This window comes from Aliiglaciecola sp. 3_MG-2023 (genome assembly GCF_030548205.1).
Lineage (GTDB): Bacteria > Pseudomonadota > Gammaproteobacteria > Enterobacterales > Alteromonadaceae > Aliiglaciecola.
Window position 1 is genome coordinate 57,672 of record NZ_JAUORV010000002.1, and the last position, 115,343, is coordinate 173,014.

At 40.7% G+C, this 115,343-nt stretch carries 115 protein-coding genes (2 of these 115 cut by a window edge); 50 read left to right on the forward strand and 65 right to left on the reverse strand.

Annotated features, from left to right (window positions below):
• Nucleotides 1-436 carry the final stretch of a hybrid sensor histidine kinase/response regulator gene (locus Q4574_RS02200; protein WP_303470944.1) on the forward strand. Its footprint begins 2,672 nt before the window's first position, so only the last 436 of its 3,108 coding nucleotides appear in the window; its start codon lies off the left edge, out of view; its stop codon occupies nucleotides 434-436.
• Nucleotides 437-444: 8 nt separating this feature from the next.
• Here the strand turns inward: Q4574_RS02200 and Q4574_RS02205 are convergent, their stop codons facing one another.
• The 3 genes from Q4574_RS02205 to Q4574_RS02215 all read right to left on the reverse strand — a co-directional run bounded on the left by Q4574_RS02205 (nucleotide 445) and on the right by Q4574_RS02215 (nucleotide 5,777).
• Nucleotides 445-1,188 (reverse strand): DUF2982 domain-containing protein, encoded by a 744-nt coding sequence (locus tag Q4574_RS02205; RefSeq protein WP_303470947.1) that lies wholly within the window; start codon nucleotides 1,186-1,188, stop codon nucleotides 445-447.
• 264 nt (nucleotides 1,189-1,452) lie between these two features.
• Nucleotides 1,453-4,611 (reverse strand): efflux RND transporter permease subunit, encoded by a 3,159-nt coding sequence (locus tag Q4574_RS02210; RefSeq protein WP_303470949.1) that lies wholly within the window; start codon nucleotides 4,609-4,611, stop codon nucleotides 1,453-1,455.
• A gap of 2 nt (nucleotides 4,612-4,613) precedes the next feature.
• Entirely contained in the window at nucleotides 4,614-5,777 is a 1,164-nt protein-coding gene (locus Q4574_RS02215; protein WP_303470951.1) for an efflux RND transporter periplasmic adaptor subunit, read from the reverse strand.
• A 124-nt stretch (nucleotides 5,778-5,901) separates the two neighbouring features.
• On the opposite strand from Q4574_RS02215, the gene Q4574_RS02220 reads away from it, so the two are divergent.
• Nucleotides 5,902-6,564 (forward strand): TetR/AcrR family transcriptional regulator, encoded by a 663-nt coding sequence (locus Q4574_RS02220; RefSeq protein ID WP_303470952.1) that lies wholly within the window; start codon nucleotides 5,902-5,904, stop codon nucleotides 6,562-6,564.
• On the opposite strand, the gene Q4574_RS02225 is transcribed toward Q4574_RS02220, so the two are convergent.
• Nucleotides 6,561-6,998 carry a RidA family protein gene (locus Q4574_RS02225; RefSeq protein WP_303470954.1) on the reverse strand — a complete coding sequence of 146 codons (438 nt, stop codon included), beginning with the start codon at nucleotides 6,996-6,998 and terminating at the stop codon, nucleotides 6,561-6,563. The two genes, Q4574_RS02220 and Q4574_RS02225, sit on opposite strands and share 4 nt — an antisense overlap.
• Before the next feature lie 414 nt (nucleotides 6,999-7,412).
• Here Q4574_RS02225 and Q4574_RS02230 point away from each other — a divergent pair, with 414 nt between their 5' ends.
• The 10 genes from Q4574_RS02230 to Q4574_RS21485 all read left to right on the forward strand — a co-directional run bounded on the left by Q4574_RS02230 (nucleotide 7,413) and on the right by Q4574_RS21485 (nucleotide 18,463).
• Nucleotides 7,413-10,076 (forward strand): reprolysin-like metallopeptidase, encoded by a 2,664-nt coding sequence (locus Q4574_RS02230; protein ID WP_303470956.1) that lies wholly within the window; start codon nucleotides 7,413-7,415, stop codon nucleotides 10,074-10,076.
• Nucleotides 10,073-10,498: a hypothetical protein gene (locus tag Q4574_RS02235; RefSeq protein WP_303470958.1), complete on the forward strand. Its 426-nt coding sequence runs from the start codon at nucleotides 10,073-10,075 to the stop codon at nucleotides 10,496-10,498. The genes Q4574_RS02230 and Q4574_RS02235 overlap by 4 nt, the downstream gene beginning before the upstream one ends.
• 103 nt (nucleotides 10,499-10,601) lie before the next feature.
• Nucleotides 10,602-11,612, forward strand: a complete 1,011-nt coding sequence (locus Q4574_RS02240; protein WP_303470961.1) for an aspartate carbamoyltransferase — start codon at nucleotides 10,602-10,604, stop codon at nucleotides 11,610-11,612.
• A 5-nt stretch (nucleotides 11,613-11,617) separates the two neighbouring features.
• Entirely contained in the window at nucleotides 11,618-12,904 is a 1,287-nt protein-coding gene (gene hemL, locus Q4574_RS02245) for a glutamate-1-semialdehyde 2,1-aminomutase (RefSeq protein ID WP_303470962.1), read from the forward strand.
• Between the two features lie 69 nt (nucleotides 12,905-12,973).
• A complete protein-coding gene (locus Q4574_RS02250; protein WP_303470964.1) occupies nucleotides 12,974-14,074 on the forward strand; it encodes an adenylate/guanylate cyclase domain-containing protein in 1,101 nt (366 codons plus the stop codon).
• 385 nt (nucleotides 14,075-14,459) lie between these two features.
• A complete protein-coding gene (locus tag Q4574_RS02255; protein ID WP_303470967.1) occupies nucleotides 14,460-15,749 on the forward strand; it encodes a hypothetical protein in 1,290 nt (429 codons plus the stop codon).
• A gap of 2 nt (nucleotides 15,750-15,751) precedes the next feature.
• Entirely contained in the window at nucleotides 15,752-16,765 is a 1,014-nt protein-coding gene (locus tag Q4574_RS02260; RefSeq protein ID WP_303470970.1) for an ABC transporter substrate-binding protein, read from the forward strand.
• 185 nt (nucleotides 16,766-16,950) lie between these two features.
• The gene (locus Q4574_RS02265; protein ID WP_303470972.1) at nucleotides 16,951-17,319 is read left to right on the forward strand and encodes a hypothetical protein; all 369 of its coding nucleotides are present in this window, start codon (nucleotides 16,951-16,953) and stop codon (nucleotides 17,317-17,319) included.
• Nucleotides 17,320-17,773: 454 nt separating this feature from the next.
• A complete protein-coding gene (locus tag Q4574_RS02270; RefSeq protein WP_303470975.1) occupies nucleotides 17,774-18,127 on the forward strand; it encodes a hypothetical protein in 354 nt (117 codons plus the stop codon).
• 102 nt (nucleotides 18,128-18,229) lie between these two features.
• Entirely contained in the window at nucleotides 18,230-18,463 is a 234-nt protein-coding gene (locus Q4574_RS21485; protein ID WP_368411631.1) for a PLDc N-terminal domain-containing protein, read from the forward strand.
• Here the strand turns inward: Q4574_RS21485 and Q4574_RS02275 are convergent.
• The 5 genes from Q4574_RS02275 to glnK form a co-directional block, all read right to left on the reverse strand.
• On the reverse strand, nucleotides 18,428-19,351 hold the full coding sequence (locus tag Q4574_RS02275; RefSeq protein WP_303470978.1) for a Dyp-type peroxidase: 924 nt from the start codon (nucleotides 19,349-19,351) through the stop codon (nucleotides 18,428-18,430). The two genes, Q4574_RS21485 and Q4574_RS02275, sit on opposite strands and share 36 nt — an antisense overlap.
• A gap of 47 nt (nucleotides 19,352-19,398) precedes the next feature.
• Complete coding sequence (gene ggt, locus Q4574_RS02280; protein ID WP_303470980.1) at nucleotides 19,399-21,087, reverse strand: gamma-glutamyltransferase; 1,689 nt, start codon at nucleotides 21,085-21,087, stop codon at nucleotides 19,399-19,401.
• Nucleotides 21,088-21,196: 109 nt separating this feature from the next.
• Entirely contained in the window at nucleotides 21,197-22,195 is a 999-nt protein-coding gene (locus Q4574_RS02285) for a DUF4382 domain-containing protein (protein ID WP_303470983.1), read from the reverse strand.
• 290 nt (nucleotides 22,196-22,485) lie between these two features.
• Nucleotides 22,486-23,730 carry an ammonium transporter gene (locus Q4574_RS02290; protein ID WP_303470986.1) on the reverse strand — a complete coding sequence of 415 codons (1,245 nt, stop codon included), beginning with the start codon at nucleotides 23,728-23,730 and terminating at the stop codon, nucleotides 22,486-22,488.
• Between the two features lie 21 nt (nucleotides 23,731-23,751).
• Nucleotides 23,752-24,090, reverse strand: coding sequence for a P-II family nitrogen regulator (glnK, locus tag Q4574_RS02295; RefSeq protein WP_216048856.1), 339 nt, complete (start codon nucleotides 24,088-24,090; stop codon nucleotides 23,752-23,754).
• 283 nt (nucleotides 24,091-24,373) lie between these two features.
• Between glnK and Q4574_RS02300 the strand changes: the two genes are divergently transcribed.
• Nucleotides 24,374-25,237, forward strand: coding sequence for a hypothetical protein (locus tag Q4574_RS02300; protein ID WP_303470992.1), 864 nt, complete (start codon nucleotides 24,374-24,376; stop codon nucleotides 25,235-25,237).
• A 33-nt stretch (nucleotides 25,238-25,270) separates the two neighbouring features.
• On the opposite strand, the gene mrcB is transcribed toward Q4574_RS02300, so the two are convergent.
• The 3 genes from mrcB to hrpB form a co-directional block, all read right to left on the reverse strand.
• Nucleotides 25,271-27,571 (reverse strand): penicillin-binding protein 1B, encoded by a 2,301-nt coding sequence (gene mrcB, locus Q4574_RS02305; protein ID WP_303470994.1) that lies wholly within the window; start codon nucleotides 27,569-27,571, stop codon nucleotides 25,271-25,273.
• A gap of 167 nt (nucleotides 27,572-27,738) precedes the next feature.
• Entirely contained in the window at nucleotides 27,739-30,534 is a 2,796-nt protein-coding gene (locus tag Q4574_RS02310) for a M12 family metallo-peptidase (protein WP_303470997.1), read from the reverse strand.
• Between the two features lie 175 nt (nucleotides 30,535-30,709).
• Nucleotides 30,710-33,181 (reverse strand): ATP-dependent helicase HrpB, encoded by a 2,472-nt coding sequence (hrpB, locus tag Q4574_RS02315; protein ID WP_303470999.1) that lies wholly within the window; start codon nucleotides 33,179-33,181, stop codon nucleotides 30,710-30,712.
• Nucleotides 33,182-33,239: 58 nt separating this feature from the next.
• On the opposite strand from hrpB, the gene thpR reads away from it, so the two are divergent.
• The 3 genes from thpR (at nucleotide 33,240) to Q4574_RS02330 (ending at nucleotide 35,342) form a co-directional block, all read left to right on the forward strand.
• Entirely contained in the window at nucleotides 33,240-33,770 is a 531-nt protein-coding gene (gene thpR / locus Q4574_RS02320) for an RNA 2',3'-cyclic phosphodiesterase (protein ID WP_303471000.1), read from the forward strand.
• A 99-nt stretch (nucleotides 33,771-33,869) separates the two neighbouring features.
• Entirely contained in the window at nucleotides 33,870-34,724 is an 855-nt protein-coding gene (gene purU / locus Q4574_RS02325; RefSeq protein ID WP_216048861.1) for a formyltetrahydrofolate deformylase, read from the forward strand.
• Nucleotides 34,725-34,739: 15 nt separating this feature from the next.
• Nucleotides 34,740-35,342, forward strand: a complete 603-nt coding sequence (locus Q4574_RS02330; protein WP_216048862.1) for a histidine phosphatase family protein — start codon at nucleotides 34,740-34,742, stop codon at nucleotides 35,340-35,342.
• Between the two features lie 16 nt (nucleotides 35,343-35,358).
• Here Q4574_RS02330 and Q4574_RS02335 read toward each other — a convergent pair whose 3' ends face one another.
• Nucleotides 35,359-35,928 (reverse strand): hypothetical protein, encoded by a 570-nt coding sequence (locus tag Q4574_RS02335; RefSeq protein WP_303471004.1) that lies wholly within the window; start codon nucleotides 35,926-35,928, stop codon nucleotides 35,359-35,361.
• Nucleotides 35,929-36,292: 364 nt separating this feature from the next.
• On the opposite strand from Q4574_RS02335, the gene Q4574_RS02340 reads away from it, so the two are divergent.
• The gene (locus tag Q4574_RS02340) at nucleotides 36,293-38,461 is read left to right on the forward strand and encodes a M3 family metallopeptidase (protein WP_216048864.1); all 2,169 of its coding nucleotides are present in this window, start codon (nucleotides 36,293-36,295) and stop codon (nucleotides 38,459-38,461) included.
• 85 nt (nucleotides 38,462-38,546) lie between these two features.
• Here Q4574_RS02340 and Q4574_RS02345 read toward each other — a convergent pair whose 3' ends face one another.
• From Q4574_RS02345 to Q4574_RS02355, 3 genes are read right to left on the reverse strand one after another with little or no spacing between them, the layout of a single operon-like run.
• Nucleotides 38,547-38,726 carry a hypothetical protein gene (locus Q4574_RS02345; protein ID WP_303471007.1) on the reverse strand — a complete coding sequence of 60 codons (180 nt, stop codon included), beginning with the start codon at nucleotides 38,724-38,726 and terminating at the stop codon, nucleotides 38,547-38,549.
• A gap of 18 nt (nucleotides 38,727-38,744) precedes the next feature.
• On the reverse strand, nucleotides 38,745-39,047 hold the full coding sequence (locus Q4574_RS02350; RefSeq protein ID WP_216048865.1) for a hypothetical protein: 303 nt from the start codon (nucleotides 39,045-39,047) through the stop codon (nucleotides 38,745-38,747).
• A 7-nt stretch (nucleotides 39,048-39,054) separates the two neighbouring features.
• A complete protein-coding gene (locus tag Q4574_RS02355; protein ID WP_216048866.1) occupies nucleotides 39,055-39,300 on the reverse strand; it encodes a DUF6868 family protein in 246 nt (81 codons plus the stop codon).
• A gap of 327 nt (nucleotides 39,301-39,627) precedes the next feature.
• Between Q4574_RS02355 and Q4574_RS02360 the strand changes: the two genes are divergently transcribed.
• Entirely contained in the window at nucleotides 39,628-40,200 is a 573-nt protein-coding gene (locus Q4574_RS02360) for a paraquat-inducible protein A (protein ID WP_303471010.1), read from the forward strand.
• A 178-nt stretch (nucleotides 40,201-40,378) separates the two neighbouring features.
• The gene (locus Q4574_RS02365; RefSeq protein ID WP_303471012.1) at nucleotides 40,379-40,852 is read left to right on the forward strand and encodes a 3TM-type holin; all 474 of its coding nucleotides are present in this window, start codon (nucleotides 40,379-40,381) and stop codon (nucleotides 40,850-40,852) included.
• A gap of 64 nt (nucleotides 40,853-40,916) precedes the next feature.
• On the opposite strand, the gene Q4574_RS02370 is transcribed toward Q4574_RS02365, so the two are convergent.
• The 4 genes from Q4574_RS02370 to Q4574_RS02385 form a co-directional block, all read right to left on the reverse strand.
• Nucleotides 40,917-41,852 carry a DMT family transporter gene (locus Q4574_RS02370; protein ID WP_303471015.1) on the reverse strand — a complete coding sequence of 312 codons (936 nt, stop codon included), beginning with the start codon at nucleotides 41,850-41,852 and terminating at the stop codon, nucleotides 40,917-40,919.
• 103 nt (nucleotides 41,853-41,955) lie between these two features.
• Nucleotides 41,956-42,513: a helix-turn-helix domain-containing protein gene (locus tag Q4574_RS02375; protein ID WP_303471017.1), complete on the reverse strand. Its 558-nt coding sequence runs from the start codon at nucleotides 42,511-42,513 to the stop codon at nucleotides 41,956-41,958.
• 399 nt (nucleotides 42,514-42,912) lie between these two features.
• A complete protein-coding gene (locus Q4574_RS02380; protein WP_216048871.1) occupies nucleotides 42,913-43,734 on the reverse strand; it encodes a LytTR family DNA-binding domain-containing protein in 822 nt (273 codons plus the stop codon).
• A 222-nt stretch (nucleotides 43,735-43,956) separates the two neighbouring features.
• A complete protein-coding gene (locus Q4574_RS02385; RefSeq protein WP_216048872.1) occupies nucleotides 43,957-44,778 on the reverse strand; it encodes a spondin domain-containing protein in 822 nt (273 codons plus the stop codon).
• A gap of 267 nt (nucleotides 44,779-45,045) precedes the next feature.
• Here Q4574_RS02385 and Q4574_RS02390 point away from each other — a divergent pair, with 267 nt between their 5' ends.
• From Q4574_RS02390 to Q4574_RS02400, 3 genes are all read left to right on the forward strand, one after another.
• A complete protein-coding gene (locus tag Q4574_RS02390) occupies nucleotides 45,046-45,582 on the forward strand; it encodes an RNA polymerase sigma factor (protein WP_216048873.1) in 537 nt (178 codons plus the stop codon).
• Between the two features lies 1 nt (nucleotide 45,583).
• Nucleotides 45,584-45,976, forward strand: coding sequence for a DUF6768 family protein (locus Q4574_RS02395; RefSeq protein WP_216048874.1), 393 nt, complete (start codon nucleotides 45,584-45,586; stop codon nucleotides 45,974-45,976).
• Nucleotides 45,977-46,110: 134 nt separating this feature from the next.
• The gene (locus Q4574_RS02400) at nucleotides 46,111-46,581 is read left to right on the forward strand and encodes a Dps family protein (protein ID WP_303471664.1); all 471 of its coding nucleotides are present in this window, start codon (nucleotides 46,111-46,113) and stop codon (nucleotides 46,579-46,581) included.
• Nucleotides 46,582-46,803: 222 nt separating this feature from the next.
• On the opposite strand, the gene Q4574_RS02405 is transcribed toward Q4574_RS02400, so the two are convergent.
• The 15 genes from Q4574_RS02405 to rpsJ all read right to left on the reverse strand — a co-directional run bounded on the left by Q4574_RS02405 (nucleotide 46,804) and on the right by rpsJ (nucleotide 56,848).
• Complete coding sequence (locus Q4574_RS02405) at nucleotides 46,804-48,723, reverse strand: GGDEF domain-containing protein (RefSeq protein ID WP_303471026.1); 1,920 nt, start codon at nucleotides 48,721-48,723, stop codon at nucleotides 46,804-46,806.
• A 364-nt stretch (nucleotides 48,724-49,087) separates the two neighbouring features.
• A complete protein-coding gene (locus Q4574_RS02410; RefSeq protein WP_303471027.1) occupies nucleotides 49,088-49,630 on the reverse strand; it encodes a prepilin-type N-terminal cleavage/methylation domain-containing protein in 543 nt (180 codons plus the stop codon).
• A 221-nt stretch (nucleotides 49,631-49,851) separates the two neighbouring features.
• Nucleotides 49,852-50,658 (reverse strand): ABC transporter substrate-binding protein, encoded by an 807-nt coding sequence (locus Q4574_RS02415; RefSeq protein ID WP_303471029.1) that lies wholly within the window; start codon nucleotides 50,656-50,658, stop codon nucleotides 49,852-49,854.
• Between the two features lie 243 nt (nucleotides 50,659-50,901).
• The gene (locus Q4574_RS02420) at nucleotides 50,902-51,663 is read right to left on the reverse strand and encodes an ABC transporter substrate-binding protein (RefSeq protein ID WP_303471031.1); all 762 of its coding nucleotides are present in this window, start codon (nucleotides 51,661-51,663) and stop codon (nucleotides 50,902-50,904) included.
• A 244-nt stretch (nucleotides 51,664-51,907) separates the two neighbouring features.
• Nucleotides 51,908-52,168, reverse strand: a complete 261-nt coding sequence (rpsQ, locus tag Q4574_RS02425; RefSeq protein ID WP_216048881.1) for a 30S ribosomal protein S17 — start codon at nucleotides 52,166-52,168, stop codon at nucleotides 51,908-51,910.
• The gene (rpmC, locus tag Q4574_RS02430; RefSeq protein ID WP_216048882.1) at nucleotides 52,168-52,356 is read right to left on the reverse strand and encodes a 50S ribosomal protein L29; all 189 of its coding nucleotides are present in this window, start codon (nucleotides 52,354-52,356) and stop codon (nucleotides 52,168-52,170) included. The genes rpsQ and rpmC overlap by 1 nt, the downstream gene beginning before the upstream one ends.
• The gene (gene rplP, locus Q4574_RS02435) at nucleotides 52,356-52,769 is read right to left on the reverse strand and encodes a 50S ribosomal protein L16 (protein WP_216048883.1); all 414 of its coding nucleotides are present in this window, start codon (nucleotides 52,767-52,769) and stop codon (nucleotides 52,356-52,358) included. The genes rpmC and rplP overlap by 1 nt, the downstream gene beginning before the upstream one ends.
• Before the next feature lie 5 nt (nucleotides 52,770-52,774).
• Nucleotides 52,775-53,476 carry a 30S ribosomal protein S3 gene (rpsC, locus tag Q4574_RS02440; RefSeq protein ID WP_216048884.1) on the reverse strand — a complete coding sequence of 234 codons (702 nt, stop codon included), beginning with the start codon at nucleotides 53,474-53,476 and terminating at the stop codon, nucleotides 52,775-52,777.
• A 10-nt stretch (nucleotides 53,477-53,486) separates the two neighbouring features.
• On the reverse strand, nucleotides 53,487-53,816 hold the full coding sequence (gene rplV, locus Q4574_RS02445; protein ID WP_008845781.1) for a 50S ribosomal protein L22: 330 nt from the start codon (nucleotides 53,814-53,816) through the stop codon (nucleotides 53,487-53,489).
• Between the two features lie 11 nt (nucleotides 53,817-53,827).
• A complete protein-coding gene (gene rpsS, locus Q4574_RS02450) occupies nucleotides 53,828-54,103 on the reverse strand; it encodes a 30S ribosomal protein S19 (protein ID WP_014107406.1) in 276 nt (91 codons plus the stop codon).
• Nucleotides 54,104-54,118: 15 nt separating this feature from the next.
• Nucleotides 54,119-54,943: a 50S ribosomal protein L2 gene (gene rplB / locus Q4574_RS02455; RefSeq protein WP_303471038.1), complete on the reverse strand. Its 825-nt coding sequence runs from the start codon at nucleotides 54,941-54,943 to the stop codon at nucleotides 54,119-54,121.
• 14 nt (nucleotides 54,944-54,957) lie between these two features.
• Nucleotides 54,958-55,260 carry a 50S ribosomal protein L23 gene (gene rplW / locus Q4574_RS02460; protein ID WP_216048886.1) on the reverse strand — a complete coding sequence of 101 codons (303 nt, stop codon included), beginning with the start codon at nucleotides 55,258-55,260 and terminating at the stop codon, nucleotides 54,958-54,960.
• Nucleotides 55,257-55,862 carry a 50S ribosomal protein L4 gene (rplD, locus tag Q4574_RS02465; protein WP_216048887.1) on the reverse strand — a complete coding sequence of 202 codons (606 nt, stop codon included), beginning with the start codon at nucleotides 55,860-55,862 and terminating at the stop codon, nucleotides 55,257-55,259. Before rplD ends, rplW begins: the two co-directional genes overlap by 4 nt.
• A 17-nt stretch (nucleotides 55,863-55,879) precedes the next feature.
• Nucleotides 55,880-56,518 (reverse strand): 50S ribosomal protein L3, encoded by a 639-nt coding sequence (gene rplC / locus Q4574_RS02470; protein ID WP_303471042.1) that lies wholly within the window; start codon nucleotides 56,516-56,518, stop codon nucleotides 55,880-55,882.
• Nucleotides 56,519-56,536: 18 nt separating this feature from the next.
• On the reverse strand, nucleotides 56,537-56,848 hold the full coding sequence (gene rpsJ / locus Q4574_RS02475) for a 30S ribosomal protein S10 (RefSeq protein ID WP_006002183.1): 312 nt from the start codon (nucleotides 56,846-56,848) through the stop codon (nucleotides 56,537-56,539).
• 456 nt (nucleotides 56,849-57,304) lie between these two features.
• Between rpsJ and Q4574_RS02480 the strand changes: the two genes are divergently transcribed.
• The 4 genes from Q4574_RS02480 to Q4574_RS02495 all read left to right on the forward strand — a co-directional run bounded on the left by Q4574_RS02480 (nucleotide 57,305) and on the right by Q4574_RS02495 (nucleotide 60,424).
• Nucleotides 57,305-57,472: a class IIb bacteriocin, lactobin A/cerein 7B family gene (locus Q4574_RS02480; RefSeq protein WP_303471048.1), complete on the forward strand. Its 168-nt coding sequence runs from the start codon at nucleotides 57,305-57,307 to the stop codon at nucleotides 57,470-57,472.
• 17 nt (nucleotides 57,473-57,489) lie between these two features.
• The gene (locus tag Q4574_RS02485; protein ID WP_303471050.1) at nucleotides 57,490-57,645 is read left to right on the forward strand and encodes a bacteriocin; all 156 of its coding nucleotides are present in this window, start codon (nucleotides 57,490-57,492) and stop codon (nucleotides 57,643-57,645) included.
• Between the two features lie 281 nt (nucleotides 57,646-57,926).
• Complete coding sequence (locus Q4574_RS02490; protein ID WP_303471053.1) at nucleotides 57,927-58,139, forward strand: hypothetical protein; 213 nt, start codon at nucleotides 57,927-57,929, stop codon at nucleotides 58,137-58,139.
• A 62-nt stretch (nucleotides 58,140-58,201) separates the two neighbouring features.
• Nucleotides 58,202-60,424, forward strand: a complete 2,223-nt coding sequence (locus Q4574_RS02495) for a GspE/PulE family protein (protein WP_303471055.1) — start codon at nucleotides 58,202-58,204, stop codon at nucleotides 60,422-60,424.
• Between the two features lie 89 nt (nucleotides 60,425-60,513).
• Here the strand turns inward: Q4574_RS02495 and Q4574_RS02500 are convergent, their stop codons facing one another.
• Complete coding sequence (locus Q4574_RS02500; RefSeq protein ID WP_303471057.1) at nucleotides 60,514-61,950, reverse strand: DUF5610 domain-containing protein; 1,437 nt, start codon at nucleotides 61,948-61,950, stop codon at nucleotides 60,514-60,516.
• Nucleotides 61,951-62,165: 215 nt separating this feature from the next.
• On the opposite strand from Q4574_RS02500, the gene trmA reads away from it, so the two are divergent.
• Entirely contained in the window at nucleotides 62,166-63,272 is a 1,107-nt protein-coding gene (gene trmA / locus Q4574_RS02505; RefSeq protein WP_303471060.1) for a tRNA (uridine(54)-C5)-methyltransferase TrmA, read from the forward strand.
• A 1-nt stretch (nucleotide 63,273) separates the two neighbouring features.
• Here the strand turns inward: trmA and fabR are convergent, their stop codons facing one another.
• Complete coding sequence (gene fabR / locus Q4574_RS02510; protein WP_303471062.1) at nucleotides 63,274-63,891, reverse strand: HTH-type transcriptional repressor FabR; 618 nt, start codon at nucleotides 63,889-63,891, stop codon at nucleotides 63,274-63,276.
• A gap of 146 nt (nucleotides 63,892-64,037) precedes the next feature.
• Between fabR and Q4574_RS02515 the strand changes: the two genes are divergently transcribed.
• Nucleotides 64,038-65,153 carry a fatty acid desaturase gene (locus tag Q4574_RS02515; protein WP_303471064.1) on the forward strand — a complete coding sequence of 372 codons (1,116 nt, stop codon included), beginning with the start codon at nucleotides 64,038-64,040 and terminating at the stop codon, nucleotides 65,151-65,153.
• Between the two features lie 491 nt (nucleotides 65,154-65,644).
• On the opposite strand, the gene Q4574_RS02520 is transcribed toward Q4574_RS02515, so the two are convergent.
• On the reverse strand, nucleotides 65,645-65,956 hold the full coding sequence (locus tag Q4574_RS02520; protein WP_303471066.1) for a pyridine nucleotide transhydrogenase: 312 nt from the start codon (nucleotides 65,954-65,956) through the stop codon (nucleotides 65,645-65,647).
• 108 nt (nucleotides 65,957-66,064) lie between these two features.
• On the opposite strand from Q4574_RS02520, the gene Q4574_RS02525 reads away from it, so the two are divergent.
• On the forward strand, nucleotides 66,065-66,634 hold the full coding sequence (locus Q4574_RS02525) for a uracil-DNA glycosylase family protein (protein WP_303471068.1): 570 nt from the start codon (nucleotides 66,065-66,067) through the stop codon (nucleotides 66,632-66,634).
• Nucleotides 66,635-66,678: 44 nt separating this feature from the next.
• On the opposite strand, the gene Q4574_RS02530 is transcribed toward Q4574_RS02525, so the two are convergent.
• Nucleotides 66,679-68,901 (reverse strand): EAL domain-containing protein, encoded by a 2,223-nt coding sequence (locus Q4574_RS02530; RefSeq protein ID WP_303471071.1) that lies wholly within the window; start codon nucleotides 68,899-68,901, stop codon nucleotides 66,679-66,681.
• Nucleotides 68,902-69,113: 212 nt separating this feature from the next.
• On the opposite strand from Q4574_RS02530, the gene Q4574_RS02535 reads away from it, so the two are divergent.
• Both Q4574_RS02535 and yghU read left to right on the forward strand, forming a co-directional pair.
• Complete coding sequence (locus Q4574_RS02535; RefSeq protein WP_303471073.1) at nucleotides 69,114-70,013, forward strand: TIGR03899 family protein; 900 nt, start codon at nucleotides 69,114-69,116, stop codon at nucleotides 70,011-70,013.
• Between the two features lie 87 nt (nucleotides 70,014-70,100).
• A complete protein-coding gene (gene yghU, locus Q4574_RS02540; protein WP_303471074.1) occupies nucleotides 70,101-70,961 on the forward strand; it encodes a glutathione-dependent disulfide-bond oxidoreductase in 861 nt (286 codons plus the stop codon).
• 97 nt (nucleotides 70,962-71,058) lie between these two features.
• On the opposite strand, the gene Q4574_RS02545 is transcribed toward yghU, so the two are convergent.
• The 13 genes from Q4574_RS02545 to dusA all read right to left on the reverse strand — a co-directional run bounded on the left by Q4574_RS02545 (nucleotide 71,059) and on the right by dusA (nucleotide 82,100).
• Complete coding sequence (locus tag Q4574_RS02545; RefSeq protein WP_303471075.1) at nucleotides 71,059-71,823, reverse strand: phosphoadenylyl-sulfate reductase; 765 nt, start codon at nucleotides 71,821-71,823, stop codon at nucleotides 71,059-71,061.
• A complete protein-coding gene (gene cysI / locus Q4574_RS02550; RefSeq protein ID WP_303471077.1) occupies nucleotides 71,816-73,525 on the reverse strand; it encodes an assimilatory sulfite reductase (NADPH) hemoprotein subunit in 1,710 nt (569 codons plus the stop codon). The genes Q4574_RS02545 and cysI overlap by 8 nt, the downstream gene beginning before the upstream one ends.
• Nucleotides 73,525-75,348 (reverse strand): assimilatory sulfite reductase (NADPH) flavoprotein subunit, encoded by a 1,824-nt coding sequence (locus Q4574_RS02555; protein WP_303471079.1) that lies wholly within the window; start codon nucleotides 75,346-75,348, stop codon nucleotides 73,525-73,527. Before Q4574_RS02555 ends, cysI begins: the two co-directional genes overlap by 1 nt.
• Before the next feature lie 114 nt (nucleotides 75,349-75,462).
• Entirely contained in the window at nucleotides 75,463-76,221 is a 759-nt protein-coding gene (locus tag Q4574_RS02560; RefSeq protein ID WP_303471081.1) for a TIGR04219 family outer membrane beta-barrel protein, read from the reverse strand.
• Between the two features lie 3 nt (nucleotides 76,222-76,224).
• Nucleotides 76,225-77,217 (reverse strand): DUF2333 family protein, encoded by a 993-nt coding sequence (locus tag Q4574_RS02565; RefSeq protein WP_303471083.1) that lies wholly within the window; start codon nucleotides 77,215-77,217, stop codon nucleotides 76,225-76,227.
• A 56-nt stretch (nucleotides 77,218-77,273) separates the two neighbouring features.
• Nucleotides 77,274-77,732 (reverse strand): copper chaperone PCu(A)C, encoded by a 459-nt coding sequence (locus Q4574_RS02570; protein ID WP_303471085.1) that lies wholly within the window; start codon nucleotides 77,730-77,732, stop codon nucleotides 77,274-77,276.
• A 217-nt stretch (nucleotides 77,733-77,949) separates the two neighbouring features.
• Nucleotides 77,950-78,279 (reverse strand): hypothetical protein, encoded by a 330-nt coding sequence (locus Q4574_RS02575; RefSeq protein WP_303471087.1) that lies wholly within the window; start codon nucleotides 78,277-78,279, stop codon nucleotides 77,950-77,952.
• A 25-nt stretch (nucleotides 78,280-78,304) separates the two neighbouring features.
• A complete protein-coding gene (locus Q4574_RS02580) occupies nucleotides 78,305-78,505 on the reverse strand; it encodes a PspC domain-containing protein (protein WP_303471089.1) in 201 nt (66 codons plus the stop codon).
• Nucleotides 78,506-78,587: 82 nt separating this feature from the next.
• Nucleotides 78,588-79,247 carry a phage shock protein PspA gene (gene pspA, locus Q4574_RS02585; RefSeq protein ID WP_303471093.1) on the reverse strand — a complete coding sequence of 220 codons (660 nt, stop codon included), beginning with the start codon at nucleotides 79,245-79,247 and terminating at the stop codon, nucleotides 78,588-78,590.
• A gap of 482 nt (nucleotides 79,248-79,729) precedes the next feature.
• Nucleotides 79,730-80,149 carry a MarR family winged helix-turn-helix transcriptional regulator gene (locus Q4574_RS02590; RefSeq protein WP_303471095.1) on the reverse strand — a complete coding sequence of 140 codons (420 nt, stop codon included), beginning with the start codon at nucleotides 80,147-80,149 and terminating at the stop codon, nucleotides 79,730-79,732.
• A 231-nt stretch (nucleotides 80,150-80,380) separates the two neighbouring features.
• Nucleotides 80,381-80,542 carry a hypothetical protein gene (locus Q4574_RS02595; protein ID WP_303471098.1) on the reverse strand — a complete coding sequence of 54 codons (162 nt, stop codon included), beginning with the start codon at nucleotides 80,540-80,542 and terminating at the stop codon, nucleotides 80,381-80,383.
• Between the two features lie 14 nt (nucleotides 80,543-80,556).
• Complete coding sequence (locus Q4574_RS02600; RefSeq protein ID WP_303471100.1) at nucleotides 80,557-80,844, reverse strand: hypothetical protein; 288 nt, start codon at nucleotides 80,842-80,844, stop codon at nucleotides 80,557-80,559.
• Between the two features lie 218 nt (nucleotides 80,845-81,062).
• Nucleotides 81,063-82,100 (reverse strand): tRNA dihydrouridine(20/20a) synthase DusA, encoded by a 1,038-nt coding sequence (gene dusA / locus Q4574_RS02605; protein ID WP_303471103.1) that lies wholly within the window; start codon nucleotides 82,098-82,100, stop codon nucleotides 81,063-81,065.
• Between the two features lie 742 nt (nucleotides 82,101-82,842).
• Between dusA and Q4574_RS02610 the strand changes: the two genes are divergently transcribed.
• Nucleotides 82,843-83,136 (forward strand): hypothetical protein, encoded by a 294-nt coding sequence (locus tag Q4574_RS02610; protein WP_303471104.1) that lies wholly within the window; start codon nucleotides 82,843-82,845, stop codon nucleotides 83,134-83,136.
• A 148-nt stretch (nucleotides 83,137-83,284) separates the two neighbouring features.
• Entirely contained in the window at nucleotides 83,285-83,845 is a 561-nt protein-coding gene (locus Q4574_RS02615) for a CBS domain-containing protein (protein WP_303471106.1), read from the forward strand.
• A 57-nt stretch (nucleotides 83,846-83,902) separates the two neighbouring features.
• On the opposite strand, the gene Q4574_RS02620 is transcribed toward Q4574_RS02615, so the two are convergent.
• The gene (locus tag Q4574_RS02620; protein WP_303471108.1) at nucleotides 83,903-85,024 is read right to left on the reverse strand and encodes a zinc-binding dehydrogenase; all 1,122 of its coding nucleotides are present in this window, start codon (nucleotides 85,022-85,024) and stop codon (nucleotides 83,903-83,905) included.
• A 289-nt stretch (nucleotides 85,025-85,313) separates the two neighbouring features.
• On the opposite strand from Q4574_RS02620, the gene Q4574_RS02625 reads away from it, so the two are divergent.
• The 3 genes from Q4574_RS02625 (at nucleotide 85,314) to Q4574_RS02635 (ending at nucleotide 88,022) form a co-directional block, all read left to right on the forward strand.
• Nucleotides 85,314-86,807, forward strand: a complete 1,494-nt coding sequence (locus tag Q4574_RS02625) for a methyl-accepting chemotaxis protein (protein ID WP_303471111.1) — start codon at nucleotides 85,314-85,316, stop codon at nucleotides 86,805-86,807.
• A gap of 32 nt (nucleotides 86,808-86,839) precedes the next feature.
• Nucleotides 86,840-87,340 carry a DUF6436 domain-containing protein gene (locus tag Q4574_RS02630; protein WP_303471114.1) on the forward strand — a complete coding sequence of 167 codons (501 nt, stop codon included), beginning with the start codon at nucleotides 86,840-86,842 and terminating at the stop codon, nucleotides 87,338-87,340.
• A 91-nt stretch (nucleotides 87,341-87,431) separates the two neighbouring features.
• Entirely contained in the window at nucleotides 87,432-88,022 is a 591-nt protein-coding gene (locus Q4574_RS02635) for a pyridoxamine 5'-phosphate oxidase family protein (protein WP_303471116.1), read from the forward strand.
• A 19-nt stretch (nucleotides 88,023-88,041) separates the two neighbouring features.
• Here Q4574_RS02635 and Q4574_RS02640 read toward each other — a convergent pair whose 3' ends face one another.
• Nucleotides 88,042-89,331: a ribonuclease J gene (locus Q4574_RS02640; RefSeq protein ID WP_303471666.1), complete on the reverse strand. Its 1,290-nt coding sequence runs from the start codon at nucleotides 89,329-89,331 to the stop codon at nucleotides 88,042-88,044.
• Nucleotides 89,332-89,689: 358 nt separating this feature from the next.
• On the opposite strand from Q4574_RS02640, the gene Q4574_RS02645 reads away from it, so the two are divergent.
• The 4 genes from Q4574_RS02645 (at nucleotide 89,690) to Q4574_RS02660 (ending at nucleotide 93,397) form a co-directional block, all read left to right on the forward strand.
• Nucleotides 89,690-90,247, forward strand: coding sequence for an HNH endonuclease (locus tag Q4574_RS02645; protein ID WP_303471119.1), 558 nt, complete (start codon nucleotides 89,690-89,692; stop codon nucleotides 90,245-90,247).
• Nucleotides 90,248-90,347: 100 nt separating this feature from the next.
• Nucleotides 90,348-91,250 carry an acyltransferase gene (locus tag Q4574_RS02650; RefSeq protein ID WP_303471669.1) on the forward strand — a complete coding sequence of 301 codons (903 nt, stop codon included), beginning with the start codon at nucleotides 90,348-90,350 and terminating at the stop codon, nucleotides 91,248-91,250.
• 6 nt (nucleotides 91,251-91,256) lie between these two features.
• Nucleotides 91,257-92,153, forward strand: coding sequence for an acyltransferase (locus tag Q4574_RS02655; protein WP_303471121.1), 897 nt, complete (start codon nucleotides 91,257-91,259; stop codon nucleotides 92,151-92,153).
• Nucleotides 92,153-93,397: a mechanosensitive ion channel family protein gene (locus Q4574_RS02660; protein ID WP_303471123.1), complete on the forward strand. Its 1,245-nt coding sequence runs from the start codon at nucleotides 92,153-92,155 to the stop codon at nucleotides 93,395-93,397. Before Q4574_RS02655 ends, Q4574_RS02660 begins: the two co-directional genes overlap by 1 nt.
• 100 nt (nucleotides 93,398-93,497) lie before the next feature.
• Here Q4574_RS02660 and Q4574_RS02665 read toward each other — a convergent pair whose 3' ends face one another.
• Nucleotides 93,498-93,680 (reverse strand): hypothetical protein, encoded by a 183-nt coding sequence (locus tag Q4574_RS02665; protein ID WP_303471126.1) that lies wholly within the window; start codon nucleotides 93,678-93,680, stop codon nucleotides 93,498-93,500.
• 330 nt (nucleotides 93,681-94,010) lie between these two features.
• On the opposite strand from Q4574_RS02665, the gene Q4574_RS02670 reads away from it, so the two are divergent.
• Entirely contained in the window at nucleotides 94,011-94,790 is a 780-nt protein-coding gene (locus Q4574_RS02670) for a YggN family protein (RefSeq protein WP_303471128.1), read from the forward strand.
• A gap of 17 nt (nucleotides 94,791-94,807) precedes the next feature.
• Complete coding sequence (locus tag Q4574_RS02675) at nucleotides 94,808-95,626, forward strand: NAD-dependent epimerase/dehydratase family protein (protein WP_303471130.1); 819 nt, start codon at nucleotides 94,808-94,810, stop codon at nucleotides 95,624-95,626.
• Between the two features lie 103 nt (nucleotides 95,627-95,729).
• Here Q4574_RS02675 and Q4574_RS02680 read toward each other — a convergent pair whose 3' ends face one another.
• Entirely contained in the window at nucleotides 95,730-97,151 is a 1,422-nt protein-coding gene (locus tag Q4574_RS02680) for a sodium-dependent transporter (protein WP_303471133.1), read from the reverse strand.
• Between the two features lie 197 nt (nucleotides 97,152-97,348).
• On the reverse strand, nucleotides 97,349-98,083 hold the full coding sequence (locus Q4574_RS02685) for an SDR family NAD(P)-dependent oxidoreductase (RefSeq protein WP_303471134.1): 735 nt from the start codon (nucleotides 98,081-98,083) through the stop codon (nucleotides 97,349-97,351).
• Between the two features lie 204 nt (nucleotides 98,084-98,287).
• On the opposite strand from Q4574_RS02685, the gene msrA reads away from it, so the two are divergent.
• Nucleotides 98,288-98,824, forward strand: coding sequence for a peptide-methionine (S)-S-oxide reductase MsrA (gene msrA, locus Q4574_RS02690; RefSeq protein ID WP_303471136.1), 537 nt, complete (start codon nucleotides 98,288-98,290; stop codon nucleotides 98,822-98,824).
• Nucleotides 98,825-98,829: 5 nt separating this feature from the next.
• Here msrA and Q4574_RS02695 read toward each other — a convergent pair whose 3' ends face one another.
• Nucleotides 98,830-99,939, reverse strand: coding sequence for a hypothetical protein (locus Q4574_RS02695; RefSeq protein ID WP_303471138.1), 1,110 nt, complete (start codon nucleotides 99,937-99,939; stop codon nucleotides 98,830-98,832).
• 133 nt (nucleotides 99,940-100,072) lie between these two features.
• Here Q4574_RS02695 and Q4574_RS02700 point away from each other — a divergent pair, with 133 nt between their 5' ends.
• Nucleotides 100,073-101,989: an alkaline phosphatase D family protein gene (locus Q4574_RS02700; RefSeq protein ID WP_368411629.1), complete on the forward strand. Its 1,917-nt coding sequence runs from the start codon at nucleotides 100,073-100,075 to the stop codon at nucleotides 101,987-101,989.
• A 165-nt stretch (nucleotides 101,990-102,154) separates the two neighbouring features.
• Here the strand turns inward: Q4574_RS02700 and Q4574_RS02705 are convergent, their stop codons facing one another.
• Nucleotides 102,155-103,249 carry a mechanosensitive ion channel family protein gene (locus Q4574_RS02705; protein ID WP_303471140.1) on the reverse strand — a complete coding sequence of 365 codons (1,095 nt, stop codon included), beginning with the start codon at nucleotides 103,247-103,249 and terminating at the stop codon, nucleotides 102,155-102,157.
• Nucleotides 103,250-103,696: 447 nt separating this feature from the next.
• Between Q4574_RS02705 and fldB the strand changes: the two genes are divergently transcribed.
• The 3 genes from fldB (at nucleotide 103,697) to Q4574_RS02720 (ending at nucleotide 105,569) form a co-directional block, all read left to right on the forward strand.
• Nucleotides 103,697-104,239 (forward strand): flavodoxin FldB, encoded by a 543-nt coding sequence (gene fldB / locus Q4574_RS02710; RefSeq protein ID WP_303471143.1) that lies wholly within the window; start codon nucleotides 103,697-103,699, stop codon nucleotides 104,237-104,239.
• A 7-nt stretch (nucleotides 104,240-104,246) separates the two neighbouring features.
• Nucleotides 104,247-105,029: a CLCA_X family protein gene (locus tag Q4574_RS02715; protein ID WP_303471673.1), complete on the forward strand. Its 783-nt coding sequence runs from the start codon at nucleotides 104,247-104,249 to the stop codon at nucleotides 105,027-105,029.
• Nucleotides 105,030-105,158: 129 nt separating this feature from the next.
• On the forward strand, nucleotides 105,159-105,569 hold the full coding sequence (locus Q4574_RS02720; RefSeq protein ID WP_216048934.1) for a biopolymer transporter ExbD: 411 nt from the start codon (nucleotides 105,159-105,161) through the stop codon (nucleotides 105,567-105,569).
• A gap of 108 nt (nucleotides 105,570-105,677) precedes the next feature.
• Here Q4574_RS02720 and Q4574_RS02725 read toward each other — a convergent pair whose 3' ends face one another.
• The 3 genes from Q4574_RS02725 to Q4574_RS02735 form a co-directional block, all read right to left on the reverse strand.
• The gene (locus Q4574_RS02725) at nucleotides 105,678-106,055 is read right to left on the reverse strand and encodes a hypothetical protein (RefSeq protein ID WP_303471149.1); all 378 of its coding nucleotides are present in this window, start codon (nucleotides 106,053-106,055) and stop codon (nucleotides 105,678-105,680) included.
• Nucleotides 106,056-106,168: 113 nt separating this feature from the next.
• Entirely contained in the window at nucleotides 106,169-106,969 is an 801-nt protein-coding gene (locus tag Q4574_RS02730; protein ID WP_303471152.1) for a tRNA1(Val) (adenine(37)-N6)-methyltransferase, read from the reverse strand.
• Nucleotides 106,970-106,996: 27 nt separating this feature from the next.
• A complete protein-coding gene (locus Q4574_RS02735) occupies nucleotides 106,997-107,368 on the reverse strand; it encodes a PH domain-containing protein (protein WP_303471154.1) in 372 nt (123 codons plus the stop codon).
• A gap of 189 nt (nucleotides 107,369-107,557) precedes the next feature.
• Between Q4574_RS02735 and Q4574_RS02740 the strand changes: the two genes are divergently transcribed.
• A complete protein-coding gene (locus Q4574_RS02740) occupies nucleotides 107,558-108,541 on the forward strand; it encodes a serine/threonine dehydratase (RefSeq protein ID WP_303471157.1) in 984 nt (327 codons plus the stop codon).
• A 14-nt stretch (nucleotides 108,542-108,555) separates the two neighbouring features.
• The gene (locus tag Q4574_RS02745; protein WP_303471160.1) at nucleotides 108,556-110,208 is read left to right on the forward strand and encodes an amidohydrolase; all 1,653 of its coding nucleotides are present in this window, start codon (nucleotides 108,556-108,558) and stop codon (nucleotides 110,206-110,208) included.
• Nucleotides 110,209-111,079: 871 nt separating this feature from the next.
• Here the strand turns inward: Q4574_RS02745 and Q4574_RS02750 are convergent.
• The gene (locus Q4574_RS02750) at nucleotides 111,080-112,303 is read right to left on the reverse strand and encodes a peptidoglycan-binding protein (protein WP_303471162.1); all 1,224 of its coding nucleotides are present in this window, start codon (nucleotides 112,301-112,303) and stop codon (nucleotides 111,080-111,082) included.
• A gap of 444 nt (nucleotides 112,304-112,747) precedes the next feature.
• On the opposite strand from Q4574_RS02750, the gene Q4574_RS02755 reads away from it, so the two are divergent.
• Entirely contained in the window at nucleotides 112,748-114,271 is a 1,524-nt protein-coding gene (locus tag Q4574_RS02755) for an ISNCY family transposase (RefSeq protein ID WP_303471165.1), read from the forward strand.
• Nucleotides 114,272-114,286: 15 nt separating this feature from the next.
• Here the strand turns inward: Q4574_RS02755 and Q4574_RS02760 are convergent, their stop codons facing one another.
• Complete coding sequence (locus Q4574_RS02760; RefSeq protein ID WP_303471168.1) at nucleotides 114,287-114,733, reverse strand: GNAT family N-acetyltransferase; 447 nt, start codon at nucleotides 114,731-114,733, stop codon at nucleotides 114,287-114,289.
• Between the two features lie 246 nt (nucleotides 114,734-114,979).
• Nucleotides 114,980-115,343, reverse strand: the 3' portion of a protein-coding gene (locus Q4574_RS02765) for a GNAT family N-acetyltransferase (protein WP_303471170.1). It continues 122 nt past the right edge of the window; only the last 364 of its 486 coding nucleotides appear in the window; the start codon falls outside the window, past its right edge; the stop codon is at nucleotides 114,980-114,982.

Below are 115,343 nucleotides of genomic sequence, written 5' to 3' on the forward strand. Positions count from 1 at the left end.
ATTGGCTTCTGGAATGGATGATTACCTGCCTAAACCAATAGATTTAGAAGATTTGATTGTGTTGATTAAACGCTGGTGCGATACCGAGAGTACGTCAACGGAGAACTCTGCAGTAGATTGGTCGATGGCTTTGAAAATAGCCAACCAAAATGAGGCCGCAGCAAAAGATATGCTAAATGCGTTTGTTGCAGAGTTACCGGAACTCATATCGCAAATCGAAGGCGCGTGGAAAGTTACCGATAAACTGGCCCTCAAGCAATTAATCCACAAATTACATGGCGCCTGTTTGTATACCGGAGTGCCTATGTTGCTTGATTTATGCGACGAGTTAGAAACCGCCATAAAATTAGATGAATTTAGTATTGTAAAATTGCGCCTTCCAACATTAATCAAAGAAGCCAGCAATGTCATTGAGCACAGCGAAGCCTATTTATAAAGCAACGCCTAATCAGAGGTGGGGCGATTCACACTTGCTAGACATTCCCTAAGTAAACTAACAAATTCTTCACTACTGCGATCAAGCTCACCCACTGAGATAAAAACATCATAACCTAATCCTGCTCTAAGTTTAGTCATTCGATTGGCTAACATTGCAGGGATGCCTTTGATGATCTTACCTTCAGAGGTTTTGTAGGTATCATTTTCAATTAGGGTATTACTATAACAACCGCCGCCTACACATTGGTTATTCTGTAGTAGCAATGGTCGTTGTTCTAACAAAAGATTTGTTGCCAGACGAGGAGAAATACTGGTTAACAATGGCTCATATTGTTTAATTTTAATCCCCACCATGTCTAGGTTTACCTGCTGTACACCCTCACTGACTTTAGGCACATCCACACGCTGAATATTTGCCCACTCTAACGCCCATTTTCCATGTCGGTGCTGATATAAAATATGGGTTTTAGTCAGTTCTATGCAATGTACTGGTTCGCGTACTTTGAACCAGCCTATAAGCATAGTGACAATAGATGCACTAAGGGCGAAAATACCAATCAAATAGAGGGAGTCCGGTAACAACACCAGTAACATGATAGCTAAAAATAAAGCCACAACACCGCACAGAAAAGTGGTTAATCCATTGCGCTTGGCTACCCCTTTTATCTTAATACTGTACTGTTCACCTTCAAGGTTTCCATCGATTTCGGTTTCAGTTTTAACTTGACGATCTTGTTCATTGCCAGACATAAAAATACACTACCATCATAATAACGCCCCAAAGCACAATCAGTCTTAAGCGCTGGCAAAAAGCACAATCTGTACTAAACACTTGTTTCATCAATTTTCGCATTAGTCGATGCCATCACAATAAGAAGATTGGGCGAGAATGCCTCAGTTTAGACCAATTGAAAGCCGCAATAAATACGTTATCCCCTAGACTATTATATACTCGAATTGAGTTTAAAGGTTCAATCATCTAGGTTAGGCAAAAATTTGCACTAATTGAGATGCTCAACTAACCAAAACCGCCCCTTCGGATGCAGCTTTCCTGCCCCTACGAATAGCTAATCGCCCCGCCACTATGGGGGTGTAAATTAACGATAAGATAACCGAAAAGCCAACACCTCCGGCCAACACAACCGCCAAAGGTGGCCAAAACGTCCCTTCACTGAAAATCAGTAACGGAATAAAGCCGCCCACAGTGGTAAAGGTTGTAGATAAAATATGCCGACTACAACTCATCGTCTCTTTCACAATGGCTTCAATATCTCCGAATTTAGCTGCAGGGTTAGCATTGATAGAAGCTATCACCACAATAGAACCATTTATTGCCACACCAATGAGTCCAGCACTCCCCAGTAATGGATTAAAGCCAATGGGTAAACCCGATAACCACAAGCTAAACATACCTAATCCCACAGATAAAACCGCAACTGAAGCAATTAAGGCTGCCAGCTTGACACTTCTGAAGGTCAATATCAGAGTCGTTACCATCAATACCAGCAATACAGGTGCATAAGCGGCTAAAAGCCCTAAGGCTTCTTGCTGCTCATCAGCATCGCCCGCTAAACGAATTCGATACCCTTTAGGTAATTCGAATCCTGATTCGGCCAACTTTACTTGCAATAGTTTACTGGCATCAACGGCAGGGGCATTTGGCATTAAATAGCCTTCGATAATATTCACCCTTTCACCATTTTTTCTGGTAATCCCAGCGATGCTTGACGTAAACCTAAACTCACCTAGGGCTGAAGCAGGAACCCAGCGTTGTTGATTAGTCAATGAACTGGTTAATAATGGAATGGCATTTAAACTATCTAAATTGTTGCGTTGCGATTCCGGTAACCTAATGCGAATAGGGATTTCTTCAGTACCTTCCAAAACAGAACCGCCTACTTGCCCATCTAGGGCGGCTTGCAGTTGGCTTGCAATATCATTTAATGACAGTCCAGCTAACGCCGACTCATTGCGGGTGACATCAAAAATAAATTCAGGCTCGCCAAGGGTGACTGTGGGTACACTATTGATGACGCCAGGGATTTGCGACATTACCAAACGCACTTGCTGTCCCAACTCTTCGATAACCGCCAAATCCGGTCCATAGATTTCAACACCTATGGGGGCGGTAATTGGTGGACCTTGCCCAAAGGCTTTCACTACAACTCGTGCCTGAGGAAAACGCTCATCTAAACTTAACTGTAAATCAGAAATCAGCGCTGCTGCCGAGGAAACTGATTCAGTTGTCACAACCCCTTGAGCGAAATGAGCAGTATTGTCTCGCTTCATTACTTGGTTGTAATAAATCGATGGCGTAGAACCACCTACCAACCAGGTGACTTGCTCAACACTACTATGGGAACGGATATGTTCGTCCATCTGTATCGCCACAGCTTCGGTAGTTTGCAATGAACTACCGTCAGGCAACCACATTTGGATCTCAAACTGATCTCGATCTGCACTGGGAAAAAAGACATTACCCAATTGACCTGCCAGCACAAAGCCCGCCACGGGTAAAGCCGTTGTCAGTATGAGTAATAATATAGGTCGCTTAATGGCTTGACTGATGCTGCGTTTATACCAATCCGTCAAAGAAGTAAATTGGATACCCCCCTGATACCAGTGCCTTGTCGGCTTACTTGCATCGGGACGCGGTAAAAAACGAGCAGCCAGAGATGCAATAACAGTAAGAGAAATGAGCAGCGAGCCGAGCAATGCCATCACTACACTAACGGCAATAGAACTAATGAAATCACCGATATTGCCGGGCAATAAAAATATCGGCATAAAACCTAAAATAGTGGTTAATGTCGAAGCTAATAGCGGGCTAAACAGGTGCCGTACACTTTTCACTAATGCATCTAAGCGGGAATTCACAGGATCTAACAGATTCGCCCGAATTTCATCGGTGATCACAATCGCGTTATCAATTAACAAACCAATCGCGATAATAATGCCGAAAATTGACATTTGATGAATTTGCTCGTTGAAAAAATTTAACGAAAAAAGCGTAAAAGCTGCACTTAAGGGTAGCGAGAGCCCCACAATCCAAGCAGAGCGGAACCCCATGAACACAAATACCACAATCATTACCACTAAACACCCCATCAACAGGTTCTGGGTAAGATCCACTAGTCTGGTTTCAGTATATTGATTTTGCTCAAAAATAATCTCTGCTGCCACGCTTCCTTGATAAAGGGAATTGAAATCTTCAAGGGCCTGTTTACTGTTGGCTGTCCAATTATCAACACGCACTGTGGGTTGCATGCGAGCGGCTACAAAGACCTTTTTCTGGCCATTAACCAATGCAATATCATTAGGTGGATTTTGTGAGCCCCGGTAGACTTCTGCCACATCCTGCACCCGCAAAAACTGCCCATTATTCGATACCGATAACGGAATATTGCGGATCACATCTAAGCTAGCCAACTCTTGGGCAACTTGAATACGAATATTTTGACTGTTTGTGCGCACAACCCCAGCCGGTAACTTAGGATCTGCATTAGCAATTAATTGGCTAACTTGGGGAACCGTTAATCCCACACTCGAGAGTTTATGAGGGTCGACCTCGACCACAATTTCTTCGTCTAATTCTCCGTATATCCTGACAAGTTCGGTACCCGGGACATTTCTCAGCCGATCAGCAACTTCATCACTCATGCGGCTGATGATAGACATGGGAGTTTGATACCCTTCTGGCGAACCTAAGGCAACTAACAGGGTAAAGGACGTGGCACCACGCTTTTCGTCTAACTCAGGTTCTCCCGCACCAGCGGGAAATAGCTGACTGGCGTCAGCAATACTGTCGCGAATTTTCGAAAAAATTTGTTCGTTGTTACTGTCGTCAACCCAAGCTTGAAGTTCAATACTGATCACCGAGATACCTGCCCGGGAAGTAGAGTTAATCTCTTTTATTTCAAACAATTGACGTAACTCATCTTCCAGAACATCACTCACTAAGGCTTCAACTCGTTCGGCTGACGCCCCCGGATAAGGGGTAATCACCAGCACGTTACGGGTATCAATGCGCGGATCTTCAAGCCTCGGCAATGAAGAGACAGCGGAAATTCCGGCCACTAATAGAATGATGATTGTCAGCGCCAGTAAGTGACCATTACTAAAAAACTGGGTAAACCAAGGTCCTTTAAGTTTATTTTGAGTAGGCTGTTGCATAGTTAAAGCTTACCTTGGTGGGATGCAAGCTCACTCTCTAGAGCGGCAGATTTGCTAGCCTCTACAGCATTGACAATTTGTCCAGGAACAAGACGATGAGCGCCATTGATAACCATCCAATCATTTGCACTAAGGGTGCCGCGCACATAACTATGGGTTTTACCTGCAAATAACACTTCAACGGAACGAGAGGTAACCTTTTGTTGACCTTTGTCAGACACGGTAAACAAGGTCCATAAGCCCCGAATACCGCTACTAAGGGCTTGTTTCGGGACCCATACTCCAGATTCATTGACTTGTTTATTGTAAACTAATGCAATTAAATCCCCTGGTAACAATCTATCTTGACTCGCTTCTACGGAAAAAATCACATCTATGGTTCGTGTATCCATTTGCCGAGTTTTAGCGATAGATTTCACCACCCCAGTAAGTGTTACACCATTGGCGATTAATGGATGTTTTTGACCCACGGTTAAACCAAATGCTTGGTCACTAGACATCGCAATTCGCGCATCATAAGCAGACGTCTGTTGCACCACCACCACAGGTTGGCCCGCACTAACCACTGTTGAAGGATCAACGGGTCGAGACACTACAGTGCCATCAAAGGATGCTCTTAATTCAGATTTTTCAATTTCTACCTGCAAGGTATTGATCCGTGCCTGAGTTTGTTCTACCACGGCGTTTGCTACTTGCGTGTTTTCATCTACTTCATTCAAGCGTTGAGTAGACTCCAAATTCCTACTCACCAACTCAGCCACCCGTTGTTGCGATTGCTTAGCTAAGCGTAAATCTGCTTTAGCAGATTGCAAAGCTGCCTCTAATTCTTTCATGGATGCATCCAGTCGCTGAGTATCGAGCTTGGCAATGAGTTGGCCGACAACAATTTGATCCCCTTCATCCACCAGAATTTGTTGCACTTTGCCTGCTAACTCAAAACCAAGGTTTGAAAGGTTGGCAGATTCTAGACGGCCATAAGCGAGTTGTTCCAACTGATAACTATCTTGAGGCGAGAGCTGAACCACTTCTACTTGATGAATTTTTGCTTGCGAGGGAGGTGGTATTACCTGCCCAGAGCCAGCTGTGACCATTAATCCCACCACGGCAATTAAGGGCAATATAATTGCAATTGGAATTAATAATGATTTAAACGACACTTTGTTCACAGTTCAAGCCTATTTAAGATTGGTATTTTGTCTAAGACAGTTTTGTATTAACATAGAGAATAATATATAAATACTAGACCGTCTAGTTTGATAATTAATTTTTAGTTTAAACAAGAGTAAAAAAGTGCCCCAACCTAAAGCTAATATAAACCTGAACTGTCCGCAAACTCCAGCAAAAGTTGGCAGACCAAAGAGTGAAGAAAAGCGTGTCAGCATTTTGTTGGCAGCTAGCGATTTGTTTTTAGGGCAAGGATTTTCCTCAACCTCTATGGATCAAGTAGCAAAAAAAGCGGAAGTGTCTAAACAAACCGTTTACTCTCATTTCAGCAATAAAGAAGCACTGTTTAGCTCGGTTATTGCCTACAAATGTGCACAATATCAATTAGGCGAAGAGCATATGAGGGATGTTGAACAAGATCCCGTTGAAGCCCTACTGACTTACGGAAATCAGATTATTAACTTGCTACAAGACGAGCAATCAATTGCCATGCACCGCGTAGTGATTGGAGAAATTACCACTAACCCTCGTGTAGCAGAATTGTTTTACATAGCTGGTCCACAGCATGGCATTGAAATTTTACGAGACTTTTTCCAACAAAATTCGCAGCTAAAATTAGAAAAAAATAAGGCTGAATACTGGGCCTACACGTTTTTTAATATGCTAAAAGGTGATTTTTATCTACGAAGTTTATTAGGCTTACCATTTAGTAAGTCGGAAGCGAAACAAACTGAGTTAGTCACACAAACCGTTTATCATGTTATTCAGATGATAAAAGCTGAAGATTAATGGTTAGCGTATGCCCAACACTCTAATTCCAACATCGATCCCATGGCTAACCCATCAGCACCAAATGCACTCCGTGACGGCAGCTTTTTAGGATTAAAATAAGTGACGTACACCTTATTAAAGTCTGCCCATTTTTCGATATCTTCGATCATCACGGTGCACTTAAACACATCATCCATGCTTAAACCTATGGTTTTTAATGTTGCCGCAATGTTTTTCATTACCTGATGAGACTGATCCGTAATATTATCAGCTAAATTCCCGTGTTCATCATTGGCAATTTGGCCTGACAAATACACGATATTATCCACTTGAGTGGCCAGTGAAAAAGGCATATTTTCATTAGCCGAAGGATAATACTTAACCTCTGCAAAGCTGTTAAAAAACGTGCATGACAGTAGCGTTAATATTCCCATTTTAGTCATTTTTAACATATCTCAGTTTCCTTATAATGATTTTTCGATTCTAATATTGAGGATTATTAACCAACCCGAACCTTTTACATGGACAGCTATATTAGTGGCAAACTGCTTAATGTCGCTATATTCCCAATAACTTAAGTGCCATTTTAGTCAATCTGCAAATAACTAGTATATTGAGTCTCCCACAACACCAAAACCGCTTCAACAAGGACAAATCCAAATCGGCTAAAATGCGTATTAATCAGTCTAAAAGGGTCTAAGATGACCTTTAAACGAAGATTTTGGCAATTTCATTTCCTTGAGCTCTTAAATCATTTAAAAACAAATTGCAGAATTAATCGCTGTTTCATACTAAAGTAGTCTTGAAACGCTATGCTTTACGAAGCATATTTTGGCTAAAACACGCAAGATTTTATTGGGATTTTGATGACATTTTTTTTCCGTACCTATTTCACCCTTTTGTTAGCCAGCACTTGCTTTTCGGTGATAGCTCAAACCCAAGACCAATCGATGTGGCAACCCTCACAAGCAAGCACTAAAATTGATGCAGGTTACAGACAAACGGTAGGAGCAGGATACGAACTGACCATTAATGCTGATGCATTAACCTCACTGGTAAACAACCAAAACACTGAGTTCCAACTATCCATTCCCACACCCAACGGTGATCACCTGACGTTTGAATTACAGCAAGTTCAGGTAATGGCTGAAGCGCTGGCCAACAAATACCCTTTAATCCGCTCATTTACGGGTTTTAACATTAATAATCCCGAAGATAAGGGGCGTTTTAACCTATCGACAAAGGGATTGTCGGCGATGCTCAAGATAGATGGCGAGTGGGCAATGTTAACTTATGATAGATTGGGTAACCCAGAAGACTATGTCAGTTATTGGGTTAAAGATGAGATTATCCCCGAGACGCAAACATCAACACTGTCACTTCAGCCAGATTATATGCGCTTGCCTTCAACCGTTAAAACGGAATGGAAGAAACTCGCTACTTCAAACACCGTTGCCGCCCGCGCCAATGGCAACGCGATAACCACTTATCGAATTGCTATCAGCACCAGCGGTGAGTACACCTCGCGCAACGGCGGTGAAGCGGGAACTCTGGCTGAATTGGCGACACTGATTAATCGCATTAATGAAATTTTACTTACTGACTTTTCCATCCAGTTTGAGCTTGTGGCGAATAACGACAGAATCATATACACAGATAGTAGTACCGATCCCTTTGTGAATGACGCGAGTGAGGATATAGACGCCAATCAGGTGGTTATCGATGACCTCATCGGCCCTGAAAACTATGATATTGGCCATCTTTTAAATACCGATTCAGGGGGTCTCGCTACCATTCAGAGCATTTGCATCGACGACTACAAAGCACGTGGACAAACAGGCAGCAACCAACCTTTCGGTGAAAGCTTCTACACCCAGCTAGTTATTCATGAATTTGGTCACCAATTAGGTGCAGAGCATACCTTTAATGCTACCAATACAGCAGGCTGCAGCGAAGACCAACGTTCTACACTTTCTGCAGTTGAGCCAGGCAGTGGATCGACCATCATGTCATACGCCGGATTGTGCTCTAACCAAAACATTGAGAATGACTCTGATGACTATTTTCACAGCTTCTCAGTGGAGCAAATTCAATCACTTTTGAGTCGCAGAAATTGCGGCACAACCGAGTCTAATGGCAATAGTATCCCGACCATCAACAGTGCCCAGATAAATCATACGATTCCAGCCGAAACTCCTTTTGTACTTACTGCTCAAGCAACTGACAGCGATAACGATAGCCTAACTTATGTTTGGGATCAGGTTGATCCCGGCGGCTTTGAAGGGGCGACTGAATCTTTAGGAGAAATGTCTGAAGACAATGGTTTTAACCCGTTGTTTCGCTCCTTTCCACCATCAGACTCTGCAACACGCTATTTCCCGCAAATTGATGGCGTGTTAACGGGTTCATTAGACCTCGGAGAAACTTACCCAAGCACAGAGCGTGAGCTCACTTTTGAGCTTATTGTCCGTGATGGAAACGGTGGGGTGATCACGCAAACTGCGAATATTAATATTGAACCAACAGGCAGCGCATTTTCGGTGTCGCAACCTTTAACCGATTCGCGCTGGATTGGCGGCCAAAGTCATGAGGTTGAATGGGAGGTCGCCAACACAGACAGTGCACCTATTTCCTGTGCATCGGTGGATATTACCCTAGATGCTGACGGAGATGACGTATTCGAATCGACAATTTTAGCCAATACCGAAAATGATGGGCAGCAAAGCATTATCTCGCCGAGCACCAATACCAGCAACGCTCGCTTAAAGGTGAGCTGTTCTGATAATGTATTTTACGCTGTGAATCCTGGAAACTTTGAAATCGTACCTGGCAGTGCTCCTGTGGCCCCTTTGATAACAGGTCAAACCGAGCGTTCAGAATTGGAAGATTCAAGTTTTGTCATTAGTTTTTCAGATTTAATTGTGGACGATCCCGATTCTAGCTACCCATCAAACTTCACGTTAGATGTCTTTCCTGGCGCTAACTATGTTGCCAGTGATACCAGTGTTTCACCCAATGAGGATTACTCAGGTAGCCTAACAGTGAACTTGTCTGTAAGTGATGGCGTCAGTGATAGTAATGTTTTCCCCTTTGTCGTCCAAATCGAAGCCGTGAATGATGCACCTATAGCGGTAGACGACAGCATTGAAATAGACCAAGACTCAGAAACAATTAGCATTGATGTATTAAGTAACGATACAGATGCCGACCAAGACACGTTAATTATTTCAGAGGTCACTTATGTGGGCACCGGGCGAGTTTCAATTGATAACGGACAAATCAGTTATACCCCTGACAATGGCTTTTTTGGTAGCGACAGCATTATATATCGCATAGAAGACCCCAGTTTCGCAACGGATTCTGCAACCATTAGCATCACTGTTAACCAAGAAGTGGTGACACCAACGCCTATACCAACGCCAACGCCAACACCAGAAGACAGTTCTGGTGGCGGGAGTATGGGCTGGCTAATTTTATTACTTGCTGCCACAAGGTTAACATTCCACAAAATCGTGGTTAATGGTAAATGAAAGTATCGCAATGGGCGTACACTGGGTTGGCATTCATGATTTCGTCAGGTTGTGTAACCGAACACAACACTGTTCCTCACCAGACAACGACCCTAAAACCTGCAGGCAATTCAGCCTCCCAGACTGAATTGTCCCCAACCCAACAAGCTAAACTCGATGCAAAGATTGCGGTTGAGCAAGGGAACTTTAAGTTATTAGCGTTTACTAACAGAGTAATTAACTTTCCTGGTATAGATATGAACCTCTATCCATTGGAGGTAATTGAACAACAGTGTGGGGTGAAGTACCTAGCTGGTAGTGGTGATACCTTAAAATTAGGTGAAAGTACCGAGGCCAGAAAAGCCCTTAAGAAGTATGCCACAACCTATAATTTAATTGTTTTGAAAGCCTGCCAATCATTTCATAAAAATAATCAGAAATAAGATTATCCGACTGCAAATTTTTGATAGACTCTCGGGCCAGCAACAGGATAAGCGCTATTCTCAGCCAAATCATTCTTCCTGTCTTTAAACATAAGGGTATGCGATGAAATTTGAAGGTCAGCACATTCTTTCAGTTAATCAGTTCGACCGTGATTCTATTCAGGCGATATTCGATGTAGCTGATAAAATGACACCCTATGCGCTTCGTCAAAAACGCACAACAGTGTTGGACGGAGCAATTTTGGGCAACTTATTTTTTGAAGCTAGCACGCGAACACGAGTTAGCTTTGGAACAGCATTTAACCTGCTCGGTGGTGAAGTACGCGAAACCACAGGCATGAGTAGTTCGGCGTTGGCCAAAGGCGAATCATTGTTCGATACCGCCAGAGTGTTAAGCGGTTATTCCGATATTATCACTATGCGTCATCCACAATCAGGTTCGGTTTCTGAATTTGCAGAAGGCAGCCGTGTTCCTGTACTCAATGGCGGTGACGGTGCTAATGAACACCCAACTCAAGCCCTTTTAGATTTATACACTATCAGTAAAGAGCAGCAGTACCATGGTGGGCAAATTGACGGTATACATATCGCTATGATTGGCGATTTAAAATATGGTCGAACCGTGCATTCTTTGTCAAAGCTTTTGAGTTTATTTAAGAATGTACGTTTTACCCTCATTTCACCTAAAGAACTGGCAATGCCAGAAGCTATTTTGCAACTCATCCGCGATGCAGGCCATACGGTTAAAATAACAGACCAGCTTGAAGGCAGTGTAGATGCCGACATTTGTTATCAAACCCGCATTCAAGAAGAGCGTTTTGAATCCCAAGCAGAAGCTGATAAATACCGCGGAAAATTCCGTTTAAACCAAACTATATACACCAAACATTTTCAATCTAAAACCGTCATTATGCATCCACTTCCTAGAGACTCGCGAGCTGATGCAAACGAGTTAGATAATGACCTTAACCTTCACCCCAATTTAGCCATTTTCAGACAAGCTGATAACGGCGTATTAGTTAGAATGGCGCTTTTTGCATTGACCCTTGGGGTAGAGAATTTAGTGTCAAAATACGATCGCGACGTTCATTGGTATAGTTCAAAGAGATTATAAATTACATGCAAAAATCAACACAATTGTTCGAACAAGCACAAAAACACATTCCCGGTGGCGTGAATTCACCAGTAAGGGCATTTAAAGCTGTTGGCGGCACACCGCCATTCATCGTCAAAGCTGATGGACCATACATTTACGATGCCGATGGCAAAAAATACATCGACTATGTGCAATCTTGGGGACCCATGGTTTTAGGCCACAATAATCCTAAGATTCGTCAAGCGGTCATCAAAGCAGCTGAAAATGGTCTGAGTTTTGGCGCACCTACTGAATCTGAAGTGACCATGGCTGAACTGGTCAATAAACTGGTACCCTCCATGGAAATGTTGCGCATGGTCAACTCTGGCACAGAAGCCACCATGAGTGCAATCCGCTTAGCCAGAGGGGTGACAGGCAAAAACAAAATTCTTAAATTCGAAGGCTGCTACCACGGACATGCCGACTCCTTGTTAGTAAAAGCAGGGTCTGGTGCGTTAACCTTAGGTGTACCAAGCTCCCCTGGTGTGCCTGCTGATGTGGCACAACATACTTTGACCATGGAATACAATAATATCGATAGCGTGAAGCAAGCGTTTGCGGAATTTGGCGATGATATTGCGTGTATCATTGTAGAACCCGTAGCCGGCAATATGAACTGTATTCCGCCCGTCGACGGATTTTTACAAGGTTTAAGAGACATTTGTGACCAGCATCAAAGTATTTTGATCTTTGATGAAGTCATGACCGGTTTTAGAGTGAGTCGTGGCGGTGCCCAAGAGCTGTATTCCATTGTTCCAGATTTGACCTGTTTAGGAAAAGTGATCGGTGGCGGCATGCCTGTGGGCGCATTTGGCGGTAGAGCAGACATTATGAAACAAATAGCGCCAACAGGCTCTATATATCAAGCAGGTACTTTGTCTGGTAATCCTATTGCAATGGCCGCGGGTTTAGCATCACTGACACAAATTCAACAGCCGGGCTTGTATGACCAACTTTCCCTAGCAACCAAAACCTTGGCAGAAGGGATAAAGTCCTTGGCCCTAGAGCATGGTATTCCCATGACGGTAAACTATGCCGGTAGTATGTTCGGAATTTTCTTTACCGACATCGATAAGGTAACCAATTATAAGCAAGCGATTAATTGCGACACCGAAATGTTTAATCGTTTCTTCCACGGCATGTTAGCTAAAGGCGTTTATTTGGCCCCAGCTTCATACGAGGCAGGATTTGTATCGGCAATGCATGATATGGACATCGTCGAAAAAACCTTACAAATTACTAAAGAAGTCTTCGCTGAATTAACAGCCTAATAGGTTTAAAGGTGATGCTGTGTTAGGTTGAATGCAGCATCCATAAAATAATAAGAAAAAGACGCAAAAATGTTGCAACAAATTTTACAACCTGTGCCCTTAGTTTTAATGATTATTATTGTAATCTTGGCTGCGGCATTGTTGCGTCTCAACACAAAATTAAAAAGTCAAAACAACCCAAACCAATCGAATCAAAACGATGCTGAAATGGAAACGCAGGTACAAAGTACTCAGCGAGCCAACGAGGCAGATCAGCGATTTTTAACCAAAGCAGATGAAGCATTACGTCTAACCCAGACTTTTCAAAAATTTGTGCCTCGACAATTTGTTGAACATTTTGCTAAACATGGTTCAGACACTTTAGAGCTTGGTCGTGCAGATGAGGATGAAGTGGCGATTTTGTTTTCCGATATTCGTGGCTTTACGGGTCTGTCGGAAAAAATGACACCGCAAGAATTGATGAAATTTCTCAACTCCTATTTCTTGCGAATGAACGATCCAATTCATCAAAATGGGGGCTTTATTGATAAGTTTATTGGTGATGCCATTATGGCTTTGTTCGACCACCCCAAAGGCACTAATCAGGATAAAGCCATTGATGCCCTTAATGCTGCGGTGGATTTGCGTTATGCATTAAACGTGTATAACCAGCACAGACACAACAGTGGCTATCCCCCTATAAATATCGGTGTCGGTATTCACTTTGGACCTGTGATTATTGGAACCGTGGGCTCTGATGATAGAATGGATACCACTGTGATCGGTGATAGTGTCAATATCGCCTATCGTTTAGAATCCTTGGCCCCTAAGTTAGGCGCGGACATCATAGTCAGTTCACAATTGCTGGATACTGCGGCTGCCAAAGAGAAGTTCAGCTATAGGTTTCTCGACTGGGTGCGAGTCAAAGGGCGCAAAAACCCAGTTGAAGTGTACGAAATTCTCAACCACCTGCCCGAAGAAAGTATTACATTAAGACTAAAAACCGCACCTTGGATTGAAAAAGGTGTAGAACACCGCAAGTCTCAACAATGGGATGAAGCATTAAATTGTTTCGAGAAAGCCCGTATGTTAAGTCCTGATGATCATTTAATTGCCCATCATATTACCCAATGCCACTCCATAAAAAGCTCCCTCGTACCTCTCCATTGGGATGGTGCCGCTGACTTGTAACACACGAGGCTAAAGCACCCGCCTACAGGCCATGGAAAAAACACACCTCCGCGGGGCTAAAGCACCCGCCTACAGGCCATGGAAAAAACACACCTCCGCAGGGCTAAAGCGCCCGCCTACAGGCCATGGACAACAAACACACCTCCGCGGGGCTAAAGCTCCCGCCTACAGGCCATGGAAAAAACACACCTCCGCAGGGCTAAAGCGCCCGCCTACAGGCCATGGAAAAAACACACCTCCGCGGGGCTAAAACATCCTTCGGTAGATGATTTCGGAGCAAAAAACAATCAATCAAACAGCATCAATTCAATGCCTGACGTTCAATGATTCTCATTCTTTCGTAGGTTTGCTATATTGCCTTGAGTAGTAGCAAGGAGAACCGCTCGTGGCTTCAAATTCCGCCCAACAACAACCTTCAGATAGTCAACTTTGTTTCACAACAATATCCCCAATTGATGTGCCTTTTTCTCTCATAAGAGGGTTCAATCGCAAATCTAATAACTTCAAAAAACTTATGACTTCGTTAAGTGAAAGGGAAGATATTGAGAGTGTAACCTGGCTGAATGATGGTCCAGAATATGTGAATCTAGATAGTGATGTGTCTTCTATGTCATTTTTCTTGTGGAAGACTCAAAGTGACAATGTTGAGGTGAAGTTTCATGTTTTCCCAAATGAATTAGCTGTAGTGGAATGCCAATTGATACTTCCGGTTCAGTCTGATGTGAAAACCATGGAGTCGCAGGTTCAACAGCACGCTGAAGCAGCCATTCAACAATCACTGCCGGCCCTAGAGGCATTGATAAAAGACATTTACAGCAAGATTAATAACCCGTTGTTAATCAAACCAAGGTCAAATTCAACACGGCTGTATTGGACAGCGCGTTCATTGAACGTTCAACGAACACAACTTGAAAATACTGAAATACGCCAGCTAATTCATCAATGGTTAGCAGAAACGGAATGCCCTCAAGACGCAGAAAAAATTTGCAACTTGATTAACTATAATAACGAAACTAACGCCAATGGTTTTGATCCAGTCAAAACAGAGTCCATGACCTGGTTAAATTATGTGGTTGTTGATAAACGGGCGAAAAATGATCCTCGAATCGAAACGATGATACTCGCTCAGTACTGCTATACCGCGCAAGAGAAGTGTAATTTGCGATTACACGAGGCCATTGCACGTGCATACATAGATGGCAATTTATTAGGTGCACAAAATCAACTGGAAGACAGTCGCATTCAATCTAAACTTCACCAAGTGTCGATAAATGAGCACAAGAAGTACCTAACGCGACAAAAAAGAAAGTATTTGGACGAAATCTTTGAATCATGGGAATTCGATTTGCTGATAAAAAACGGCGATGACATGAAAGAAATTTGTTCGAATAAAATAGAAGAAGCAAACTCTAAACAAAGTAAACTCAATAGTATCAAAACCGATAGAATTTTATTTGCCATCAGTCTGTTTACCATTTTTGAGTTATTGATATTTCTTTCCCAGCACAGCAGAGAGGTTATGTCTCGCCCGGCTTTGGATTACAACGATGAAAGCTCCTCTTGGATCCTGACGTTAATTGCGAGTTTAGATGCTGATACCATGTTTGGCATCGGCATTGGCTTAATGATTGCCCTTGCGTTCATTTATATGTCTGTTGCTAAAAGGAAGTTGTAAACATGACTAAAACACTGTTTTTATTGGTTACATTGGTTTTAAGCGGCTTTTTGCAGGCTGACAGGGTCTATGCACAAGACCCTGTAATTGAAGTGTTGACCGATGAATGGGCTCCTTACATTAATCCAGAAAGTGAGCCCTTAGGGCGAGCGGCGAAAGTGTTGGATACCATAGGGGCATACGCACAAGCCAAGATTAAGTGGCGTTATGTACCTTATCGAGATTCTGCGTTGCTATTAGAAAAGCAAAAAGTACATATTAGTTATCCATACTTTTATACCCAACAAAGGGCTGAAAAACTCTACTATTCCAAACCCATATTTTACCTTACCAGTCGGCTATATTTTAACCGTCACTTTGTGTCTTCTGAGTTTGCCAATAACAACTATCAAACCCTCAAAATAGCCAAAGTCGCAGGCTATAGCTACGGTGAAAAAATCGATAGTATCGTCACAGATGGACAGCAATATGAAACCGAAGAAGACGCACTTATCGCGCTTTTAAACAATGAAGTACAAATACTGCCGATGACCGAAGGGGTCATGAATAACTTACTGGATACACGTTATGCGGAACAAAAGCAGCTGATTATCCCGGTAGAAAATGTGAAAGATGAAGCTAGTCTTCACATTATTGCCAGCAAAACGGCCGAAGGTAAGGCACTTATTGAAAAGTTTGATCAGGCGATCACCATGCGGCTCAATGGCGAAGATGCGCAACTTCAACCTACTCAAAACCTGCAACAAAAAGTAGACTTAGCCACCTTGGTCACTTCTGAGGGCTTTCCTGCCATACTAGGAGAGTTTGCCAACCCTAACGGCAGCATTGATTACTACACCATTCCCATTGGCACTAAAGTGATTGTTTTGCAGTGGAGCTCGAAGATTTTAAACCCTTCCCACTCTGATCGTATTTACAAAAACATGATGGAAACCAGTAATGTCGTCATTTTAAATGGTCCCCATGTGGGAAAAGAATTGCGAGTTAAAAACATGCATATTCAATTAGAGCCGTGATTACTATAGGGTTAGGATGGATAGGAACGGTTTTATATTTGCTCAACCACGCCTACCTATCCTTAATAACAAACTGGTCTCCACGGGTATATTATGCTGGAAATTTGATAGCCGCCACTAGCCTAATTATAAATTCAGTCTTGGTTTCTTCCTGGCAAGCTGTTGTCATAAATGGATTTTGGGCGGTGATTAGTTTGTTATTGCTACTCAAAATTCCCTTAAAAAACACCCCGCTTACATTCCGAATGATGGCAATCGCAGTAGGCTTTATATGGGGTGCAGCCCTGTTAGGTTTGTTTTCCGAATTTGAACTCTTCATTCGTATTGTTGGTTGGACATCGGCTTTGGTATTCGGAGCAGCGTATTTATTGTTTTGTGCCCAGAAAATGTCACAAAAAACCTACCTGTATTTAAATGTGTATGCCGCATTGGCATTGACTCCACAATTATGGATAGATAAAAATTACCCAGTGCTTACCTTAGAAGTTATTTGGGCATTGATATCTATTCACGGAGCACTTCGTCAACGAGACAATACCCATTTAATCGATTAAATGTGCGGGGCTAAAGCCCCCGCCTACAGGCCATGACACAAAAACGCATCATCACGGGGCTAAAGCACCCGCCTACAGGCCTTGGACACAAAAACACACCATCACGGGGCTAAAGCACCCGCCTACAGGCATGACACAAAAACGCACCATCACGGGGCTAAAGCACCCGCCTACAGGCCATGGAAAAACAAACCTCCGCGGAGCTAAAGCACCCGCCTACAGGCCATGGACACAAAAACGCACCATCACGGGGCTAAAGCTCCCGCCTACAGGCCATGGACACAAAAACACACCATCACGGGGCTAAAGCACCCGCCTACAGGCCTTGGAAAAACAAACCTCCGAGGAGCTAAAGCTCCCGCCTAGAATTCCTATAAACTCTACGACCTATGTCTTATTGTTTGCCGCGACCGCCAATGACATCCTAGTGAAAACCCAAATAAAGGTGATGATGATGAAAGCTGCAAACCGTTTAAAACTGATTGGATTAACTGCTTATATACTCGCGATATTTGCGCTCCAGCAAGTGATCATTATTCCATTAGTTGCCTTACTTTCTATTGTCGCGATTTATAAAAGCAAATCTGAAATCATTAAATCTCATGCTAAGTACATCATCTCTGTGTTTGTGGTAGTGATTTCAGTGGTATTAGTCACTGCAAACGTGTTTAGCGGCGAACAGCAAGTGTTTGCGGCTATGGTAGCCATCAGCATTGCCTTTCTTATGTTAACTTACGGGGCACTGAGAATGGGATTTTCTAAGAAGCCATTTGCGAATCGAGTAACGACTAACCTAGAACAAAACTAGGATGAACAACCGCTGTATGGTAATTTCACCAACATCTTGAAGTCGCGTAAAAAGGATGTGGATGGGTAACATAGGTTTTGCACAAATACTGTTGTTTTTTTAATTTGGGTTCTTCCTATTAGACTTATCTTTAAATCAGATAAGACCACAGGAAAAAAACTAGCGTGGGTTTTAGCAATCGTATTTATATCTTGGTTGGCATGGATTTTTTATCTACTTTTAGCGCAAATTCAAACCATTACTAAAGATGTCGTCTTGCTGCATGACATATTTAACGTTAAAGACGTTTTAAAGTCTGTTTTACTTGTCTTTGTTGGTTTTAATAAAGTTAAGTGAGGGAGCAAAAAATGCAGCACCGGTTTCTGGTACTGTAAAATCGAGTAACCTATCATAAACGCCATTTTCATCACCAAACACCATGCTGCTTAACATCTGGGTAAACGGCTTGGGACTATTGGCTAGGGACACAAAAAACAGTCCTTTCACAACCATATCGCCATAAGGCATGCTCTGTCGTAATATTTCAAGACTGTTCCCCTGGGCATCTTTAATTCCCGAGCGTTTAACATGAGAAAACGCCGGCTTGTCTTCACTGGTGTACTCCACATTGTCTTCCTTGGTTCGGCCAATAATATCTTCTTGAGCCTTAACGGGTAGTCTTTGCCAACGCTCCATATGAGTACGGTAGCGTTGAATGTGAATATAACTGCCACCAGCAAAATCAGGATCTTTATCGCCCACCACGGCAACTTTACGTTTATGCATACCTCTAGGGTTTTCCGTTCCATCAACAAACCCAATCAAATCGCGACCATCTAAATAGCGGAAGCCTTTCACTTCTTCAAATAATTCCACGTGACCTTTAAGCAACTCACACACTTCACTACCTATAGCAAAACACACATCGGCACGGTCAGCGCGAATTTGAATAAATAAATCACAGGGGGTTGCTGGCGCATGGCGGTCATCACATTCCATATCCGGAAAAGGCGCTAGCTCCAGTGGAATTAAACCGGGATATAAATCTGTCCAATAACTACTGCCAACAGCAATAATACCAGATACCATGGCTTCATAATGTTCCTCATCATAGTGCTCAAATACATTGAGGATATGAGCCAGTTTTGCGCGTATCACTTGCGCATCATCATCGATAACGTTAAACATTAAATATTGCGCATGTAAATTAGGTTCCGCGCAAATGCCTTTTTGAGGTTCTGTCATATTTTTGTTGGTCTTTTAAATTAATTTAATTAACAATCAAAGTTGCATTAATAGCCTGCCGCTTGTCCATCTTTACGGCTTTCAGACGCACCGAAGTATACGCCAGTTTTAGTGTCTCTGAGAATAGCTTGATAACCACCAAAACTGCCCGATACATCTCTCAATATGTGTCCTTTTTGCACCAACTCCCGACGAGTCTTAGGAGAAAAGCCACTTTCTAGGCTCACATATCCGCCATCGATCATCTGACTACCAGTGGGTTGACTTGAACCACTGTGTAGTATTCTTGGAGCGTCACCCGCTTCTTGTAGGTTCATCCCAAAATCAATGAGGTTGACAATAATCTGGGCATGCATTTGAGGTTGTGTACCACCGCCCATGACTCCAAAGCTCAACCACGGTTTGCCATTTTTTGTCACAAAGGCAGGTATGATAGTGTGAAAAGGACGTTTACCTGGCTCGTAAAGGTTAAAATGGCCTTCTTGTAAGGAAAACAACTCGCCACGATCTTGTAAAATAAACCCTAAACCTGTGGGTGTCATCCCCGAGCCCATACCTCGATAGTTTGATTGGATAAGGGACACCATATTGCCATCTTTATCAGCAGTGGTTAGATAAATAGTGTCGCCTTCGTTAAGGCCGGCATCATAACGCTTTGATGCGCGTTTTGGATTTATTAGCTTTAGTCTTTGCTGGGCATATTCTTTAGATATCAGCCAGTCAGTGGGTATCTGATTAAATGCTGGATCAGCGTAGTATTTGGCCCGATCTTCAAATGCCAGTTTTTTCGCTTCCACAAATGTATGTACGTACTCAGCGGAACCAAAACCCATGCCTTCAATATCAAATTGTTCAAGGATATTTAAAATTTGTAACGCCGCAATCCCTTGGGAATTAGGTGGTAACTCCCACACATCATACCCACGGTAATTACTCGACACCGGCTCTACCCAATCAGAAGTATGACTGGCTAAGTCTTCATAACTGAGGAATCCGCCTTGCTCTTTGATGTAGGCAGCAATAGTGCGGGCAATATCCCCTTTATAAAAAGCATCACGACCACCCGTCGCTATTTTTTCCAGTGTAACGGCTAAGTTCTGATTGACAAAAATTTCACCTTTTTTCGGCGTTGAACCATTCGGCATATAAGTGTCTGCGAAGCCTTCATACTTGCTCAGAATCGGTACGCTACGGTTCATATACCATGCAATCAACTCACTGACAGGGAACCCTTTTTTGGCATATTCAATAGTGGGCGATAAAATCTCTGTCATGGGTAAAGAGCCAAACTTACCGTGCAGCTCAAACCATCCGTCCACAGCGCCTGGCACAGAAACAGGCAGTGGCCCGTGGGAGGGTATTTTTTCCATATTATTTTGTTTGAAGTATTCCAAGGTAAGGGACTTTGGAGAACGACCTGAAGCATTTAGCCCATAAAGCTGCTTCGTTTTCGCATCCCAAACAATCGCAAACAAATCGCCACCAATACCGTTACCTGTAGGCTCAACTAAACCCAACATAGCATTCGCCGCAATGGCTGCATCGATAGCATTACCGCCTTGCTTTAGAATATCTAACCCCACTTGGGTAGCCAACGGCTGGCTAGTGGCAACCATACCATTACTTGCAATCACCTCAGAGCGTGAAGCGAACGTTTCCCCAGTGATACGATCGTAAGCCATACTGAATTGACTAAAGACAATTAACGACGCAAAGATACACGACAAATATCTCATTAAAGCACCTATAAAACGATTGAATGCCATAAAGGATACGCTTTGCGCGCAATGGTTTAAAGAAAATATAGAAGCAAGTAGGATAAAACCAGTTTCTTTACCTTAGCGCTTATTCAAAAACCTCTTCAAAATTGACTATCCCAACAGAATTGTTCTGTTCTATTGTGACTTGTTTTACTTGAACAAACCTGACCTCATCATCTTTTTCGGGAGAGTCGGTAAGATTACAAGTTAACCCCAGGGTGTAACTGCCGAAAGGAACAAAACCTATTTCAAATGCATAAATGGTTTGCGAGGAATCAAAATAAACCGCTGAACTTGCAATAGGCGAGATATCCTCTGAGCCGCCATTATCAGCCAATGAATCCGTGTCTAAATTAGTCTCTGGATAGAGGTAGATAGCCGCTGGAGCCCCATGTATATCTGCTAACGGCTCACACAGATGATTAATCAAAACCGTTTCAGAAACCTTCCCCTGAATATGTCCAGCTTGTTGATTATTGACTATTCTTGTCCCCTCTGGTTGCAAAATATAACCAGCTTGTCCTTCTGGCATTGTCAAACTGTTGCGCAAATCAAACTCCACGGTGAACTCAACCTGGGTATTTTCATCAACACTAAAGCCGTCTAGCTCAATTTCATTAAAAGGCACAGTGATTGGCGTTTTTGTGTAATCTAATTTATCTACCGCGTAAGAACCATCAACCATACCAAGAATAACCTGTGAGTAGTCACCCTCCTCAATCGGAATCTCTTTAAGCAATGACAAAAACTCACTGCCCTGATAATCAAGGAGATTAATACCAACAGCATTGGGCACAATATTGCCTGTATCATCCAAGCACAGATCATTCGCAGTAATACCAAATTCAACATCACTAACGTCCAACACGAGTTCTTCTGATTCACCTGTGAGGGTAATAGTCGAAAAGCACAAGGTAACCTCGGACAGCCCACCTACTGGGGCATCACTCACGGCAACAGAAAAAGTCGGTTTAACCCTATCAACGGGCACAGACAGAATAGGCAAACCATCTTCACTGCCACCACAAGCAGATAACGCCACCAGTAAACATAATAAAGACGCCTGAAATGGCTTTAAATTCATAACTTCTCCTTAGAAAAATACAGCGGTACTTTAAATGCCTATAGGTTTCTGACAACACCCTTAGCATTAGTTCAAAGGGAGGCTATGAACAAGAATGTTAGAAATTATTTAATTCCAGTTTGTTCAATAGGTTATAAGGATTCAGTAGATGACTAGGATGGAAAAAAGCAAATAAAAAACCCCGCTAGTGAGCGGGGTTTTGTCTATTATTAAAACAGTAGGACTTTATTTTTGTTCTTGTTGTTATTCTTATTTTTTTATTGCCCTATGTGTTTTTTAAACTAAAGGTATTATGAACGTCCACCTGTGAAGTCTGGATATGCTTCCAAACCACACTCGCCGATATCCACACCTTCAAACTCTTCTTCTTCGCTTACGCGGATTCCGATGATAGCTTTCAGAATTAACCAAGCTACCAAGCTAGTTACGAATACCCATACGAAGATAGTGATAGCACCGATGATTTGACCAGAGAAAGAAGAACCATCATTTGTAATAGGTACAAGTAGAAGTCCTAAGAGACCTACCACACCGTGAACAGAGATAGCACCTACTGGATCATCAATTTTCATTTTATCTAAAGCAATGATACTTCCAACAACCAAAAGACCACCGATAGCACCGAATAAAGTCGCTTGTAGTGGAGTCGGTGTTGACGGCTCTGCAGTAATCGCAACCAAACCAGCTAAAGCACCGTTCAAGGCCATAGTTAGGTCAGCTTTACCGAATAAGACGCGTGCTAGAATTAGGGCAGCAACAAGACCACCAGCAGCAGCAGCGTTAGTATTCATAAATACTACAGCAACAGCATTAGCGCTTTCTACAGTAGCCGTTGCTAGAACAGAACCACCGTTGAAACCAAACCAACCCATCCATAAGATGAATGTACCTAAAGTGGCTAAAGGTAGATTAGCACCAGGAATTGCGTTGATTTTGCCATCCGCAGTGTATTTACCTTTACGAGCACCAAGTATCAACACACCAGCTAACGCTGCAGCAGCACCAGCCATATGCACAATACCAGACCCTGCGAAGTCAGAGAAACCTAGGTCGCCAAGTGTATACATACCGAATACAGACGCGCCACCCCAAGTCCAAGAACCTTCCATAGGATAGATGAAACCCGTTAAGATAACTGCAAATGCAAGGAACGACCACAATTTCATACGCTCAGCTACCGCACCTGAAACGATTGACATTGCAGTGGCAACAAAAACCACTTGGAAGAAGAAGTCAGCTGAAGGAGCATAAGTAGCAGGTTCAGCTTCACCTGTAGCGCCGTCGCCAACGATTCCATCTAGGAATAACGTAAAGTCGTCACCACCGTACATGATAGAGTAACCGCAGATCATATACATAATACAAGCTACAGAGTATAAGGTAATATTCTTAGTTAATATTTCAGTGGTGTTTTTAGCACGCACTAAACCGGCTTCTAGCATGGTAAAACCAGCCGCCATCCACATGACTAATGCGCCACATATCAAAAAGTAAAAGGTATCTAGTGCATACCCAAGTTCAAATGTAATTTCCATGATTTTCTCCTGCCCTGCTGCTTAAATGGCTTCGCCGTCAGTTTCACCCGTGCGGATACGTACTGCATGCTCTAAGTCATATACAAATACTTTTCCGTCTCCAATCTTGCCTGTTTTAGCTGCGCTAACAATAGCTTCAACTAAACGTTCAACATGATCGTCTTGTACCGCAATTTCCAATTTCACTTTTGGTAAAAAGTCTACTTGGTATTCTGCTCCACGGTACAATTCGGTATGACCCTTTTGACGCCCAAAGCCTTTCACTTCAGTGACAGTCAAGCCATCAATGCCAATTTCTGAAATGGCTTCGCGAACATCATCAAGCTTGAAAGGCTTAACTATCGCAGTTACTAATTTCATTGTGTTACTCCCGATATTTTAATTTTGTTTTTATTGAAACGCTCCATTCCTAAAACAAGTCTTATGCCACTAATGTTTACATATAAAAATCAACAACTTAGATTAGAAAAAAGGTATTTGATTTACAATTAAAGCACCAATAGCAAGCAAAAGGCAAATTTTGCACTAAATTGGTGCGCAACTTTACTGAAATTGGAAAACGTTGCTGATAGGGAACTAAACAAGATGCTATCAGTCTACTGTCGAATGAAATTAACATTAACCATGCTGGATAGCGCACACCTTGGATTTTGAACGCCAACAATACATTCCCCCAGAAACAACGAACCATTCTTTACGAAAAATATTGCTTGTCTCTGTGCTTATCCATGCTTTGGTTGGCTGGTTGATCTTATCTCAACAGCGCATAAATATTCCGGCAAAAGTCGATGAACCCACATCCGCTATCAAAGCGAAATTGGTATTTTTCCCGCCTCCAAAAGCGGTAGAAAAAACCATTGAAGCTGAATCAAATGAACATATACCAGAATTGCCCCCAGAACAGACTGAACAGAACCAACCAAGGGAGCAAACGATTGAAGATTCTGTAAGTGTTGAAGAAGTGATTGTTGCAGAGGTGCCTGTTGAAGATGTGCCAGCAGAGAACCAAGCCTCCCTTGAAAAAGCACCTTTAGAACAAGAGGTGCAAGTTAACCAAGAACCTGAAATTGTTGACTCGGTGACCCCTCAATTACCACTAATCGAAAATGATACAAGACGTGAAGACTTGCCGTCTATTGATTTTCCAGATGACTCTGAAAGTGACGCTCCCGTAGGCACTTCACGTAATTTAGCCCAAAAACACTTATTAGATCACTCGGCGCAAGCTAATCAACGTATGGCTGAACAAGAAGCACAGCGCTACCGTCAACAACGAGAATCACCAGATTTAAACCTGCCTAAATTTGATCCCTATAAAACCGAAGATGAAAAGTTAATCGAAGAAAACCGTATCAGAGTAGATTGTAGTTCGACGGTAAATAAAACCCTACTAACGGTCTTGCGCTTCACTACCGGAGGTACGATGGATTGTAGTAAACCCCAAGATTTCGAGCCGTTCATCGACAAGCATGTTAAAAAGCCCACAAAGCCTAAAGACAAACGTTAATTAGCGTTCTTTTAGTTAATAATTTTTTCTGCGCTAGTTGCCAAAAAGCCGCTCCCAAAAACTCTTACGCTCTTGAATTTTTGGGTTTTTGGTATCACATTTATCCGCTCGTTTTGGTAACACTTCTAGAATGGCTGGCAAACTCATACTGGTTTGACACCCCGCTTGGGTCGATCTGCCCGTTTGGGGGTTAAAGTGAGCAATCCCCAATCCTTTAGGAAAACGCCGTACCAATGATTTTGGCGCTTGTAGTGCTTGAAAATCTAAAAACAATCTTAATGCACCACTTGCCCCCGTTAGCCCGGTACTTTTATTGTCATCCGTGCCTATCCAGCTGGTGACTAGAATATTTTTATCATAACCGCTAAACCAGCTATCACGATAGTCATCGGTTGTACCGGTTTTGCCGGCCATATTAATACTTGGGAAACGTCGACGAACTTGTTTAGCCGTGCCTTCTAAGGTCACTTTGTGAAGTGCGTAATTCATCAAATAAGCCACTTTTTCATCAACAATTGGCTTGGCTGGCGCGTCAAAGGAATACATCAATTGGTTGTCTGACGACATAATGGCATTAACAGTGTGCAGGGGAATTTGTACACCATTGTTAGCTATCGTTTGATATAGCTGATTGACCTGAATTGGAGATAAATCCAAAGCTCCTAACGTCAATGCGGGATATTGGGTAATGGGCTCTGTCACCCCAAGGCGTTTGAGGGTTTGGGTAATGCTATCTAACCCTAACTCCATACCTAAACTCACCGTCGGAACATTGAGGGATTGGGTTAATGCCGTATACAAAGGAACCTGACCGCGAAACTTTTTATCGGCATTCTGTGGCTCCCAGGTTTCCCCCCCTTCACTGGGTAATTGTATGGGGTCATCGAACAAAGGTGTTGCTAAATTATATTCTTCAGGGCGCTCTAAGGCAGTCAGGTAAATTGCTGGTTTAATTAACGACCCTATAGATCGTTTAGCATCCAATGCTCGGTTAAAGCCACTAAAGCGCGTCTTGCGATCTCCCACCATAGCGCGAATTTCACCGCTATCGATGTCAGTGACGACCATTGCTGCTTGCAAATTTTCCAACTTACGCTGTTTTTCAATACTGGTTAAGCCACCTGACACGGCCGATTCAGCCTTTCGCTGTGCGTTTGAATCAAGAGTGGTGAACAACTTTACCCCTGAATCACGAATATTTGGGTTATCTAAGATAGTATGTAATTCACGCCCCACCTTATCCATAAAGGCCGGGTGCTTGCCTTTAACTAGCGTTGCACCTGTGGCGACCTGAATGGGCTTGTCTAACAGTTTTTCAAAGGTGGTTTTATTGATTTTACCTCCCTCAAATAACAGCCTAAGTACCAGGTTACGACGCTCTAAAACACGTTCAGGATGACGCCTTGGATTATAATAAGAAGGTCCTTTGATCATGCCAACTAAGGTCGTCATTTCTTCAAGGTTAAGCTCGTTTAATGGACGGTCGAAATAAAAGTAACTGGCTAAGCCAAAACCATGCACACCGGTATTACCATTTTGCCCAAGAAACACCTCATTTAAATACGCTTCCATTATCTGATCTTTGCTATATCGCGCATCGATTAATATGGACATAAAGGCTTCTTTAATTTTTCGCGTTATCGACTTTTCATTGGTCAAATACATATTCTTAACCAATTGCTGCGTTAAGGTACTTCCTCCTTGAACAGCACGTCCGGCAGAGATATTTGCTATTAATGCTCTTAAAATTGAAAGAGGTGCTATTCCATGATGCTCATAAAAGTCCTTATCCTCAACCAGAACTAGTGCTTCTACTAGTTCTTTGGGAACCTGCCCTAACGACACCAACATGCGATCTTCTTTACCGTCACTAAGCAATCGTGTTACTAGCCATGGCTCTAGACGAAAGCTACTAATTTGCTTGCCACTATTGAGATTCACAATGCTTGCTACACGGCCTGATTTAACCGTTAAAGACAAGGCGGTTTCGCCCTGAAAACCATCTGGAAAATGAAATGCTCTACGATAAACTTCAAAGTGATTATTACGGTATTGGTACTCCCCTGTACGACTAGCATTGGCCACCCGCCGATAGCCCAACAGTGTTAGCTCTTCTATAATTTCCTTACTGGTGATTTCTTCTTTTAAACTTAAAACCAAAGGACGGGCATAAATCTGCGCAGGAACTTGCCATTTATTACCAGAAAACTGATGAGCAATCACCGCATCCAAGTAAACCATGTAAGCACTCATCGCAACGATACATACCAGAAGCATCTTCCAGAAATATTTGCGGAACCAAGGTAAGGGATTCAATTTTTGGGCTATTGACATGATTAATTAAGGGGATCTTTGTTGGAGTTGTTTCAGACAAGCAGTTTATCAGTGCCTGCGGGCTGGCTCAAATTAGTATTTATAAAATGTACAGAAGTAAGTATTTTGCCATCACTATTTACCGTCATTCCTTTGGTAAATAGTGATCTTCTGAACTTAATCTTAATTTAGCGAATAATGACGTTTCTAAAAACGGAATCAGAATTGGGGTTTTCAACGTCATTATCCATTCCAAAAACGATATAAGGGTAAAACCCAGTGAAATACTCTCCGATTGGAATGACGAATGTTTGGTATTCTCCATCACCGGTATATTGAAAATCATGATTTCCCCATACTTGAGTACCGAACAGGCGGAAGGTTAAGCTTTCATTTGTAAATGCATTATTGGTGAAGCCAATACCGTGAATTTCTCCCTCTGCCGTTGATTTGAATTCAAATTCTAAAACTGTACCTGAAGTGATATCGGTGTTGAGCTCAATTTTTTGCCACAAATTGCCTTCGAGTTGCAAAGTATAACCAGCATCTAAAATAGTTATCGTACTAGCACCTTCTGGGTTCTGATTCGGGTCTAAGTCTAAAATATCAAGTTCATTGAAATTTAAACCTTCATTGGAAGGGGGCTCTTCATCAGAAGATTCAAAAATAGAAATTCGACTGAAGTAGCTGTTGGAAACAGGCTCTGAAATATCGTTATCCATTGCAAATACGAGATAAGGATATGTGCCTTGCGCATAATATTGCCCTATAGGAATTGTAAAGGACTGATACTCTCCGTTGCCTGAATAGTTAAAGCCACCTAACCCCCATTCCTGGGTACCATATAATTTAAATGTTTCATCTCTATCAGCCAAATCAGTCGTATAAAAGCCAATTCCATGGATTTCTCCTTGAGATGTAGATTTGAAATCGAAGGTTATCATTGTATTTTCTGTAATATCCTGATTTAAATCAATTTTACGCCATAAGTTACCTTGCAGATGCAGGGTCTCTCCATCGTCAATAACCTCACTTACACTTGAACCTGATGGGTTTTGTGCGGGATCAAATTCCGAGAATGTAAACTGGCTTAAATCAAGGGTTTCTGTGGGCGCAACTGTATCGTCATTAATGTTGTATACCGTTACATTTGAATAGGTGCCATTGGCGGTAGAACCTTCAACATCATTATCCATTGCAAAATAGAGAAACTCGACATTACCGGTATAAAACTGCCCAACAGGAATTGAGATACGCTGAACTTCACCAAACTCAGTATAACGAGCACTTTCCAGCCCCCAAGACTGAGAACCTGCTAATGAGAAAGTTCTAGCTTCTTCCATTTTATTATCATCATCTAAACCAATACCGTGAATTTCCCCTAATGACGTACTAATAAAATCAAACTCAATAACCGTATCTGCTTGAATTGCATAATTAAAGTCCACTTTAACCCAACGATTGCCTTGTAAGGTAATACTCGCTCCACTGTCCCCAATAGTCACTGTCCCTTCGAAATCTTGTCCTGTACTAAATGACGAATAAGGTAATTCATTGAAGTTAAGAAATTCACCCGACGGGTTTTGAGTCACCTCAATCTCAAAGTTTTGTGTATCTGTACCATAAGCATTGCTGGCGCTAATTTGCACTAAACTAGTTCCGGTCTGAGTTTCAATGGGTATCCATTCAACTAGCCCATCTTCTGATACTGTCATGCCTTCTGGACCAAAATCGAGGTTGAAAGTTAAGCTACCAGAACCATCAGCATCTACCCGACTATCTGTATCATATTCATAAGCTAAACCAGCAGTTGCCGTTGTATTAGGGGTAGAAATAATTGTAGGTGGAGATACATTGGTTAAGCAGGCTGCGGAACTAACCAAGGCATCCATTTGCGTCAAACTGCAATCAGAAAACTGATCACTGCCATTAATACTTGGACTCATTAAAAAGCTACCATTAGTCGCAGCACAAGCTGATCCCGATTGGTTATCATGGGGTGCACCGAAATTATGCCCAATCTCGTGGGCAGTCACTAAGGCAGTACTGGAACCAAAACGTTGCGTTACGCCAACAGAATAACTATTGCAAACCGCTCCAACGTAGGCAATACCTATAGTACTACCGTCTAAATCTTTACCGGTAAATAGGTGGCTTATGCCTGGATTATTATAATTAATGGCAACATAAGTACGGTAAGCTACAATTAAATCTTCAGCATCGCTCATGGTTAAGGTGCCGTTGTCTTCTAAAACACGAATGTCATCCACCGTAACCTGCACGCCAACTTGTTCCGAAAATATGCCATCTACGACATTCATTTCTACCAACATTTCTGTAGCAGCATCTTGAGGATCACCAGTTTCGAATTCAGAATCGGCAACTAAAGAAATTAATATCTCTTTGCTAGCCATTTCACTTGTCATTTGTGCTAGTTCGTCAATGTAACCCGAATAGCTAAAAGCTGACTGAATGGCACTATTTTCTAATGCACAGGTGGCACTGTGACTAACGTCTTTAGCGTTATAAATTAATAAATCACTCGTAACTTCTTTACTACTTTCAATATTGTTTAATTGCGCGTTTAGCTGACTTTTATAATTCACAAAATACAGATCTTGACCATCATAAAATGCACCCGTTAATTTCTCTCCTACTAAACTAAATCTAGCCCAAGAGTTTGTTACATTTTCCAATGTCCCCTTGTACAAACTTATGCTGGAATGTAATTTCAGCTTTAAGGGTGCAGATAGAAGTGACTTGTTTTCGACTAAATTGAATGTTCGCACTATCCCATTTGTGCTTATTTCCAATCTGTTTTCCAAATTATCATTATCTATTTTTGAAATAGTAAACTGTGCCTCGCTTAGATGGGCAATGCTGACTTCATGGTTGGGTTTGGCATCTACACCAGAAACGGAAAGTGTAACTAACGTAAAAATAAGGGTTAAAATGGGAAGCTGGAAAAAGCGCTGGATGTGCATGTTTACTACCTTAAAGTGTTCAACACAGTCCCGCTTTAACTGGAACTGTTTAACAATTACTCTATTGTATCGGTTAAGCGATGCGCATCTCCAGCATTATATGTGAACACAATGTTAAACGAATGAATTTACAGGTAAATTAATTTCCAGACCCAAACACCGCAATATACTTAAGCTACATATATTTCTTAACTCGCGTGGTAGCTTGCGCTGTTGCTGGGTTATCTGGCCAAAAGTGCTTTGGATATCTGCCTTTCATTTCTTTTTGAACTTGAGCGTAGCTCCCCTGCCAAAACCCCGCGAGATCCTGAGTTTTCTGCAATGGCCTACCAGCAGGCGATAGAAGGGTTAATGTGATTGGAACTTTACCATTGGCGACACTTGGAGAACCGTCGTAGCCATACATGTGCTGCATTTTCACTTGCATTTCAACTTGACCATCGGCTGAATACACGAGTTTGCAGTCTTGCCCTGTTGCGTCTTTTATTTTAAGGGGATAATGCTTGTGTAATTGTTGTTGCTGTTGCCAACTTAATCGACTCTTCAATATGGTTATCCAATCCAGTTGGTATAACTTACTGGCGTTGACTATGCCATCGAGAAAGGGTAGCAACCAATCTTCAATTTCAGCTAATAAAACCGCCTCGGAGAAATCAGGCCACAGGTCATCTTCAACCTTATTTGCTAAATTTAGCCGATGGATCAATGTCCAAATAGCCTCTTTCCAGTTTAAAAACCCTAACCCTTGTTGTTTGATTTGCGCAACTAAGATTTGAACGCATTGTGATCCGTCTACAGCTTCTATCTGTTTTTCCCGAATAGTAATAGCGCCAAGTATTTGTTTTTCTCGCGCCACAACTTTGTTTAAGGAACTCGACCAGGTGTATTCATTGCGTTGTTCAAAATGTCCTTTGAATAATTCAAAAACCAAAGGCTCTTCAATGGGTTCGGCTAATTGAATTAGCGCATCAGCATGTTCGCCTATGGTTAATTTGCTCACGACAATCCATTTGCTCAAGCTAGCAGTAGATTGCGTAGCAGAATTGAAATATTTTGCCCCTGTTCCGTTTACCAATTGATAAGAACCATTGTCTCTTAATCGACCTATTCGGTCGGGATAAGCTGCGCTCAACAATTGGCTCAGTTTACCTTTTTCCAGATTCACAGTTTGGCTATCACAATGACACCCGAGGCGTTTTGCCCAACGTTTAGCTTGCGTCCAAATTGGGTGTGAAGGTTGCCCAAGAAGAAAGAGTAAATGTTGCCGCAACTGAGTTTCTTTTCGTAATTCATTGATGGGCCTGAATTCTAATAAAGCGACTAGCAAAGATGCCATGGCTTTTTGAAAACGATCTCCTTGCTGACTTCTCAGTAAAATCGCTGCTAACCTTGGATGACAACCAAAACTGTTCAGTGAGCGCCCAAGGGAGGTCAGTTTTTCATTAGAATCGATAGCACCTAATAACAATAGTACTGACTTAGCATAGTCAAGTTGTGATGAACTTGGATAATCTAGCAGAGGTAGTTCAGATAGCTCGCTTCCCCATACTTTTGCATCTAAATACAAGCCACTAATGTCTGTCTCTGTTATTTCTGGGGCACGCTGAGCAATTAGCCGTTGGTGAGTATCCTTTGACCATAGTCGATAACAATTTCCAGCCGATAAACGACCCGCTCGACCAGCGCGCTGCGTTGCAGATGCTTTGGAAATATGTTTCATGCTCAGTTGTTCGATTCGTCGCTGCCAATTGAAATTGGCGACATTTTCTAAACCTGAGTCGATAACCACAGTAATACCATCAATGGTTAAACTGGTTTCAGCAATATTGGTAGCAAGCACAATTTTACGTTTGCCCTGCTGAGCGGGTTGAATTGCCACTCGCTGCTTTTGTTTGTCCAATTGTCCAAACAAAGTGTGGATTTCTATTTCGGATGGGGTCGAGTTTACAAAATAATTTCCACAAAGCTGCTGTGTTGCCAGTATTTGTTTTGCCCCAGGTAAAAATACAAGAATATCGCCTTCGTGATTGTCTACGGCCTCTTTAATTACCTGAAAAACATCTTGTTCAAGTTGTCTGTTACTTCTTGGACGATAATGGCTAGTAACAGGAAAGCTGCGACCATGACTTTCCATCTGTTTGGCATTGGGCAATAATTTAGCCACCGCTCCGGCATCTAAAGTCGCTGACATGACCAATAATCGCAGGTCATCGCGAAGTGCTTGTTTTACTTCCAAACATAAGGCTAAGGCAAAATCAGAATGTATATTGCGCTCATGAAACTCATCAAAAATAATCAAGCCAACATTGGCTAACTCAGGATCGTTTTGCAACATGCGAGTAAGCAAGCCTTCGGTGACAATCTCCAACCTGGTGTGAGCACTTACTTTGGCTTCACCTCTTATGCGATATCCGATAGTATTCCCTACCGACTCACCTAGTCGCTCGGATAAATAATTAGCAATCGAAGTCACTGCAATTTGTCTCGGTTGCAGCATGATGATTTTCTGATCGATAAATTTGGGATGTTGCAGCAGTTTTAATGGCAAGTAGGTAGACTTACCAGCGCCAGGGGGAGCAACTAATACAACATCTTGATGAACTAAATCTTTTTCTAATGCTGGCCAGCAACTTTCTACAGGTAACACGCACTCAAACCAAAAAATTCCTCTATAATCATTTCATTCTATCGTTGCTGGAGTTTCAATGCGCTACTTTTTAGGATTTGATTTAGAATCCAAATCAAAAATTGCCATAGATGATTGGCGAAACAAAGCCTTACCTAAGTTTGAACGCGCCGTTCCAGCTAAAAATTTTCACATCACCAGTGTGTTTTTGGGGCAAGTTAAAGAGCAACAACTCGATCAACTTTGTTGTGCCATACAAAGCAGTGAATTTCACAATTTTAATTTGCAAATTGATACGCTAGGTTATTGGTCAAAACCTAAGATCTTATGGCTTGGCAGTACACAAATTCCAACTCAGATGTTGCGAATAACTAAACGTTTAACAGAATATGCCCAGCAAGCCGGTTTAAATCTGCCCATTAGAGAATATATTCCCCATATTACGCTAGTGAGAAATGCTAAAAGTAATCCTCCAGCTCCCCTGATTAGCCCGGACTTCCAACTGCAGGTGAAGCATTTACATTTGTTTGAGTCGGTGAGTGGAAAAAATGGAGTGCAATATCCTATTCGACAGACTTGGCCGCTGCATCCTTCCATTCGCCCTCGATAAACTTTTATGTAATTCCAATAAGTGCTTTACCTCAGGCCTATTCCGGCAGCACAATAAGGGGATTAGTAGTAAGTCCGATTTAACAAGAGTAATTTATTCATGCAACAAACCTTCAGGCTGGTAATCGATTGTCCCGATCAAGTAGGATTAGTCGCTGCTGTGAGTCAGTTTTTAGCTGATCATCAAGCCACTATTGTAGAAGCAAGCCACCATACAGACGCCAAATTAGGGCGCTTTTTTATGCGTCATGAAATAAAGACTGACACGCTGAAATTGACTTTAGAGAGTTTCAAACAGGCCTTTGAACCCATCGCTAAACAATTTTCAATGAAGTGGAAAGTATCCGATTCCTTGCAAAAACAAAAAGTGGCTTTGCTTGCCAGCCATGAATCTCATTGCCTCATTGATATTCTGCATCGCTGGCACAGTGGTGAGCTTGATTGTGAAATACCTTGCATCATTGCGAATCACCCGCAAATGAAACAATTTGCAGATTGGTATCGAGTACCTTTCCATTGGGTAGATTTCAAAAATCAAGACAAAGCAGTGGCCTTTGCCCAAGTTGAAGCTTTACTAGAAGAGTATCAAGCAGATCTCACAGTACTTGCGCGATTTATGCAAATTGTGCCTGACAACTTATGTCAAAAATTAGCAGGCAAAGCTATCAATATCCACCATAGCTTTTTGCCGTCCTTTGCCGGAGCTAAACCTTATCAACAAGCCTATGACCGCGGTGTTAAACTGATTGGCGCGACTTGTCATTATGTGACAAAAGACTTAGATGAAGGGCCAATTATTGAGCAAGAAGTGATACGCATCAGTCACAGTGACTCGGCTGAAGATATGGTTCGTAAAGGCAAGAATTGTGAAAAAGCCGCGTTAGCCAATGGCGTTCGTTACCACTTGCAAGATCGCGTGATTATTCACAAAAATAAAACCGTTGTATTTGCATAAATTAAGGGCTTAATGATGTCTATTTATTTGGTCCGCCACGGTGAGACAGACGGCAACCGAAATAGGATTGTACAGACGCCAGAGACTCCGTTATCCGCTCATGGTCAGCAACAAGCAAAAGATTTGGCCGATGCTTATCAACACCACGCTATTTCTAGAATATTGTGTAGCGATCATACTCGCACCCAGCAGACAGCAAAGCCGGTTCAGCAACTATTGGGCTGCGAATTAGTTTTATCGGAACTGCTACAGGAACGTAATTTGGGAGCGCTCAGAGGAACCCCTTGGAAGCAAATTGACTTTGATTTTTTAGCCGCCGATTATCAACCCGAAAATGGCGAAAGTCAGCACCAATTTGGACAACGTGTTGAGCTAGCGTGGCAACACATTATTGAACAGGCGAACGCGGTAGAAGACAGCTTAATGGTAATGACTCATGGTTTGGTCTTACGATATATTTTAGAACACATTTTGAAAATTGATCGGCTGAGTTTAGAGCGCGCTGGATTTGAAAATACCTGTGTAACCCAGATAGCTAAAAACGATTTCAGTAAAATTCAGTTACTTTGTGACATTAAACATTTACGTCAAACAGTCGTAAAGGGGGCTGCGGTTTAGCACTGCGAACTTAGCGTTAGAAAAATGCGGCGTAATTAACATTTAGCTTATTATCGATTAATCCGTTGTCAAACAAAGTGCCAAATTCATCGTTAGCATCCCAATGGTGACTACTCAATGCGATATCCACCTGATGGTCATCTCGGATGCCTTTGAAACGACTGCTAATCTTATAAATTTTACTTTTCGGTAAGGCGAGCTCTAATCCCTGAGAAGTACTAAATTCAGGCGCAGATTGCAGGATGACACCCGCACTTAGACTAATTTTACGATTGACACTATAGCGTGGTAAAAAAGAGTAACGCTTAAGACTGATTTTTTGGCTATTGATGCCCCACTGCAGCTTACCGTTCGCATAGCTCATACCGCCTTCAAATGACAAACGTTGGTTAACCGGTTGACTAAATGTTAATTCATATTCCCGATGACGACAGCCATCAAATTTAATACGAGATTTATTAAATTCAATTTTGGTAGTCTCTGGTACTAGGTTGTTTAGCCAATTCACCCCTTTAGCAATAAAAAACTCATCTGCTTGGCAGCTACTGCCAACTAAGGTCATAAACAAACACAAATACTTGAACATGATGGCTAACTCAAAGGGTTTATTTAACTTGATTAAATAGTACTCAAAAAACAGCAGCTGTAACGTACATCAACCGACATTAGGTATTCGAAACAATACGTGAACAACAGACGATTCAAACACACAACAATACTTTTCAATCACTTAGTTAAAAAGACCAAACTCAGCACTTCGGCTTAAAACTAGAAAAAGATATGTGAAATTTACTTTGTAAGGGTTTGTAGACGATATGTAAAAGTAGATTTGGCCTTAGCGCTTGTAGTTTTGACACTAAAGATTAGTATTATCCACAATGCTCATTTCAGAGCATACAATAAATAATAATAATGACGGAACTATCTCTCAAATAATTGGTAAAAATTAAATGAAAAAATTTGCTCTGACACTAACAAGTGCAATGCTAATTGCAACATTAGGTGGGTGCTCTCAAAGCACAACCCCCACTAAAACAGAAGATAAAACATCCATGACTGAACAAGTCGCACAAGAAACAAATCCATTACTTGCTGAATATTCAGGCCCTTATGGCGGTGTTCCAGCTTTTGATAAAATGGACTTAGCCCTACTAGTTCCAGCGTTAGAAAAAGGAATGGAAATCAATTTAGCCGAAGTAGACGCGATTATTAACAATCCTGAAGCGCCTACATTCGAAAATACTATTGTTCCGTTAGAAAAGTCTGGTGCAGAGTTAGGTCGCGTATTCACCTACTGGGGTATTTGGAGTTCCAATAAGAATAGCCCTGAGTTCCGTGAGATTCAAAAGGAAATGGTTCCTAAGATCTCCGCGTTTAGTTCAAAGATAAACCAAAATGAAAAGCTTTTTGCACGGGTAAAAGCAGTGTATGAAGGCGAAGAATATAAACAGCTCAATTCTGAACAGCAACGTGTGACTTGGTTGACATACAACGGTTTTGCACGCAATGGCGCGACCTTGGAAGGGGAAGCGAAAAAGCGTTATGCAGAAATAAACCAAGAAGTAGCAAGTTTACAAACCAAATTTGCAAATAATGTGTTGGCTGATGAAGAAAACTATGTGCTCTACATCGACGCTGATCAACTTTCTGGTTTACCTGAGTCCTTTGTGACTGGTGCAGCATCAGCCGCAGCCCAGCGAGGCCATGAAGGTAAATATGCGATTACCAACACCCGTTCATCAATGGACCCGTTCTTAACCTACTCTGAAGAACGTGAACTACGTAAAAAAGTTTGGGAAACCTATTATAGCCGCGGCAACAACGGTGACGAATATGACAACAATGAATTGATCAAACAAATTTTAAAATTGCGTCATGAGCGTGTTCAACTGTTAGGTTACGAAAACTATTCACAGTGGAGACTAGAAGATCGCATGGCGAAAAATCCTGAAAACGCCATGGACTTAATGCAGAAAGTTTGGCCTGCGGCTATTGCTCGTGTGGATGAAGAAGTAAAAGACATGCAAGCCGTTGCGGATGCAGAGAATGCGAATATCACCATAGAGCCATGGGATTATCGTTTTTATGCTGAAAAAGTACGTAAACAAAAATACGACCTAGACTCAGACCAAGTAAAACAATATTTGCAGTTAGACAAACTTCGCGAAGCAATGTTTTATGTTGCAGGTCGTCTCTTCAACTTCAAATTTACACCTATCGAAGAAGGCAAAGTACCTGTTTTTCACCCAGATGTTAAAGTATGGGAAGTGACAGATCTTACGTCTGGTGAACATATAGGTTTATGGTATTTAGACCCATTTGCTCGCACTGGTAAACGTTCTGGCGCTTGGGCAACCACGTATCGCAGTTACACCACTTTTGATGGTAAGAAAACGGTACTTTCTTCGAATAACTCAAACTTCGTGAAAGGTCCTGAAGGCGAGCCAACATTGATTTCTTGGGATGATGCGGAAACTTACTTCCATGAATTTGGCCATGCATTGCACTTCTTATCGGCCAAGGTAGTCTACCCAACGTCACATTCAGGTGTGCGTGATTACACTGAATTCCAATCTCAATTGTTAGAGCGTTGGTTAATCACTGATGAAGTAATTAATAATTATCTAGTGCATTACAAAACCGGTGAACCTATCCCACAAGAGTTAGTAGCTAAAATCAAAAAAGCATCTACTTTCAATGAAGGTTTCAAAACCACTGAGTACATGGCATCTGCAATAATGGACTTGTTGTATCACACAACAGATCCTGCTGCGATTGATCCTCAGAAGTTTGAACAAGAACAACTTGTGAAATTAGGCATGCCGGAAGAAATGGTAATGCGTCACCGTAGTACTCAATTTGGGCACATCTTTAGTAGTGAAGGTTATGCGTCTAGTTATTACGGGTACATGTGGGCTGAAGTTTTAACCTCAGATGCTGCTGAAGCCTTTGCTGAAGCACCTGGTGGATTCTACGACAAAGAACTAAGTGAAAAGCTAGTTAAGCATTTATTCGCCATTCGAAACGCAATGGACCCTGCTGAAGCTTATCGTTTGTTTAGAGGTAGAGATGCAAATGTAGAAGCCCTGATGCGCGATCGCGGATTCCCAGTGAAATAAGCCTGATTCAATACAGGTTTTAATCTTAAAAATAGCACTTTTAAAGTGCTATTTTTTTGTCTTCACATCAGCGCAGGAAATCGACTCAAGAGCGGTTAGACATATGTTTTTTAGACGTCTTTAAAATACCAATCCACAGAGCCACCTCCAACAAAAAGCCTAATGCAATGAATGCGATTGCGCCAATGACACTGCCAACGTAATAGCAGACAAAGGCGAGGCAAAATAACGCTGATATTAATAAATACTTAGTTGTTTTCGACATATCAATCTCATAGGTTTGTTAAGGGCATTTAAATGAAACTTCATTCTCAGCACAAGGAAAGCAACTGCGAACTTCTTTGCCTGTATAGGCATTGCAAACCTTACCGGTTTCAACATCTACCAAATAAGACTCATTCTCAGTTTGATAGTAGTAATGAACAAAAAGGTCTCCTTGATCTTCAAACTCATGTTGGGAATTGGGCTCACCTTTGGCGACCAATAAATCTTCCTGACTTGCCAATTGAAGTCCATCGTTTGCTATCCCACTTTTGAAGATAAAAATTGATCCACAGACTAAGAATATGAATACGGACTTCTTCATTTAGCGCTTAACTCCCCATTATTTTTAAAGCAATATACGGAGAAACAATAAAAACCAATGTCATGACTTTATAAAGACTCAGAAAGTTAATATACAAAGGTGGCAATGTGCTTTTTTCAACTTTGAATACCTTACTATGAATTGAAGCTATTGCATCAGGCATAAGTGTTACAATTAATGTAGCAAGTAATAAATAGGCGAGATTAATTATTGACGCCCAACCAAATAGCTCAGTTATTTGTATAATAGTCATAATGGATTACCCTTAGTACCAATACTTTAATCAGTCTTAGTCTAACTAGTATAAGAGTATAGCGGTCCAAACTCATTTTTTATTACAACTCAAAAGATATCAAACTGAATTCACAGCCTTGCTAGCTCCCAAGTGATATTAATTTTACAAGCAATATAAAACAAACTTAGGTGATGCAAAGTCATCACAGCTAAATCAACTTCGGTCAAAACAGACTCGGAATTCAATCACTTTCATAAATATCTAATTTTTTTTAAACCAACAACTGATTTCAAAAATGATTAGGGTATATTTGTCCCATATTGAATACACTCACAGGATTATGCTTTGAAACGTCATATTGGTTTTGCTTTAAATATTCTTGCAATAGCTTTGTTTTTCCCAGGGATATTGTTACCTATGTTTTCATTGGATATGGATTTAGCCGCTTCCCTAGGAGGCTCTTCTTTAGGATCCAATATAGTTGATAAAGAGCTTTCTATAATGGCGACTATCGACGAATTGTGGCAAGACCAGAGAATATTGGTTGCGACCCTTATTTTACTTTTTTCAGTGGGGATACCGCTTATCAAAACAACGATGGTTTGCTTTGCTTATTTTCAAACCGGAACCAAGCTAGAACGCATATTTTTAAGTGTGGTTTCTAGTATTGGTAAATGGTCCATGGCCGATGTATTTGTGGTTGCGGTTTTTCTAGCAATCTTGTCCACAAACCACGCAGAAACAACAGACTCCCACAATTTTGCTGTATTTGGTTTTAAAATGTCCTTAGAAATTAGCACCCAAACCCTATCTAATGTTGGCCAAGGGTTTTACTATTTTACGGGTTACTGTGTATTGTCATTACTAGGCACGCACTTTGCCATCAAAGGAATGAAACAAGGAAATTTTAAGGGGTAAATTAACCGAAAAATCACTTTTACCTTTAAATACACACAAAATTGTATAAAAATACAGCAGTGCGTATTGAAAAGCTGTCGCATAACAACACAGGTTCAGACAATTGCTATTTTTATAATGGTTATGAGTCGCAGTAGATAACCCGTAAATTTCCCCATTACTATAGAAAGGAGTCGTTATGGCTATTGGTATTATGGAATTTATTGGCGGTATATTTAAACCAGCAGCAGATCTAATTGATAATGTGCATACTTCAGACGAAGAGCGCTTAATGTTGAGAAAACAATTAGATGAAATTAGTTCAGGTGTGCAACTTAAAATGATCGAGTTGGAGCACAAAGTACTAGAATATGAAACGAAATTACTTCAAGCACAGCAAGCAGTGATTATTGCTGAAGCGCAAGGTAAAAGCTGGATACAGAGAAACTGGCGACCGGTATTAATGATGGTCATCATTTTTATAGTGGCGAATAACTATATTCTTTTTCCCTATCTCAGTTTATTCACCGACAAAGTGGCAATGTTAGAACTGCCAGAGGAACTGTTTACGCTGTTAACCGTAGGTGTAGGCGGTTATGTTGTCGGTAGAAGTGGCGAAAAAATAGCCCAATCTATGCGCAAACAACCAAGTGTAGAGAATGAAGGAAAATAAACCAGAGCAAATATTCCCATAGTGACCATGAAGTCACTATGGGGAAAACATTACCATCTGCATGTTAAGTTTTCGATATTACCACCGAGTCCATCTGAGGCTGAAGTTTAAACTTCACCGTTTGTAATGCTAGGCACAGCGAAATCAGCCCCATACCAAACCAACCAATCAACTTAAAATCTTCTCCCACAATGATAACCGCTAAAAAAGTAGCAACCAAGGGCTCGATTAGCGTTATTAACGTGGCGCGACTAGCATCAACAAGTTTCAAGCCAAATCCAAACAATAAATACCCTAGAAACATCGGAAAAAAGGCCATGTACAAAGCAACCGAGGTATTTGTAACGGTAGAAAATAAATTAGCACCGGTAAACCATAAAGACGGTAGTAACAACAATGCAGCCAAGCCAAATAACCCTGCCATCGAAGATTGTGAATCAATACCTTTTTCAATCAAATGTTTAGCTGCCCAAGAATAGCCAGCATAGGTTAGCCCTGCCAATAAACCCAAAATAATCCCCACATATTGTAAGGTTTGGTGAGTTGATGTGACTAAACCGTCAGTTTTGCCAATCACTAACAGGACAATTCCAATAACGCCGATAACAAAACTCACAATCCACTGAACAGAAATATTCTTTTTACTAATAACCCGTTCATACAATGCAGCAAAAAAAGGTGCACTAGCAATAGAAATGACAGTACCAATAGCAACACCAGAAAATCGCATCGAGGTATAAAAGGCTAACGGGTAGATCGCGACACACGCGCCTCCGAACAACACGAAATGGGGATACGCGAGCATTAATCTAAAATCAGCGCGTAACTTGGAACGGGCAGAAAACACCAAAAGCACGCCGCCGATACCCATCGAAAAAGCCCCTATCGCCAATGAGCTAATATCTGGCGCATAGCTTGCTGCTACCCCAGTGGTTCCCCAAAGAAAGCTAGCAATAACTATTGCAAAAATACTTTTAAAAACGTGGAATTGCTGAGACATAACAAAATGTGAGAATGTGTATTTAATGGTAGTAAAACTATACGCCTTTAAAATTCAAAAAATTTGACAAATAAGACACTTTCTTTGACGAAGCAGACTAAATTTAATGTTTAAATTTTGTTGGAGGAAGACCAAAATAGCTTGAAAACTTTCGGCTAAAGCTCGAAAGATCACTAAATCCGACCCTTTCACCAACTAGTTGCAAAGGATAATCCGTATGGCGCAGTAATGCCTGAGCTTTTTCCATCCTTAAGGTGGTGACATATTTCATTACAGTAGTACCAGTCTGCTGCTTAAACAATTTTTTAAGTTGTGTTTCACTCAAACATGCAATTTTAGCCAAGTGTTTAATTTGTAGTTTGTTGGCAATATTCTGTTCTATGTAGGCAATAGTAGCGCCAATTCGTCTATCCACTTTTGGTAGTAAAGCTTGTTCACTCAATATAAGAAAGAAAGTTTCGTACATCGCTTGCTCAAGAGACGGGCTTAGCTGGTATTCAAGTTGATTCTCGACAAATCCTAAATAACTGATAAGACTTGAATTAATTGTAAAAACAACCTGTTCTGACAGTTCCAGGTTTTTTGGCAGAACTTGCATATCAGCGACTACAAACCTAGCTTCAGTATTTGCCGTAAAAAGATGAGATTCATTGGCTTTCACAACGACACACTCACCTGGCGCTACCTTGCCGTTAAAGTTACCTACTTTAATGTTGATAACGCCTCTGAGAGGCAAAACCAATTGATTGAATGTGTGGCTATGATTAGTTGGCTTAGTACTGTACGACCGTATAGACAGATGGTTTGGCATAGAAACCTTATCAATTTCAGTTTACTTCAAGCTCTAGCCATTGAACTATTGTAATCTACTAGGCCAGAATGACAGTGTCGAAAGCAATATTACGCAAATTCATTAGCCTCTGTCATCCTAAAACAGTCGCAATTCAGCTAGCAAAGTGGAATGTTAGCTTATTTGACGTTTACGACATAATACGCGGTTAATTCACCTCCCCTTCCTGTTAATAGCAGTTGCTATAATTCCGATAAATTTGTTGCTAAATCAATTTAAATTTAGTGCGCTCAGTTTAAGCTTGTATTTACGACTTACCTTGAGCTCAACGCCAGAGACTAATCTGGCCATATATTCGCCATTTGAATTAGGGGTTAGATGTGTAATCTGGTTCAAATTTATAATGCTTGACCGATTGATCCTTGGAAAACACCTTTTATCCAATTCGGCTTCAAATTGGCGAAGTGTTTTACGCACTATGTGTGTCTCATCAAGAGTATGGATACACATATAGTCACCAGCGGCTTCAATCCACAAAATGTTTTCTAGCTTGATCCGTAACCATTGAGTGCCGCTTTTAATTGAAATAGTTTGTTGCAAATCCGTTAGTGTAGCTTGCTTCGAATGTTCTAGGCATTGCATAAAACCATCCAACGACTTACCGGTTTTACTACACAACAATTGATTAAGTTTAGTTTGCGCAAGCAACGCTTGATTCTCTAACAATGCATTTCCTAGCCTATCTAAACAAGCCTTAAGACGGCAATTGGAGATGGGTTTTAATAAATAATCAAACACTTTGTATTCAAACGCTTGCATCGCAAACTCGCTAGATGCTGCGACAAAAACAATTTTAGGTAGTGGTACTATTGCTCCATTGAGCTTATCTAGCAGTTCAATACCACTTGCGCCAAGCATTTCGATATCAACAAACACGACATCAGGCTGGTAATCAAGAATATAGCTATAGCCACACTTTTGATTATCACAATGGGCTAATACGTTAATGTTTTCGAATGCCGTTAAACGAGGCGTCAAGCATCTATCTATAACGGCTTTATCTTCAACAACTATTGCTGAAATGGTATCCATCAAATTTCCCCATAAAATTTGCATGTGGGTACTATTGTGATGCCTCACTGGTGACCTGCAAATTCAAGATGTAACAAGGTGTTGATGGGATTTAGCAAATAAAAAGGATAGAGCAGTGCTGAGCCTCGCGTAAACCGCTAACGCCAACTTATAAGTTGAAAAATAATTTTGGATTCAGGATATGCGAAAAGCTGCCACCCAAGTGCGCAGCAGCAGATAATATTAGTCAGCTAATTTACGTTTAATCCGAGCCATCAAACCCAATAATCCGATAGCAAAAAAGCCCAGCGTTGCAGGCTCCGGAACTTGTGATACGGTGATGCGTGCCACTTCAAAACCAGATGCTGTAAAATCGGCAGCAGCTTGGTCTAGAGTATAACCTGTGGCAGTAGTTCCACCGATGATAGCTAATCCTCCGGGTAAGACTTCAAGCCCGTTGTGAAAGGTGACCACCCCATTTTCGTTTTGACGTGCTTCGGCCTCAGCTCCTTGCAAGAAAGGCGCACCAAATCCTCGGTTTAATTCAGTACCAGAATCGTAGACTGATGAACCTAGCACTAAGATGTCCAATCCTACAAAGTTACCATCGTCATTGAATAGTGAATATGCCATTGGGTTGTCATTGCCAATGAACGCATCGTTTGTAGGAATAAGCATGGATAAGAAGCTGAAATAACCACTGCTCATCGCTTCTATTTCTAACAATCCGCTAGTTGCCGTTTCACCCGGCTCAAAAACGGGCGCCGCACCAGTGGGAGCGGCTAACACACTTTGAACTCCCATTGGGTTACTCATTGCAAAATCCGCTTCAATCCCCGCAGTCATGCCATTTTCCGCTAAACTTTGTAATGACGAAGACGCCACAGAGCCTGCGTCAAAAGCATCGTACATACCGTCATGAAAGCCTAACCAGACTGGCGTCATAGCTAAACCTCCATCGTCAAATAAACTGCTAACCTGCACCTGAATAGTTGTAGCATTGGCTGAGAGGCTTAGGCATGCCCCCAAAGCAGTAGTGATAATTCCTTTGTTTAATGTTTTCATAATTATGATCTTCCAATATTCTAAGTAAACACGCTTTTGAAACAATATTTAAAGCGTTCCCGTGGCTTACATCCCTTTCGTTTGTCTTATTAATGTTAGAGATAGAAACATTGGCATTAATAAATTCACTACTAATCGCCAAGCAATGAGGGATAACTACTAGCAATTGTCAGATTACGAATGATTTATCACAAAAGTATCACGGGCGAATCACGAAAGATTAAAGAAATACTGAACCGCTGGAGCTTATTGACAGACCTATAAAGTATGAAAAGAAATAGTGAAACAGTTTTAACTGAGTGGTTAGTCATAAACGCTCAAATGGGCGATGAAAAAGCACTCGAACAGTTGCTTCGTGTCTGGTATCCCAAATTAATTGGTTATGCGTCAAGACTTCTGGAAGACGAACACTTAGCAAATGATGCAATCCAAAACGCGTTGCTTGATATGTGCAGGAATATTAAAAAAATTAAAGATCCTGCGGCTTTTCCTAAATGGATTTTTAAAATACTACAAAACAAGTGCGCTGATTCCATCAAACATTTACAAAAAGAGCGTCACAAAGCCCGTGCACTTGAAGCAAGTCAATACCTTGAAATCGAGAAAGTTGAGTTGCTAGACAACACACCAGAAGTTGATCTTTCTAATCTAGATAACAACGCATACCAGTTAGTGTACTTACACTATTTTGAAGAGTTTACGCTAACCGAGATTAGCCATATTGTCGGACTCCCGGTAGGTACATTGAAATCGAGGCTGCATGGGATTCGACAAAAACTTAAACTAAGCAATAAAGGACATTAAAATGAGTGATATTAATCAAAAAATTTTAGCGGCCATGCAACAACAAAGCAATGCTGAAAAGGTATCTGAACAAGAAGCAAATACATTGCAACTTATTGGTCGAAGCTTTAAAGGGACATTCAAATTTACGGCCATCGCGATTATTTCCCTGCAAGTTATATTCATAGGATTGGCAATTTATTTCGGGTTCAATCTATTCAATGAACAAAATATTGGAATTAAATTACACTGGCTGCTTGGAACACTTGTGGCTTTTATCATCTTCGCAGCTATGCGCTTATGGTTGTTCATGGAATTAAATCGATTGTCTGTACTCAGAGAAGTTAAACGAGTTGAGCTACAGCTAGCTTTGTTATCCAACCAATTGATTAATAATAATAAATTTGACGGTTGAACTTTTTCTGACATTAAACGTTTATATATTGAGAGATTGATATAGTGAAGCGATATACTCAATCGATAAAACTAATTATACAAAATTTTCTAAACGACTATACTGATTAGCAGATTCTTAGATAACAAGGAGAAATTATGAAAATTGACATTGGTATTAATGAAACAGATCGTAATCAAATCGCTGAAGGTTTGAAAAAGTTACTGGCAGATAGCTATACCTTGTATCTCCAAACCCATAATTTTCACTGGAATGTGACGGGTCCTCAATTCAGAGAGTTACATTTGATGTTTGAAGAACATTATACTGAGTTAGCGGTTGCTGTTGATGATATAGCAGAACGGATCCGGACTTTGGGTATGGTTGCACCAGGGACCTATAAAGAGTTTGCAAAACTGAGCGCAATTAAAGAAGTCGATGGCGTCCCCGCGTCAGAAGAAATGGTTAAAATTCTATTGCAGGGTCATGAGCAAGTGGTTAAAACTTGTAGAGAGGCCCTTAAAGTAGCTCAAGATGCAGATGACGAATCTTCTGCAGCATTGGTATCAGATAGAATGCGTGTACATGAAAAGACCGCATGGATGCTTAGAGCAACTCTAAGATAGTAGTTGGCAACCTACTTGATTGTAAACTTGTAGGCTAACTGTGCATCATTATCATACTTACCGTCTTGTCGACTTAATATTTATTTTGAAGTGGACAAAGACGGTATTTTGTTTCTGACGTATGCAAAATGTTGGGATTCTGACTGCCTAGTAGGCCAGACAATCTGGTTAACTCAGGCCGCATTTTGAATCAGTTATTCCATCAAGCAAGTAACAGTCAAATTAGCCCGTAGGTTCTACTTTGTGTTTAAACTGCATCTCATCTGTGTATGTTTGCACCTGATTCTTACCTTTGGCTTTGGCTTCATAAAGTGCTGCGTCAGCTAAGCTGGCGAGCTCAAGAAAGTCATTGCACTGCTCTAAGTTTGCCGCCAAACCAAGACTAAAAGTAACCTCGCCCACTTTTAAACCCGCTTGTGAGATGTGCTCTTGAATATTTTGGAAAAGACGTTTGGCTAATTGATTGCCTTCTTTTTCACTGCTATTTGGTAAAACGAATAGAAACTCTTCACCACCAATTCGCCCTACATAGTCGGAAGCCCGTAATGCCTCTTTGCAAATTGAAGCAACGAACTTCAGCACTTTATCTCCTTCAGCGTGTCCGTAATTGTCATTTACTAATTTGAAATTATCCACGTCGAGCATCAGTACACATAAGTTCTGTTTGTAACGTTTACTAATAGCAAAGGCCTGCTCCCCGGATTCCAAGATACTCCTGCGATTGCGTAATCCAGTCAGATTATCCAATATGGCTAGGCGTTTATTTTTGCGATAAAGGGTAAATATTATGCAAAGGAAAAGCATCACTAGAACGGTAAAAATCATTAGCCCAAACACGATCCAATTTTGTCTTTCTTGTAATTGGCGTTGTTGCTCCAACTGGGTTTGCAACAAACTGTTCTTTTCATCTAGAAACTCATTTTCTAATTGTTGCTGTGCTAAATTGAACTCGCTGTTTAATCTAGCAGATTGACTAGTGATGTCTAATCTAGCCTTAGCCAAAAGAGCCCGTTCAGACTTAGACATATACTCAAATGCCTTCTTATAATTGCCCATTTCACTTAGGATCACGCCATACTGATTAAAGGCATCCCACTGTCCCGCTAAGTCATCAGTCTGGGCGGCTAAGTCAGCGGCTTTTTGCCCATAAACAAGAGCTCGTTCAAGGAATCCATTTCCTTGGAGCAGCGAACTGTAATGAACATAGGAATTAGCAATAGCAACAGGATTGTTCAACTCTTCTCGTAATGTCACTGACTCAGCAATCCAGGTCAGCGCTTCTTCATCATTACCATCTTTACTATGAAAATAGGATTTAAGTAGATAGGCGTAGGCCAAAGAAGAAATATCTTCCATTTTGGCAAATATCTGTATGCCATTATCTAATAAAAAAAACGCGCGCTTTCGGTCTCCTACAATATTAATCATTTGAGCTTCCGCCATTAACGACACGGCTCGAAATATAGTAGTTTGCTCCGTAAACATTTGTTTAGATAACTGATAGAAGACTTCCGCTTGTTCGTAATTTTTCAATTCGTAGTTAACGTCACCACTATAATATAAAGACAGCCCCGACAGCACTTTCCAATCATTTTCATTGGCAATACTGTTTACTTCAGACAGTGCCTCCGTCGCCTTGGTATAGCGTTGCAAGTAGGCATCATTGATACCGTTGTACATAGATAAAACCGCTGATAAGTAAGCAATTTGAGATTCAGCTAGGTGTTCTTTACTGCCGTTAAGCGCATCAAGTATTGCTTGAGCTTGCTTAAAAGATGACTCTGCTTTGACGTATTGGCTTAATGAATAAAACCTATAACCTTCAAATACATGCCACTTCAATGCATTAGTATCATAGGATTGGTTTATCTCTAATGTTGCTAACTCATCAAGTATTTCAGTGAGCAGTTCTACCCGATCAAACTGCAGGTATAAAGAAGCCAAAGACAAACTAAAATGAACTCTTTGTTCTACAGAGTTTGCATTGGCAATTTTCGTTTCAAGTGAACTGTGCATGGATGAAAACGGAGTTTGAGTATCTGCATACTCAAAGAAAAAATCGGTTTCAGCTCTTAGGGTAAAACTACAGAACACAATCAATACTGCAAGTAGTGATGGAATGTTAATGAAGCGCAACCTCATAAAGATAACTGCCCTTTATATGCGTAAAAACGGTATAGGTAAATAGTTGATTATTCGAGCAAAATAATCAACACATAAATTCTATATTTAATTAATAAGCGCATTATTTGTTTGCTTTGGAATTTTTTTGACCGTTATGCTAGTTGAATTTCCTGACAGAATTTAAACAACAGTCGTGTTTAGGGCAAATAGAATAAAGAAAAACACAGCATACATAATGTCTGATGAGGGAATAATGATTGCGGGTTCGCTACTTGACGGTGTTTGAGTAATATATCCCTGATAAGAGTTTGAAGAATATACAATGACTAACTACAAGCTAAATCATAACTAGTTGGGCATCTAGCGCTACAGTCTGTTGTATTTATTCACCCATGTTTACTTTTTGAATTTCACCAGCACTGCCAGAATAGGTCTGGCCTAACGAGGTAAAACTTGCCACATCATTAATGAAATATGCAAAATGAGGCAGATCCCCAGAAGCGAAAGTAGCATCATTAAATTTCTTACCATAAATGCAAATATTAGAACTACCTATTGCACTCCAACCGGCAACTTGCGGACTACTATTACTGATTGCATTCATGGGTTCTGCGTCTTCTAACAAACTTTCCCACAAATTAATACAGAGACTAGTACCCGATCCACTGCCTGTTGGCCATTCAGAAGCACTATCAATTTCAACTGTAGAACCGTGGACAACAATGGGACTTGTTTTTCTAATCAAATACGTACTGCGAACCAAATCAACTGCTGATTTAAACGCTGCAGTTTCCCCTTTCATTGCAGCTAGATTGGCATCATCGGACAAATTCACGTAACGCGGCAATGCAGTAACTGCTAATATTCCCAATATCACGATGACAATGATTAGCTCAATTAAGGTGAAGCCACGCTGATTCAACAATGTACAATCCCTTCTGTGAATTTTTTACTATAAGACGTTTCTTACGTCCTTTCTAAGATAAGATAAATAGATATGTAAAACAAGTAATTAGGATGTTTTTCGGTTAGATGAAGTTATAACGAAAACACTTATCAGCACACCCAAAAGCGAGTGTGACTTCACATTTTAGAATCGAAACAGTTTACATTAATCCATGCAGCCCAATATTTACATTTGTATATCTACTTGCACCTATTGGCTGAAGCTGAATCATAAATTCCACCATTTAAACGAATCGAATTGCTCAACTGACCAGACTCCCGAAAGGTTCTCCACTGGCGGTTCAAAGCTGGAAGGATGTGCTCTAAGTCTTTATTAATCACAAAAACCAATGACGTATCATGAACAGAACTAGGGGATTTATAAAAAGTCTGACCACAAAACTGCGTTTGATTTATAACAGAATTAGCATTGTATTCATTCATCACTGCATAATCGCAACGCCCTTTTAATAACATATTGACGATGGTTATTTGTGCGCTTGAATCAACCCGTATTAACTTTCCGTCTGTAAAAGATTGGGTTAAAGAAGGATAAACATAACCTCTTCTCGCGCAAATCAGTTTTTGGGAAATTGTAGACAATGAAAAAGGTTGGTTAAATTGCGTTAGAGAATATAAAAAACTTTTATGAAGTAGCAATTCATTACTGAACAAAACCTCTTCAGGTTCGTTTAACCAAGCTGGACTTGAAAGAAAAATATCTGCTTTTCCCGCTAAAACCAAATGCTCATTTCGAGATCGATTAGAATCTAAAAATACTACCTTGAACTTTTCATCTTCTGGAAAACTTGCAAAAAAATCAGGAACGATCCCTTGGTAACGATGACGCTTTTCATCAAAATACAAATAAGGTGGAGCCCCAGGATCATTTATCGCAAAAACAAGTTTAATTGGCTGCTCTACTCGTTTTACCTCTTGATTCGCGTAGCTACTACTGGAAAATACTAAGCAACCAACAAATATGACTTTTATGAGATAGTCTAACACTACCAAAACTCCTAACTGCGAAATTTAAAACTTTAATACCAAGTCTTTTATTAAGGCCGTAAGCCAATTCGAACTAATCAATTATAAACGATTTTGGTAGGGACAGTTTAGGATTTTGACTATCAGGAAGGCTTAAGACGCGGAATTGAACTTCCTAAAACATCCTAGTTTATTTATCTGACTGATGAGTTTGAATATCTATTTTATCCTTTATAAATTAATAGATAACTTAATTCCAAAAGGTTAGTTCCCGTCGATTTCAGACAAATCTTGGTATGGCGGTGGCACCCCATATTTCTCATAATATTGATTAATTTTTCCAGTCTTTCGGTATCGCAGCATCACTCGCGCTATATCATCGTAAAAAATAATCGCTTTTGATTTTAATGGTATGCTGATGTAGTGATGATTATAAAAACTATCTTCAAAGGTCACTTTGTCGAATCGTCCTTCAAATAATTCACTATTGTGTGAGGATGATGTAACCACAATATCTATTCTAGCCATATCTAACATTCCCACTAACTGTTCGGTTTTACCCACTAGTGTTAGGGTATTGCTGTCTATTTTTGCAAAATTTGGCGAGTAAAAGACACCACGAATAGCGCCGATGGATAACTTTTCAAGTTGCTCATAAGAGGTAACATCTTCCGTAATTCGTTTAGATTTATAGAAATATAAGGTTCTTTTTTCAACAGCATACTTGATGGGTTTCAAAAACGTTTGACGCTTTTTAGTCATCGAGTGACGAACTAACAGATCAACATTTCCGCGCTTAGCTTCTTTAGTCGATCTTATCCAAGGCGCGTATACCCAGTCGACATCATGTCCTAATTCACTGAGAACATCTTCTACAAGTTCAGGAAGAATACCGATACATTTTTTACCATTAAAATACAAATCAGGTGGATAGTCCCGACAATGGGAAACCAGAGTGTCGGCGAGAACATATGACGGCAAAAAGACCAAAGATAGAGTAACCCATACACAAACAGCTATTTTCATAGAAGCATTTTTCAGATAAACACATAATGAGTATAGCCATATTTAAACCTGAGTTTAAATCTATTTTAGATTTCCCCTCAGGTTTCAATATTGTTGTGCAATTTGTAGATTGGAATGAATTAAGACTGTTTAGTAGTAACCTGCTAGCAGGATTTAGTCATTGTCTAACAAACGCGAATTGACTTTACGCAGGCACAAAAAAGCCGCTCGAAAGAGCGGCTTTTAATCTATAACTTTCTACAACTTAAATAGCAGTTGCTTTAGTTACTACGTCAACCAAGGTCCAGTTTTTAGACTTTGACAAAGGACGACATTCAGTAATAGTTACTACGTCACCTTCGTTACATTGGTTAGTTTCGTCATGGGCGTGAAGTTTAGTAGAACGCTTTTGGAACTTCCCATAAATAGGATGTTTTACGAAACGTTCAACAACAACTGTAATGGTTTTATCCATTTTGTTGCTTACCACACGACCGCGAACTGTACGAATTTGTTGTTCAGTCATTAGCTATCAGCCTTTTCAGTCAGAATGGTTTTAACACGCGCAATGTTACGACGCACTTTACGTAGCTGGTCAGTCTTTTCCAACTGTCCAGTGCTGTGCTGCATACGTAGGTTAAATTGTTCGCGAAGAAGGTTTAACAACTCTGCGTTCAATTCTTCTACGTTTTTGGCTTTCAGTTCAGCTTTCATTACATCACCGTCCGAGTTACAAAGGTTGTCTTAAATGGCAATTTAGCCGCTGCCAATTCAAACGCTTCGCGAGCCAATGATTCTGGAACACCTTCCATCTCATATAACACACGGCCTGGTTGAATTTGGCATACCCAGTACTCAACGTTACCTTTACCTTTACCTTGACGCACTTCTAGAGGCTTCTCAGTAATTGGCTTGTCAGGGAAAACTCGAATCCAAATTTTACCTTGACGTTTAACGTGACGAGTCATAGCACGACGGGCTGCTTCAATTTGACGTGCAGTCATACGACCACGGCCAATTGATTTCAATCCGTAAGTACCAAAGCTAACTTTGCCGCCCGCAACTGCCATGCCGCGGTTGCGACCTTTATGCATTTTGCGGAATTTCATACGTTTAGGTTGTAACATAATTATTAGCCCTCACGCTTAGCAGAACGGCCTTTCTTCTTAGGTGCTTGAGCAGGTTGCTCTTGCGTAAGAGGCAATCCGCCTAGTACTTCACCTTTGAAGATCCAAACTTTTACGCCAATGATGCCGTAAGTAGTCAAAGCTTCTGAAGTTGCATAATCGATGTCAGCACGGAAAGTGTGTAGTGGTACACGACCTTCACGATACCATTCTGAACGTGCAATCTCTGCTCCGCCCAAACGACCGCTTACTTCAACCTTGATACCTTTAGCGCCAAGACGCATTGCATTCTGTACAGCACGCTTCATAGCACGACGGAACATTACACGACGTTCTAATTGGCTAGAAATACTGTCAGCAACAAGCTGGCCATCTAGTTCAGGTTTACGCACTTCAGCAATATTGATCTGAGCTGGCACACCGGCTAGCTTAGAAACAAACTTGCGAAGTTTCTCTACATCTTCACCTTTCTTACCGATTACAACACCAGGGCGAGCTGTGTGAATAGTCACACGAATACTTTTTGCTGGGCGTTCGATAACGATTTTCGATAGAGACGCGTTTTTCAATTCTTTAGTCAGGTATTTACGTACCTGGTGATCATTAAACAGGTTGTCTGCATATTCCGCTGTGTTAGCGTACCAAGTAGACGTCCATGGTTTGCTGATACCCAGGCGTATACCTGTAGGATGTACCTTCTGTCCCATTTCTAATCTCCTAGTCCGCTACTACAACAGTGATATGACTGCTGCGTTTAAAGATACGATCAGCTCGGCCTTTGGCTCGTGGCTTGATACGCTTCATAGTTGGGCCTTCATCAACGAAGATTTTTGCGACAGTCAACTCATCGATGTCTGCGCCTTCATTGTGTTCAGCGTTCGCAATCGCAGACTCTAGTACTTTTTTGACTAGAGCAGCACTTTTCTTCGGACTATAAGTCAGAACTTCAAGCGCCTTTTCAACGTGTAAACCGCGAATTTGATCTGCAACCAAGCGTGCTTTCTGAGCCGAAGAACGGGCAAAACGATGTTTAGCTAAAGCTTCCATAATTTTTCCTCTTATCTCTTCGCTTTCTTATCCGCGACATGGCCGCGGTAAGTACGCGTTGGAGCAAATTCGCCCAACTTATGGCCAACCATTTCGTCAGAGACGAAAACAGGTACGTGCTGGCGACCGTTATGGACCGCAATGGTCAACCCAATCATATCTGGGATGATCATGGAGCGACGAGACCAAGTCTTAATTGGTTTCTTTTCGCCCTTTTCCACTGCAGCCTCTACCTTCTTCAGCAAGTGCAGGTCAATAAATGGACCTTTCTTGAGAGAACGTGGCATGGTGAATCCTCGCTGTTACTTGTTACGACGACGTACGATAAGTTTATCGGTACGCTTGTTACTACGGGTTTTCTTACCCTTAGTTGGTACACCCCAAGGTGAAACTGGATGACGGCCACCAGAGGTACGACCTTCACCACCACCATGTGGGTGATCTACTGGGTTCATGGCTACACCACGAACTGTTGGACGCACACCGCGCCAACGTGTTGCACCAGCTTTACCTAGTGAACGTAGCATATGTTCAGCGTTACCCACTTCACCAATGGTGGCGCGGCAATCAGCTAAAACACGGCGTACTTCACCAGAACGTAGACGAAGTGTTACATAACCTTCGGCACGCGCTAATATTTGTGCATATTGACCTGCAGAACGAGCAATTTGAGCACCTTTACCAGGCTTCATCTCAATAGCGTGTACAGTTGTACCTACTGGGATGTTACGCATTGGCATGGCGTTACCCGCTTTGATTGGCGCATCAGAACCAGACTGCAAAGCTTGTCCAGCTTGAGCACCTTTCGGAGCAAGAATATAACGACGCTCACCATCAGCATAAAGCACAAGTGCAATATTAGCTGAACGGTTAGGATCGTATTCCAAACGTTCAATTTTGGCTGGAATGCCGTCTTTGTTACGTTTGAAGTCAATTATACGATAATGCTGTTTGTGACCACCACCAATGTGACGCACAGTAATGCGACCATTGTTGTTACGACCACCAGACTTGCTGTTTTTCTCAAGTAGTGGTGCGTAAGGTGCGCCTTTATGTAGGTCAGGATTTGTAACCTGAACTACGTGACGACGACCTGCAGAAGTCGGCTTAGCTTTTAATAATGGCATATCAAATCCCCTTCTTAAGCTTCGCCACCGACGAAGTCGATGTCTTGACCTTCTTTAAGCACAACATATGCTTTTTTCCAGTCGTTACGCTTACCAAAAGACTGACCGTGACGCTTGGTTTTACCCTTCACGTTTAAGGTACGAACACTGCTAACTTCAACTTCAAACAGTTTTTCAACTGCCGCTTTGATTTCAGCTTTGTTTGCGTCTTTTACGACTTTGAAAACAACAGCGTTGTTGCCTTCAGCAGCCATGGTTGATTTTTCAGAAACATGCGGTGCTAAAAGCACCTTAAGTAAACGCTCTTCAGAGATCATGCTAACGACTCCTCTAGCTGTTTAACTGCATCGGCAGTGATTAACACTTTTTCGAATGCAATTAAGCTTACTGGGTCAATGCCTTGAACATCACGTACGTCAACTTTATATAAGTTACGAGCAGCTAAGAACAAGTTCTCTTCTACTTCAGACGTTACGATTAACACGTCGTTAAGCTCAAGTTCGTCAAGCTTAGCAATCAATGCTTTTGTTTTAGGTGCATCAACACCAAATTTTTCTACCACAATCAAACGATCTTGACGTACCAATTCAGAAAGGATGCTACGGATAGCTCCACGGTACATCTTTTTGTTCACTTTTTGACTGTGATCTTGAGGTTTGGCTGCAAACGCACGACCACCACCAACCCAAATTGGGCTGCGGATTGTACCAGCACGGGCACGACCTGTACCTTTTTGACGCCAAGGCTTCTTGCCACCGCCTCTAACTTCAGAGCGTGTTTTTTGTGCTTTAGAACCCTGACGGGCACCTGCACCGTAAGCCACTACTACTTGGTGTACTAGCGCTTCGTTAAAATCACGTCCAAAGGTTGCTTCGGAGACTTCAAGAGCGCTATTCGCGTCTTTCAATACTAATTCCATCACTTAACTCCCAGACGTTACGCTTTAACTGCAGGCTTGACGATAACGTCACTGCCTGGAGCACCAGGTACTGCACCTTTGATTAGAAGAAGGTTGTTCTCTGCGTCAACACGGACTAGTTCCAAAGATTGAGTAGTCACAGCTTTATTGCCTAATTGGCCAGCCATTTTCTTCCCTTTGAAAACTTTACCTGGGGATTGGTTTTGACCAATCGAACCAGGAGCACGGTGAGACAAAGAGTTACCATGTGTCATACGTTGGTGACTAAAGTTCCAACGTTTGATAGCACCGGCAAAACCTTTACCTTTAGAAGTTCCAGCAACATCAACTTTGGTAGCTTCAGTAAAAATTTCAACAGTAATTTCACTGCCTACTTCGATACCTTCACCTTCGTTGTTATCTAAACGAAACTCCCATAAACCACGGCCTGCTTCCACGCCAGCTTTAGCAAAATGACCTGCTGCAGCTTTATTTACGCGGTTTGCTTTTTTATCACCAGCGGTTACTTGTAGCGCGCGATACCCATCTGTTTCATCAGTACGTAACTGAGTCACACGGTTTGGGGTCGCTTCTATAACAGTCACAGGAATTGAAATACCATCTTCAGTGAAGATGCGAGTCATTCCTACTTTACGACCGATAAGACCAATCGCCATTGTTAAAACCCTCTCTTGTTAGCCCAGGCTGATTTGAACATCAACACCGGCAGCCAAGTCCAATCTCATCAATGCATCAACTGTTTTATCAGTTGGTTCAATGATATCTACCAAACGCTTATGTGTACGGATTTCATACTGATCACGTGCGTCTTTGTTCACGTGAGGTGAAACCAATATTGTATAGCGTTCCTTGCGAGTAGGTAGTGGAATAGGACCGCTAACCTGAGCACCTGTACGTTTCGCAGTTTCAACGATTTCAGCCGTAGACTGATCGATCAACTTGTGATCAAACGCTTTCAAACGAATACGAATTCTTTGATTTGGCATCGATTAAGCTCCAATCGAAAGAACAAAAAAAACCATCCACACCAACCTTTCATTAGGTGGGAGGATGCATGTAAACCGATGACCCACAATTGGGGTCTTGTTCATAATATTTCGGCGTTCCCGCAAATTAATCTCTTTCGCTATTAATTATTGTTAGAACCGAAATCACTACCCATCAGGGCAAGTGGGCGCGAATTATACATGTGTACGGAATTAATGCAACGCCTATTACTAATTAAATGCAAGTTTATAAGGTTAAATTATAAACACAACAGAAAACCCCTCTTAAAACAATAAAAAACTGTACCAAGGAACAGGTGTATTTTAGTTACCATTTCACTAACCTTTTGATATTGCTTAGGCGCAAAGATGGTTACAAGGCCCAAAGCAATAAAAACGTTCTTTAGCTGTGCATTAGTAAAGGACAGTATTTTTTTAATCAAAAGGAATTCGCAAATGCGAGAATTGAATGAAATGCAATTAGAAGAAGTAAATGGTGGCGTCGCTCCTTTAATAGTAGCTTTTGGGGCTGGTATGAGTGCTGTTGGTTATATCAATAGTTTGCCTGGTCTTATGTCATTCGGTAGAGGACTAGGTTTCGGTTGGTATGATGCAACTCATTAATCATCAAGGGGCTTTACATGATTGAATTAAATAACAAAGAACTAATAGAAATATCCGGTGGTATGCCTGATAACGAGGTCGCAGGTTATGCGATAGGTTATGGCGTTGGTTATGTATTTAGTGGTAAAGCTGGTTATCAATTAGGTATTTCGATATACGAGTTTTTTCACTAAGTTAACTCAAGCTAAAGGGGTGTAATCCCCTTTTTTCTCTTTAATTTAAAAGGTGAGGAAAAACAATGAACCGCAAATTTGTCATATTCACTAATAGTATTTTATTTTTAATGATAGCAACCAATCTCTGGAGTGCTACATATAATTGGATCGTCAATGATATTAATATGTCGACCAACCCCAGTTTGCAAACCGCTCTGTTATACATTATTTGCGGTTTTCTTTTTAACCAACATGATGCAGTAAAGAAAACTTAAATACGACACAAAGGAGGCTAAACAATGGACCCTAAACTAATCACATTTATAAACTGGACGTTTTATATTTCAATAGCTTTTGCCTTGATTCAAGTTATAGGGAGTTGGTTAGAGGATGGCACCGACATTCTTGGAAATCCAGTGATGCATAGTGCAATGTTATTAATCATTATGAGCTTTTTATTCAACCAAAGTGTAAAACCAAACGAGTCCGAAGAAAAGCAATCTAAATCTTAGGTTTTGTTAATGATTACACTCAGTTATAGTTAGGGAATAAGTAATGACACTGACCGTAGTAGATGGCAACAGAACTGGTTATTGAAGAGACTCTTCAGAAAATAGATAGATTGTTGGAAGCTCATCCATCATTAATGGATGCATATCAGCAATTGGAACCGATAATTCTCAACTTGTTTGAAGCTCAGCGTATGAGTATTTTTCAACGCCGGCGTCAACATCAAGATTTGGTTGCCCGTTTTAAAACGGGTAAAGAGACGTTGCAAATCAAAGTTCCCATCAGTCCGCAGTCTATTGCTGGCTATGTTGCCCTGAGTCAAAAACCACTGTTAATTAGTGATCCTTATAATGTTCAGGAACTAGCTGATATTCACCCTAGGCTGAAGTTTGCTGACAAATTCGATAAAAATAGTTCCTTCAAGACTGAAAATATCATTTGTGTGCCTATTCTAAACGCTGGCGTACTCATGGGTGTCATGCAAATAATAAATAAAAAAGTAGGTGTTTTCGGTGATGCTGATTTGCGCTTAGCGAATTCATTATCAGAAATTTTAGGCAATAAATTTCGTTATGAGTTAGGTGGTACCAGTAATCCGTTTGATTATCTAGTCCACCGAAAGTTGATGTCTGAAAAAGATCTCAAGCAGTTTACTGAAACCAGTAAAGATATTCGTCAATTAATTCAACGCATGATCTCCGAAGCCCGCATTCCAGAAGATGAATTGGGAAATGCCCTTTCGGTTCACTATCAAGTTCCCTACATTAGTTATCTGCCTGAGAAATATCATGTTTTACAAAGTGGCAATAAGCTAAACCTGTCTTATTTAAAACGAAACTATGTGGTGGTATTAGCCGACGCCTCTGAAAACCCGATAGTTTTAATGGCAGAACCTAACAATGCTGCACTTTTAATGGAAATTGAAAGTGCCTTAGGGATAGACAGCTACGAAATCTCCGTAGGCTTGCCCAACCAGGTTTTACAATATTTAGGAGCCGGTGGTGGGGGCGGTGCGCCAGGAGAGATGGATGAAATACTGGACGAAATTGGTACCAGTAATGAAGAATTAGATGATACCAGTGAGGAGATGTCGGATGATGCTCCTGCAGTGGTACGTTTGGTTAGTCGAGTGTTACATGACGCAAAACGGTTAAATGCGTCAGATATTCATGTTGACCCGGAAAAGAACGGCCCAACACGGGTTCGAATGCGTATAGATGGCGTGTGCCGAGATATCACCCAAGTCCCCGCTTCTCATCATAGTGCGGTTATTGCCCGAATAAAAATCATGTCGAACTTAAACATCGCCGAGAAACGAGTCCCTCAAGATGGTAAGTTGGCATTTAAAATGTCTGGTCAATTGGTAGAAGTTCGAGTCGCCACTATACCTACGGTAGCCGGTGAAGGCGTGGTCATGCGGATATTGGCTTCTGGCGGCGCTTTGCCCATTGAAAAAATGAACATCTCTCCTAAAAATATGAGTATGTTAAGGGTAATGATTAAAAAGCCCCATGGAATATTGCTGGTTGTAGGCCCAACTGGCTCGGGGAAAACCACCACTTTGCATGCAATATTGGGTTATTTGAACACACCTGACAAGAAAATTTGGACCGCCGAAGACCCAGTGGAAATAACCCAGCCGGGTTTACAACAAGTGCAGGTGAGCCCAAAGATAGGATTTACCTTCGCTAATGCCTTAAGGGCTTTCTTACGTGCCGACCCTGACATTATTCTGATTGGTGAGATGCGGGATAAAGAAACGGCCCACGCAGGTATTGAAGCATCTCTAACGGGCCACTTGGTACTTTCTACTTTACATACCAACTCAGCGCCAGAAACCATTACTCGCTTATTAGATTTAGGATTAGATCCCGTTAACTTTTCAGATGCTTGTGTTGGTATTATGGCGCAACGTTTGATTCGTACGTTATGTTCGAATTGTAAAGAAACATACCAAGCAACTGAAACAGATATGTCCTTTATTCGTCGTCAATACGGCGAGCAATACCTTGAAGAACTGGATCTACAAGAGCCATTAATGTTGCATCGAGGTAAGGGGTGCGATGACTGTGGAGACACAGGATATAAAGGAAGAACTGGGGTCCATGAATTGTTGGCGATGACACCTGACCTTCGCTCTCTGGTGTATAAGGAAGCTTCGGTAACAGAGATGAAAGCCCAGGCCATGAAAGACGGAATGCGGACCCTTACTCAAGATGGGATTTTAAAAGTACTAAAAGGTGATACTGATATAGCACAAATCCAGATTATCAGCGGCACTGATTAATCTAGTCAGGCACTCATTATGTTAATTGAGTGCCTGTATGATTTAATATTGAATAGTCAACATCGATAAAGTAAAGCCCATAGATTCAGTTATTCTGCATCAGAACTTTGATTAGCGTTTGGTAGGTTAGCTAATAACTGCTTGTTAAACGCATGAAAATCGTTGATTGCAGTAACTAAATCATTGGTATCTAACTCTTGAACTTCATTAATAATACTATTAATTAACGAGTCGTACTGATCACCATCCGCTAATTTTTGTTGGGATTGCTCGAAAACATCCAGCATTTTTTGTAAGTAATCGCTCACTCTCTCCACTGGCTTCGATGAAGGTTCCTGTCGACTATTTTCGTCGCTATAATGGGAAACTGATTCATAGGCTTTGACAACCTCCACTTGCTCTTGTCGAGTCAGTTGCAACGCAAAACCAGTCAGCTCTTGTTCATCAAAACCAATTTCCAGGGCTTGCTCAAAGGCCTGCTCGATATCGCCTTCAAAAAACGTTGTCGCTAAATCATTGGCATCTGAAACAAGCTGTCCAATAGATTCTAACTCAGCTTCATCTAACTCACCGGATACAGAAAAACTGTAATTTTTCTGGCTAATAAAGACGGACTGTTGATTCACTGTCGGTTCGTTAGTTTCATCTGGAGTCTCAGTTTGAGGGTTGACCTGAGACGAACTTTCTTCAGGTTTAAGGCTGTCCACTTCTGCCTTTTCTTCATCAACCTTTGTATCTTCACTATTTAGTGTTTCAATATTGTCGGTCGCCGCTCGGGGAAGAACATCGTTGTGTTCAATGCTCGGTTCTTGATTAGTTTGCTTCTCTTGCTGCAATAATACCTGTCGATTCAATTCGAATTGTTTTAAATCTTCGAAACGAATAAGTACTTCGTCACCATCCTGGGTGCGGATCCTAAGTTCACCACTTTGTTGACTCGCTGCTGCAATACTATCTGTTTCATTGGAAATAGGTGACTGCAAGTCAGTATCTTCAGTTTCATCAGCGTTACCAAAAAGTCTATCCTGTAAACGCTGAATACCCTGTTCAATTAAATTAGCGCTACGGTCGATCCCGTCCGAAATTTCTTCATTCATAAAGCCAGACAAATCATTTTCCGCCAGCTTAATCCCTTTTGAAACACCGGAACGAGCTTGCTCAAATAACGTGTTTAATGTTTCTTCATCCGCGCCATTGCGGGCAGCGCCGGAGATCACTCCACTCACGAAATGAAGTACATTTTTAGCCACTTCTTCAAAGTCGAATAAGCTTTCATTTGTTTCTTCGGGATTCTTCAGATTTGCACGTTTACTATCTAACTCTATGGTTTGATTCAACGAATTACTGTAAATTCTCAACCCAACTGTGGTTTGCGAGCTGAGCTTGCTAACAGTAGATTCAGCAGACATACTCAGGCCTGCTTCGGCTTGTTTTAAACCCGCTTCTCGCAATTGATTTTTTATAGCGTCATTGGGGTTAACTTGGGTTTTATCTCCCATAAACGCTTTAATTTCGCCAAAATTCATTTGGAATACCTCACTATCCTCGTATAATAGTATCGACTATAAATTCACTTTATTGAGAAATTAAATTAAATAAATCAAGTATTTTGTGAAATAGTGAGTAAAATTAGTGAGTTACATATAGACTAAAAAACAAACAGCAAATTGCGTTTGCAAGCGCGTAAGAAATCTTTAAAATTCGCGAATCTTCTTATAATGCCAAACTTATCGAGTTCTTGATGCGACCTACAGAAATAGCCCCCCAATATTACCAAGCTCAACTCGACCAGAAAATAACCGTTTTAAACCATCAATTTGCGCAATTCAACATGCCCGAATTGGAAATTTTCGAGTCTGAAAAATTGCACTATAGAATGCGTGCGGAGTTTCGCGTTTGGCATGATGGAGACGAGCTGTTTCACATTATGTTTGACCAACAAAGCAAAGAAAAATACCGAGTCGACCAATTTCCTCCAGCCAGTAAACTTATTAATAAGGTGATGGCAGACTTAGTCGCGTTGCTAAAAGTTAATGACATAGCTCGACGAAAACTGTTCCAAATTGATTACTTGAGCACCTTAAGTGGAGAAATTGTTGTTTCACTGCTTTACCACAAAGCCTTAGATGAAAAATGGCTTGAACAAATTAACGACATTTTGAAGCAGTTAAGAAAACATTATCCTATCGATATTGTTGGTCGAGCTCGCAAACAAAAAATGTTAGTGGATAAAGACTTTGTAATCGAACATTTACCCGTCGGTGAAAGGATTTACAAATTCAAACAAATTGAAAATAGTTTTACTCAACCTAATGCACTAGTGAATCAGAAGATGGTGGAATGGGCCCTTGATGTGACCGCAAACAGCGAAGGGGACTTGTTAGAATTATATTGTGGCTTAGGCAACTTCAGTATTCCCATGGCACAAAACTTTAACCGTGTTTTAGCCACTGAGATTTCAAAAACATCAGTAGCCGCAGCCCAAGATAATATTGCCGCAAATCAAGCTCACAATGTCACCATATTGCGGATGTCCAGCGAAGAGTTTGTACAAGCTCAGGCTGGAGTCAGAACATTCAATCGACTCGAAGGGATAGATTTAACCCAGTACAACTGCCGCACCGTATTAGTGGATCCGCCTCGTGCTGGATTAGATGATGAAACCGTTTCTATGGTCAGTAACTATGACAATATTGTTTATATATCATGTAACCCAGAAACTTTACTCGATAACTTAAACAGATTAACTGAAACCCACGAAGTAAAGCGTTTTGCTATGTTTGACCAATTTCCTTATACCCATCATGTTGAAGCAGGTGTTTATTTAGTGCGGAAAAACACAAATTAAGTTATATGGACTCGTTACTCTTAGCGAATTCCAAAGAACCGTTTGTAATGAACCTTAACTGAATTTTCAATCGCATCGCCAACTGCTCTCGTTGAATGGGATCTAAATCTAAGGCTTCTGCTCCTGTGCTAAATACCAGCTTAACCATAGCTTCAGCTTGTAGATTTGCGAGCTTTTTACTTAAACCTGTTGTAGCCACCGTATAATCAGTTAATTCCTCGGTGAAATGTTGAATTTCTCTGAATACTGCGGCTCTGAACGCGTTTGAGGTACCCGTGTGTTCCCTTAACAATAATCTAAAAATATTGCTATTGGCGGAAATGAATTCCATAAATGTATCAATGGATGTGCTTATGACACCACCGCCAGAGGCAATTCTTACCCGCGCTTGACGCATCAACTGACGCAATGTTAACCCTGCTTCATCCACTAAAGTCAGACCTAACTCATCGATATCTTTAAAGTGACGATAAAATGAGGTTGGCGCGATACCCGCAGCTCTAGCTACCTCTCTTAAGCTCATGCTAGAAAAACTGTGCTGTTCATCTAAAAGTCCAAAAGCGGCATCTATAATTGCACGACGTGTTTTTAGTTTTTGTTGTTGTCGAGTTTGAATCACTTAGTACCCTTAGATATTTCCAGTAGTGACAAAATTATTAGAACGAATTACACCCTAGGTTAACAACCTTTTCAATTTATTTACTTGATAAAGTAGGCCGCTCAGGATAAATTAGCGTACAGTTGTAAGCTCAAAAGCATTTTTAAATGAACAAACCTCGTCTATTGTTGACCAATATTTTGGTCTTTCTTATTACCGGTGTCATTGCTGTGGTTGGTGTTCCCTTGGAAGCATATTTCAATGGATTCGACGCATATGAAGTGATGGCCTGTATTTTCTTAATTTATTTTTCTGGTATGTCGATAACTGCTGGCTACCACAGATTATGGTCTCATAAAGCCTACGAGACGAACGCAGTCGTTCGCTTTATTTTAGCCGTTGGTGGTGCAATGGCACTGCAAAATAGTATTTTACATTGGAGTTCTGATCATAGGGTACACCACAAGTTTGTCGATCAAAATGGCAAGGATCCTTATTCAGCTAAGCGTGGATTTCTTTTCTCCCATATAGGTTGGATGCTTAGAGACTATGAATCCCATCGATATGACGACTATAAAAACTGTCGCGACTTGCAAAAAGATGCCATTGTTATGTGGCAGCACAAATATTATTTGCCAATCGTTCTGGCGACCAATTTTGGTATCCCTATGGTATTAGGGTTTCTCAATGGTGATGTATTAGGTATGTTGCTATTGGCAGGTGTGTTCAGATTAGTTGTTGTGCACCATGTCACTTTTTTCATCAATTCCCTTGCTCATATATGGGGGAAACAGCCTTATACCGACAAAAATACTGCTCGAGACAACGGAATATTAGCCTTTTTCACCTTTGGTGAGGGCTATCACAATTACCACCATATTTTCGAATATGACTACCGCAACGGTATCCGTTGGTGGCATTTTGATCCAACCAAATGGTTGATTCGCGGGTTATCCGCTTTGAAATTGGCTAAGAACTTGCGACGCTGTCCAGAAGAAAGGATTGAAAAAGCGCGTTTCGAAATGATGATGAAGCGTACCCAAAAGAGAATTTCGAGTTTGCCTGACGCCGACGAAATTCTGGTGAAATTACAACATGAATACGACGTATTAGTTGCCAAAATGAGTGATTATTACGCGGCCAAGAAAAAGCTGTTGGAAATTAAACAAGCCCGTTTGAAAAAGAGTTACGACAATTTTGAAATTGCCAACAAATACGAAGAATTAAAGCTGAGTATGGTTTTACAAAAGCAAAAGTTCTACGAATTGTATCAAATGGCATAGGTATTAATCGGCTGGCAGGGTTGTTTAGAGAGTTCCTGTAGGCGGGCGCTTTAGCCCCGCGGCGTGTTGGAAACATTCCATGGCCTAAAGACCATGCTACAACATAGCCTGTAGGCGGGCGCTTTAGCCCCATGGCGTATTTGAAACATTCCATGGCCTAAAGACCATGCTACAACATAGCCTGTGGGCGGGTGCTTTAGCCCCGTGGCGTGTTGGAAACATTCCATGGTCTGAAGACCATGCTACAACATAGCCTGTAGGCGGGCGCTTTAGCCCCGTAGCGTGTTGGAAACATTCCATGGCCTAAAGACCATGCTACAACATAGCCTGTAGGCGGGTGCTTTAGCCCCGCAGCGTGTTCGAAACATTTCATGGTCTAAAGACCATGCTACAAGCCTCGCGGTTCTTGCGGAAATCGAGCGTTTAGTCGCACGATTACCGCGCAAAAAAAAACCTGACTGACGTCAGGTTTTTTTATAAGATTAATAAACTTAGCGTTGTACGGCTGCTGTTAACGATTGGTCCGTTAAAGCATCACGGTGAGCGACAACTTCGATTAACGCGTCTTTTGGATAATACTTAATGGTGGCCATAACGCCATCACTTTGAATATTTGCTTTTTCAGCAATATCCATTTGAACGTTTCGATAAGTCATGTTTTGGCTAATCTTGTTTGCCATGCATTGACTATTCACTTCAAACGATTGCTTGTCTACACAATCAAACGTTTTTAACTGATCGGCTTGAGCATGCGCAACCGTTCCTAAAGATAAGACGGCAAGAAAAGAAAATAATTTACGCATTGTGTTACTCCTATTTAATCATCGGTATTCCGATGTAAAGAATATAACACACTCAACCCTAAGATCGAAGCATAGTTTTATGACAGTAATATGACAAGGTGTAATTTATTGAAAAAAAATGACTTTGATTTAGCTAGAAATTGCCGAGAATGTGAAAAAATACTCCCATTAGAACCCAGGCCAATTATACAAGGAAGTTCAAAGAGTAAAATTTGTATCATTGGCCAAGCGCCGGGGCTTGCTGCACATAATACGAATCTACCATGGAATGATGCCTCAGGAGATAGATTAAGAGCATGGATTGGTATGCCAAAAACTACTTTCTACGATGAAAATACAGTAGCAATATTACCTATGGGATTTTGTTACCCTGGAAAAGCAGCTTCAGGAGATTTACCTCCGATTAAGCAATGTGCAGAAATTTGGCACCAACGTCTGCTGTCTGCATTCAGCCCCAAGCTCACCCTTCTCATCGGGCAATATGCTCAAAACTATTATTTAAAAGACAAATCAAATGTCACCAACAGAGTAAAGAATTGGCAGCGATACCTTCCCAAGTACATTGTGCTTCCTCACCCTTCTCCACGAAATAACATTTGGTTGAAGAAAAATGAATGGTTTGAACAATCTGTATTGCCGCAGATTAAGAGTCGAATACAAACCGCCTGTCATTCATAATGAGCTCGCCGATTTATATTGAGATGATGTAATTGAAATCGTGACTAATAACTGTCTAAAAACTTAACGAGTTCATCAAATGCCATTGGCTTAGCGTACAAATACCCTTGTGCTTCATCACAACCCAATTTTAACATGTAACTGGCCTGTTCGCGCTTTTCAATTCCTTCAGCTATGGTATGTAATCCCAAACGGTTACCTAATGTTACAATGGTTTCAGCAATAAAAGCCGATTGGTTTGGTTTAATTTCATTAATAAATGATCTATCAATCTTCAATCTGTCTAAGGGTAACTGCTGTAAGTAGCTCATTGAAGAAAATCCCGTTCCAAAGTCATCGATGGCTATTTTCACCCCGAACTCTTTCAGCTCTTTCAGCGACTCGACAACAATCTGAGGTTCATCCATTACCACGCTTTCGGTTATTTCCAACTCTAACTGTGCTGGCACTAATGCATGCTTACTGACAGAGGTTTTTACCCCTTGAACAAAATCAGGATCTCTAAATTGCGGCATAGAAATATTTACGGCCATACGCAAGTCATCGTAGCCTTTGTCTGTTAACACTTTGAGGTGCCGACAAGACTCTTCCAATACCCAAGCACCAATTTCAATAATCAGTCCTGAATACTCCGCTAATGGAACAAAGACGGCTGGAGAAATAAAGCCTTCATTCTCAGTTGGCCAGCGTAATAATGCTTCCATGCCAACAACCTGTTCAGTCACCAAATCAACTTGTGGTTGATACCACACCTCTAGCTTTCGTGCAGAGAAATCGGTTCGAAGTTGCCGAATTAAACCTAACCGCCAAGTCGTCTTTTCTTCCATTTCCGGTTCGTAGTAACCGTAATTGGTATTTAAATCTTTTTTAGCGCGATTTAAAGCAATATTGGTTTGTTTTAATAAATTAATGCCCGTGCAATCGTCATCTATTAGCTTACAAAATCCCATTGTAATGTTAATGGGTAGAGTATGGTCACCGGCTTTGAAGGGAAATGCGAACAGTGAATTAACTCTTTCAGGATTAACCACTTCTTCAGAACCAATTAGCCCGAAAACGTCGGCCCCAATACGGCCCATCCTGACTTTAGCCCCCAAACTATCTTGAACACGTCTAGATACTGCTTTGAGAAGATTATTCCCCGCATCTTGTCCTAAACCATCATTCACGTCTGAAAAGTGTTTAATATCCAGTAACGCCACAACATTGTAGCCGGTACTTGTCATCACCGCAGTCTCATCAAGCATATTAATGAATTCATTGCGATTGGGCAGTTTAGTTAACCAGTCTTTAAACGCCGCGGTACGTAATTGATGGAACAAGTTTACATTTTCATAACCGATAGAAATACTGTGTAAAAAAACTTCCAATAGCTTCCGGTCTAGTGAATTTAAGGTTTCTTTGGCGTTAAGAAAAACAGCAGCGTCGTAACCAGAACTATTTAGATACAAAACAGAATAATTTTCTTCGTAAACATGTTCTTTTTTGGATAGACATTGACTAACCGACTCGACAATCTTTTTATTATGCAGGTTATCTAAACTCTCATTTATATATTTAGCATATTCACCTGCCGCCCCTAAAACGTAAACACTGTTATCTTCTTTATCAAGAATTGCCCCTGCTCTGGCACAGACAACACCACTGGCATCAAGACCAATAAGTGAGCTAATTTGAGTGACTATACCTTCGCAAAAACCCTTAACCGAGTGCTCTTCTAATAAATTCGCTGAAGAATGAATAATCTTTTCTAAGCCCATACGGCTTTGATTTATGGTGAGGATTTGCTGATAAGAACGCAAAGAAGCAATGATGGTTGTAACTAGTTTACTACGCGTAAGTTCGGTTTTCGTTTTGTAATCGTTAATGTCGTATTCTTTAATAACACTTTCTTCTGGCGCATAACCTGGTTGCCCAGTCCGCAAGATTATTCTAGGCTCCATTATCTTTAGCTCTTCACGCATTTTTCGCGCGACCACTAACCCAGCGTCATCGGTTTCCATTACAACATCTAGGAGTATTATAGCGAGTTTACTGCCTAATTTTTCTATAATAGTAAGTGCTTGCTCACCTGAATAGGCGTGATGGAAGAATAGCTTTTTATCATTGAGCTGTAAATCTGACAGCGCTAATCTCGTTACTGAATGAATTTCCTCATCGTCATCAACTACTAACACATTCCAGTGACCTAAATGCGTCTCCTGTTCTTGTGATTCGTCTTCATCCAAGAAAATCAATTCATCATTTTCATAATCCGTTGGAGACATTCATCCTTCCACCATACAAACACCATAATTGGTGAATTCTGTTGTTTACTACCTAAACATATCTCAATATGTAACAAAGAGGAATTATAATTGTAGCAAAAAACAGCAGACTCGCCTTTTTTATTTGATTTTCGTCAAAAAGTGCAAATTCGTCAATTTAAATAATTTTCGGTTATAATCATTTTTTCGTTATTCAGGTCAATTTACCCCTTATGAAAATAGATTCTAATGTGCCGCCTTCCCATTTAATGCAGAAAAAAGACGCTGCGGCAAAAACAAAGCAGCAAGCTGAGGTAGCAGCGACTCATAAGGCTAATGCAGAGCATACCAAGCAGGCGAAACTCAAAATGCTGCAATGGTTTAGTCGAGCCGGTATTGCCATTGGGCATAAAAGCGCAATAGAACAAGATTTACATAAAAAAGTGAATCGACATCAGTTTGTTAAAGCCCAACGAAAGTTAAAAAACTTGGAACGGATCTTCGCATTGGCAACGGATTTCAGCCAAGAACAGGCCGTTCAAGACGAACTAGATCCGGATTGGTTCTTCAGTTTTAGCGAAATGGCAGAAAATATTAACTCTCCCGCGATGCAAGAATTATGGGCGAAAATATTCACAGTAGAGATAAGTGTACCAGGTTCATTTTCCCTTAAAACCTTACAAACCTTAAAAAACTTAACCCATAGAGACGCGAAAATACTCAAGCTAGCAGTAGGTATGGCGACAAGAAGAAAAGGTGAGCATGGGTTAAAAATTATCTATGGTTACCATCGAAAACCCAGTATTTTATCTGTTTTCAGATTAACCAAAAATGAGCAAATTAATTTAGCGGAACACGGCTTAGCTTATCCAGATCTGTTATCGTTAATGGATCTCGGTCTAATTTATAATAGTGAGATTGAGACCAGTGAACTTGAAACTCAAAGTCGCTTACAATACCGCTGTGGTGGCGAAACTTTTCATCTCGCCCCGAAGAAAAGAGGATTGAGTTTGCAGTATTATAAATTCACCTCAATAGGCTCTGAATTAGCACGCTTAATTAATAGCACCGTAAATCAACACTATTTAGATAACTTGTTAATATTACTTGCAAGTGAATTCGAGTTAAATTGAGCCTCATCACTTTAGTTTTTCAGTTACACCCCAATCTCATTATTCTAAGTAATGCTGCCCCCTTAACTAAAAATATCAGGAGCTAAAATGAGTGACTCTTATACCCCGCCCAAAGTATGGACCTGGAATAAAGACAGCGGTGGAAAATTTGCAAATATTAATAGACCTATTTCTGGAGCAACCCACGAAAAAGATCTTCCCGTTGGTAAGCACCCATTGCAACTATACTCATTGGCAACACCAAATGGCGTGAAAGTCACAGTGATGCTAGAAGAACTACTAGAAAATGGACATACAGGGGCTGAATACGACGCTTATTTAGTGGATATTTTAGAAGGCGATCAATTTAGTAGTGGGTTTGTTGCTGCAAACCCCAACTCCAAAATTCCTGCTTTGGTTGATCACAGTACGCCGAAACCTACCCGTGTGTTTGAATCGGGCTCTATACTCCTCTACTTAGCAGAAAAGTTTAATGCATTCATTCCACAAGATCCGGCACTGCGAACCGAATGTATTTCATGGTTATTCTGGCAAATGGCCAGTGCGCCATTATTAGGAGGAGGATTCGGTCATTTTTATGCTTACGCCCCTGAAAAATTGGAATATCCCATAGACCGCTACACCATGGAAATAAAACGCCAACTTGACGTGCTCGACAAGCTACTAGCGGATAATAAATACATGTGTGGAGACGAATACACCATTGCAGATATCGCAACTTGGCCATGGTATGGTGCATTAGTCAAAGGCTTAGCCTATGACGCCGCCGAATTCATTGAGGCACATACCTACAAGAATGTTATTCGATGGGCCGATGAAATTGCTGAACGCCCCGCAGTTCAGCGTGGCAGAATGGTCAATAAAACCTGGGGAGAACCGGAATCTCAGTTGCGTGAACGTCATGATGCCAGTGATTTCGAAACAAAAACCCAAGATAAAATAGGTTAGATATCATTTAACCATATACACTGAACCGGAGTTCAGTGTATATGGCATTGTGCTATTTTTCATACCTGAGAAACACCACAAAATGTTGGCCGAGTAATTAGATTCCGTCACCAAATTCGTGAAGGCCACATTCGCGTTTTAACCCAAAGAAACGAGTATCTTGCTCACTCATTCCGGCTTCTAAGGCTCTAGAAGTATGCCAGTCACCAATAGACACAAAACCTTTCTCCCACAGAGGATGGTAAGGCAGATCGTGTGCTTTAAGATATTGATGAAGCGCTTTATTTGATTGATCAATGATAGGATAAACTTTAGTTTGTCCATTTAATCTTTGTAGTACATTCAAGTTTTCACGAGTATCCGACTGAGAGCGTCTTAAACCGGCAAACCAAGTTCCAACATTCAGCTCTTTCAAAGCTCGTTGCATTGGTAGAACCTTGTTCATCTTGTTGTACTTCTCGATGCCTTCAATTCCTTGTTCCCACAATAAACCATGACGCGCTTCTTGCCATGCTGCAGACTCAGGTGCTCGATACACTTTTAAATTGAGTTTAAGCCGTTCGGTTAGTTCATCAATGAAATTATAGGTTTCTGGAAAAAGATAGCCAGTATCAGTGAGCACAACAGGAATATCGGAATATTCTTGAGACAACAAATGCAGCATGACCGCTGATTGCGCACCAAAACTAGACGACACTATGTGTTCACCAGGTAGATGCTCGAGTGCCCAAACAACCCGCTGTTGCGGCGTTTGTTTTTCAAGATCTGCATTTAACTCTGCGAATTGCTCAGTGCTTAGATTGTTAACCCAATCTGCTGCACGGGCATTTTCGCCTGAATTTTGAAACACTGCGTTAGGCATAAAAATCCTTGGCTGAATTAACAACCGGAGCGATGACTTTAGCGCGAATTAAAAAGTCACCAAAACCTTCGTCTTGATTACCTTCTTTAGCCCAACGACCAATGAGTTCATCGAGGTGAGCTAAAATCTCTTGCTCGCTAATATTTTCTTTATACATTTTAGGAATGCGTGTGCCCTGACGATCACCACCTAAGTGGAAATTGTATTTACCCGGACCTTTACCCACTAAACCAACCTCAGCAAGCATCGCTCGACCACAACCATTAGGACAGCCAGTGACACGAAATATAATACTGCGGTCAGCTACATTGTGTTTTGCAAGCAAACCCTCGATTTCGGTTACTGCATCAGGCAAATAACGTTCAGCTTCTGCCATTGCCAAAGGACAAGTTGGCAATGAAACACAGGCCATTGAATCGAGACGTTGATTACTGACTCCATCAGAAATCAATCCATGGGTTTTAGCCAAGGTTTCAATTTCTTCTTTCTGCTCTGCCGGAACGCCTGCAATTACCAAGTTTTGATTGGCAGTTAAACGAAAATCACCTTTATGCACTTTGGCTATCTCAGCACAACCTGTTTTTAAGGTTTTACCCGGATAGTCAAGAATACGACCGTTTTCAATAAATACGGTTAAATGATACTTACCATCAACGCCTTCAACCCATCCAAAACGGTCACCACGAGATGTAAACTCGTAAGGGCGGCTTTGCGCAAATTCAATTCCCGCACGCTTTTCAACTTCGGCTTTAAAGTTCTCTACACCAACACGCTCAAGGGTATATTTGGTTTTCGCGTTTTTACGGTTAACACGATTTCCCCAATCCCGTTGAGTACCCACGACAGCGGCAGCCACATCCAACGTCTTATCCAAAGGAATATAACCGAAGTCGTCTGCTTTACGTGGGTAAGTCGAGTGATCACCATGGGTCATGGCTAAGCCACCGCCGACTAAGACGTTAAAACCAATTAGCTTGCCGTTTTCAGCAATAGCAACAAAATTGAGATCATTTGCATGCACATCAATATCGTTATGTGGTGGTATAACAACCGTCGTTTTGAACTTACGAGGTAAATAGTTGTTACCTAAAATCGGTTCATTTTCAGTGGTTTCGACCTTTTCACCATCTAACCAAATTTCTGCATATGCACGAGTTTTGGGGAGCAAATGTTCACTAATTTTTTTAGCCCACTCGTACGCTTCTTGATGAACCGCAGACTCAACCGGGTTTGAAGTACACAAAACATTACGGTTAACGTCACCGGCAGTCGCTATTGAATCGATGCCCACTTTATTAAGGGTTTGATGCATTAATTTAATTTGCGGCTTTAGAACACCGTGAAACTGGAAAGTTTGACGGGTAGTTAATCGAATACTGCCGTAAAGACTATGATCTGCTGCAAACTTATCAATGGCCAACCATTGATCGGGAGAAATAATTCCACCTGGTAAACGAGCACGCAACATCACATTTTGTAAGGGTTCTAATTTTTGTTTAGCCCGCTCAGCTCGGATATCACGATCATCTTGCTGGTACATACCGTGGAATCGAATCAACTGAAAATTGTCAGCGGTAAAACCACCGGTTAAATCATCTTTAAGATCTTGGGCAATTGTGCCACGTAAAAAGTTACTTTCGCCTTTTATACGTTCGTTTTCTGCCAACTTACCTTCAACAATAAATTTTTTATCGGAGCTCATTAGTACACATCCTTCTGATAACGCTTAGCACGGCGCATTTCGGTTAAATACGTTTCCGCATCTGCTTCACTTTTTCCACCGTGTTCTTGAACAACAGTCAAAAGTGCATCATGAACATCTTTAGCCATGTGGGTTGCATCACCACATACGTAAAAATGTGCGCCTTGCTCTAACCAGTCAAATAACTCAGCACCATTTTCTAGGATACGATGCTGTACATAAATTTTTTGTTCTTGGTCACGGGAAAATGCCAAGCTCACTTTGTCGACAACACCATCTTTAACAAAACGCTGCCATTCAGTTTGATATAGGAAGTCTTGGGTAAAACTTGGATTACCGAAGAACAACCAATTTTTGCCTTCGGCTTCTTCTTCTGCGCGCTGTTGCATGAAGGCTCTAAAAGGCGCAATACCAGTACCAGGCCCTACCATGATAACCGGTGTTTCTGGGCTTTCTGGTAAGCGGAAGTTGTTGTTATGCTCCACAAACACCTTCAACTCTTGGCCTTCTTCTAAGCGTTTACCTAAGAAGTTAGACGCTGAGCCATGGCGCACATTGCCGTTAACGTCGTATTCAACCATTGCCACAGTAAGGTGTACTTCGTCATCTACTTCAGTTTGACTAGAGGCAATTGAATATAACCTTGGGGTAATCGGTCTAAGGGCTCTAGCTAACTGTTCAGCAGTGATATTTGCAGGGAAATCAGCAACAATATCGACGATTTGCTTATCCGCTAAATACTCTCTGAGTTTTGCTTTGTCATCGAACAAAGCCTGCAGTTTTTCATTTGGCGCAGACTCTAAATAACTTTTTACGAAGGTTGGGTAGCTTAAGGTCAACTCAAATTTTTCAATGAGTGCCTGCTTAATGCTTAAGGCGTCTTTGCCAACCTCAACACTTTCATTTTCATCAACCCCAACCAGGTTTAATAACTCGCTCACTAAAGCTTCGTTATTGGTAAACCAAATACCTAAGGCATCCCCAGGTTGATATTGGATACCAGAATCTTCGAGAGAAATCTCGATGTGACGAATGTCTTTAATAGAATCTCGCCCAGTTATTTTCTGGCTTTCTAACAAAGTTGCTGTAAATGGATTTTTCTTAGAATATTCTGACTTTGCAGTATTTACAGAAGTGCCGCTTACAGTTCCAGCAACAGGTTCAACAGGCGCTTGACTGGCAGCAAACTCTTCTTTTAGCTGAATAGCAATCTGATCAAAAAATGCGTTAGTTACGGTTTCGTAATCCACGTCACAATCCAATCTTGGGGTAATGCGCTTGCCACCTAAAGCCTCAAGGCGAGCATCAAAATCTTTCGCCGTTTGGCAGAAGAATTCGTAGCTACTGTCACCTAATCCAACCACAGCAAAATTTAACTCCGGTAATTTCGGTGCCTTTTTGCTGGCCACAAACTCATGAAGTTCAACGGCATCATCAGGAGCATCACCTTCTCCGTGGGTACTGACCACAATAAGAAGATGGGTTTCATTTTTAAGCTGCTTAGCTTTGTAATCAGCCATGCTGTGCAGGTTAACTTTTAGACCAGCATGCTGAGCTTTCTCTTTAAACTCTTGAGCCACACCTTTTGCGTTACCCGTTTGCGAGCCGAAAAGAATGGTGAGTTGCTTTTCAACAACAGAGGCTGATGCAGCAGGAGCTACAACTTGTCCAGCTGATTGTTGATGGGCCAAACCAGCCAAATAACCACTCATCCAAGTAAGTTGATCATTGTTAAGCGGCGCTATGGCGCTATTAATTTGCTGCCACTGAGATTCGTTAATAACAGCTGTTGGCACTAGTGCCTGATTGTTTTTTGAAGACATAAAAACGCTAACCTTTTAATTGATGTGGGCAGATTAGCGTTTTTTATTATTGACAGGAAAGACCTAAATAGGATTTTTTATTACTTAATGGACTTAGAAACGAACTTTATTGACTTAAAAGTGAATTTCAATTCCAGCAAAGGCACCACTAAACTCTAGGTCTGAATAGATATCATCTAAATCTTCTAATTCTAGAGAAGTCGCTCTGTATCCTAGCTGTAGCGTCATATCAATGGCTAGATTGTCTACAAATTGATAGACCAAAGCGATTTCATAATCACTTAGAGAATGATCGTCGATGGCTAAATAACTTCCTTCGGCATACGCTCCCAAACCGGTAAAGGGTAAGCCAATGTAAAGTTTTGAGTACACCATTGGAACTACACCTGAAAACTCTTCTCTGGCGAAATTAGACGTATCCGCGGTTTCTCTTACGAAAATTTCCCCGTCAACGTATTTTCCGTTGATACCAAAGTCGAAACTGATTAAATCGTTATCGAATAATTCATAATACAAAATAAAATCGGTATTACTCATATCGACTTCGGTGGTTAACGGTGTATCCACACTAAAAATTTCGCCATTAAAAGTGAAAGTGCTGTTTAATGTAACGTCACCACTTGTGTCTAGTGTAGTCTGACGGACTTTAATGTTAGGAATTAACGGAATTGGATGCTCTAGCGCAACATAGAAGCTCGATTTAGTTTCGGTATCAAAATCAAATCTGGTTATATTGGCATCATTTGCAAAGCCACCTTCGGTATCCATGTTCCAGCCCTGCGCGCCCACATACAAACCTAATAATGTATCTGCTTGAACAGGAACAGCGACAACGGATGCCGCTAAAACTAATGATTTAATTCTGTGTTTCACTTTTTATCCTTGATTGAGTAGTTCATTTAATTCGATTAAAGCCGCATTGGCTCGGGAAATATAGTTGGCCATGACTAATGAGTGATTAGCTAACATACCCAACCCACTGCCATTCAAAATCATTGGGCTCCAAATAGTTTGTTGCGTCGACTCTAGTTCACGAATGATTTGACGCAAACTCACGGTGGCATTTTTCTTTTCAAGTACGTCAGCGAAGTCAACCTCTACCGCTTTTAAAAAATGAATCAACGCCCAAGCAGCTCCCCGCGCTTCATAAAAATTATCGTCGGTTTTCCACCAGCTAGTTTTTTCATAACGTTGTTTCGCTTCTGGAGTGGATTGTCTAGCTTGCGCATCTCCTGCCAAATCAGTATTGAGCACTTCTTGGCCCACACTAGCACTTAACTTTTGCGATAAATTACCTAAACGTTTTTCAACTTGCTTTAGCCAGTCTCTCAGATTATCCGCCCGAGAGAAGAATTGTGCGCTGCCTTGACCTTTTTCGGCTAGATCTGTTCGATAGGCGTACAAGTCTTTAAGTGCATCTTGATACATGGACTCTGCGGAAGGCAACATCCAACTTAGATGATTCATATTTAATGCAGGCTGAGCCTTTGTTAGTTCTGGATTCTCCATTGATTGTGATTGAGAACGACTAAAGTCTTTGCGCATAGCCAAGGCTAAGTCTCGGGACATTTCCAAGGCACCGAACTCCCATCGAGGCATGTTGTCCATAAATACACCAGGCGGCATAACGTCATTCGATAAATAACCACCAGGCTTATCCATTAGTGACTCCACTACACGGATCAGGGTATGGGTAGTGGTGTAACCAATTACCACACTTTCTGAATTTTCTTGGGCATAAGTTTGCGCTTCAGTTCGAACATTGAAAGCATCCGGCTCAAAACTCCAATAAACAGAGATTATCCAACCAATTAGTACAATTATTAGGAAAGTGGTGGTAAGCCATTTCGCATTTAAAAAACGTTGCATAATATGCTTCCTGTATTTTTAATTAGTGACACTTTACACCCATAAGACTATCTATTCTAATGATGTTTATGTGACTTTTCTTTACCTGGCATCACAGCTTTAGCTGTTACCTGAATAGTTTGTTGGTCTTCACTTAGCAAAGTGATTATGACCTCTTTATTTTCGACTAGCGGCTTTTTGAGACCAAATATCATGACGTGTAAACCACCTGGTTTAAAAGTGACCGTTTCCCCCGCAGGAATGCGAATTTTTTCTTGTTCCTGCATGCTCATCATTCCGTTTTCCATTACATGGGCGTGTAATTCCGCTTTTTCAGCAATATCGGTAGTGGCAGATACGAGAACCACATCTTTGTCTGAGGAATTATGGATTTTAAAATAGGCGGCGGTATTAGGTACAGTGGGCGGTAACAATCGGACGGTAGCATCTGTTACTTTGATATTTGCCGAACTTGCAAAGCTAAAGCACAATAATCCGATAAACATCAACCAAGGTTGTAATCTGATACATTTCATAAACGGCCTTTCCTGAATAATAAATTTCCCGTAATTATCAATTAATTCACGGGCTTTTACCAGAATAGTCAACGCTTTTTCGCAGCTGAAGCAATTATGCCTTTATTATAGTAGCGCCTAGAAAATGGTTTACGGTTATTTCATAAGATGATGAAAAACACCTAGCAATGAGAAATGTTAAAAGTGAGTAGCCGATACATTCTTGACACTCACAGCGCTAATACTGAGTTTGACGCTTATCTTTTAACAACCAAAAGATGAAGGCAATAACCAACAACATTGGCCAAAACACAGTTACGCCTGCAAATAACATCGCGATTAATACTACGAATAAAGCCAAAGCTAAAGCTCCAAACACACTAATTGCAACGATAACGCCAACGATTGCCATGACCGCACCTACCGCAGTAACACTGACTACCGATTCCATGGGACCCAGTATGTGTTGGTCAAAGTGAATGGAAAAATCAAACCATTCACTGGCAAGGATCCCACAGCTATAAGTAATCAAAATCGCGATCAGAACCGCAACAATAAAATTCTTCATGACCTAAATCCTTATAAACTACTAACTAACGAGTTGGGATTAATAGCACGGCCAACAAATACGCCACACCGACAACCATTGGCATAAAAATAAACGCGGCTATGGCTGCTATTCTGACCATCCAAGCTTCAACGTTAAAGTTACGAGCGATACCTGCACAAACACCACTAATTTTACCTCTTACAGTGTCACGATATAATTGGTTTGTATTTAAATAGTCTTTCATTTGGAGACTCCTATTAAGTTTTTAATCCTAGGCCTGGAAATTCAGGCCTAAAATCGAAATATGTTGGGTTGCTAGCATTTTTCTAGGCGACTTTTTTACGCAAAGCTGCTAACTCTTTTTCAATATTTTCATCTTGTTCAAGTTGCTCAATCTGTGCGCTCAATGAATTGCTTGGTGACACTAAGTCATAAGCTTCAACTTGCGACTCCAAATCGTCGATACGACTTTCATAATGTTCAAATCGTGCAATGGCATCATCAATTTTTTCAACATTCTGAGTGGTTTTTGCTTTAAGACGCACAGATACCGATTGCTGTCTGATGTCTAGCGCTTTTTGACGACTTCTCGCTTCTTTCAATTTTTCTTGTAAACGCGAAGTATCTTCTTGTAATTTGGTGATTGCCTCTTCGACAACGTCCATTTCCTTAGTCAAAGACGTTAAAGACTCTTGCGCTTTATTCTTTTCAACTAACGCTGCTCTAGCGAGATCTTCACGTTCTTTTTTCATGGCAACCGTGGCTTTATTTTGCCAATCTTTAATTTGCTGCTGGAGTTTTTCTTGTTTGCGCGATAAATGCTTTTTGTCAGCTAAACTTCGTGCTGCAACAGAGCGAATTTCAACTAAGGTTTCTTCCATCTCTTGTACAATTAAACGAATAACCTTTTGTGGATCTTCCGCTTTGTCTAAGATGGCATTAAGATTTGCTTGTACGATGTCTGACATTCTTGTGAACATACCCATTTTTCGATCCTCCGAGATTATTATGAGTGTTGTATTTTGAATTACCTTTTATAATTCTAAATTCAGTTTTCTTTACCAGTACTTCACTTATTACAATCTACGTGCCAAACTTTCAAAACCCAGCAAACCATTGATTTAATTGGATTTAAACAAAATTCTTTAGAATTTCACAAAAACAGAACGGCAAGCTAAATTAAGATTTTAGTCAAATTAACCAAATAATTGGTCAAATTATTAAAGTAAGAAAAGAATGGAATTGAAGGTCAACTAAACCTGCTTTTACGAGTAGGGAAAAGGAAACAGCAAGGCGCTATCGGTCACCTTGATGTTCAGCTTTGGAAAAAAGGGTCACCAGGTTAATGTGGTCTGTATTTTAGATTTAGGATACGAAATTAAAGGCAAAGCTGTGATTAGGGATCCAAAGAGAACAAACCTTAATCGTGTATAAGTACTAAATGAAAAGCAACTTTCGAGAGAGTCATTTACAGCTTCTTTAACACCTCTAATACGGATTCCATTTGATATTGTCGTAAATCAGATAAAAGATTTTCGGAAAAATGTTTAAAGGTAACCGATGCATCTTCGTAAAGTGACTTACCCGTTGCTGATAGCTGCACTAAACTGACTCTGGCATCTCTTGGATTCTTTTGTTTTTCAATTAAGTGAATCTTATCCATAGGGTTCAACATACGAGTGACACCGGAAGCGGTCATTCCCAATGCTTCCGCTAAGGCAATCCGACTCATGGTGTAGGAAGGTTGTTCAGCGAGAACATGTAACGCCATAAATTCGCTAAAACTAATGCCATGCACACCTAAACTTCGGTCTAGCTTTTTATTCAGCTTTATTGAAGCCAGGTTTAAATTAACCAGTAATGACATAGATTCGGTAAGTTGTTGCATCTTGCACCTCGACTTTTAATTGACAAGTCAAGTATACATCAAACATAAATAAAGTAAAATGCTATGAATTTCATCTCAGACTGGAATAAGGTAAACATGATAGCTATTAGATGAGTAGTGGATACTAGATTGGTTGAAAAGTTTTTTATTGTAGATAGCGTTAGAGCAGAAATTTAGATCCCCATTGTAGAGAAGCTACCGAACAAAATGAGCCAAAAACAATGACGGTCTCTACTGCGAGTTACGACCGTCATGGTATTGGAGGTTGGAACCGTTAACCGGTACTGCATGGCTATTCTTCTTACACTCAACAAGACTAAATACGAGTGCAGCTGCAAGATAGGCCATAACCGGTGCTAACAATAGTGTAAGTAGATGTATGTGATTAAACATAGCGTCTCTCCTTACTATTCGGCTTTATCATTTTCTTGTTTTTTAGCTTCAACGTTACTGTTCAAATCTGTGATAGTGACATTAGTGACGTAATCTTGTGAACCTGACTCAAAACCAATTGAGTTGTTTACTGTCAAAATAGCCTCTTCAACACCGTATGATATTTCTTCTTTTGTTACTTCAACGGCTTGAGAAATAAGTGAACCAACAAGTTGTTCTACGGAGACTTCTGTGGCTTGAGCAGTTGACGCTACAAATAAACCAGAGATAAGTACTGTTGCTGTTGTGATTTTCTTAAACATAATAATTTCCTTAGTAGTTGTGTTTGTAACTGATTATTCAGTTACTAGTTAAGTCGCAATCATTATTGCGATAGTTGTGCCAACTACTAAGAAAATATATATCCAATTGATTTTAAAGTACTTTTTAAAAATAAAAAGAAATAGTTTAAACGTCGCCAAGGATTTTAATGGAGTAAAAAATAATTTTTTGGTGTTTTTGACCAAGTCAGTTGGCGATTTTAACCAACTTGATCAGGTGCATGAGTATTGCGAAATTGTTGCGCCTGGAATTGAGCTTCATTAAGGGTATCTAAGGCATCCGTTAATAGCTCTATACCTACGCCTTTCTGGGTACCATTTTGACTTAAGTAGCGACGCCAAATGCGCGCCCCGGGTTGCCCTTGAAATAACCCAAGCATGTGTCTAGCAATGTGCCAAATTCGGGTGTGAGGCAATTCCAATTGAGTTTGCGCATATTCAACCATAGCTTTCACAATATCATGGCGGCTCGGCACTTGATGAGTGTCTTGATAAAAGCGATTATCAACTTCAGCTAAGATGTAAGGGTTACTGTAAACCTCCCGGCCAATCATAACGCCATCTATATAGTTCAGATGCAAAGCCACATCATCCAAAGTCTTTACACCACCATTAATACTAATGTGTAAATCAGGAAATTGTTCTTTCAGATGATAAACACGCTCATACATTAATGGCGGAATATCACGATTTTCCTTTGGACTGAGTCCCTTCAGCCAGGCCTTGCGGGCATGTACAATAAAAGTATCACAACCCGAATCAGCTACTTGACTAATGAACCGAGTTAGATCCTCGTACTCGTCCATTTCATCAATACCGATGCGCGACTTAACCGTTACTGGAATATCGACTTCAGCCTGCATACTCTTTATACAAGCGGCAACGGTTTCTGGCTCAGCCATCAAACACGCACCAAACCGGCCATTTTGCACACGATCAGAAGGACAGCCAACATTAATGTTAACTTCATCATAACCACGCTCTTGAGCTAGCAACGCACAGCGCGCCATATCTGCAGGGTCAGAACCACCAAGCTGCAATGCAACAGGATGCTCGGCTTCATTGAAAGCTAAATAATCGCCTTTGCCAAAAATGATCGCCCCCGTTGTCACCATTTCGGTATATAACAACGAATGTTGTGATATCTGCCGTAAAAAATAACGACAATGCTTATCCGTCCAATCCAGCATTGGCGCGACGGAAATGGTGCGGTTGATGGGAGTCAGGTTATTATTCAACTTAAGCCTATGTTTTATATGGTTAATATCTAAATTCCCGCATAAATACCAATAGCGGTATTTATGCCTTTAATGCCTTATTTTCACTCTTTCGTGGGCCCAAAAGAGCCTTTTTGGGGTCCAAGTTTTTAAGCAGGAAAATAAGATGGCGCATTATAGCATTTCAAAAAGAGTTAGGAAAAATCAAACTGTATACTGTGCAAGGATCAGGAGTAAAGAATCCAGAATAGTCACGGTTTCAACTTCTAAAATGCAACGGGTGCGTTTGATGACCTTTACTATTTTGGTTCGCAACGACAACGTAAACGGAAGGAAGCTTAGCTTCTTTTTTGGCAAAAGCTGATGTACTCAAATAAGGCTAAATTGACTCTAAGGTTGAGGGTATCACAACCTGTGTTTAGATCCCGCTTGAGTCGATTGAGGAATTGTGTGCATCAATGGCGCAAATAACAAAACTGAACACTTAAAATTAGCACGATAAATTTTGACAATTCTTTAACATTTTCGATAACTGGTCGATTTAATGGGTTGAAGGGTTTGTACTAAGTCACCGTATGAGCGTATTTTAATTCATAACAGGTTAGGAGAAAGCAGTTCCTTCATTTTCACTTTTGCTCCTACCCTTTAAAAACCAGATATGAGTTCACATGTATAAAGTCATTAATCTACTTTTTATGTGTTTATCAATCCAGTTTACAAACACTGTAATAAACAAGTTTAAATATTAACGAGTAAGAAATTGATGAAAGTCCTTTGGTTCAATATATTGCTGATGTCATGGGTAGCTAGTTTTAGCTTCTCATCAGTAGCGCTTGAACAATCGCAAGGGGCAATAGATCAAACGACTTCAATAGTCGAGCAGGCTGAAATATTTAACCTTGATCCTTTCGACTTAGACCTTGATGCGACAATCAATTCCGTTTCCGCATCCGCCCATTCTGTTAACTACTTAGGGGTTACCTTTCAGCGTAATGAAACCTATCTGGTTTCCAAAAACACTGACTTCATTCGTGGCCCTCCCTCTCTAACCATCTGATATAAAAAATAAATTTTCTAATAATATAAATCAGAGGGTATTCCCATGAGTATAACTGACGTTTTAATTCGTTATCGTAGTGACTGTGCTTATATTCAGTCTAAAACTAAAAACAATCTGCTAAAAACAGTTAAGAAGGAGCGTAAAAATGAAAAAGTTAGCGCTCTATAACACCGAATCTGTAGACAGACTCGCATGGCCACCAGAGAACACCGGTATTACCATGCATTCAAATGCATTATCTATCTTCACTGATTTCAAAAAATTTACACCTTTGGTTATCGATGCATCAACTAAAGCGGTTGAACTCGAAGGTCTAATGAAAAGATCTCACGTTAGAATGGAGTTAGTACTCGACAGTGAGCAAAATTTCATTGGCATTGTCTCTTTGAGTGACATAAGCGAGCAAAGAATTCTTGCTAAAGTCACTAAAAATCAACCAAGAGAAGAGATAACAGTCACCGATTTTATGCGCTCCAAAAATAGCCTTAAAGCGTTTTCTTATGAAGACTTAAGGGCCGCTAGTGTTGGTGATGTTGTGGAAACACTAAGGGATAACCATCAACAACATTGTTTAGTCATTGATAAAAGCAACCATGAAATCCGTGGACTTATTTCTGCAAGTGATGTGGCAAGAATACTGAAATTGCCTGTGGATATTCAATTACAGCCTTCTTTTGTCGATTTATTTAATGTAGCTGCAGCATAACAATTTACACCCTATCTGTTGCCTAGATAGGGTGCTTCATTTCGTTTACCTTAGAGCCTAACCTAGGCTTGGATTGAGCAGAAATTTTTCACCGGTTTTTTTGGCCATATATTTACCGATAGTACTTGGCTGTAGAGCCTGCTCAAAAGACAGCTCATCAGTGAAGTCAATGGCAAAGGTTGTGTTAATTTCATTGGCAACACGCTGATGCAGTTGTTTTACTTTTTGTGGGCTTTGCTTGCCAAGGAACTGCATCAATAACCAGCCTCCAATCCCCCACGTCATACCATAAGCTCGATTTAACACAGTTGGCGAGAAGTCTAAACCACCGTATATATACACTTGCTTATTGTCTGCTGAACCGTAAGTATTAAACCCTTTGGCATCTTTACTACCAACTTGCTCCATTGCGGTCAATATATCACTGACTAAATCCCCACCACCAATGGCATCGAAAGCCAGCGTAGCACCGGTAGCCTCAATGGCTTCATATAGATCTTGTTTAAAACTTTCACTTGAAGAGTTGCAAATATATTTTGCTCCTAACTTTTCTAAGAGCTCTACCTGTTCTTGTTTTCTCACTATATTCACTAAAGGAACATCTTCAGCTAGGCATATCTTGTTCAGCATTATTCCTAAACTTGAAGCCGCTGCCGTATGGACCAAAGCCGAATGTCCTTCAGAGCGCATAGTTTCAACCATTCCAAGTGCGGTTAGCGGGTTAACAAAAGACGAGGCGGCTTGTTTAGCGGTTGTGTTTTCATTGTGGACAATACAGGCCTGCCAGGGCACAACACAATACTCAGAATAAGCAGCTCCACTTAATATCCCCACGGTTTTTCCCAACATTTCATTGGCCGCTTCACTATCACCAGTGGCCACAACTTTTCCTGCGCCTTCATTACCAATAGGTAATACTTGATCTAGCCTTGATTTCACACGGCCAAGCATAGATGGCGAAACTGGCGCCGTAAATGCCATTTCTTGCTTGTTAAGTGATCCTTTGTTTAGGTCTGCTGGACCAAACATTGGCCACATATCCGATGGATTAATAGGTGCGGCCTGAATTTGGACTAAGACTTCATGGACCTTTAACGACGGGATTTCACGTTCTTTTAATGAAACGACTAATTGACCGTTAGAAGTAATTTCGGTGAATAATTGTTTGCTTACTGTCATTTATGAACTCCGATAATGGAAAGGAAAAATACGTCAATCCAAGCTAACATTAAGTTTAGTGATAATCGAATGCTAAAATATGTTTGTTATACATTAGTTACGGTAATGTTATAAAGCTGCTGGGCGATAAAATAAAAGTGTCTCGGCATGCTTAAGTGATTGCCGTAATTTGAGAGAGGTTGTTCAATTACCATTAATATTGCCTATATAATGACATTCAAAAGACTAATTTGGCAAATTAGCTAGCAACCTCCATATTTGACCTATGTTAACTACGTGGATGAATATTATGGATACGATAAATCGACCATGGATAGATAGCGCAAACAAAGTCGTCTCATTTGCGTTATTGATATTATTGCTTATTAGCCTCGCCATTGCCCCCATTTATGGAACTTGGCTTGAAGCTGTCATCGTGGGCATTCCAACTGCCGCAATCCCCCTCGTTATGATCAATAGAAACGGTCAAGCAGAAATCACGCAACATGTCGTTGCCATCAGTTTTATGTTGTTTTCAGCACTGCATATTCAACAAATGCAGGGGTTAACTGAAATTCATTTTGGCATTTTTGTATTAATGTCTTTTTTAGCTTTTTACCAGAACTGGCGAATTTTCGTTACCGCTGTCATAGTTGTCGCTGCGCACCACACCAGCTTTTTCTTTCTACAAAAAGCTGGAGCACCGTTATACATATTGGTTGACGGTAATTTACTGTTAACTTTGCTTTTGGTGCATTTCGCTTACGCTATTACTCAATCGGTGCTTTTAGCCTGGATGAGTAAAGAGAATGCAGTCACCAGCCGAGCTGCCCATGAAGTCATAAAAGGCGTGGATAATATCTCTAAAGAGGATGGAAAATTTAATTTAACCTATCGTTCAAATTCGAATATTGATATTCAATCTGTAGCGGCCTTTAATCAATTAATAGACTCTTTTGAAACTATTGTGAAAGAAGTTGAAGTTTTGGGAAAAAATATCGACCGAAATGCATCTTCAACCAAAGCGGCATCTTCCGAACTACAAGACTTTAAGCCAATTGCAGATGCTGAAATATCTTCTATTGCTAGTGCTTCCGAACAGCTATCCAACTCTGCAAGAACCATCTCTGAACTGGCATTAGAAACCTATAATCGCGCTAGTGAAGCAAGACTGGATACCGAAAAAGCACAAATGGAAATGACGAACGCCAATAGCGAAGTAAGCAAGTTAGTAGATAACATTTCAAAAACCAGTAAAAGTATCGAAGATTTAGCTAATGAGTGCACTTGTATTTCTAGCGTATTAGAAACCATCCAATCCATTGCCGATCAAACCAATTTATTGGCTCTCAACGCAGCCATCGAAGCAGCCAGAGCGGGTGAACAAGGTCGCGGATTTGCGGTGGTTGCCGATGAAGTTCGACAACTTGCATCGAGGACCAAAGTCAGTACAGAAGAAGTGAATGAAATTATGGCGAGATTATTGTCATCGTCCAAACAATCAAGTGCATTTATGGAAGACTGCATGGCTTCAGGAAGTATCACCAGTAAACAAGCTGACTCAGCCCTAAACTTCATGCAAAACGTACAATCCAATATTGAACAGGTAGACAACGTAACAAACGGTTTGAAAGATGCGGTGGAAGAGCAAACGAAAGTTATCAATAACATCGCCTCATCCGTAGGGCAATTAAATTCAATTAGCGAACAAGAGTCAGACTTAGTACATTCGGTTTCTAAAGAAACCAATGAATTAGAGTTAATATCTCATAAGCTGATGCTAAGCCTCAATAAATTTCAATAATACTAAATATGTCTACTAAAGGAATTTTGGGAATGGTGATGTGGGCAGGACTTAGCCTGTTCACATTGGCTTATATTGCTCAAAATAAAGTAACCAATTTTGATCCTCAGCAATTGCTGTTAACAGCCTCAATGGCTCAAGACTTTGATGGTAAAGTAAAGTCGGTTTTTTCAGAAGTGGGTCAACCGCTGCACAAGACAGTTTTTCATATTGGCGAACAATCATGTGACTGCAATAACTTATCTAGCACTCACATTCGCAAACTCAATCGGACATTCGCTGAAAATGGCTATATCGTTAAAACGGTTAACCCTAAAGAGGCTACAAAAATCAGAAAACTCATCCCATCCTACCCTGCCATGGTGATTTTTGATGAATCTGGCAATTTAGGCTATTTAGGTCCTTATTCCACAGGTTATTTTTGTAGCCCTAAGACAAGTTTGATTGAGCCCATTGCAAACACAATTGTTGCTAACGAACATTTAGGTGCCACAGTCATAGCCGATGGTGAGGGCTGCTATTGCCAATCCTAGGATGCGTGTAAAATTGCATAATTGACAAAAACCTAAGCTGTTGTGCAATACATATTAATTAGCCTTAAAATAGAAGATGTTGAAAGCAAAAATGGATAGCAATAGAGATACCGCAACTTGGTTAAAGAAACTACAGGGGGTATTAAATGATAACCAAGCCCTGCCAGAATCAAAATACCTGCAATTGGCGACAATTAACCATAAAAACCAACCTGAAGTGAGAACGGTTGTATTTCGTGGCTTTTTGGAAACAACGGGATCCTTACTTATTCACACTGATATTCGTAGCAAAAAAATTCAGGATATTGCAGCAAATAATCACGCTCAAATATGCTGGTATTTTAGCCAATCTAGAGAACAGTTCCGCTTCACTGGCAGCATTCAGGTAATAACTGCCCAAAGTAAACAACAATCGCTTCGTTTACAGCACTGGCAGCAACTTTCAGAGTCTGCAAAGCAGTCATACTTTTGGGATACACCGGGGGAGATTCTAGCCCTTGATGATGAATTTCAGTCGCACGCTAATCAAAGTAATCCGACACAGCCAATGAGTGATAACTTTTGTGTGTTGTTATTTTCAGTGACAGAGGTAGATCATCTGCAACTTAAACCTACCCCTCATATACGTAATCGTTTTGTTTTCAATCGTCATGGCTGGCAAGCGTACAAGGTGAACCCATAAATTGACTAGCATGTTCAATCTAATTGTTCTGCAGCGCAATACGTCCAGTTCTGATAGCTTGGCGCTTAACACCAAGTTGAGGTGCAAGTAAAAATATATCCCCATTTTTGCCGGTTAAGGTTCTTAAAACCTGTGATTGTTTGGCTAAATACGCATTTCGTTGCATGTGCATTTCCTCTCCGTGAGTAGGCACCGCCACTTCCGGTCGCACCCAGTTATACATTAACTTCAACTCTTCTTCACAAGGGTGTCCGGATGCATGAATAGGGAGTTCGCTACTTTCCGATAACACAGTGTGTATTTTGCGTGCTTTAAAGGCTTTGATAAGGGTTTCAACTGCTTTTTCATTACCCGGAATAATAATTGAACTGAAAATGACTAAATCACCTTCATCTAGAGATAAGTCCCGATAATTATCCTGGGCAAGCCTAGACATGGCGGCGCGCGGCTCTCCCTGACTCCCCGTTGCGACAGCGAGCACTTCCCTTGGCGGTAAATAGCCGCTGTGGTAGGCGTCAATAATGGTTAAATCGTCGGGCCAATGCCCTGTTGCTTTCGCCGCTCCGACTGTGTTTTGCAATGAACGTCCAAGTAACGCCAGATATCGCCCGGTATGTTTGGCGATTTTAGCCAAGGTGATTAATCGTGCAATATTGCTGCTAAAACACCCCACCACAACCCGTCCACTCGCCCCTTCCACCAATTGTTTTAATCCACGGTAACAAGCCCCTTCAGACAAAGAGAAACCGCTTTTGGTGGCATTAGTTGAGTCACAAATCATGGCTAAAATATTTTGTTTTCTTAGCTGTTTAAATGGCTGTTCGTTAAAGCCTTTACCGGTAACAGGATGAGCATCAATTTTCCAATCAGCGGTATGAAAAATATTCCCAGCCGCAGTGCGAATTATTAACCCATGGGGTTCGGGTATAGAGTGAGTGATGGGCATCCATTGCACATTGAACACACCAATATCAACAATTTGATTGGATACCACTTCTATAATCGGCATATTTTGATTGGCGGTATTACGTAGTTTTCTACGCAAAATCTCGGCGGTATAGGGGGTGGTGTAAACCGGACACTTGAAGCGTTGCCAAAGATGCGGCAATGCGCCGATATGATCTTCATGGGCATGGGTGATAACAATGCCCACCAAATTTTCTTTTTGACGGGTAATAAAAGCAGGGTCTGCACATACAACATCATGCTTTGGCCCTACCGCAACCCCATGCTTTAAGTTTAATGGCTCATCAAAAGTGATACCACAATCTACCATAAGCCATTGGCTGTCATGACCAAATAGGTTCATGTTCATACCGATTTCCCCCGTGCCCCCTAACGGCAAGAACCACAAATCGTTGTGTCCAGGAATATAAGCTTGAATAAATACCGTCCTTTTATAGATTCAATGACATAGTCTTATTATGCACGAGCTAGACAAAAAGTTTTGTTTAAACACAAATAATTATGTGTTTTTCGACAAAGCTGTATTGTTAGATTTTTTGCATTAAATCTGTCACAGTAACTGTATATTATTTATACCGATTCAAACCATAACAAAAGAAACAGGCTTGAAAGCCAAATATAGCGGCTTTAGAAGAAAACCTAGCCACAAAATAACCATTTTCAGGCGAGTTACACATAACGAGATCGAATTGGGGAAGTGTATGATGGTATTGCGATTAAACAAATCAGGTATGCCGCAAGCGTGGATAACACCAGAAGAAGCGGCTAAGTACTATGCACAAGAGCGTGTACTTTTTGAATTAGGTGAGAATAAGAAAGTTATGCTTGGTGGTTGGAACAACCAAGGGGTGCAAAGTCGTCTGCAACTTTCATCCATCATTGGTTGTGAAGGTAAAGTGACTAATTTAGATGGTAAAATATCCTTGTGTAATCGCTATTTATTCCGCCGTGATAACTTTCTATGTATGTATTGTGGACAAAAGTTTAAGTCATCACAACTCACTCGAGACCACATAATCCCCCGCTCTCGTGGCGGTAAAGACATTTGGACAAACGCTGCTACCGCATGTATTCGATGTAATTGTCACAAGGCAGCACGAACTCCTGATGAAGCTCAAATGTCATTAATCGCCGTGCCTTTTGCGCCCAACTTGTATGAGCGATTTTACCTCATGAATCGACGTATTTTAGCTGATCAAATGGCATTTTTGGGTAACCACTTTTCGCGAAATAGAAGTTGGTTAGATCAATTATTGTAATCCGCTTTGGACTTGCAATAATTGTTTATAACAATGTCGACAATTTAGTTTACAATAACCCTCATTAATTCTGAGAAATAGGGTCAATTCAAGCGTGTCTATCCGCAATATTACTGGTCATTTTGTTGGTACCATATCTGTCGTTTTTTATTTCATTAATACTGTTTTTTGGGTCATACCTATTGTACTTCTTTCCATTTTGAAGCTGCTCCCCATCGCTACTTGGCAAAAGTGGATTAGTTACCCTTTAGATGGTTGCGCAACGGCTTGGATAAGCATTAATAATTTAAATCAGAAAATCACTTCGAATACCCAATGGGATGTAGAAGGCATAGAAACACTCACTTTGAATGACTGGTATTTAGTTACCTCGAATCATCAATCTTGGGTGGATATACTTGTTTTACAAAGAATTTTTAACCGTAAAATACCTTTCCTTAAATTTTTCCTTAAAAAAGAGTTAATCTGGGTTCCGTTTTTAGGTATTGCATGGTGGGCATTGGACTTCCCATTTATGAGTCGTTATTCAAAATCCTTCCTGGCGAAAAATCCGCATCTGAAAGGAAAAGATATGGAAAGCACTCGTAAAGCTTGTGAGAAATTCAGCACTAAGCCCGTAAGTATTATGAATTTTGTGGAGGGAACCCGTTTAACAGAAGAAAAGTTGAAGCGAATCAATGGCCCCTATAAACACCTTCTGAAACCTAAGGCTGGCGGCATGGCGTTTGTGCTTAGTGCTATGGGTAACCAGTTGCACAAGCTATTAGACGTAACCATTTATTATCCAGAAGGTATTCCCAGTTTTTGGGACTTTGCCTGTGGCAGAGTCAAAAATATACAAGTGAAAGTTCGTATTCTTTCCATTGAAGATATTCTCAATAGTGATGCGTTTGCCATGGATTATTTCGACAATCCAGAGCAACGAGTTCGATTCCAGCGTTGGCTGAATCAATTGTGGTCTGAAAAAGATGAAACCCTTGCCACTATGTCGTCGAGTAAATAGTCCATTATGTTGAGTTTTATCCCTGCTTTTATCATGTTCCCAATTCACTTTACGCTGCAAATGCTAAACCTGGGTTTTTGGGCTGTATTAATTATCTCTTTAGGATTGGTGAAGCTTCTTCTACCCTTCAAGTGGATAAGCGCCCTGCTTAGCCCGATTATGCATTTTATGATGTTTGCATTTGGTGTAATTAGCATCAAGCTAATAAAGCTTACCAATAACGTTACCTGGAACTGTTCCGTGGAAGGAGAGCTAAACAAAAACAGTTGGTATTTAATGATGCCAAATCATTTAAGCTACTTGGATATCATTTTATTAATTGAATTTGCAGCCACGCGCATCCCTGCCCCTAAATTCTTTTTGAAAAAAGAACTCATCTGGTTACCCTTCGTGGGTTTGGGAGCTTGGGCTCTTGGCATGCCTTTTATGCAAAGATATAGCAGAGAGTTCGTCGAGAAAAACCCTCACCTCAAAGGAAAAGACATAGAAACGACGCGAAAGTACTGTAAAAAGTTTCAAACAACACCTACCACTGTGATTAACTTTGTCGAAGGCTCTCGATTTACACCTGAAAAGCAGCTCGCCAAGGCTAGCCAATATCAGCATCTGCTGCCGCCAAAGGCCGGAGGGGTTGCCTTTACTTTAGCAAGTATGGGGGAACAATTTACCAATATTTTAAATGTCACGATTTTGTACCCCGAAAATACTAAGCATCCAATGATGGATATGCTTTGTGGCAACCTGAAACAGGTATTTATTCATATTGATGTATTACCGGTGACAGATGATGTGATTGGCGACTACTTTAACGATGTTGAATTTAAAGGACGCTTTCAAACTTGGCTGAACCAATTATGGAACAGTAAAGATAAGTTTATATCACAGCTAGGTAGTTCAAAATAATGCTCAAACAAGAGAAAGTAAAAGATTGGTTACTAACGAATTTAAATAGTATTGATGCGGGTATTACCGAGCATAGCTGGTTATATCAAGGTTCCGCTATATTGTTGTCGATAGGGTTAGCCACTATTGCATTTATGTTAACCCGCTTGCTAATGCGAGGACGTATCTCTCAAATTGTTTCGTTGAGCCGAAATAATTGGGATGACGAACTCCATAAACATGGTTTTTTTAGGCGAATTTGTCATATAGTTCCGGCCTTGGTTATGTTCTTACTAACCCCGGTATTGTTAGACGACTCCAATATTTTCTACACCTTTATTCAAAAATCTATGCTGATTTATATCGCTATCTCAGTAGTGTGGTCAAGTAGTGCATTATTTAACACCGTTGAAGATATTTATAACGCCTCTGAACTAGCCAAACGAGCCCCTATCACCGGTTTTATCCAGGTTGCTAAACTGGTCGTTGTTATCGTCGCCGCCCTGCTTATTATTTCCAACCTACTCGATAAATCCCCTCTTTTGTTACTTTCTGGCTTAGGTGCTGTTACAGCAGTTTTACTCTTGTTATTTAGAGACACGATTTTAGGGTTTGTCGCGGGTATCCAAATCGCAGCCAATCGCATGGTGAATAATGGCGATTGGATAGAACTGCAAAAATACGGTGCCGATGGCGAAGTATTGGAAGTGGGTTTAACCACAGTTAAAGTACAGAATTGGGATAAAACTATCTCAACAATTCCCACTTATACCCTGATAAGCGACTCGGTCAAAAACTGGCGTGGCATGTCTGAATCAGGAGGCAGACGGATAAAACGAGCGATTCAGATCGATATTAATAGCATAGAATTTTGTGATGCCGATACCCTTGCTGAATATAAAAAAATCAGATACATCAGTGATTATATTGAATCAAAAATTCAATTACTTAGGGATTATCACAATCAACAACATATAGACGAACAAGATTTATTAAACAGTCGTCGTTTAACCAATATAGGGACATATCGTGCTTACGTTAACGCATATTTACAACACCATATGCAACTTAACAAAGAAATGACTATGATGGTACGCCAACTCCCGCCAACGGAAACAGGTTTGCCGTTAGAAATATATTGCTTCTGTGCGGATAAAAACTGGGTAAATTATGAAGGGGTTCAAGCAGATATCTTTGACCATTGTTTAGCTATGCTGCCCGTATTCAACCTTAGAGCGTATCAACGAGTAAGTGATAGAGCTTAAATTTTAACGCCAACATTGAGACCATGAGCGCTAACTAATTGGGTCATGTTTAAAACGTCCAATTAGTCAGCGTTGAAGTCAAAGGCAAAGACGAGTTGCCTTAGCTCCAGGCGATAGCAACAGACAACAGTAAAGTTGCCACTAACCCTGTGACACCAAAGAATCCATACTCGACTTTTTCACGCATTCCACCAGCAGGGGAAGGTAGAAATCCCATAATTAAACAAGTTGTGCCTAATACAAACACAAGAACTGTTATTCCAAATAAAACGGCATCAACCATGCTATCTCCAAATTAATAAACGATGAATTCTGTATATTATGCACCAAAACCTTTTGTTGGGGGAGTGATCTATATCAAACAGTTAAAATATTCTTCAATATATAATAGCCAAATGAATGTAGTGAATTTGACTAACATTTAGCATAACTTCCTACTCACAAGTCCAAATCACCCTATCCGAAAACTTAAAACTGCATTAACTATTTGATATTACTTAACTTTATAAAAGTGGCCAGAGTGTTGCTAATCTACAAACATAATCAATCATCATAGACGGTGTTTGCAAAAAGCTCATTGTCCTAATTCGTTAAAGTATATAAAGGAAAAATTATGAAAAAATCAGTTATCGCCGCAAGTTTATTGTTACTTACAGGCACAGCGGCTGCAGGTGAGTGCGATGTAAGTATGGATGGTCAAGTTTCTTTAATGAATAACATTTTAACTGTGACGACTGAAGACAACGACATAATTAAAATTGACGCGGGTGAAACGCTTTTTGTAAATGGCAAGCGCATGGATATCAACAAAAACCAAGAAAGGTGGGTAGCGGAATATTATAATGGTATTTACGATGCTGTCCCTGTTGCTGCTGACCTTGCTTTAGATGGGGTTGCCATAGCCAATGTTGCCGTCTCAGAAGTGTTAGGTAATTTACTTGGCTCAGAAAGCAACGCTGTTGAGAAAATCCAAAGCAAATTAGATGATGTGAAACAGAAAATTGAACATAATTTTTATGCTGAAGATGGCAGCATTCACCTAGATTCTGCTGACTTTTCTGATGGTGAATTTTTCGGAGCAAAGTGGGAACAAGAATTTGAAGACACTGTAGAAGAGGTGGTTACAGCATCAATCGGCCACTTGATGATCGCCCTTGGAACCGAGCTTATATTTGGTGATGGTGATACCAATGATTTTGATCAACGTATGGATAACTTTGGTCAAAATATTGAACAAAAAATTGAAGCACGAGCCGACAAATTAGAACAAAAAGCGGATGCGTTTTGCATGCGACTCGCTAAAATCGATAATGCAGAAAATAAGCTTCAAAATTCCATGGGCGAGTTATCTGGTTTAAACCTGATCACTGTCAAATCAGACCGCAAAATGTAAGGATTTAAATAACAATCGTGAAAATTGCAATTATTGGGGCGGGTTGGTTAGGTTTACCACTTGCCCAAACGTTAATGAAAAGTGGCCACCTTGTTGTGGCCACTAAGCGTTCGGCTGCTGAAGTAAACAAATTACAAGACATGGGGGTTTCAGCTATACAGTATGAGCTTGGAGATAATTTAGACAGTCCTAAGTTAACTCCTTTATTTAACGCTCATACATTGATTCTGAATATCCCACCGGGTAGAAAATCGCCTTCCTTAAAAAAATTTGGCCAAGAAATGCGAGCCTTAGTTTCTACAGCAAAACATCAGGGCATTCAGAATGTGATTTTTATTTCCACCACCGCAGTTTATGGCAATGCTGACGGGATGATTTATGAATACACGCCTGTTGCCCCCCAAACTCACAGTGGCGTGATCCACGTTGAGATTGAAAATGCAGTTCGTAGTATGTTTCAGCAACATGGCTGCATTCTTCGTTTAGCCGGTTTAGTCTCACAACATAGGCATCCAGCGCGGAGTTTAAGTGGTAGAAAACACATTGAAAACGGTCAACAGCGAGTTAACCTCGTTCACAGAGACGACGTAATTCACGCCATTGAAAAGATAATTAACAAGAATAAATTCGGCCAAACTTACCATTTATGCAGTCTTGAGCATCCAACACGCCAACAATATTATGTAGATGCAGCAACAGCATTGGAAGTACCTCCACCGGAGTTTGTTGAAGACACCTCATTTCCCTTTGGTAAATGTATCAATAGTGAATTTACCCTTAACACCCTTGAACTCGATCTAGCTTACCCAAGTCCATACGATATGCTTAAAGGCTAACACATTGCTATCGCACTAGTTAACGACTCACCCAGGGTAACAACAAAAATCAGCACAAAAAAGCCGGTCTGTTGACCGGCATTGAATACATCAAGGTATGATTCTAGCCAACCAAAGCCTTTCCAAAATATTTCAAAGCAACGGTGTTAACAAACACCAAAAGCAAAATTAACGGAATAAAAGTTCCCACCGAGATGTCTACGTATCTCTCAAAAAAGCTGCCTTTATAACTGGGGGCGCCTTCATCTAACTCGGCATTGAAGTTCTCTTTTTTCCAACGATAAATCACGAATAAACAAATCAGTAAACCGTTTAAAGGCAAAATAGTGTCGTAGAACACATCAACTATTACATCAAATAAAGATTTATTTTGACCGGCATAACTGGTTAATGTGGTAACAGGATCCCAGATACCGAATGACATTGAGGTGACACCTGAGGTGACAACCAATAATAATCCCATAACCCCAAGGGCTTTTTTCCGCCCTATTTTTTTTGATTCCATATAGGAAGCTACTGGCACTTCAAAAATTGAAACTAATGAGGTTATCGCCGCAAAGAACACCAGTAAAAAGAATAGTCCCGCAACGATACTTGCGCCCACATAGCCAATTGACGCTTGTAAGGCTAAAAATATTTTAGGCAAGAAAGTAAAGATCATGCCCACCGATGAGTCACTCAACTCAGCAGTATTGGTATTCGGGTTAAACGAAAATACGGCGGGAAGAATCAAAAGCCCAGCAATAAATGCCACACCAGTATCTGCCAATGCAACAAATTTTGCAGAGCCTGGCACGTCACTCTTACTATCTAAATAGGAACCATAGGTGATCATGATCCCCATTCCTAATGATAGAGAGAAGAATGCTTGAGACAATGCAGCACTGACCACGGAGGCGTTAATTTTACTAAAATCTGGAACTAAGTAATATTCCACCCCAGCAAAGGCATTATCTAAGGTCAATACGAAAATCACTAAGCCAATCAACATCACAAATAATGCGGGCATCATTACTTTAGCGGCTTTCTCAATGCCTTGCTTAACCCCACCTTGCAGAATCAAATATACCACCCCTAAAACACCGACCATATAGATGAACAAGTGAGATGACTTAACAAAATCAGGGAAAGTGGCAGGATCGGCTAATTTATCTAAGTTCCCCATGGCGATTTGGAATAAATAGCCAAAAATCCACACGGTAACGACTAAATAAAACACTGCGATCATAAAAGGTGTAATGATGGACAGCCACCCCGCTATCCGCCAATGGAGCTGATTTTTGCTCAGGTTTACATAAGCGTTTAGGGGATCCATTCGACTACGGCGGCCAACCGACATTTCCGCCAACATGACGGGTAAACAAACTAATGCGACAAAAATAGCATAAATGAGTAAGAAAGCGCCTCCACCATTTTTGGTCGCCGCCACTGGAAATCCCACCATATTACCAATGCCCACTGCTGAGCCAGCTGCCGCTAAAATGAATCCGAGACGAGAACCAAACTGCTCACGATCTGCTGCCATAATGTTTTCCTTTTTATGAGTTGATGACTCCCTACAACTTCAATTAGCGGGGGGTTAATCAACCTTATTGTTTTTAGGTTAGAATGACGATGTTAACAGCCTAATTTTAAAATGTCTTTCACTTAAAAAGCTAGGTTTATCAAAAAGCCAGCTCTAAACGGCTATGGAGTTTTTGTTCCATTGGGAGCGGGTTTAGCTCACCATGGAATAGATTTATTATCCCAATCAATAAAATGTGGTGCATGATTGATATCTAGTGTTGGCAGCAGCGAAAGTAACTGTCTTACAGTGAAATCCACAGAAAACAACTTGTCCTTAGGGACATTAGATTGAAATGGTTTAGACAAACCGGTATCGACGGTACCGGGATGATAACTTACAATTTGAACTGTTTTAAAACGGCGTCGATACTCAACTTGACTCGTTTTTATCAACATATTTAGTGCAGCCTTGCTGGCTCTATACCCATACCAACCACCCAATTTATTATCCTCAATGCTGGCAACTCGAGCCGATAGTAAAACCACTTGGGTATCAACAGATTTTAATAACAGCTTGGGAAGATGCTTTAACCACATCATAGGCGCAACTGTATTGACCTTAAAATAATGCTCTAATTGGTTAGCCGTTACATCCTCTAGGCGCTTTTCTGGACTAACTTGTTCCACATTACTAACTAAATGGAGCATACCAATACAACACACCACAAGAGCAAATGGACCAGACTCACGCAGGGTTTCACAGATTTTCGCAATTTGTACTTCATCGCTACTATCTACCTCATGAGAATGCAACTTCGGATGAGCTACGGCGATCTCATTTCGAGATATTGCATGGACTTGATGATATAGATTGCTATCACATAATTGACTCACCAGTTCAGCGCCAATACCTGATGAACTACCAATAACTAGCGCGTTTGTTTCTGACATTACAGCATACCTCTTTGCAATAAACACTCAACAGCGAAAAACCTGTATTTGGTGCGTTAAATAATTACCCCATTATGTTCAATTAGAGCAAATAAACGGGATTACAATTTATTACGCAAAACTATCTGTTGTGGATGCCTTGAACTAAACTAAATTCATGACCATGTTAATCTCAATCCTATTAATTAATTATCTGAGGAAAAAATGGCAAATATTCAACAAGCAACGCTGGCTGGTGGCTGTTTCTGGTGTCTTGAATCAGCATTCAACTCGGTGGAAGGGATCCAATCGGCTTACTCAGGCTATGCTGCAGGCCACGTAGATAACCCCAGTTATGAACAAGTTTGTTCTGGGTCAACAGGGCATGCAGAGGTCGTAAGAGTCAATTTTGATGAGGATAAAATTTCTTTTCGAGATGTATTAGAAATATTTTTTGCGTTGCATAACCCTACCCAGTTAAATAGGCAGGGTAATGATGTGGGTAGCCAGTATCGAAGCGCCATTTTTTATCACAATGATGAACAAAAGAAGTTAGCCGAAGAAATTATTGCTGAGATTGAAGAACAACAAATCTGGCCAGACCCTGTGGTAACTGAAGTGACTGAAATTAACAATTACTATCAAGCCGAAGATTATCATCAGGATTACTTTAGCAAAAACCCACAAAACCAGTATTGCAATATGGTGGTAGCGCCTAAACTCGCCAAATTTAAACAAAATTTCGCGAGCCGGCTTAAATAATTAAACTAGTGAAACCATTTTGGATTAATCGGCATCGAAAACAATAACGGTGCCATTCTTTCATATTTACCACGATTAGATTCGCAAATTACATTTTTTGTATAATTCTTTTTCCAAGGGTCATTAATCATCCAAATTCGATCACCATCTACCGCTACACCTTCTAAGGAAGCGTTATTCATTAATTCCCATTCCTCACAATTTCCATCAGTTGAATGAGTAGGGGCGTAAAACTCAAGAGGAATGACTAAAGTTGGCTTTTCCTTGGCTAAATCGATTAACCAAATATCGTTGTCATTTCGCGCTGCAGCAACTAAGTAACCTGGATGATTATCTCTAGGTAAATAATCCATACCATTAATTGGATGATTACCTTTTTCATACTGCGGTAGATTAAGCTCTGTATCAGTTACCTGAGCAAAACCTTCAGAATTCCAAAATGCATCGTCAATTTTCACTGAAAACACCCTAGCTTGTACGTTTTGATCTTTTTCTTTACCAAGATATAAGGTGCCATCTAAACCAAACGCTAACCCTTCAAGACCATCATTAGGAAAGTTTCCAATCTGGTAGGAGGCTTCAAATTGCAGGGGTTTTGCATGAGTGATAAGCAGAGTATTATCGTCTTGAAGTTCTAGTCTCACTAATAAGCTAGGGTAATCCGTTGAGCCGCTACCCTGGTATTTTTCAAAACAACTATCAGACATGGTTTTACCACGGGTCGCATCTTCCGTTACAACGACAATAACCTTGTCATTTTTAGGATCAACGGCCAAGGCTTCTAAATCGGGAGAGTCATTTAAATAATCGGCAAAACAGCTTTGCTGCACGTTATCTGACATCTTAAATAATAAAGCGTCTTCAGACACTAGCGCAGTTTGTGGGTCAATAATGTGCAATTGCTTGCGTTGAGAAATATGCGCGCTTCCGTCTGAAACAGATAATAGCTTGCCTCGCCAACTTTTAAGTCCAGAGGTTTGTGGGTTTAACATAACCTCACCGTTTGACTCAGTGACCCACTGCCCCTTAAGGGAAATAAGTTCTGGTTTAAAGGTAGTAGATGCACAACTGATTAAACCTGTAGCAACCAGCATTATTAGTCCGAATTTTTTCATTTTCCTTCCTCTCCCTGGGCAAGGTGGATAAATTTAACATGATTCAATAGCAAGTAATTCATAAAACAATTTGATTGATCGGTTGAAACTAATGCAAACTTAACTGCAATTGTGGCTATTTTTTAATATTGATTTGCAAAAAACAAAACCTTCTCAAAACTCACAACAAGTGCTCCCGCCCATTATCGCGGGGCCAATTCTGCGTGCAATTAGTGAAACTAGCATTACATTATGGATGTTGGTAAGCCACAAATATGAATTTAACGCTAAAGTTTGGACCAAACAGTCTGAATCCTTATTTGACCAGAATATTAAGCAATTCTCAAATATTGTGAAAGTAGGCGAAAAAGCCTTCATTTATGTTACCACTCTTCCCTTATCTGAAACATTAACAGAAGGCAGTCGGTGTTATTACGACATTTCGATTAACGACTATCGAGGTGCGCGTAAGAATCTTAAGGATTTGATGCCAGATATTGTTTACGGTCAGCAATCCACCCCCAGTTTTTATTTTAATAAACGAATTAAAAATGTTTTGCACGGCTCATGTCGTAAGCCCCATCATACAAGTCAAGACGGCATGCTAGCAGTTGATTTAGCCCTAGAGGAGTCCTTTGAAGATCATACATCATCACCTGATTTACTCTTACTATCAGGTGATCAGGCGTATATCGATGATGTAGCAGGCCCCACTTTAGTTGCCATAAATCACGTTATTGAACGTTTAGGCTTATTTCAAGAAGAGCTGCTAGGGGCAACCATTGAAAATAGTAAGCAATTACTAACTGATAAACATTGTTATTACCAACGGCCCACTTTATTACCCGACAATGATACAACTGAAACTGTTATGTCGTATTTTTTCAAAGGTAAGAAAAAGCCGATATTTACTTCTGTTAACGCCAATAACCATTTGATCAGCTTCGCCGAAGTAATTGGCATGTATGCGCTAATTTGGTCGCCTGAAATGTGGCATAACACTGAGTTAAAGACCAACAATATTGCCCCTCAATTTGCTGCAACCTATGCAGAAGAACTGAAATGGGTTGAAGACTTCAAGCAAGGCTTACCAAGAGTCCGTCGTGCAATGGCACATATTCCGGTTTATATGATTTTTGATGATCATGATGTGACAGATGATTGGAATTTAACCAGAGGCTGGGAGGAAGCTGTTTACAACAACGCATTTGCAAAGCGTATTGTAGGTAATGCCCTAATTGGATATTGGTTATGCCAAGGCTGGGGAAATGACGTATCTAAACTTTCACCTTTAACCGAAAAGCTAGTACCTTTTTTCACTGATACGGGTATCACCGAACACGAGAAAGTCATTGATATACTATTGCATTGGGATCAATGGCATTACACGTTAGATACTCAGCCTAAAATTGTCGTATTAGACACACGAACCCAGCGCTGGCGCTCCGAGTCTAGTTTAAGCAAGCCTTCTGGATTAATGGATTGGGAAGCACTATGTGATTTGCAGCAAGAGTTAATTAATCAACCAAGTGTTATTATGGTATCTCCAGCCCCTATTTTTGGGGTGAAGTTAATTGAAACCATTCAACGCATTTTTACCTTTTTTGGCCGTGCATTAATGGTCGATGCTGAAAACTGGATGGCCCATAAAGGCACTGCAAGTGTCATTCTTAATATTTTTAGACACTATAAAACCCCACCCCACTTTGTCATTTTATCTGGTGATGTACACTACTCGTTTGTGTATGACATCACCTTAAAATTTAGACGCAACAGCCCACACATCACGCAAATAACCAGCAGTGGAATTAAAAATGAGTTCCCCCATAAACTTTTAAGCTGGTTTGATAAACTAAACCGTATTCTATTCGGTACTAAGTCACCGTTAAATTGGTTTACTCAACGCCGTAACATGACAATTCGCCACCGTCGCCCTAATAATCAACAGATCAACACCCTATTGAATGGTTCGGGTATCGGTCAAGTTAAGGTAAACCGCGACTGCACAGAAGTCGATGCATCAGTATTGCTAGCGAATGGTAAAAAAGTGAAATTTATTACACGGGATTAACCTGGCTCAAAACCATTTAAATAGTGAACACTTTTCGTCAACTTCTAGATCCTTCGACTGAACTCGCAGGCGAAAGCAGAGAGTCGATAACCTGTATAAGGAGGAGCAACGAGCTATCTCCCCGACCTAATGAAGTAACTGGCAGAAGAGCTGAAAGAGTCAGGTTTATTTACTTTTTAACACGTCATCGCTACCTTCTTGATGTAGATTTATTGCTTGGATTGGGTATGGAATCACAATACCTTCCTGGGCAAATCTCTTGTGTAAGGCTTTGATAAATTCGGACCTGATAAAAAAGCGATTGAAATATTCCTGAGCACGCAGCATCACTGTCAAATTGATACTAGAATTATCAAACCCAGTAAAGATGACAAAGGTATCGTATTCAGGAATACCCCATTTGTGACTTTTTAGCACTTGTTTTGCCACTTCAAGTGTCACTTTCTCAACATGATCTAGATCGGAATCATAGTGCACTCCAAGATCTACCGGCACTGATAGCTGTTTTTCAGGATAATAATAATTGATGATTTTTGATTGTGCGAGTTTACTGTTGGGCATAATGACGATGTTATTTGGCAGCATTTTTATCCATGTAGAGCGCCATCCTATCTTTTCGACAAAGCCTTGCTCACCTGAATCCAGTTCAATAAAATCTCCAACTCTGATTGGTTTATCGGCCAGCATTTGAATGCCCGAGAAAAAGTTTTCCAAGGTAGGTTGCAATGCTAGTGCAACCGCAAGGGAACCAATGCCTAATGAGGCGACAAGTGGTGTGATGGAAATCCCAATATTGCTCAGTATAATCAACACACCGATGACAATAATAGTCCCCCGCAGAAGTCCTCTTAAAAGGGTACCACTGCTTCGCAAGCCACTTCCTTTTGAAATAATCCTCGTAATACTCATTCGAGCAAAGTGATCGGCAAACACTAGCACTGCAACAATCGCTAACAGCAATGCAACAAGGTTAATCTGCGTCACCCAGGTACTGACTGTTTCGTCATAGAGTTTCACAAGCTGTTCTGTAGCCAACAAACTAATTGAGATTATCAGCAAACTTAATGGCCGTTTGGCCCCTCGCACTGCTATTCCCGACCAGTGATAATTGCTAGGGTGATTCAAGCCGCTTAAATAGAAATATAGAACACGTTTTATTAGCCAAAGACCAATAAATACCATGAAAAAGAATATTGGCCCAATTGCCCATAAAGGCACCCACTGAGCGATCCAATTCGGAATATTTGTAATTGCCTGCAAGAAAGTATGCACCCTGTTGAAAAGCTTTAATAATCTACGAAGCAATTATTACACCACCAAAATCAATAATTCTGGTGATGTAGCTTATTGAATTATATAAAGAAAAAATACATACACATGTTTTCAAAATACCATCGCACTCAATCCATGCAACGCTGCACCCTGTTTGGGGTACTCTATATTGCGAACTGCTTTTTATTAATATTAGCCCGATATAGTCAGTATAAAATATGAGTATCGACTCGATTTTTTGACTACAAGGTGCCCAAAACCATAGCCTTTAAAAAGAGTAAACAAGGGATAGTCGCAACAATATAAAACAAAAAATTGTTGGATATTACTAGCACATACAGAGACAATAATGGCTGAATAATCGTTAATACCTTTTTCATTAAAAAGTAGGTGACAAGTAAAGGCTTGTTTAATGAAATGAGTATGAGGAAAAAAATGTCAGAACACGCAGTAAATATTGGTTTGTTTTTCGGTTCTACCACTTGCTACACAGAAATGGCCGCAGAGAAAATCCAATCCGAAATCAACGAGCTTTTTGATGCTCCTGTCGTTGAGCTATTTAACATAAAAGACGTTGCCCTAAGCAAAGCACAATCATTCGATATTTTGCTGTTTGGTATTTCTACATGGGACTTTGGTGAGTTGCAGGAAGACTGGGAGTCGACTTGGGATGATATAAAAACCCTTAACCTAAAAGGCAAAACCGTTGCTTTATTTGGTTTAGGTGATCAAATCGGTTATGCCGACTGGTTTCAAGATGCCTTAGGAATGTTACACGATGAACTCGCCGTGCTTGATTGTGAGTTTATTGGCTATTGGCCCAATCAAGGTTATGAGTTTAATCATTCAAAAGGGCTAACCGCAGATAAAAGTCATTTTGTTGGACTGTCACTGGATGATGAGAACCAATATGATTTAAGCGATGAACGCATCAGCCAATGGTGTGAACAACTTCTCACTGAACTGCCACTTAGCTAATTATCTCATGCCTGATATGCGCCCTAGAATCCAACGACCTTTCTATCGAAACGGTCCAGAGCATCGGGCAGGGGCAGACGTAAGTTTTGGCGATATTCGGAAAATATTTGGTTTTAAAACCATTCAAATTGGCAAGTGGGTAACACAAACTGAACAGCAGTTAGCGGCTAACCTATTCTTCGATGCACTCTGTGATTTAATGGACATTCTGCAAGTTAATGAACAAGTAATTTCCTTGAATGGGAGTTTATCATTGGCCTTTGGTATTGGTGGCCAAAAACACAGTAGTGCTCATTATCATGCGCCGAAAAGACAATTATCCTTAGCTAAAAATGCAGGTGGTGGCGCTTTAGCTCACGAATGGTTCCATGGTTTCGACCACTATATTAGCAGTAAAATGTACGCTATAAATGTACCACATGGATTTGCCTCAAGCCTGTGGTTAGAAGACGCCAACATGCATTCCCACCCGTTAAACCAAACCCTTTCCCATTGGTTTCAAACATTATTTTTAGATACTAATGGCATCAATCCAAGCGATTACGTGACACGCTGCGTGCAAGCAGATAAAAGCCTGCAATTTTATTATTTTGCGCAGCCACAAGAAATGGCCGCTCGAGCTTTTGAAGCGGCGATCCAAGATCAGACCATTAAAAACGCATTTTTGGTGCAAGGCACAAAACAAACAGTCGAAGCGCAAGTGGGGATTTATCCCATTGACGAACATAGGTTAGAAAGTAACGCTAGCATACTGAATTATTTTAAAATTTTAGGTAAAGCGCTTAAATAACGGGCAAATTTAAACCCAAAATAAAATTAATTGCCAAAATCTATCAACAAATTGCATTTAACGCATTTACTCTTACACCAAAGTAATTCTATACTAGGGCATTAACGATTAGTAACTGTGGTTGAATTTATGAGAAAGAAAAAGCACGGCTCCGCTGATGACGAAGCTCAAATTGATATGACCCCCATGCTAGACATCGTTTTTATTATGTTGATTTTCTTCATTGTAACGACGTCTTTTGTGAAAGAAGCTGGCTTGATGGCTAATCGTCCAAAGGCTCCAGATGCGCCGCCACCGCCAAGTAATGCAAAAACCTTGGCTATACGTATTGACCAGCAAGGCACCATTGTAATGGATAACCGCGAAGTTGATATACGTCGAGTTGTGGCAAACATCCAAAGCTTTTTAGCAGAGAATAATACGGATTCTGCAGCTATCCAGGCTCATTCAAAAACCAAACACGGTATCGTGGTGGAAGTTATGAACCAAGCCAAAGAAGCAGGGATAGACAAAGTGTCGATTCTTGTTAAAGACAGCTGATACATTTCAAGCTATTTAAAAAGCCCTTCCGTTGTGAAGGGCTTTTTTGTATCTATTATTTGGTTTTCATTGCAGTTAACGAGTGAGTACCTACTATAGCAATGTAGGTTACACAAAATCTTTGACTATATGTTGCACTGAACGATGATTTCTAGGAATGGAAACATCATCAGCCACATGATCAGCAGGATAACCGTACAAGCCAAACCTATCTTCTTTGCTATGGGTAATGATGACAACGTGGGCTGGAGGCTTATCGATATTGCCTCGAAATGGATCAATGACTGGCACTTCATAGCGCCCCAGTTTGATAAGTGCGACTCTCCGACCTTCGCGATAGATAAAACGGTCGAATACAGGATTATCCAAAATACAATAAACCGCAAACTTGGGGATTTGAAAAGGGATAGCCTGCCACACTATTTCAACAACCTGTAGCTTATCGGCTAAATTAGAGATTGAATCCGGTAGATCAATGTCGCGCATACATCACCACTTTATCTAAACCATCTGAATTAAATATAGCAACAAATCTGCCCAGAGAAAATTGTTTGAACAAAAAATCTTCACTAATGCGCGATTAAATCATCAATGCTGCTTTAAAAATTAAGGTAAAAGTCCCGACAAAGAGCCACATATTCATCAGAATACGTACCTTGATAATTGTGAATAGTAATATGCTCTATCAAAGGTTCGTTTTGCGAAAAACCAAACCTCAATAATTGGCGTATCGGAGGTTTAGCAGGACTCGAACTTACCCAAGTTTGCATTTGACAATAGAGACCGTGTTCAGCAGCTAGAGCCAATACTTCGCCGCTATTGGCGGGTAAGATACAATAAAAATGGGCCTGTTCCGTGAGTAAACGAGATACTGATTTAAATAAGTCTACAAGACTTAAACTCGTATCATGACGAGCTTGTCGTCTCGATTCCGGCATATAATTAGGATCAGAAATACTGAGATCTCCCGTTTTCCCTTGGAAGTAAGGAGGATTGCTAACGATGAGGTCATACTGAGGCAACTCAGGTAACTGTTGTAAACTAATATGTTGAAAAGAAAGCTTCCCTTGCCATGGGCACTTTTGAGCATTTATCTGCGCCTGTAAAACCGCTTTTTCATCAACATCTATACCCAATATTTGGCTTTGTTCGCCAGTTCGTTGGGCCATCATAATGGCAATTAAACCACTGCCAGTTCCAATATCTAAAATAGAAGAATAATGGCCATTAGCCACCCAACTTCCTAACAATATCCCATCGGTCCCCACTTTCATGGCACAGTTTTCATGTTCAATATCGAACTGTTTAAATCGAAATCCATTAAATTTGGTTTTAGAGGTCATTGTAAGGGGGTCACTGACTTGCCAACGGCTACGAATAAAGTGGAAGAGGTGGGACATGATTCCCACCCAATTTTGCTATACCAATTAAAACATATAATCGGCAAGGGTGCGTTGAATACCCACTACCACATTTTTATTTAGTTCTTTTTCTATTGGTTCATCAATTCCAGATATCCAAATTTTGAACTCTGCATCTAAATCGAAATGACCTGCAGTTTCCAGTTTAAATTGAGTGATGGCCCGGTAAGGAATAGAATGATAGTCGACCTTCCTTCCGGTTAAACCTTGTTTATCTATTAATATCAAACGCTTACTAGTGAAAACATACATATCGCGGATTTCCTTGAATACGCGTTCTACGGTTTCATTCTCGCCGATAATAGGGGCTAATTCGTCGCTTACATCAGCTACATCTATCTCTGATGCATTTCCCATTAATTTGTCTAACAATCCCATTTCTGTCTCCTAATTCAAATAGCTATGTCAAGGATAGGGGATTGGTTGCAAAACACAATACACCTATACCCTTTGTGTCGACTTTATGCTTCACTAGCTTATAAAAATTAAACGTCAGACCAAGTTAGCGGTATAGTTTACATAAGATGTGCATTTGCCTGCTTAATATGGAATTAAAAAGGAATCAAGATGACAAGCTATTCTGACATTGTTCAAGCCCGCAAACGGATTGCTTCAATGATACATCAAACCCCAATAATAGAATCTTCGTTGTTGAATGAATGGTTGGGCAGCCGAATTTTATTTAAAGGGGAATGTTTACAACGAACCGGTGCATTCAAAGTTCGGGGTGCCATTAATACCTTGGCAAAATTAGCCGAACAGAATGCTTTACCCAAACAAGTGGTTGCCAATAGCTCGGGCAATCATGCTCAAGCAGTCGCATACGCATGTAGCCTTTACGATATTCCAGCGAAAATATTTAGTACCCAAAATGTATCAGCAGTAAAAGCACAAGCAACTCAGTATTATGGTGCTGAACTGGCACTATACCCTACTCGTTTAGAAGCAGATGAAGCCGTAAAACAGGCATCAGTTGAATCCGGAACATTATGGATACCTCCGTTTAATCATCCCGACATCATCGCTGGGCAGGGTACCTTGGTAATGGATGCACTCGAACAAACTGGAGATGTAGATGGCATATTTGCCCCTTGCGGTGGGGGAGGTTTATTATCGGGAACTTTGATTGCTGCCAAGACCCTTTGTCCAGCAGCAAAAGTATTTGGCGCTGAGCCACTGACGGCAAATGATGCAGCAGAGTCTTTGCGACAAAACAAAATTATTTCATTAAGCAAACCTCCCATAACATTGGCAGACGGAGCAGCCACACCGTCAGTGGGTGAACATACCTTTGAGGTGCTAAAATTGCTTGATGGTATAGTCGAGGTATCTGAGTCTCGTATTGCTTACTGGACCCAGTGGTTACAACATTTACTCAAGTTGCATTTGGAGCCAACGAGCGCCATGTCCATGCAAGCAGTTGTTGAGTGGTTAAAACATCAACCTAAAAATCAAACGGTTTTAGTACTTTTATCTGGTGGCAATATTGATCAATCCAAAATGCAACAAATTTGGTCAATGGATCACCTTGGTGAAATACCTAACTTATAAAAATAAGAGGATTTATGAAGAATCTATTTTTACTAGCTGCCTGCTTTATTTGCGCGATGACACATGCAAAACCAACAATAATTGGAAATGTAAACGGATATACCCTAGATAATAATGGGGCTATGGTGCAATTTTCTCATTTAGTCTTTGAAAATGGCAAAGTACTTTCCATCGGCGATCAAACCTTAATCAATCAATATCCAGATAGCGTATTCATTGATGGTCTTCAAAAAACTCTTTTACCTGGGTTAATAGACGCTCACGGGCATATCATTTTCCTCGGAGATTCACTTTTGGAAGTGAATATAAGAGATATAAAATCTGCACAACTTTCAGCGGCAAAGGTAAGGGACTACGCAGCGATAAACTCACAGCTAGAGTGGATATTGGGTAGTGGTTGGAATCAAGTCATATGGCCAGATAAGCAATTTCCAACTGCCCAAATACTCGATGAATATGTCAGTGAAACTCCTGTCGCCTTATCTCGGGTGGATGGTCATGCCGTTTGGGTTAACAGTAAAGCATTACAAATCGCAGGCATTGATAAAGATACCTTAGATCCCCCCGGAGGCAAAATTATTCGAGATGATCAAGGGAACCCTAGCGGCATTTTAGTCGATACAGCGATGGACTTGTTATTAGAGCACCTGCCAACAGGCACTAATCAGAATATGCAAGCTAGCTTAGAGGTCGCTTCTGAACGCTTACTCTCAGTCGGTATCACCAGTGTACATGATGCTGGAATCGGCAAATCAGAATTTGATTTTTATAAACGCAATGCCTTAGAAAAAAATTTAAACACCCGCATATATGCAATGTATTGGTTTGAAGACCCGAATTTAGAAGAGCTTCTTAAAGCCGGATATTACAATGACCCCGATGACTTTCTGTCGGTTCGCAGTGTTAAAGCCATGGCTGATGGCGCTTTAGGCAGTCGCGGTGCAGCTTTGTTAGAGGAATACTCTGACGACCCCCACAACAAGGGTCTAATGGTTTTACAAGAGGAACAATTTAAACCTTTGTTTGATCTCGTTTTAAAATATAAATTTCAATTGAACGTCCATGCAATCGGTGATCAAGCGAATAATCGAGTATTAAATCAATATGAAGCGTCATTTAAGACAGTGGGAGGTAAAGAGCTTCGAAATAGAATTGAACATGCTCAAGTGATTAGCCTGACGGATATCCCCCGCTTTAAACAATTGGATATTATCCCCTCTATGCAGCCTACCCATGCCACCAGCGATATGAACATGGCTGAAGACAGGTTAGGAAAAGATCGTTTACGTGGTGCTTACGCGTGGAAAAGCTTTATTGCTCAAGGTTCACCACTAGCGTTAGGTTCAGATTTTCCGGTTGAGATGAGCAATCCTTTTTATGGTCTTCACGCAGCTGTCACTCGTCAGGATAGAAATAATCAGCCAGTGGAGGGTTGGATTCCTAGTCAAGCACTTAGCCTTCAACAGGCCTTTAAAGGCTTTACCATTGACGCTGCTTATGCTGCTCATCAAGAAAAGATAATAGGCGGCTTAACAACAGGAAAATGGGCTGATTTTATATTAATTGATAGGGATATTTTCGAAATTGATAAAAAAGAGATTTGGAAAACGAACGTATTGGAGACTTGGCTAGCAGGAAAACGCGTTTATAAGAAAAGCGACAAATAACAGAAGGAAAAAACCCGCACAAACCACAGGACACGAAAATTTGTGCGGGTAGTATTGCCTTCCTGCCTCAAACAACTTAGTTAGCGTCTGAAGTATTTCAACATTGTTTATTGTTTTTATTATCAATGGTTACACACATAACTTTTCTATCGTAGATGCGTAATCAAAGCTTATTTAGCAGTTTCAGTGCCAACTTTTTTATCTATATAATTCAATAACTTAAAATTTAAACACCAACACCTTTTGTCTCACATCTTACCAGTTTGGTGCATTAGCACTTTATTAGGGCGCAAGGATCGAATTTGTGCACATTTTATCTCACACTTATTTGTTCGTTATGTGTACATATAGTTGATTAATATGAGAAATTTTATACACGAGGTGTATTGCCTAGGGGAAATCGACAATGAGTAACGGTGCGAGCAATAAGGTTATTACTCCTAGTGTTGATTATAGTGTTGTGGCTCACATCTGATCAGACACTTTAATTCGATAGGTTTTGACCTCCGCCGACAGACTGCAATGAGCGATCAACAGACGTTCGACCTACCTCAGTCGAATGACTGCTATGCCCAAGAGAGCGGACGTAGCTATTTCTTGAGTTTCAGCTCCTTCGAGTGTTCAACGGTTGTCAGTGCCGACGAATTCTACGACAAGTTTGCTTAGATAATCGACGTTCAGATTTTTATCTGAAATGTAAATCTGGATGCATAACCACCGATTAAATCCTCCGATGCAGACTTGAATAATCTTACAGACGAATAATTACTGAACTGGGTTTGGTTAAGTCAAAAAGCGAGAGGACTTTATTTCGAATAATTCCGTCTAGTTTTTAGTATTAAAAAAAGATGAAATCAAATAATTTAAAGGTTCATTCTTTTTTGATTACCTTATTCCCTGCGTTAGTTATTGATGTCATAGTTCGCACGTCAAGCTTACCGGTTGTTGGCATTCCATGATCTAATTGATACTGTTTGATCGTCTCTCTGGTCTTTGGACCCAAAATACCATCTGCTTTATTGCAACAGTATCCTATCCAGTTGAGATTCCATTGTGCCAATTTAATCTCAATAGGATATGGCTTTATCTCCAATAGTTTTGCAGAAATAAAATTTTCTATAGTACCCCACTCATTTTCTGGTCCACCAATTCGAAAGTTATCTTTATATTGGATGACTTGAGAAGATGCACGTGTTAAGCGTATTTCATCGTCTTTGTCTGGCTCCAGAATATTAAGATAAAGTTCTAGTTCCCTTGGTATCGTCCTTACACCGAATATTGCCCGAAAGAAATATAATTTGTGTGGTTCTGGTGAATCTAATGCAAATTGGATTTGATATCTGGTCGTTTGCTTTGAAGGTACAGATGATGGATATGAAAAAACAACATTAGGTTCAAGTATAGCGTCAGTGGCATGGGTAAATTCAGCGTTATTTAGTGACACGATTCTATTTTTGTCGTCTTGTATTTCAGACGTATCACCAGTAATTGTTTGAAAAATTTTTCTGGCCTTAAAAATACTCAACTTAGTGAAAAGTAGCGGCGTTTTTGAAACTTGAAAATCAAGCATAATAATCTCCACTGTACTTTTGCCGATGTTTTCTATCTCCCATGTTATAGCTGCGAACTTGTCCTCTGGACCAATTTCCATATTTTTAATGGAGATGTTAGGAGTAAGAATTTGTGCAGATTCTCTAACTTCTTTTGCCATTAAAAGTTTATCTCTTACAGATTTCGTATCAAGTTCAACAGCCTTAAGTGCACTATCCAATTTAATATTATCTGCCGAAATTTCTTCAACTACTATTTTAATTTCACCCAAACGAACGTTCACTTCAGCAAGGTTCTTTTCAGTTTCTGTTAAGGAAATCTGAGTATTACTCAACTCAGTATTTACTACATTCAACGCTGAACTAGTTTCATTCAACGCTGTGCTAGTTTTGACCAAATCTCTTTCTGCACTAAACCACATATGTATTGTGAAGAAAATTGCGCTCATTCCGATTACAGAGTTAAATACTACTCCGGTTAGCGTCCATTTTTCTATCGATTTTGCATCACTCTTCGGTTTTACTTTTTCAGAACTATTACACATGTTTGTTATCATCTTCGTTAGTGTGCACTCTTAACATTTCGCTGAGAAAATTAAATTTGAGAGGCTTATCACCTACTCAGAGTAATCACTAATCCCCAGTTTAGCAAGCTGCTGCCAACTCGGTAATAGCTGCCCCTTGGCGAAACCTTTTTAACGTCCAACTTTTGGTAAAAACTTTCTTTATATTTTTGAATGGCTTGTGACTTCTCTTACTACACAGCTGCCATTCAAATTTCAAAACTTGAACAGCAGTTGCTGGCACGGAGCCGTCTGTAAGTTTTGGTCAAGCTCTTCATATAGAAAGTGTAAGGTTGAGCTCAGACTAATTCAATTATAGCTGTTAACACCAAGCGATTCTGTCGTAGTCACTAATTACCAAGGGAATTTGACGGTTATCTTTTAACCGTGTTTCTTCTGTGTTTTTACATGGGAGAGACGCTAAGGATGATCATGTTAAATTCCAAAGCTCAACTTACTGTTGATGTCATTGCCAAAGTGGCTGAAAATAAAATTACTATTGATAATGCAACCAAACTCCTGAATAAATCTAGACGCACTGTCGAACGTTATTTGCAGAGATATCGTGAAATGGGTATTCGTTTTGTTGTACATGGCAATACGGGTAATGCGCCAGTCAATAAAACGCCTGATTCATTAAAACGCGTGGTTCAATCACTAATTCGCGACAAGTATTACGATGTGAACTTGCTTCACCTTGGAGAGTTATTGCTGGCCAATGAACACATCACCGTAAAGCGTGAGACCCTGCGTAAATGGGCACATGACATTCACCATGTAAAACGGGCTAAACGCAGACGTGGACGCGTTCACAAGCGCAGGGAGCGTATGGAAACCACTGGTTTAATGATGCAAATGGATGGCAGCACGCATCGTTGGTTCGGCACAAAGAAGTCATGCCTTATTGCTATGATTGATGATGCCAGCAGCGAGCTTTATGCCGAGTTTTTTCCTTCTGAAACGACGGCAGGCTGCTTGAAAGTGCTACGTTCAGTCATTGAGAATCGTGGTGTATTTAAAACACTCTACGTAGATCGTGCAGGAATCTTCGGCGGTCCTAAACGCTGTAACTTCTCGCAGATGCAACGGGCTTGCGAAGAGTTGGGTATAGAAATCATCTTCGCGAGTTCTCCTCAAGGTAAAGGGCGTATAGAGCGTGCCTTTGATACCCTTCAGGATAGACTGATACCCGAGCTGCGGCTGAACAACATCAGTGATATGTCTGGTGCAACCAGCTATCTGCAACACGTGTTTATCCCGCAGTTCTGGCACAAGCAACTCACCGTTGAATCCAAGGGTAACGAGTCGAGCTTTACGCCCTTATCTCCTCATATTAATCTTGATGATATTTGCATAGCGAAGGAATACCGTAAGATCCGTAATGATCATACCTTCAGCTACGGCAATACGTTTTACTTTATTGATTCCCCCATTAAGCACTCAATCGCCCATCAGAAGATTGAGATACGAAAAGGGAAAGGTAAACAGTTTGACGCCTTCTTCGCTGGTCGAAAATTGCAGGTATCGGAGGTCACTGAGCCAACAAAGGCATCGTTAGAAGATATTGAAATCCAGAAAAAACTGGATGTACTGGCGTTGGCAGACAAACTGGGTAATGTGGCTGAAGCATCACGCCTCAGTGGTGTATCGCGTGAAACTATTTACCAACATCGAAAGCTAATTCAGAAAGGCGGTATTGACGCACTGAAACGCCAAAAAACGCCAAACCTGCATCACAAAAACCGCACTGAAAAGGCCATTGAACAAATCGTTATTGAGTTCTCTCTGGCAAATCCACACTTCGGTCAGCAACAAGTGTCGAGACTACTAAAATCTGAGAAAAACGTCACGATACACGGGAGCGGTGTTCGGAATATCTGGCTGAGGGAAAAGATGAATACTACTGAGCTTCGATTGAGAAAATCTCAGTTCAAAAAACAAACGGCCTGATGGCCGTTTGGACTATTAAACATCAAGCTCCATTACAACACCGTCTTCCTCATCTTCTTCAGTCACAATAAAACCAAACTGTGAATAGAATTTGCGCATTGCATGATGACCGGGCATATAGAGTATGGTGATTTTTTTACACTCTGGAATTGCTTTCATTTCATTAATTACCAGTTCTGTAGCGATTTTGCCAATACCTTGACCTTGATAGTTAACATCAACCATGAACTGAGCAATATAAAACTCATCTGGTAGTCCCTCTTCAAGCTCCTGATAATATTGCATAAAACCGACTACTTTATCGTCAAGATATATTGCTCGATTAACGTAATGGGGGTAAAAACTGGACTCAGCAATAGACTCTGAATTTAAAGCTACGTAATCTTCTTGCTCTTTAGTAATCTCTAAATGAATCACATCAAGCCAATTGTCTTTCGTAACTTCACACAAACTTACATTCATAAAATTCCCTTTTATTTCTAGATTAGGAGTGCTTATATCTGGGTGAAATGAAAAAAAACAATACGTTACTTGAGGAGATTCGATTACTGCGTGCTATAGTGTTTACGTCAAAATCGCTTGGTACTTTTGCCGTCAAGTTCCCTTGGTAATCACACTAATCCAATTATAGCGAGCTCTTGGGTTTTGCACGCTAGAACTGCCTTAAACTGATTAGAACGGATTATTTCATATGAATAATTTAGTCTTTTAATCTTTAATTAAATAATCACACTTAGCCAGCTCTGGTGCTAAAGGTTCTGGGTAAATTGCAGTTTTGAATCCCATAGATTCATATAATTTTTTAGCCACTTTATTGTGCGGCCATACAAACAATGAGAAGCCGCTAGTTGCTACTAACTCAGCTCCTAGAGTCATCATATAAATGACGAGCTGTCTTCCAATTCCACTCCCTCGCATCTCAGGATTAACAATTAAGCGCGCTAAATGACATCGCCCCATTCGCTCGTAACATTGTCCAAAAGCAAGTAGGTTGTTTTTGTCATCAATTAACTTATAACTCAATCCATGCTCTAACTTAGTTTCTTTGACTAAACTGTGGGAGCTAATCGGG

What these genes read in the sequence shown, in the direction of transcription:
- Q4574_RS02575 (WP_303471087.1), bottom strand. Translation starts at nt 78,279, where the DNA reads ATGAAGAATTTTATTGTTGCGGTTCTGATCGCGATTTTGATTACTTAT.
- Q4574_RS02355 (WP_216048866.1), bottom strand. Translation starts at nt 39,300, where the DNA reads ATGACTATTATACAAATAACTGAGCTATTTGGTTGGGCGTCAATAATT.
- Q4574_RS02720 (WP_216048934.1), top strand. Translation starts at nt 105,159, where the DNA reads ATGAGAAAGAAAAAGCACGGCTCCGCTGATGACGAAGCTCAAATTGAT.
- rpsS (WP_014107406.1), bottom strand. Translation starts at nt 54,103, where the DNA reads ATGCCACGTTCTCTCAAGAAAGGTCCATTTATTGACCTGCACTTGCTG.
- Q4574_RS02350 (WP_216048865.1), bottom strand. Translation starts at nt 39,047, where the DNA reads ATGAAGAAGTCCGTATTCATATTCTTAGTCTGTGGATCAATTTTTATC.
- glnK (WP_216048856.1), bottom strand. Translation starts at nt 24,090, where the DNA reads ATGAAATTAGTAACTGCGATAGTTAAGCCTTTCAAGCTTGATGATGTT.
- Q4574_RS02390 (WP_216048873.1), top strand. Translation starts at nt 45,046, where the DNA reads ATGAAAAGAAATAGTGAAACAGTTTTAACTGAGTGGTTAGTCATAAAC.
- pspA (WP_303471093.1), bottom strand. Translation starts at nt 79,247, where the DNA reads ATGGGTATGTTCACAAGAATGTCAGACATCGTACAAGCAAATCTTAAT.
- Q4574_RS02660 (WP_303471123.1), top strand. Translation starts at nt 92,153, where the DNA reads ATGCTCAAACAAGAGAAAGTAAAAGATTGGTTACTAACGAATTTAAAT.
- Q4574_RS02600 (WP_303471100.1), bottom strand. Translation starts at nt 80,844, where the DNA reads ATGTTTAAGAAAATCACAACAGCAACAGTACTTATCTCTGGTTTATTT.
- rplD (WP_216048887.1), bottom strand. Translation starts at nt 55,862, where the DNA reads ATGGAATTAGTATTGAAAGACGCGAATAGCGCTCTTGAAGTCTCCGAA.
- Q4574_RS02630 (WP_303471114.1), top strand. Translation starts at nt 86,840, where the DNA reads ATGGTGATGTGGGCAGGACTTAGCCTGTTCACATTGGCTTATATTGCT.
- Q4574_RS02270 (WP_303470975.1), top strand. Translation starts at nt 17,774, where the DNA reads ATGAAAGCTGCAAACCGTTTAAAACTGATTGGATTAACTGCTTATATA.
- Q4574_RS02555 (WP_303471079.1), bottom strand. Translation starts at nt 75,348, where the DNA reads ATGTCTTCAAAAAACAATCAGGCACTAGTGCCAACAGCTGTTATTAAC.
- rpsQ (WP_216048881.1), bottom strand. Translation starts at nt 52,168, where the DNA reads ATGACTGAACAACAAATTCGTACAGTTCGCGGTCGTGTGGTAAGCAAC.
- Q4574_RS02345 (WP_303471007.1), bottom strand. Translation starts at nt 38,726, where the DNA reads ATGTCGAAAACAACTAAGTATTTATTAATATCAGCGTTATTTTGCCTC.
- Q4574_RS02290 (WP_303470986.1), bottom strand. Translation starts at nt 23,730, where the DNA reads ATGGAAATTACATTTGAACTTGGGTATGCACTAGATACCTTTTACTTT.
- Q4574_RS02565 (WP_303471083.1), bottom strand. Translation starts at nt 77,217, where the DNA reads ATGCAACGTTTTTTAAATGCGAAATGGCTTACCACCACTTTCCTAATA.
- Q4574_RS02635 (WP_303471116.1), top strand. Translation starts at nt 87,432, where the DNA reads ATGGATAGCAATAGAGATACCGCAACTTGGTTAAAGAAACTACAGGGG.
- hemL (WP_303470962.1), top strand. Translation starts at nt 11,618, where the DNA reads ATGCAAAAATCAACACAATTGTTCGAACAAGCACAAAAACACATTCCC.
- rpsC (WP_216048884.1), bottom strand. Translation starts at nt 53,476, where the DNA reads ATGGGACAGAAGGTACATCCTACAGGTATACGCCTGGGTATCAGCAAA.
- fldB (WP_303471143.1), top strand. Translation starts at nt 103,697, where the DNA reads ATGTCAGAACACGCAGTAAATATTGGTTTGTTTTTCGGTTCTACCACT.
- Q4574_RS02680 (WP_303471133.1), bottom strand. Translation starts at nt 97,151, where the DNA reads ATGGCAGCAGATCGTGAGCAGTTTGGTTCTCGTCTCGGATTCATTTTA.
- Q4574_RS02625 (WP_303471111.1), top strand. Translation starts at nt 85,314, where the DNA reads ATGGATACGATAAATCGACCATGGATAGATAGCGCAAACAAAGTCGTC.
- Q4574_RS02685 (WP_303471134.1), bottom strand. Translation starts at nt 98,083, where the DNA reads ATGTCAGAAACAAACGCGCTAGTTATTGGTAGTTCATCAGGTATTGGC.
- Q4574_RS02285 (WP_303470983.1), bottom strand. Translation starts at nt 22,195, where the DNA reads ATGAATTTAAAGCCATTTCAGGCGTCTTTATTATGTTTACTGGTGGCG.
- Q4574_RS02640 (WP_303471666.1), bottom strand. Translation starts at nt 89,331, where the DNA reads ATGAACCTATTTGGTCATGACAGCCAATGGCTTATGGTAGATTGTGGT.
- Q4574_RS02755 (WP_303471165.1), top strand. Translation starts at nt 112,748, where the DNA reads ATGATCATGTTAAATTCCAAAGCTCAACTTACTGTTGATGTCATTGCC.
- ggt (WP_303470980.1), bottom strand. Translation starts at nt 21,087, where the DNA reads ATGAGATATTTGTCGTGTATCTTTGCGTCGTTAATTGTCTTTAGTCAA.
- Q4574_RS02225 (WP_303470954.1), bottom strand. Translation starts at nt 6,998, where the DNA reads ATGTTAAAAATGACTAAAATGGGAATATTAACGCTACTGTCATGCACG.
- Q4574_RS02655 (WP_303471121.1), top strand. Translation starts at nt 91,257, where the DNA reads ATGTTGAGTTTTATCCCTGCTTTTATCATGTTCCCAATTCACTTTACG.
- Q4574_RS02610 (WP_303471104.1), top strand. Translation starts at nt 82,843, where the DNA reads ATGAAAGTCCTTTGGTTCAATATATTGCTGATGTCATGGGTAGCTAGT.
- Q4574_RS02420 (WP_303471031.1), bottom strand. Translation starts at nt 51,663, where the DNA reads ATGAAAATAGCTGTTTGTGTATGGGTTACTCTATCTTTGGTCTTTTTG.
- Q4574_RS02385 (WP_216048872.1), bottom strand. Translation starts at nt 44,778, where the DNA reads ATGAAAACATTAAACAAAGGAATTATCACTACTGCTTTGGGGGCATGC.
- Q4574_RS02490 (WP_303471053.1), top strand. Translation starts at nt 57,927, where the DNA reads ATGGACCCTAAACTAATCACATTTATAAACTGGACGTTTTATATTTCA.
- Q4574_RS02520 (WP_303471066.1), bottom strand. Translation starts at nt 65,956, where the DNA reads ATGCGTAAATTATTTTCTTTTCTTGCCGTCTTATCTTTAGGAACGGTT.
- Q4574_RS02580 (WP_303471089.1), bottom strand. Translation starts at nt 78,505, where the DNA reads ATGAAAGACTATTTAAATACAAACCAATTATATCGTGACACTGTAAGA.
- Q4574_RS02695 (WP_303471138.1), bottom strand. Translation starts at nt 99,939, where the DNA reads ATGAAAAAATTCGGACTAATAATGCTGGTTGCTACAGGTTTAATCAGT.
- Q4574_RS02760 (WP_303471168.1), bottom strand. Translation starts at nt 114,733, where the DNA reads ATGAATGTAAGTTTGTGTGAAGTTACGAAAGACAATTGGCTTGATGTG.
- Q4574_RS02670 (WP_303471128.1), top strand. Translation starts at nt 94,011, where the DNA reads ATGAAAAAATCAGTTATCGCCGCAAGTTTATTGTTACTTACAGGCACA.
- Q4574_RS02545 (WP_303471075.1), bottom strand. Translation starts at nt 71,823, where the DNA reads ATGCCTAACGCAGTGTTTCAAAATTCAGGCGAAAATGCCCGTGCAGCA.
- rpsJ (WP_006002183.1), bottom strand. Translation starts at nt 56,848, where the DNA reads ATGCCAAATCAAAGAATTCGTATTCGTTTGAAAGCGTTTGATCACAAG.
- Q4574_RS02230 (WP_303470956.1), top strand. Translation starts at nt 7,413, where the DNA reads ATGACATTTTTTTTCCGTACCTATTTCACCCTTTTGTTAGCCAGCACT.
- yghU (WP_303471074.1), top strand. Translation starts at nt 70,101, where the DNA reads ATGAGTGACTCTTATACCCCGCCCAAAGTATGGACCTGGAATAAAGAC.
- Q4574_RS02250 (WP_303470964.1), top strand. Translation starts at nt 12,974, where the DNA reads ATGTTGCAACAAATTTTACAACCTGTGCCCTTAGTTTTAATGATTATT.
- Q4574_RS02235 (WP_303470958.1), top strand. Translation starts at nt 10,073, where the DNA reads ATGAAAGTATCGCAATGGGCGTACACTGGGTTGGCATTCATGATTTCG.
- rpmC (WP_216048882.1), bottom strand. Translation starts at nt 52,356, where the DNA reads ATGAAAGCTGAACTGAAAGCCAAAAACGTAGAAGAATTGAACGCAGAG.
- Q4574_RS02750 (WP_303471162.1), bottom strand. Translation starts at nt 112,303, where the DNA reads ATGTGTAATAGTTCTGAAAAAGTAAAACCGAAGAGTGATGCAAAATCG.
- Q4574_RS02485 (WP_303471050.1), top strand. Translation starts at nt 57,490, where the DNA reads ATGATTGAATTAAATAACAAAGAACTAATAGAAATATCCGGTGGTATG.
- Q4574_RS02500 (WP_303471057.1), bottom strand. Translation starts at nt 61,950, where the DNA reads ATGAATTTTGGCGAAATTAAAGCGTTTATGGGAGATAAAACCCAAGTT.
- Q4574_RS02205 (WP_303470947.1), bottom strand. Translation starts at nt 1,188, where the DNA reads ATGTCTGGCAATGAACAAGATCGTCAAGTTAAAACTGAAACCGAAATC.
- Q4574_RS02330 (WP_216048862.1), top strand. Translation starts at nt 34,740, where the DNA reads ATGTCTATTTATTTGGTCCGCCACGGTGAGACAGACGGCAACCGAAAT.
- rplW (WP_216048886.1), bottom strand. Translation starts at nt 55,260, where the DNA reads ATGATCTCTGAAGAGCGTTTACTTAAGGTGCTTTTAGCACCGCATGTT.
- mrcB (WP_303470994.1), bottom strand. Translation starts at nt 27,571, where the DNA reads ATGTCAATAGCCCAAAAATTGAATCCCTTACCTTGGTTCCGCAAATAT.
- Q4574_RS02260 (WP_303470970.1), top strand. Translation starts at nt 15,752, where the DNA reads ATGACTAAAACACTGTTTTTATTGGTTACATTGGTTTTAAGCGGCTTT.
- Q4574_RS02495 (WP_303471055.1), top strand. Translation starts at nt 58,202, where the DNA reads ATGGCAACAGAACTGGTTATTGAAGAGACTCTTCAGAAAATAGATAGA.
- Q4574_RS02405 (WP_303471026.1), bottom strand. Translation starts at nt 48,723, where the DNA reads ATGAGGTTGCGCTTCATTAACATTCCATCACTACTTGCAGTATTGATT.
- Q4574_RS02725 (WP_303471149.1), bottom strand. Translation starts at nt 106,055, where the DNA reads ATGCGCGACATTGATCTACCGGATTCAATCTCTAATTTAGCCGATAAG.
- Q4574_RS02570 (WP_303471085.1), bottom strand. Translation starts at nt 77,732, where the DNA reads ATGAAATGTATCAGATTACAACCTTGGTTGATGTTTATCGGATTATTG.
- Q4574_RS02595 (WP_303471098.1), bottom strand. Translation starts at nt 80,542, where the DNA reads ATGTTTAATCACATACATCTACTTACACTATTGTTAGCACCGGTTATG.
- Q4574_RS02480 (WP_303471048.1), top strand. Translation starts at nt 57,305, where the DNA reads ATGCGAGAATTGAATGAAATGCAATTAGAAGAAGTAAATGGTGGCGTC.
- Q4574_RS02735 (WP_303471154.1), bottom strand. Translation starts at nt 107,368, where the DNA reads ATGGGATTGTTAGACAAATTAATGGGAAATGCATCAGAGATAGATGTA.
- Q4574_RS02665 (WP_303471126.1), bottom strand. Translation starts at nt 93,680, where the DNA reads ATGGTTGATGCCGTTTTATTTGGAATAACAGTTCTTGTGTTTGTATTA.
- Q4574_RS02395 (WP_216048874.1), top strand. Translation starts at nt 45,584, where the DNA reads ATGAGTGATATTAATCAAAAAATTTTAGCGGCCATGCAACAACAAAGC.
- Q4574_RS02275 (WP_303470978.1), bottom strand. Translation starts at nt 19,351, where the DNA reads ATGACAGAACCTCAAAAAGGCATTTGCGCGGAACCTAATTTACATGCG.
- thpR (WP_303471000.1), top strand. Translation starts at nt 33,240, where the DNA reads ATGCGCTACTTTTTAGGATTTGATTTAGAATCCAAATCAAAAATTGCC.
- rplC (WP_303471042.1), bottom strand. Translation starts at nt 56,518, where the DNA reads ATGGCGATTGGTCTTATCGGTCGTAAAGTAGGAATGACTCGCATCTTC.
- Q4574_RS02645 (WP_303471119.1), top strand. Translation starts at nt 89,690, where the DNA reads ATGATGGTATTGCGATTAAACAAATCAGGTATGCCGCAAGCGTGGATA.
- Q4574_RS02590 (WP_303471095.1), bottom strand. Translation starts at nt 80,149, where the DNA reads ATGCAACAACTTACCGAATCTATGTCATTACTGGTTAATTTAAACCTG.
- Q4574_RS02365 (WP_303471012.1), top strand. Translation starts at nt 40,379, where the DNA reads ATGGCTATTGGTATTATGGAATTTATTGGCGGTATATTTAAACCAGCA.
- Q4574_RS02380 (WP_216048871.1), bottom strand. Translation starts at nt 43,734, where the DNA reads ATGGATACCATTTCAGCAATAGTTGTTGAAGATAAAGCCGTTATAGAT.
- Q4574_RS02310 (WP_303470997.1), bottom strand. Translation starts at nt 30,534, where the DNA reads ATGCACATCCAGCGCTTTTTCCAGCTTCCCATTTTAACCCTTATTTTT.
- Q4574_RS02340 (WP_216048864.1), top strand. Translation starts at nt 36,293, where the DNA reads ATGAAAAAATTTGCTCTGACACTAACAAGTGCAATGCTAATTGCAACA.
- cysI (WP_303471077.1), bottom strand. Translation starts at nt 73,525, where the DNA reads ATGAGCTCCGATAAAAAATTTATTGTTGAAGGTAAGTTGGCAGAAAAC.
- Q4574_RS02715 (WP_303471673.1), top strand. Translation starts at nt 104,247, where the DNA reads ATGCCTGATATGCGCCCTAGAATCCAACGACCTTTCTATCGAAACGGT.
- purU (WP_216048861.1), top strand. Translation starts at nt 33,870, where the DNA reads ATGCAACAAACCTTCAGGCTGGTAATCGATTGTCCCGATCAAGTAGGA.
- trmA (WP_303471060.1), top strand. Translation starts at nt 62,166, where the DNA reads ATGCGACCTACAGAAATAGCCCCCCAATATTACCAAGCTCAACTCGAC.
- Q4574_RS02535 (WP_303471073.1), top strand. Translation starts at nt 69,114, where the DNA reads ATGAAAATAGATTCTAATGTGCCGCCTTCCCATTTAATGCAGAAAAAA.
- rplP (WP_216048883.1), bottom strand. Translation starts at nt 52,769, where the DNA reads ATGTTACAACCTAAACGTATGAAATTCCGCAAAATGCATAAAGGTCGC.
- Q4574_RS02240 (WP_303470961.1), top strand. Translation starts at nt 10,602, where the DNA reads ATGAAATTTGAAGGTCAGCACATTCTTTCAGTTAATCAGTTCGACCGT.
- rplV (WP_008845781.1), bottom strand. Translation starts at nt 53,816, where the DNA reads ATGGAAGCTTTAGCTAAACATCGTTTTGCCCGTTCTTCGGCTCAGAAA.
- Q4574_RS02515 (WP_303471064.1), top strand. Translation starts at nt 64,038, where the DNA reads ATGAACAAACCTCGTCTATTGTTGACCAATATTTTGGTCTTTCTTATT.
- Q4574_RS02620 (WP_303471108.1), bottom strand. Translation starts at nt 85,024, where the DNA reads ATGACAGTAAGCAAACAATTATTCACCGAAATTACTTCTAACGGTCAA.
- Q4574_RS02615 (WP_303471106.1), top strand. Translation starts at nt 83,285, where the DNA reads ATGAAAAAGTTAGCGCTCTATAACACCGAATCTGTAGACAGACTCGCA.
- Q4574_RS02370 (WP_303471015.1), bottom strand. Translation starts at nt 41,852, where the DNA reads ATGTCTCAGCAATTCCACGTTTTTAAAAGTATTTTTGCAATAGTTATT.
- Q4574_RS02745 (WP_303471160.1), top strand. Translation starts at nt 108,556, where the DNA reads ATGAAGAATCTATTTTTACTAGCTGCCTGCTTTATTTGCGCGATGACA.
- Q4574_RS02740 (WP_303471157.1), top strand. Translation starts at nt 107,558, where the DNA reads ATGACAAGCTATTCTGACATTGTTCAAGCCCGCAAACGGATTGCTTCA.
- Q4574_RS02530 (WP_303471071.1), bottom strand. Translation starts at nt 68,901, where the DNA reads ATGTCTCCAACGGATTATGAAAATGATGAATTGATTTTCTTGGATGAA.
- Q4574_RS02210 (WP_303470949.1), bottom strand. Translation starts at nt 4,611, where the DNA reads ATGCAACAGCCTACTCAAAATAAACTTAAAGGACCTTGGTTTACCCAG.
- rplB (WP_303471038.1), bottom strand. Translation starts at nt 54,943, where the DNA reads ATGCCATTATTAAAAGCTAAGCCGACTTCTGCAGGTCGTCGTCACGTA.
- Q4574_RS02335 (WP_303471004.1), bottom strand. Translation starts at nt 35,928, where the DNA reads ATGTTCAAGTATTTGTGTTTGTTTATGACCTTAGTTGGCAGTAGCTGC.
- Q4574_RS02730 (WP_303471152.1), bottom strand. Translation starts at nt 106,969, where the DNA reads ATGTCCCACCTCTTCCACTTTATTCGTAGCCGTTGGCAAGTCAGTGAC.
- msrA (WP_303471136.1), top strand. Translation starts at nt 98,288, where the DNA reads ATGGCAAATATTCAACAAGCAACGCTGGCTGGTGGCTGTTTCTGGTGT.